Consider the following 115343-nt stretch of genomic DNA (forward strand, 5'->3'; position numbering starts at 1 on the left):
ATCAAAATTGATGTGGTCGTAAGGGGTTAAAAAGGACTGTCAAGAGTCGTTTTGTTCTGACTATTGACAGTCTTTTTCGGTTCATTTCAGAAGAACGTACGTTGGACTTTTTCGAAGAAAGAGTTATCTGGAAGTTTTGCGGTACGAATGACTTTATGGCTTAGTCGTGCTTCTACTTTCCCTACTTGTTTGATACCGAGCGCTTCGTTGTCTGCTGCAATGGAAGGAAATTCATTGCCTTCTTGTTGGATATTGAGCGTCAATGTTCGTTCATTGCTTAGGATGAACGACGTGCCGAGCGTACGGTACCGATTATTGTTAACCGATGCAAGCTCTGTCACTTGGAAAGAAGGTAGCCGCGGATCAATTACAGCGCCTTTAACAGATTTATTATACGCTGTACTACCTGTTGGCGTGGAGATGATCATACCGTCGCCGAGGAATGTTTCGAATAATAAGTCATCGATGTAAATATCCATGACAAATGTTCGAATAATAGTAGAACGTATACTGAATTCATTCAGGCATAAGAACGGATTCTGCTCGTTAATCGACACTTCAAGGAGCGGATAATGGCGCTCTTCGATCGTTGCTTGTTGTAGTGTGTGTATAAGGGAACTAATGTCATCATATTTGAAATCACAATAGACGCCGTGTGCCCCTTTTACAGATGCTCCAAGGTAAAGAACATCCTGGCGAAAATCGGTTTTACGAACAGCTTGTAGGAATGTGCCGTCACTGCCGATACTGATGACTACATTGGCTTTCGTATGATCTTCTGTTAGTTTGAAACCTTCTTTTTTAAGGCGTTGTGTAATCACATGTTTTTTATGGACGGTGTCTTCGTCCAAACGGCTAAAGAGAAAAATGGTATGTAGAGAATCCATTTGAATCGTCTCCTTTTTCAGATAATAAAATAATTGTAACACGAATGAAACATTTGGACGATTAGGAACGTATAGGTAGATGTGAACAAAGGAGGAAATATAGTATGAATGCAAAAAGATGGATTGCTGTAGCAGTAGCCGCCACATTGATTATTGTGTCGGTTGGTATTAACGCGATGTCATGGGTCTTCACGAGAGACTGGAACAGTTTCGTCAATGAAATCAATTTGATGGAGACGAAAGTGCAAGAAACAGTAGTAGAAGAAGGAAGCGTCAATGAGCGAATTGCAGTATTGACAGTGGATGGCGTCATACAAGACGTTGGTGAAGCGACACTCTTTAGTGGAGCGGAATACAACCATAAACAATTCATGACGCAATTGAAAGAAGTAGCGAATGACGACTCGGTGAAAGGAATTGTGCTGTCTGTTAATACACCAGGTGGCGGTGTATTGGAGTCATCTGATATTTATGATGCCATTACAGAAATTCAGGAAACGAAAGAAATTCCAGTCTACGCTGCGATGGGTGGCATGGCGGCTTCAGGAGGTTATTATATTTCAGCTCCTGCCGATAAAATTTATGTTCATCCTGAAACATTGACTGGTTCAATTGGTGTGATCATGCAATCGGTTAACTACGGAAAGTTGGCCGAAAAATACGGTGTGGAATTCCCGACGATCAAGTCAGGTCAATATAAAGACATGATGAGCCCGACTCGAGAGATGAAGCCTGAAGAACGTGCCATGCTACAGGAAATGATTGACGATTCGTATAAGCGTTTCGTTGATATTATTGTAGATGGACGCGGTATGTCAGAAGCTGCTGTCCGTAAAGTAGCGGATGGACGTGTTATGAATGGCCGCCAAGCAATTGAAGCGGGACTTGCAGATGATTATGGTAAGTTACCGGCAGTCATTGCTGCTATGAAAGAAGATTATCACTTAGAAAAGGCAGAAGTATTTGAATATGGAATGCCTACTAATTTAAAAGCTATTCTATCCATCAAAGCACATGATGTATTCAATGGCGATGTCGAATCACAAATCATGAAGAAATTACTGACTGAAAATACAGCACCACGCATGATGTATTTATACGGTGAATGAGAAGGAGGGAAACGATCATGACGAATGAACTGCTGGATACGCAACCAACTGTGCGACTTGAACAGACACTCGTACCAAAATATGCAGGTTTCTGGATCAGACTGTGGGCATTTTTAATCGACATGCTGATCATTTCGGCAATTAGCGGCATCTTTATCAAGCCGGTGTTTCGCGTACTTGATATTGCGATCACCAAGCCCTCTGCTTTTTTATTCAGTCCGTATAAAGTGACTGCCCTTGTCTTGTTATTGTTGTATTTTATCTTGATGACGAAAATAGCAGGGCAAACCGTAGGGAAAATGATCATGGGAATTCGTGTGATGAAATCAAACGGTGAGAAAGTAAGTTGGGGCTCCGTTATTTTTAGAGAAGGTTTCGGCCGTTTCATTTCACAAATGCTATGGATTCTGTATTTGCTTGTTTTGTTCTTACCTCAAAAGAAAGCCCTTCATGATGTCTTTGCCGACACGGTTGTCGTGCATGAACGAACATTCGAGAGAAAAGAAGTGCAGAAAATCATTCATCCTGAACACCATCAGTTGCATGATGACCCTACGGTTTAGTACACTAGATTAAAAGGAGTGGTTAGGTATGGTACAAGTTACATTCAAAGATAATCCGATTCATCTGTTAGGTTCAGAAGTAAAAGTTGGAGATCAGGCACCAAGCTTCACAGTGCTTGCTAATGATTTGAATCCTGTTACACTTGAAGATTCAAAAGGTAAAGTACGTTTGATCAGTGTGGTCCCTTCTGTTGATACAGGTGTATGTTCCATCCAGACAAAGCGTTTCAACGACGAAGCAACAGCTCTCGGTGACGATGTGGAAGTCATGACAATTTCTTGCGATCTTCCGTTTGCACAAGGACGTTGGAAAGAAAATGAGAAAGTGGAAAATTTACACTTATACTCTGATCATCGCGATCTTTCATTTGGTACAGCATTCGGTACAGCGATTGAGGAATTACGTTTATTGACCCGTTCAATCTTCGTTGTCGATCGTGACGACAAAGTCACATACGTAGAGTATGTAAGTGAAGCGACTGACCACCCGGACTATGATGCAGCGATTAAAGCAGTAAAAGAATTGAATTAATTAAAAAACCCACCTGAAACGAGAGGTGGGTTTCTTCTTGGAGGAATTTCAAATGAACAACACGGAAAAAGTTTTTACGTATTACGATAATCATGCGGCGGCTACGGAAGGTTTGTATTTGGATGCTGTGCTCGAAGCTAGTGAAAAATGGCTAGATCAACCGTCAGCAGTAGACTTACAAGATCCTGATAAAGAAGAAATTCGTAAAGGTATTCAGCTAGCCTTATTAAAAGGATTGAAGCAGTCCACACAAGCTCATCACCAAATGACTCCGGATACGATTGGCTTTTTGATGGGTTATCTAGTCAATAAATTATTGGATTCCAGACAACCTGTAACGTTACTCGATCCTGCGGCAGGAACGGGGAATCTATTGTTTACAGTATTAAATCAATACAAAGGTTCCGCTTCTGCCAATGCAGTTGAAATCGATGATGTGTTGATTCAAATCGCTGCAGCGACAGCCAATTTATTGGAGCTACCGGTATCATTTTATCTACAAGATGCGCTTCGTCCGTTACCTATTGACGTAGTGGATGCGGTAGTAAGTGATTTACCTGTAGGCTATTACCCTGACGATGAAGTGGCTATGGATTATGAACTAATGGCACCGGAAGGTCATGCGTTCTCTCATTATTTGTATATTGAGCAATCTATGCGCTATGTGAAGCCGGGCGGTTACGGATTATTCATCGTTCCTTCCAAGTTGTTAACTGCTGAAGGAGCAGAACCTATTTTGAAATTTGTCAAAGAACATAAATTATTGAGGGGCTTGCTTGAACTACCTTCTTCATTATTTGCAGATCAACGCTTTGCTAAAAGTATTTTATTGTTACAACAGCCACCAAATGAGAACTTTGTCTTACCGGATGTGTTGTTAGCGAAAATACCTGAACTTGGGAACGCTACTGCTATGCAACAGTTCTTCAATAAACTAAGTGCGTGGATGCAAGAAGAGGTAAAGTGACGAATAGTCACTTTACCTCTTTTTTTAAAATAATCCATTGGCAGAAAGATAGCGCACAACTCATGAATTCAATTGCTTTTAGAATAGGTAGATACTATAATAAATTAAAACGTTCTACGACGTAATTATTATAAGGGGTGGATATTTGTGCCGAAGATCTTGTCGATCAATGCTGGAAGTTCTTCATTGAAGTTTCAATTGATTGAAATGACGAACGAAGAAGAAATTACTAAGGGGTTATTCGAACGAATTGGGATGGAGAATTCTGTATTTACAATGGCAACTGCCGAAAAAAAAATCGAGAAAGTAGTAGATATTACTAATCACTCGATGGCCGTGGAAATGCTTTTGGAACATTTACTGAGTGAGGGAGTCGTTTCGTCATATGATGAAATTGACGGAATCGGTCACCGTGTAGTTCACGGGGGAGAGCTATACAGTGATTCGGTATTAATTACTGACGAAGTAGTTGAGAAGCTTGAAGAGATTTCAAGTTTCGCGCCTTTGCATAATCCAGCAAATATTGTAGGAATTAAAGCGTTTGAGAAAGCTTTGCCAACTACACCATCTGTTGCAATCTTTGATACAGCATTCCATCAGACAATGCCCGAGAAAGCGTTTTTGTATGCGTTACCATATGAATACTATGAAAAGTATGGAATTCGTAAATACGGTTTCCATGGGACGAGCCATAAATACGTAACGGAGCGTGCTGCCAAGATCTTGAATAGACCTCTTGAAGACACACGTCTCATCTCTTGTCACTTAGGTAACGGTGCGAGTATTGCAGCTGTTAAAGGTGGTAAGTCAGTGGACACATCCATGGGCTTCACTCCGTTAGCAGGAGTAATTATGGGTACGCGTTCAGGTAATATTGACCCGGCTCTTATTCCATATATGATGGAACATACGAACGAGTCAGCTGAAGAAGTAGTCAACACATTAAATAAAAAATCAGGACTACTTGGAATCAGTGGATTTTCAAGCGACTTACGCGATATTACGGAAGCTGCAGAACAAGGCAATCACCGTGCGCAATTGGCACTCGATGTCTTCACAGACCGGATCCACCAGCACATCGGGCAATACGCGGCTGGAATGGGTGGAGTGGATGCGATCATCTTCACAGCCGGAATTGGAGAGAACAGTGCAATCGTTCGTGAAAAAGTAATGAACGGATTAGAATTTATGGGTGTCTACTTTGATCCAAGCCTAAACAATATTCGCGGCGAAGAAGCGTACATTAGCTTCCCACACTCACCAGTCAAAGTACTCATCATCCCGACAAACGAAGAAATCATGCTAGCTCGCGATACAGTGCGAATCGCCGGAATTTCAGTACCAGAAGAAGCAGAGAAAGTAGCAGTTGAATAAATAAAACAAAGTCCCGACCGTCAGAACGCTGATAGTCGGGACTTTTATTATTCAAGCAGCACTTCAATTCATTCTCTACGGCTTTTGCGGGGTAAAGCGATGCGTTAGGAGTATGTGCCTCGACATAAGTGTATTCAAAAGTCTACATGGGAAAGAGTCCGCCTAGAATGTCGATCAACGGTGCCCGCTATACTATATCTCTAACAATATACGCAAGAAAAAACTGCCACAAGAAATCGAATGAACGACTTCTTGGACAGCTTTTAGTTACGCATTAGCCTTGTAGATGTTCCGGAGTACGTACAACCAGTACGTCACACTTTGCAGAACGAACGATATTTTCAGAAACACTTCCGATTAAGAAACGTTCGACACGGTTTAAACCTGTAGCCCCACAGATAATTAAATCTGCATTAAGCTTCTTAGCAATATCACGTGGGATCAACGTCTTAGGAGAACCATATTCTACGTGGATTTCCACATTTGCTACGCCGGCTGCAACCGCTTCTGTACGATAGTCAGTTAACAACTCTTCAGCATATTTCTGTGCACGCTCTGCGATGGAACGATCGTACGCTTCAACTGCCGCGTAAGAACGCGTATCAATAATATTGATCAAGTGAAGAGTCGCATCGTTACGATCTGCAATTGCGATCGCTTTCTTAAAAGCCCATTTCGCCTCATCTGAACCATCCACGGCTACGATGATGTCTTTGTAAGTAAGTGCCATTTTACCACTCCATCCTTAAAATTAAAATCTATCTACAGTATTCTTATTCTCCATAGATTATGAGAGTCCTTCTTTTTTTGTCGAAATGTTTTATCAAAGTTTAGAAAATGAAGATTATATGGAAAAACGTTGAAAAAAAGAGGAAAAACCATCTATTTTCTGATAAGATTAAATAGTTATTAATCGACAAAGAGAAAATAAAAAAAGTAATTAAGAGAAATTACAATTCTAGGAGGATTTTGCATGCGTATAGGTGTTCCAAAAGAGATTAAAAATAATGAAAACCGAGTGGCAATAGCCCCTGCAAGTGTTCTAACTTTAAAAACAGCTGGTCATGAAGTATTAATTGAAAAAGGTGCTGGAATCGGTTCGAGTTTTCAGGATGAAGAATATAAAGATGCAGGTGCGATCATCGTAGACTCAGCCGCTGAAGTATGGGAAGCGGACATGGTACTGAAAGTTAAAGAACCTGCAGAATCTGAATATCAGTATTTCCGTGAAGGGTTAATTCTATTTACGTATCTTCATTTAGCGCCAGAGTTAAAATTAACACAAGCATTGCTCGACAAAAAAGTAACAGCAATTGCTTATGAAACTGTTCAATTACCTAGCGGCGGATTACCTCTACTAGCGCCTATGAGTGAAGTAGCAGGCCGTATGGCAACGCAAATCGGTGCACAGTATTTAGAAAAGACAAAAGGCGGAAAAGGGATTTTGCTTGCTGGAGTGCCAGGCGTATCGCGTGGAAAAATCACGATCATCGGCGGCGGACAAGCAGGTACAAATGCTGCGCGTGTTGCAATCGGAATCGGTGCACACGTAACCATCTTGGATTTATCGGTTGAGCGTGTACGTCAGCTGGACGAGATCTTCGGAGAGCATATTCAAACATTAGTATCCAATCCATATAACATTGCAAAAGCAGTAAAAGATGCAGACTTGGTAATCGGGTGCGTTCTGATTCCAGGTGCAAAAGCGCCAACTCTCGTAACAGAAGAAATGGTGAAATCTATGAGCCTTGGCTCTGTAGTGATTGACATTGCCATTGACCAAGGTGGAATTTTTGAAACATCTGACCGTGTCACAACACACGATGACCCGACATACACAAAACATGGTGTCATTCATTATGCGGTAGCAAACATGCCGGGAGCAGTTCCACAAACATCCACCATGGCGCTAACGAATGTAACGATTCCTTACGCTCTTCAAATTGCTAACAAAGGTGTCAAAAAAGCATGTGCAGACAACGAAGCGCTGCGCAAAGGAATCAACACACTAGCAGGGCACATTACGTACCAGGCAGTAGCAGAAGCACAAGAACTGGAATACGCATATGTTGGAGATGTACTAGAAACGATCTAAACGAAAGAAAAGACCACTACATAAAGTAGCGGTCCGAGACTGGAGACAAACTTCTAAACTAGAGTCTGTCTTCAGTTTTTTTTATCTCTTTTTACTTTCCGACAACAATCAAATCCTTAGAGAATTTCGTTAACACCTCGACGCCATCTTTCGTCACATACACATCATCTTCAATCCGTACGCCTGTAATAGTTGGGTCATAAATGCCCGGTTCAATTGTAAATACCATACCTTCTTGAAGTGGCATATCATTCGTAGCTGTCAGGGAGGGGAACTCATGAACAGAAATACCAAGGCCGTGGCCAATCCGATGCGGGAATAACTCACCATAACCCGCTTCTTCAATAATTGAGCGAGCGGCAAGGTCCACTTCTCTAGCCAATGTACAAGGACGTACTACGTCAATTGCTGCTTGCTGTGCCTTCTTGACTGTCTCATAAATCTTACGCTTTTCCTCTGTAGGCTCACCGAATGCTACCGTACGCGTGATGTCAGAACAGTATCCTTTATACACGACTCCAAGATCAAATAAGATGAAATCCCCATTTTCAATGCGTTTTACACCCGGAATACCATGGGGGGAAGCGGTCTTCGTACCGGAAACGATAATGGTATCAAATGACATCTTCTCTGCGCCTTTTTGTTTCACCGCTTGTTCTACAGCTTGGACTATTTCTAGCTCGGTTTTACCTTCCGCGAGTTCATTACAACCTACTTCTATCGCATAGTCTGCTAATTCGGCTGCTTTACGCAAGTGCTCAAGTTCCACATCATCTTTGATCAGACGATGGTTGGCTAGTTCATCATCTAACTTCGCAAACTGTAATGTCGGAAAACGCTCTTGCAAGATTTCGTAACGATCAACTGTTACATGTTCTTTTTCGATTGCGAGTAATGAGAATGTAGAAGTCCGTTCAGTGATTGCTTGATCTAAAAATTCGAACGCATTATCTGTATCCTTATATCCGATAGCGTCATACTTCCAACCGATTGCTTTTACATCTGGAACTTCCATAGCAGGGCAAATGACAAATGGATCCGCTTCTTTGAAAACGACTACACCTAGTAACCGCTCATGGGGATCACTACGGAAATTAGTCAGATAAAATATATTGTCTGGATTGGTTATGAGTGCTGCATCAATATCATGTTTCGCTAAGAAATTTTGTACTTTTTGAATGTTCGTCAACATATTACCTCCTCTGTTATGGTTAGTATAACAAAAAAAGAGGGTTTTAAGCTATTTTGCAGAAGGTATAGAATAGAGTAGGTAATTAAAAGAGGAGTGTGATCGTTGTGAAAATCTCATACCATGGTCATTCGATCGTAAAAATTGAGACGAAAGGCAAGACGATTTTAATCGATCCTTTCATTACAGGTAATAAATTAACAGATCTACAGGCGGACGATGAAAAGCCTGATGTGATTTTACTAACACACGGACATAATGACCATGTGGGCGACACGATGGATATTGCTAAAAGAGAAAATATCTTAGTCGTCGCTCCGAATGAATTGGCCGTATACCTTGGATTCCAGGGGTTGACTACACATGGAATGAACATTGGTGGAGCAAACGAGTTTGATTTCGGTACCGTGAAATATACACAGGCATTCCATAGTTCATCCTATACAACGGCAGATAATGAAATAATTTATACAGGTATGCCTGCTGGTTTACTCTTGACGATAGAAGATAAAGTTATTTATCATGCAGGAGATACTTCGCTATTTAGTGATATGAAACTGTATGGTGAAGAGGGAATCGATGTGGCGTTCTTACCGATTGGCGATAATTTCACCATGGGTCCTAAAGATGCCGCAAAAGCAGTCGAATTGTTGAAACCCACGTTAACCGTTCCAATCCACTTCAATACATTCCCGCCAATTGAAGTGGATCCTGAAGACTTCAAATCACTCGTACAGAATCATGAAGTGAAAATAATGGAGCCAGGAGAAATCATCGAACTGTAAAATGTAAAATAAATAATTACGGTCTACGGCGCATTGTTCGTGTCGTAGACCGTTTTTTTGTTGAATTTATGGTATGATTATCAAAAAGCCGAAACCTTAAACTGGGTCGAAGAAAAAGGTGAAATCATGTCAACTAAACACGAGCAGATTTTGCGTTATATCGAAAGTTTGGCAGTGGGGGAAAAGATCTCCGTCCGCCAAGTCGCGAAAGCATTGGAAGTCAGTGATGGAACCGCTTACCGTGCGATAAAAGAAGCGGAAAACCAAAAATTAGTAAATACAATTGAACGTGTCGGTACAATCCGAATTGAAAAAAAGAAAAAAGAAAATATTGAACGTCTAACATTTGCAGAAGTCATCAACATTGTAGACGGCGTGGTGCTGGGTGGTCGTGATGGATTACATAAAACATTAACGAAATTTGTAGTAGGCGCCATGCAGCTCGAGGATATGATCCGATATATCGATGCGGGCAGTTTGCTGATCGTAGGAAATCGTTTGAAAGCGCATGAAATTGCGATTAAAGCGGGGGCAGCCGTCCTCGTGACGGGTGGCTTCGATGCGACTGATGAAGTGAAGCAGCTGGCAGACGAAATGAATTTGCCGGTTATTTCAACAAGTTATGACACCTTCACAGTAGCGACTATGCTGAACCGAGCGATTTATGATCAGTTGATTGAAAAAGAGATTTTATTGGTAGAGGACATTTTGACACCACTTGCCAGTACCGTGACATTATCTCCTGAAGATTCCGTCGATCAATTTTACGAAGTGAATCATCAAACATCGCACTCAGCCTACCCTGTTGTAAAATCTGACGGTACATTGGTAGGGATTATTACGTCCCGAGATGTCGTCAGCAATCCCGATGTAGAAACCGTTGGAAAAGTCATGACGCCAGGTCCCATCACGGTAAACGGTAAAGTGAGTGTTGCATCAGCGGGACACAGTATGATCTGGGAAGGCATTGATCTAATGCCTGTCGTGAATGATGCGGGCATTCTAGAAGGAATCATCAGTCGTCAAGATGTTCTAAAAGCACTGCAAATGACTCAACGTCAACCGCAACAAGGGGAAACAATTGACGACATTGTCAAGAATCAAATGAAAGCTATAGCCAATTCGCCTGAAAAAATCGAGTTTTCCGTTGTGCCACAGATGACCAATCAATTTGGTTCATTATCTTACGGAGCGATGCTAACGATCCTGACAGAAGCGGGTAGTCGTACGATTAAGCTTCAAAAACGTGGCGAAAGTGTGCCCGAGAATGTAACGATTTATTTCATCAAACAAGTTCAGCTTGGCGCATCGGTAACAGTGGAACCAAAGATTATTCACTCGAGTCGCCGATTCATCAAACTGGAAATCGAATTGACATCGAACGATGGAATAGTTGCTAAAGCTATGGGGACTTTCCAGCTTTTTGAGAAATAAAAAAAGCTGACGTCAATTGACATCAGCTTGGTTTAGTTTACTTTCTTCCGCAACAAACTGCTTATAATGTTTCTGAGCGTTAAAGTTAAATATAGCAACATATCCACCGAATAGAATGAATATAGCTGACACGATATAGGTGAGTGTGCCATCGAAAATCAGCAATTGATTGATGCCGAAGAAGATCAATAGGGCGCCAAGTGCTGTGCCTGCCAAACTCGCATACATCTTTTTACGGATGGGAAACATATGGCTCGTGCGGAATTGTCGTGTTTTAAAAACAAAATAGAATACGCCGCAAGCGACGATACCAAAAACAAAAATAAAGTTAACCATTTCCATCAAAAAAGCCCCCATTACATACAAAATAACCTGCTACCTTAGCGTTGAGGTTCATTATATATTGTAGCGGCTTTTAATAGGAAATGCGAATACTTGTACAGAAACCTGGGGGAATATAGATGAAACGACAAATCATTGACACAATTGAGAAATACGAAAAAATTATCATTCATCGTCACGTCCGACCTGATCCAGATGCATACGGGTCACAAATGGGGTTGAAAGCACTTATTGAAAAGAACTATCCGAGAAAGCAAGTACTCGCAGTTGGAACGCATGATGAACTGTTAAGTTATTTGGGTGAACCGAACACCGTGACTGAAACAGATTACGAAGGTGCCCTGGTCATCGTTACCGATACAGCGAACACGGATCGTATTGATGGATCATTTTACGACAAAGGTGCATTTTTATGGAAAATCGATCATCACCCGAACGAAGATCCATATGGTGATGAGCGATGGGTAAATACAGACGCGAGTTCTTGCTCGGAAATGATCTATACCATATATGAAGAAGGTCAAGCTTCATACAATTGGGAAATGTCCCCAGAAGCGGCACGTTTCTTATTTGCAGGAATTGTCGGGGATACGGGTCGTTTTATGTTCCCGAGCACGACTGAAAAGACATTTGAAGTAGCTAGCTCGTTAATCAAGCAACCTTTTGATCGAACGAAATTATTCGCAGGTATGTATGAGATGGATCGTAAAATCTTGCATTTGCAAGGCTACATCTACCAAAACTTTACGATCGATGAAAATGGTGCGGCTTATATTAAATTAACAAAAGAAATTTTGGAGCAGTTCGATGTAACCGTATCGGAGACGTCTCAACTCGTAGGGTCACTTGGAGAGGTTAAAGGGATTTGTGCGTGGATCATCTTTATTGAAGAGCAGAACCAAATCCGTGTCCGCCTACGTTCAAAAGGTCCTATCATCAATACATTGGCGATGCAGCACAATGGCGGTGGTCATCCACTAGCGTCAGGTGCTTCCGCGTATTCATGGACAGAAGTAGATGAAATCATCGGTAAACTGCAAGAACTTTGCAGAAACTATTAAGCAGAGCTGAGGGATTGAAATGAACCTGATGTATCCGCAAATTGTCACAGGCGCAGATTTATTGCGTGGAATCGTAAAGTTAGATGAACTGGCTCCTCTTTTGCAAAAAAGAGGGGCTTCTTCTGCTGCTATCGTCAATAGTACATTATATGGCGTGCGATCATTTAGTAAAATGCTGAGTAAATACGGCATCCGACCCATAATTGGATTGTCCGTTATGTTAGAAGTTGAAGATCATGAAGTGCTTGTATACATATATGCGCAAAACGAAACAGGCTTCTCCAATCTACTGAAAATGAGCAGTGCTATTTCGACACGTCAAGAAGAAAACTTACCGCTGAATTGGCTCCACGCCTATAGAGAAGGGTGCATCATGATATGTGCGATGACCGATTCATCCTGGGCGAATGCGCGTACTCTACATGTACTGCAGTTACTAACGGAGAACGTTTCCACCACTTCAACATTTATTGGAATCAGCCGGCCGGGTGGGGGGGCCCATACTGACGAAGCTGCCATTATGCAGTTGAGTGAGGAAAGTCAATTATCCATAGCGGCTTGTCACGAAACACGCTTTCTTCATAAAGAAGACTTTCAAGCTTATGAAGTCGCAACAGCCATTCGGAAAGGCTTTAAATTAAATGATTCAAAAAAACCGCCTAATCGTTATAGACAAGCGTTTTTGCCTGAACTACAAGAACTTACAAATTGGTTCAGAGAGTATCCGGAATGGTTACAGACAACGGAAAACATTATGAATTCCTGTAATGTGACGATCCAGAAAGAAGATTTTTTACTTCCCAAGTTTCCTGTAGTAGATGGCAAAAAGTCCATTGATTTGCTGGAAGAACAGTGTCGGACCGGATTGCAACAACGCTTTCCAACACTATCGCCAGAGTATGAAGAGCGATTACGCTATGAATTATCGATTATTAAACAAATGGGCTTCACAGATTATTTCTTAATAGTAGAAGACTATGTACGTTACGCAAAAGCAGAAGGAATTTTGGTAGGTCCAGGACGTGGCTCTTCGGCAGGCTCTTTAGTAGCATTTGCACTTGGCATCACAGAAGTGGATCCCATTATATACGGATTGTTATTTGAGCGCTTCTTGAATCCCGAACGTGTGACCATGCCTGATATAGATATCGATTTCGCGGATCATCGCAGAACGGAAGTTGTCAATTATGTGGCGGAAACATACGGCAAACAATATGTCGCACAGATTATCACATTCGGTACACTTTCAACGAAAGCCGTTGCCCGAAATGTTGCCAGAGTGGTGGATTTCACACCGGAAGAAGTGCGTTTCATGTCCAATGAATTGAATAGTAGACAGTCGTTTAAAGAAACGATCATGCAGTCCAAGAAATTACGTGACTGGATTCAAGTGGAGCCCCGAAGGAAAATATGGCAACAAGCTGCAGAACGTTTAGAAGATTTACCGAGAAATGCATCAACCCATGCTGCAGGTGTCGTGCTTGCCGCGAAGCCGCTCGTTCATTATGTCCCACTGCAGATTGGATCCGATGAAGTCTTCCTGACTCAATGGGCGATGAAAGATGTAGAAGAAGTCGGTTTGTTGAAAATGGACTTTCTTGGGTTGCGAAACCTCACACTACTCGATAGAATCCGTGCCATGATTCAATACAATAAAAAGCAGATCATCGACTTTGAGCAGATACCACTCACTGATCAAGCAACATACGCACTATTTAAAGCAGGAGATACAACAGGGATCTTCCAATTTGAATCGCCTGGTATGCGTCGCGCCCTTCGAACGATACAGCCCGATAACTTTAAAGATATTTACTCAGTCAACGCCTTGTACCGTCCGGGTCCTATGGAGTTTATCCCTCTTTATAGTCGTCGAAAAAATGGACAAGAACCGACCGTATATGACATACCCGAGCTCGAACCTATTCTAGCCGAAACGTACGGCATTATTATTTATCAAGAACAGATCATGAAAATCGCGGTGAATATTGCGGGCTTCACTATGGCGGAAGCCGATCTTCTAAGACGAGCAATTAGTAAGAAGAATCAGCAAGTATTGGAAGAAGAACGCCAGCACTTTACTGCCGGTGCACGTAAAAAAGGATTCGATCAAGTAAAGGCAAACGACGTGTATAATCTGATTGTTAAATTTGCGGATTACGGATTTCCGAAAAGTCATGCTGTAGCCTATTCACTAATTTCCTATCGACTGGCATTCTTTAAAGCAAATGAACCGACCTATTTTTACGCAGCATTTTTATCTTCTTTAACAGGAAGTAAAGAGAAGATGACGGAAGTAATTCGTGAAATGAAGGCAAAAGGTATTCCAATCCTACCTCCGTCAGTTACGAAAAGCCGCTATTCACATACAGTCGAAGGACATGCGGTTCGTCTAGGCCTAGGCGCTATAAAAGGGGTTACTATCGCCTTCTATCAGCAATTGGCTGCAGCGCGTGAGAAGGGGAACTGGTCTTCTATGTTTGACATGGCGATTGCACTCGGGGCTGATTACTTCACAGAAAAAACTGTCATTCCGTTAATTAAAGCAGGCGCGCTTGACGATTTTAATCAGAAGCGTTCCGTACTCCTTGCTTCAATTGATGCCGCTCATTCCCATGCGCTGTTCATAGGCGACGATGCATTAAGCGAACAGTTCCAATTTAATTCGCAACCTAAATATACACCGGGCGGCACAATGGATCAGATGACAAAGCTTGGTTTTGAACATGATACATTAGGGTTTTATTTGTCCGAGCATCCTGTTGAACAATTGAAGCGAAATGCATCCAATCAACTAGCGACCATTACATCACTAGTTTCTTTACGTCAAGGAACTAAAGTGTACTGTATGGGAATTATTCTGTCGATTAGACGGATTCGTACCAAAAAAGGCGAAGCGATGGCATTTCTTACGTTACAAGATGAGACTGGAGAAATTTCCTGTACTTTGTTTCCGAAACAATACGCACAGATCAGCGTCCACTTAAAAGAGGGAGCGTTTGTTCAAATTTCAGGAAGCATAGATTTTCGAAATCAATCTGTTCAACTGATAGTAGAACAGTTGTTGCCGCTCCATCAATCGGGAGAATAAAACATACGAGTATAGACTCTATGGTCAATCATGACGCAATCCACGTCACGATTGACCATACTTCGACTTTTTAGTAAGTGAGCGTTCAGTCGGCAAGAAAAATGACGAAATAAAAACACTTGTAATTTCACGATATTGCTTTACGTGGTGCCGACTTTTTTGTATGCTTGTATGCAGGGTGGTCAGACCACTCTGCTGAAGGTATGAAAAAGGAGTTCTCCTCATGCAAAATTCACAATCATCATCCAAGCGTTTTTTGGATATTATCGGAGAACTACAATCACTGATTAGCGAACAAAAAATCGAATACGGCGATAGGTTACCATCTGAACGTCACCTAGCAGAAAAGCTACAAGTGAGTAGAACCGCAGTACGCGAAGCGTTGCGAAGTATGGAATTGCTAGGCCTCATTGAGACGAGGCGAGGCGAAGGAACGTTCCTATCCGATTTCAAAAAACATCAATTAGTGGAAGTTCTCTCGACGTTTATTATGCAGCAAGCACGGTCAATCCAAGATGTAGTAGATACAAGGATGATCCATGAGCGGGCAGCAATTACAACAGTCACAGAAAATGAAGAATTGCGCATGCTTCCTGTTTGGGAAGGCATGCAAAGTAGGTTGAGAGAAGGAGAGTCAGTGTTTTCACGTGAAGATATGGTGCGCGAAACCATTGTCGCTACTGAAAATCGACTCTCCTTGAAAATTTGGTTTTTACTAAAACAGTATAGCGGTGTTTCTTTTGATATAGCCATTGAGGCTGATGAGGAAGTAGCTATAGTGCATGAACTGCTGGATGAAATGATGGCAGGTAATAAGGAAAAAGCCTTAATTTGTTATGAAAAATGGATGGATCAAGTTGAGGGAGAAAGAAGGGAAACGGAATGAGTATCAAAGAATTATTTAAAAAGAAATCAAAAGTAGACCAACATACAATACCTTCTGCCAAAAGTAAAGCAGATGTGCCAGAAGGAATTATGACGAAATGTCCGGAGTGCAAGCATGTGATTTTGACGAAGGACTTGTTGAAGAATGGTAAGGTTTGCCCTTCTTGCCAGCATCATTATAAGATGACGGCACAAGAGCGGATCGATCACTTATTTGATGAGGGTAGCTTTGAATCAATGGATGATCATTTGAAAACAGAGAATCCGCTAGATTTCCCTTCTTATACAGAAAAAGTAGAAGCTGATGCAAAAGCAACAGGTTTGAATGAGGCCGTACTGACTGGCGTCGGAAGGATTCAAGATACACTAGTAGCCGTTGCAGTCATGGATGCACATTTCCGAATGGGGTCTATGGGATCAGTAGTTGGCGAAAAAATTACAAGAGCTGTAGAGAAAGCTACGGAATTAGGTATTCCTATGTTGATTTTTTCCGCAAGTGGTGGTGCCCGTATGCAAGAAGGTGTAATTAGTCTGATGCAGATGGCTAAAGTGAGTGTTGCTCTTGAAAGACATGCCAATAAAGGGTTATTGTACATTTCCATCATGACCTACCCAACTACAGGTGGTGTATCCGCGAGTTTTGCCTCGGTTGGTGATATTAATCTTGCAGAGCCAAAAGCTTTGATCGGGTTTGCAGGGCGTCGAGTAATTGAACAAACCGTACGTGAAAAACTGCCTGAAGATTTCCAGACAGCGGAGTTCTTATTGAATCACGGGCAATTGGACGCTGTAGTCCATCGCAACGATATGCCAGAAGAAATGAATAAAATCTTGAAGCTTCACGCACGAAAGGGGGCTGTACTCGTATGAGTAAAACACTTGCATTTGAAGAACCTATCGTAAAACTGCGTGAAAAAATTAATGAACTAGAAGAGTATACCGCAGTCAATGACGTAGATCTTTCATCTGAAATCGTCAATTTGAAAAATCGTCTAGTTAAGTTGGAAACAGATATCTATGAAAGTATGGAGCCTTGGGATCGTGTACAAGTTGCCCGACACCCTGAAAGACCGACGACAATGGATTATATTACTCGTTTGTTCGAAGACTTTATCGAATTTCATGGAGATCGCAACTTTGGAGATGATGAAGCGATAATCGGTGGAATCGCCTCATTTGAGGAAATGCCCATTACAATCATTGGCCATCAGCGTGGAAAAGACACCAAAGAAAATGTTAGAAGAAACTTTGGTATGCCGCATCCCGAAGGATATCGTAAAGCGCTTCGCCTAATGAAGCAAGCGGAAAAGTTCCATCGTCCTATTATTTGTTTCATCGATACAAAAGGTGCATATCCCGGTAAAGCGGCAGAGGAACGAGGACAAAGTGAAGCAATTGCACGTAATCTAGTTGAAATGGCTGGTTTAAAAGTCCCTGTTATTTCCATCGTTATTGGAGAAGGGGGTAGTGGAGGTGCACTGGCTCTCGGTGTAGCAAACCATATCCATATGCTCGAAAACTCTACGTACTCTGTTATTTCCCCGGAAGGTGCAGCGTCTATTTTGTGGAAAGATCCATCACTGGCTAAACAAGCAGCGGAAGCGATGAAAATTACTGCACCCGATTTGAAAGAAATGAATATTATTGATGAAATCATTCCCGAAGTACTTGGCGGAGCACATCGCGATGCAAACAAACAGTCGGTAGAAATCCGTAGCACGCTACGAAGATCACTGAAAACATTATGCGAATTGACATCAGATGAATTGATTGATAATCGATATAATAAATTCCGGAGTATTGGCGTCTTTTCGGAATAAAAGATGCGGGCAACCGCGTCTTTTGCTCGTACATACAAGATATGATTAAAGGATGGGATCGACATGAAAAAAATTGCGGTCTTAACAAGTGGTGGCGACGCACCGGGAATGAATGCGGCCATTCGTTCCGTAGTCAGGAAAGCTCTCTTCGAAGGGGTGGAAGTTTCCGGTGTGTTCAATGGGTATCAAGGATTGATTGACGGTAAAATTGAGCAATTCCAGCTTGGTTCAGTCGGAGATATCATTCAGCGTGGCGGAACGATATTGCGATCTGCAAGATGTCCGGCGTTCATGACGGAAGAAGGTCGTGCCAAAGCAATGGAGCAAATCAAGCTTCATGCGATTGAAGGATTGGTCGTCATTGGTGGAGATGGGTCGTTTAAAGGAGCCAATGAACTTGTGAAATTGGGTGTTCCTTGTGCTTGTGTACCTGCTACAATTGATAACGATATTACCGGAACAGAATTTACGATCGGTTTTGATACTGCATTGAATACCGTAGTCCAAGTAATTGATAAAATCCGAGATACTGCAACATCTCATGAACGTTCTTTCATTATTGAAGTAATGGGTCGTGACGCAGGTGATCTCGCGTTATGGGCAGGGCTTGGTGGCGGTGCTGAATCGATTATACTGCCTGAGAAGCCATTTAACATACACGCTATTGTTGAACGCCTAAGGAGCAGTACGAGTCGTGGTAAAAAGCACAGTATTATCGTATTAGCGGAAGGTATGATGTCTGCCACGCAACTGGCAGAACTACTAAAAAAAGAAGCGGGTATTGAAACCCGTGTATCCATTTTAGGACATATGCAGCGAGGCGGCTCGCCATCTGCACGTGATCGGGTAATTGCTAGTCAATACGGTGCAAGAGCTGTTGAAACATTGTTATCCGGAAAGAAAAGTTCTGCTGTTGGTATGAGAAATCATAAAGTGGTAGACTATAACTTAGAGGAAGTCTTTATTAAACGAGAAAAGTTGGATTTGTCATTAGTAGATTTAGCAGAAACATTATCTATTTAATTAGTCAGAGCCGACATGACGCAGAGGAGCGATAAGTAGTGAGAAAGACAAAAATTGTGTGTACAATCGGCCCAGCAAGTGAATCATATGAAGGACTACTAAAGCTGATTGACGCAGGGATGAACGTTGCACGTCTAAACTTCTCCCATGGCACCCAAGAAGAGCATAGAGTACGTATTGAAAGAATCCGCAAAGCAGCAGCAGAAAAAGAAAAAATGGTAGGAATTCTACTTGACACGAAAGGTCCTGAAATTCGGACGCATAAAATGAAAGATGGTCAAATTGAATTGGTGCGTGGACAAGCAGTAGATATTTCGATGCAAGAAGTACTCGGCACTGCAGAAACATTTTCCGTTACCTACGAAAAGTTAATTCATGATGTGGAACGTGGTTCATTTGTCTTACTAGATGATGGATTAATCGAACTTGAAGTAACAGGTAAGGATACGGAAAAAGGTTTGATCCACACCAAAGTGATCAACGCAGGTCCTTTAAAAGATAATAAAGGTGTTAACGTTCCGAATGTTTCCGTTCAATTGCCGGGAATTACGGATAAAGACAAAGAAGATATCTTGTTCGGTATTGAACAAGGCGTCGATTTTATCGCGGCTTCTTTTGTCCGTCGTGCATCTGACGTCATTCAAATCCGTGAACTACTGGAAAATAATAATGGTGGACATATCCATATCGTACCGAAGATTGAAAATCAGGAAGGTGTCGACAATCTCGATGCAATCCTCCAGTTATCTGATGGTCTGATGGTTGCTCGTGGAGATCTAGGAGTAGAAATTCCAGCTGAGGAAGTTCCTTTGGTACAAAAAATGATGATTCGTAAATGTAACCAATACGGTAAACCGGTTATTACAGCCACTCAAATGTTGGATTCTATGCAAAGAAACCCACGTCCTACACGCGCAGAAGCAAGCGATGTAGCCAATGCGATTTTGGATGGTTCAGATGCTGTCATGCTTTCGGGTGAGACGGCTGCTGGATTATATCCGGTCGAATCTGTAAAAGTCATGTGCAAGATCGCACTTTCTACTGAAGAATCTATGGACTTCCATTCTGTCGTTTCCACAAGAACGAGAGAAAAAGAAGGAAATCTTACAGAGGCAATTGGACAAGCAGCGTCTTATACAGCACTAAACTTGAATGTAAAAGCGATTTTAGCACCAACTGAAAGTGGTCAAACAGCGACGATGATCGCAAAATACCGTCCAGGTGTTCCAATTATAGCGGTTACACGTTCCGAAGTGGTTTCCAATAAGCTGACGCTAGTTTGGGGAGTGTATCCAATCGTTGGAAAGAAAGCACTGGACATCGACGGGATCCTTCAGGAATCAGTCGAAGAGAGTGTAAAACATCAATATGTAACGCATGGAGATGTAGTCATTATCACAGCGGGGGTACCGGTTGGTGAAGCGGGTACAACGAACTTGATGAAATTACATGTGATCGGTGATTTAATCGGTCGAGGACAAGGCATCGGCAAAAACGTTGCTTTCGGTAAAGCGAAAATCATCAAGAATTCACAAGAAGCATTGACACAAATTAAAGAAGGCGACATTATTGTTACGCATTCTACAGACCGTGATATGTTTGCAGCGCTCGAGCGATGTGCAGGTATCATTACTGAAACGGGCGGTTTGACTAGTCACGCCGCGGTAGTTGGTTTGAGTCTTGGTATACCTGTTATCGTAGGGGTGGAAAATATCACATCTGTTATTAAAAATGGCAGTGACATTACAATGGACGCAGCGAGTGGTGTGATCTACAACGGTCACGCAAAAGTATTGTAAAAACATACAGACCGCTTCTCGTTAAGAGAAAGCGGTCTTTTTGGAGGTCACTATATGAAATGGTTAATAGCATTATTTATTATCGTACCGACTACAGAACTGGCTTTATTAATGATCTCAGGCAAAACGCTCGGTATCATGCCTACGATTTTGATTATTATCATAACAGGAATTGGTGGCGCGTATCTTGCGAAGAAACAAGGGCTTCGTGCATGGCGTGATTTACAGGTCCGTATGGCCAATAGAGAAACTCCTGGTAAAGCATTAGTAGATAGCGTGTGTATTTTACTAGGTGGTTTATTATTATTAATACCTGGTTTCATCACAGACATTATGGGATTAGTATTGTTGTTTAGTGGCCCACGTAAAATACTGTACCCATTTATCGTCAAGTGGATTTACAATAAAATACGTAACGGGCAAATCCGAGTTATGTAAACGTAGGATGTTCCTTAACTTTTAACGCAATAAATAGGAAGAATGGTAAAAACATGATGCCGTATAATCCGAATAAATAAACAGCGCAAGCCGTAATAACAAATGAATGTACAGTGCGTAATTTAAAGGTGTGTGCCCATAATATGGATTCAACCATCTGCCTGCATACAAGTAAAACGATGTACAAAACGACTAAGCCAATAGCCGAATGCATGTCGTCAATATAGAAGGAAAAGGCAATCATCGGCAAAAACACGAGACCTATTCCAAGGAACGGAATACTATCGACTAATGAAATCAAAAATGCTTTAGTTACGAATGACTCGAAATCGAGAAGCCAAAAACCGGCAGCCATTAGAATAAACGTCATGATAAATAGTCGAATTTGAACGGAGAAAAAATGTCCCATCAAACGGCTTGACCTCTCAAAAATCCTGCGTGCTACCTGTCTGAAGTTTTTAGGAAAGTACACTAAAAACCAAAAACGATTGGTAGCACTTTCTCGTAAAGCGAAAAAGTACGCAATAATAAATAAAAATGTGCTGAAGATCTGCTGGAAAGTCTTTTGCAGTAAACTAATGACCCCCTCCATCGCTTCATGACTTAGTTGGATAAATTGTTCTGCGGCCGCGTGTAGGTTCCATCCTTGATTATCCATCATTTCAATAATTACGCCTAATTGATCTTCCATTGTCCAAATGACAGAAATCAATCCATTGATTGATAGGAATAGGAAGGTGTATACTAAAGAGGCAAGCATCCCCATTATGAGTAAAGCAGCTAAAAAAGCCGGCAGTTTTGTAAGGGCTATTAAAGAATTCATAAGCGGAGCGGTGAAGAAAGCGAAAACTATCGCAAATCCAACAGGTGGAATCACGATGAGAGAAATTATGATTAATATAGCCGGTAACCATTGACGGGCGTAGGTTTGGAAGCGTTTGGAGTCGATGGATATCATGGGAATTTGTCCATTCCTTTCGGGTAATAATAAATAAAAAACATCTTTACCATTCACAAAACCGTTCAAGTTGCTTATAATGGACTTTGTAAGCGTTTTAGATAAAATATAATTGGCAGATGGTCATCGTTTCTGCACTCCGCTTCAGGGAGATGACCAAACTGGGAAGAAGGAGCGAATATCATGACAGCAACAAAAGGTTTGGAAGGTATCGTGGCAGCACAAACTCAAATCAGTTCCATTATCGATGACACTCTTACATACGTAGGATATGGTATCGATGATTTAGCAGAAAATGCTAGTTTCGAAGAAGTAGTTTATCTACTTTGGCATAAACGTTTGCCAAACGAAAAGGAACTAGCTGAATTGAAACAGCAGTTGGAAGATAACGCAGCAATTCCACAAGGGGTTCTTGACCACTTTAAAACGTATCCGATCGACAAAGTGCATCCAATGGCGGCACTTCGTACAGCAATCTCGCTTCTAGGATTATACGATGAAAAAGCGGAAGATATGTCACCTGAAGAAAACTACAATAAAGCAGTTAAGCTTCAAGCTAAAGTTGCAACTGTAGTTACTGCATTCGCACGTATCAGAAAAGGACAAGAGCCAGTAGCACCTAAAAAAGGTTTAAGCTATGCGGCAAACTTCCTTTACATGCTTTCTGGGGAAGAGCCTGCTGATATCGCTGAAGAAGCATTCAATAAAGCACTTGTACTACACGCAGACCATGAATTGAACGCATCGACATTCACAGCGCGCGTATGTGTGGCTACTCTATCTGATATGTATTCTGGCGTTACTGCTGCAATTGGCGCTCTTAAAGGTCCATTACATGGCGGTGCAAACGAAGCGGTTATGAATATGCTAATGGAGATCGGCGATGAAGATAAGGTCGAGTCATATATTCGTGAAAAACTGGCTAATAAAGAAAAAATCATGGGCTTCGGACACCGTGTATACCGTCAAGGTGATCCACGAGCGAAGCACTTACGTGAAATGTCTAAGCGATTGACTGCTCTTCGTGGTGAAGAAAAGTGGTACAATATGTCTGAAAAGATCGAAGCAATTGTCACTGGAGAAAAGAAATTGCCTCCAAATGTTGATTTCTACTCCGCTTCGGTATATCATTCATTAGACATCGATCATGATATTTTCACACCTATTTTTGCTGTTTCACGTTTTTCAGGATGGATTGCACATATCCTGGAGCAATACGAAAACAACCGCTTGATCCGCCCACGTGCAGAGTACGTTGGACCAGGCATGCAAAAGTATGTTCCAATCAATGAACGATAAAAAATAGTAAATTCGTGGGGCGGTATCTCGTATACCGGCCCACTGATTTTGAACTCAGGAGGATATCAATAATGGCTAACGAAGGAAAGATTACAGTAACTAACGGTGTTTTAAACGTCCCAGATCACGCAACGATTCCTTTCATTATAGGTGACGGCACAGGTCCGGATATTTGGCATGCAGCTTCACGTGTTATCGAAGCAGCTGTTGAAAAAGCTTATGACGGAAAAAAGAAGATTAATTGGTTAGAAGTTCTTGCAGGAGAAAAGGCATTCAACGAAACTGGTGACTGGCTTCCACAAGAAACTCTTGACACAATTAAAGAATATCTAATTGCGATTAAAGGACCACTTACTACGCCGATCGGTGGAGGATTCCGTTCATTGAACGTAGCACTACGTCAAGAACTTGATCTATACACGTGCTTGCGTCCGGTTCGTTATTTCCAAGGAGTACCTTCACCCGTGAAACGTCCTGAGGATTGTGACATGGTTATTTTCCGTGAAAACACAGAAGACATCTATGCAGGTATTGAGTACCAAGAAGGTTCTGACGAAGTGAAAAAATTAATTAACTTCCTTCAAACCGAGTTAGGTGTTAAAAATATTCGTTTCCCTGAAACTTCAGGACTTGGTATCAAACCGATTTCTGAAGAAGGCACAAAGCGTCTCGTTCGTTCAGCATTGAACTATACGATTGAAGAAGGTCGTAAATCTTTGACGATTGTACACAAAGGAAACATCATGAAGTTCACAGAAGGCGCATTCGCGAACTGGGCATACGAGTTGGCTGAAGAAGAATTCGGCGACAAAGTATTCACATGGAGAGAATATGACCGTATTAAAGATGCTGAAGGAACAGATGCTGCGAATAAAGCACAATCTGATGCAGAAGCTGCAGGCAAAATCATCGTAAAAGATGCAATTGCGGATATCTTCTTGCAACAAATCCTGACTCGTCCAAAAGAATTTGACGTAGTAGCTACAATGAACTTGAACGGTGACTACGTTTCTGATGCGCTTGCTGCACAAGTAGGCGGAATCGGAATCGCACCGGGAGCGAACATTAACTACGAGTCTGGACATGCGATCTTTGAAGCAACTCACGGAACAGCACCGAAATATGCAGGATTGGATAAAGTTAACCCTTCATCCGTATTGCTATCAGGCGTTATGATGCTTCAACATCTTGGCTGGAACGAGGCGGCTGATCTAATCACGGCTTCTATCGAAAAATCTATCGCATCTAAAGTAGTGACATACGATTTCGCACGTCTAATGGACAATGCGGAAGAAGTAAGCACTTCTGGATTTGCAGACGCACTAATCAAAAACCTATAAGCATGACGAAAGAGGGGGATGAGAATCCCCCTCTTTCTACTATCTTGTTCTGAAAAAGGAGAGTTTTACATGTCATTGAAGCGTAAAAAAGTATCGGTTATCGGATCTGGTTTTACTGGAGCAACAACTGCATTCCTTTTAGCTCAAAAAGAATTATGCGATGTCGTCATCGTGGATATTCCATCAATGGAAAATCCGACGAAAGGCAAAGCATTGGACATGTTGGAAGCTGGTCCGGTTCAGGGGTTTGATGCCAACATCATCGGTACATCCAATTACGAGGATACAAAAGATTCGGATGTAGTGGTTATTACTGCGGGTATTGCGCGTAAACCTGGAATGAGCCGTGACGACTTAGTACAGACAAATCAAAAAGTCATGAAGTCCGTGACAGCTGAAATTGTAAAGTATTCTCCTGATACGAAGATTATCGTTCTGACGAATCCAGTGGATGCCATGACGTATACTGTGTATAAAGAATCTGGATTCCCTAAAGAACGTGTGATTGGTCAGTCGGGTGTACTGGATACAGCTCGTTTCCGAACGTTTGTCGCGCAAGAATTGAATCTATCCGTGAAAGATGTAACAGGATTCGTTTTAGGTGGCCATGGAGACGATATGGTGCCTCTAGTGCGTTATTCGACTGCTGGTGGTGTGCCTCTTGAAAACTTGATCTCTGCTGGTCGTCTGGAAGAGATTGTAGAACGTACACGTAAAGGTGGAGCTGAAATCGTCAATCTGTTAGGTAATGGGTCTGCATATTATGCGCCGGCTGCTGCATTGGTTGAAATGACAGAAGCTATTTTGAAAGACCAAAAACGAGTATTACCATCAATCGCGTTTCTAGAAGGCGAATATGGTATGAACGGTATTTATTTAGGTGTTCCGACTGTATTAGGTGCGAACGGTATTGAAAAGATCATAGAACTTGAATTGACTGACGATGAGAAAATGGGGCTTCAAAAGTCCGCTGATTCTGTACGTACAGTCATGAGTGTTCTATCGTAAAATTATAGGTTGGGGATCGGACAGCTTTGTAGCCGTCCGATCTTTTTTCTCGTTAGCTCGATTTTTCTTGGGTGGATTGTTATAATTTAATTATTGAAGTAATTTTCAGCTTTTTTTCAAAGATGACTTTAGAAATATAGGAGGGGTTTGTTTGTTGAAAAGTAGACGGAAATTGATAGGGAAAGATATCACAGAGTTGGAAATCGGTGAGAGGTTACACTTAACCGAGAAAATAGAAGATAAAGATTTGATGCTATACCTGGGATTAACGAATGATGCCAATCCGCTTTATCTGCAACATGATTATGCAGCGGAGACGATATATGGACAGCCGATCGTTCCACCCATTATGTTGACGGGTATCGTAACAGCCGCCATTTCGAAACATATGCCAGGACCAGGCGCACATATAATCAATCAGCAACTGCATTTTCCTAAACCGGTCTATCATTACTCGATAGTCGAATTCGTTCTGGAAGTCACGAAACTTGAAGTTCAGTCAAACCAAGTAACGATCCAAGTAGATGCAACTGATCAGGAAGGCGAACGAATTATGAGCGGAGAAGTAGTAGTGATCGCGCCACAAAAGCTTCCTGTCAAACTGGCACAAACAAAGGAATCGTCGGATGGGAATTAAACAGCAAAAGATTTTAATTGTGGAAGATGAACAATCTATACAAAAACTACTTGAATTCACATTGCAGCAAGCGGACTATAAAACAGTACTCGCAAATGACGGCGAAGAAGCCGTGGAAAAAGTATTAGATGAACAACCCGATTTGATTATTCTAGATTTAATGTTGCCGAAAATAGACGGAATAGAAGTCTGCCGTATGTTGAGAAAAGAAAATATTGAAACGCCAATCATCATGTTGACTGCTAAAGGGGAAGAGATGGATAAAATCGTTGGGCTAGAAATGGGTGCCGATGATTATATGACCAAGCCTTTTAGTCCCCGTGAAGTGGCGGCAAGAGTACGTGCAGTTCTTAGGCGTACAGGTGAGCGCAACCATATGAAGGAAAAGAAATTGGTTGCGGGACAGCTGACAGTATATCCGGAACGCTTGGAAGTGTACTTGGACGAAAAGCCGTTAGAATTTACACCTAAAGAATTTGAGTTGCTTGTTTATTTCATGAAGCATCCAAATCGCGTGTTCTCTCGTGATCAGTTGCTACAGGCAGTCTGGAATTACGAATTTGCAGGAGATTCTAGAATTGTGGATGTACATGTGAGCCATCTGCGCGATAAAATCGAAGAAAATACGAGGAAACCGCGCTATATTAAAACGATGAGAGGCGTCGGTTACAAGTTCGGGGAGCAAAACTAGATGAAGTACTATTACACACGAATTTTAACTGCATCCGCCATCATTTTATCCATTCTATTAATTGTGCTAGGAATTATCTTAGGACAATTTTTTCATTTATTTGGAGAAAATGTGGATGCAACAATACAACAAACCTATTGGGTCTACTTACTGTTTACACTCGTTTTAGTATTTGTCGTCACGATGTTCGTTATGGCAAAAATCCTTCAGCAGTATGTTCAGCCGATTGATCACTTCACAGGTGTTATTCATCAATTGGCACGAGGCAATTATCAGGCGCGAGCGCATAATGAAGACTCGGAAATCAATCATCAACTGACGAATTCCATCAATGAAGTCGCGCAGAAATTACAAGGAAACTCTGCACTTCGCGCAATGGAACAAGAGCGCTTAAAGACATTGGTCAGTAGCATTGGTAGTAGCCTATTGATGTTTGGCAGGCAAGGTGCAATCAACTTGGTCAATCGCGTGTTTGAAGAAACCTTCCATCGCGATGGAGAAGAGCTAATGGGAAAAACGTTTAAAGATATCGGATTGCCAGCGGATATTGAAAGAGAAATTGAAACCATTTTTTTAACAGAGGAAGTACGTTCATTCCAATCTCAAGTAGTACTCAAGGAAGGCATCCGCCATTTAGAAGTATACGGCGCGCCTGTTATAGGTGAAAACGGCAACTGGCTTGGAATCGTTATTATCATGCATGATATTACAGAGTTGGTCCGCCTGGAACAAATACGTAAAGATTTCGTAGCGAATGTGTCCCATGAATTAAAAACACCTGTTACATCGATTAAAGGTTTTTCGGAAATGTTGCTTGACGGTGTGGTGGAAGATCCTGTGGTAAAGAAAGATTTCCTAGAGATTATGTATAAGGAAAGTAATCGTCTGCAATTATTGATTGAAGATTTATTGCGATTATCTAGCATGGAACGTGGAAGCTTTGAAATTACACGAGAGCCTGTGGATGTTATTGAAGTAGTCGAGCAATCCATCAAGATCGTTCAGGCAAGAGTACAGGAAAAAGATATGCAAATTGATTTGCATATGCCAGAACAATTCATAATTCCTGCAGATCATGATCGTTTAGTGCAAGTCATGGTGAACTTATTGAATAATGCCATTGCCTACTCGCAAGAGAAAACGATTGTGACGGTCTCTGTAGAAGAAATAGAAGGAAACGTGGAAATCACGGTTCGCGATCAAGGGATTGGCATCATGCCTTCAGAGTTACCGCGACTATTTGAACGTTTTTACCGCGTAGATCGTGCGAGAAGCAGGGAATCAGGTGGTACAGGATTGGGTCTAGCGATTGTGAAACACATTGCTGAAGCGCATCAAGGCACTGTCACAGTGGACAGTGAAGTGGGTGTCGGCACTGTTTTTCGTATTCATTTACCCATTGATGAACAAATGTAGTATAGAAAAATGAAACTTACTCGACTACTGTTCCGTACAGTAGTCATACATAGAAAAGGAGGAACAGATATGAGCACAAAGAGGATCCTGGTGACACTTGGCTTGTTTGTCACCGGCTTATTACTTTTATTGATCGTCTTTACTACGTGGTACACAGTAGATGAATCTGAACAAGCTGTCGTCATTTCATTCGGTCAAGCTGGCGCACCCGTGACGGACTCTGGTCTACATTTTAAATTACCTTGGCCGATTCAGAAAACAGAAATCTTATCAAAAGAAACGTACAGCATTCATTTCGGTTACAAACAAGATAAGTCGGGTGAAATCGTTGATAAGGAAACAAAGATGATAACAGGGGACGAATATATCGTGCTGACCGATCTGACAGTGCAGTGGCGTATAGTGGATCCGAAGAAGTATTTATTCAATGCAGAAGACCCCATTGAAATCTTGAGGGATGCGGCATCTGCTTCCATACGTTCTGTCATCGGTAGTTCCACAATTGATGCGGCGCTAACGGATGGGAAAGCAGAAATTGAAGCAAAGACTCGTGAGTTATTGACTAGTTTGGTAGAGAAATATGATATCGGTATAGCGGTACAAGGCGTGAAGTTGCAAGATGTTGAATTACCCAATGCAGAGGTACGTGCAGCATTTACCGCTGTAACCGATGCGCGCGAAACGAAAAACACGAAGATTAATGAAGCGAAAAAGTACGAGAATCAAAGAACGAAAGAAGCAATTGGTGAACGTGACGCAATCAAATCCCAAGCGCTAGGGAAAAAGACGGCACGTATCGAACAAGCGCGTGGTGACGTGGCGGTATTCAGTGATTTATATAATGAATATGCGAAAAGTAAAGATATCACTCGTGAGCGTTTGATCATTGAGACGCTAGAGCAAGTGTTACCTAAAGCAAATCTGTATATTATGAACGACAGCGGAGAAACGATGAAGTATTTACCACTCCAACAGCTGCAAATAGATCAGCCGCCTGTAACGGGAGAAAAGGATAAGTCGGCTGAAAAAGGAGGGAAAGCTTCATGAGTAACGAACAAAACCCTTTCAAGAAGATAGAAGATGCCCTTAAGAAGATGGGGGAAACCGACCAAAAAAGAAATACTCAGAAACCAGATGCTGATCCCAAAGTTACGCAGATGCGACCGAAAAGAGCGTTTGATATGAAAAAGTACACAAAACTCATTATCTCGTTAACAGTCGTTTTTGCGATTCTGGTGATTCTGTTATCCAACTTATTTATCGTCAAAGAAAATGAATACCGGGTCGTCCGTCAGTTCGGTGAGATAACGCGAATTATCGAAAAGCCCGGAATGCATATGAAAATACCATTTATTCAAAGTGTCAGTACGTTGCCGAAAAACCGAATGACTTCTAACGTATCAGAAGCGGAAATTAATACAAAAGACAAGAAACGGATCATCATTGATAATTATGCAATATGGCATATTACAGATCCTGCTAAAATGATTTCCAATGCACGTAATATTGTCAATGCCGAAGCTAGAATGGAAGAATTCATTTATTCTGTAGTCCGTAATGAAATGGGACGTCTAGATTATGTCAATGTTGTCAATGATGAAGACTCTTCACGCGGAAGCTTGAATGACGATGTGACGGCCAAAGTAAATAAGTTTTTGGACGATGGGAATTACGGTATTAAAGTAGTGGATGTTCGTATGAAGCGTATTGATTTACCTGAAGAAAACGAACAGTCTATCTACACACGAATGATTTCAGAGCGTGATTCGACTGCACAATCTTACCTTTCTGAAGGGGATGCAGCGAAGCAGAAGATTGAGGCAGAAACAGATCGTGTAGTTCAGGAAATGTTAGCAAAAGCGAAAAAAGAAGCAGCGATCGTTACTGCGCAAGGTGAAGCGGAAGCGGCAAGAATTTATAACGAGGCGTATGCAAAAGACCCAGAATTCTACAAACTGTATAGAACACTTCAGTCTTATACGAAAGTCGTGGATGACGAAACGATGATCATCCTACCAGCTGATTCTCCATATGCCAAGCTATTAAGCGGCAATATCGAGTAATCATAAGTACGTCATTTTCATTCGAGTTGCCAAACGTGGTAAACTAGATGAAAATGACGTTTTTTTTATAGTGACGAACATAAAGGAGTGGGATGGATTTTGACGAAAAAGAAAGTCGTCTTATTGGATGGAAATAGCTTAGCCTATCGTGCGTTTTTCGCTTTACCGTTATTAACGAATGAAAAAGGGGTTCATACAAACGCGGTATATGGTTTTACTATGATGTTAGAGACCATCTTAGCGAATGAAAAACCGACGCATGTGATCGTAGCGTGGGATGCAGGAAAAACTACATTCCGTCACAGTACGTATACAGAATACAAAGGTGGACGGCAAAAAACACCGCCTGAGCTTTCGGAACAGTTCCCGTATATTCGTAAACTAATTGAAGCATTCGGCATCACGCAGTATGAACTCGATCTATATGAAGCGGACGACATTATCGGGACATTGAGCAGAGAATGCAGTGATGCAGAAGCGGAAGTTGTCATCATTTCTGGAGATAAAGATTTAACGCAACTGGCAAATGATCAGACGACGGTATGCATAACAAGAAAAGGCATTACCGATCTTGAAAAATACACGCCTGCGCATATCGAAGAAAAATATGGTCTTGCGCCATCGCAGATCATCGATATGAAAGGATTGATGGGCGATGCGTCCGACAATATCCCAGGCGTACCTGGGATTGGCGAAAAAACTGCCATCAAATTATTGAAGGAATACGGTTCTGTAGAGGAAGTCTATGAATCGATAGAGCAAATCACTGCAAAGAAAATGAAAGAAAACCTCGTGAATAATAAAGATCAAGCGTTCATGAGTAAAGAACTCGCGACAATTGAAGTACACGCACCGATTACTGTGTCATTGAATGATATGGACTTTGTCGGACGAAACGAAGAAGAAGTAATACAACTATATAAAGAATTACAATTTAAATCATTGCTTGAAAAGATGGATGTATCTACCGAGGTTCAACCACTGGAAGAAATTAACGTTCACACCGTGGAAGAGATTACTTCTGAAATGCTGACGGATACGATGTCTCTGCATGTCGAGATTGACGGTGATAATTATTTATCTCAAGATATTTTGGGTATCGGTCTTTCAGATGACACCGATACGTATTTCATTTCTACTGAAATAGCGACTACATCGGATCTCTTTAAGAACTGGATTGCAGACCAGACAACACGTAAATTAGTTTCCGATTCCAAATCAGCTTATGCAGCGATTGCGCGCCTTGGCATGGAACTAAATGGTGCAGAATTCGATCTCATGCTGGCGGCATACATCGTCAATCCTTCATTCTCGACGAATGAAGTCTCCGAAATCGCACGTTCATTTGGCTACCATGGTGTAGAAAGTGATGAAGTGGTCTACGGTAAAGGGGCAAAACGAACTATACCGGCATCTGAACAACTTGCCAATCATACTGCGAGAAAAGCACATGCGGTGTGGGAGCTGTATCCAGTTGTCACAAAACAGTTGGAAGACAATGAACAGCAAGACTTGTTCCATGACCTCGAATTACCGTTAGCAAAGATACTCGGAAAAATGGAAGTAACCGGTGTGAAAACGGACGTGGATGTGCTAAAGACGATTGGTGAGCAGTTATCGGAACGTCTGGCGGTAATTGAAAAGACGATTTATGAAATGGCTGGCGAGAAATTCAATATTAATTCCCCTAAACAGCTCGGTGTCATTTTATTTGAGAAAATCGGATTGACTCCTATCAAGAAAACGAAGACGGGTTACTCGACAGCTGCGGACGTGCTAGAGAAGCTCGAAAGTGAACATGAAATCATTCAACATATTTTACTATACAGGCAGCTTGGTAAATTAAATTCAACCTATATTGAAGGTCTCACAAAAGAAATTCACGAAGATGGAAAGATTCATACACGATTCCAGCAGGCTTTAACACAGACGGGAAGATTGAGCTCGATCAATCCGAACTTGCAAAATATCCCAATTCGTTTGGAAGAAGGGCGCAAAATTCGTGCAGCTTTCATTCCATCTGAAACAGATTGGATTATGTTTGCGGCTGACTATTCACAAATTGAACTGCGTGTACTTGCACATATTTCGCAAGATGAAAAATTAATTGAAGCATTCCGCGAAGGTGCGGACATTCATACGAAAACTGCAATGGACGTTTTTGGTGTGAAAGAAGAGGATGTCGATAGCAATATGCGTCGCGCAGCAAAAGCTGTCAACTTTGGTATCGTCTATGGCATCAGTGATTATGGATTATCACAAAGTTTAAACATTACCCGTAAAGAAGCAGGGACGTTTATCGATACGTATCTAGCAAGCTTCCCGGGCGTCAAACAGTATATGGATGATAGTATTACCGACGCTAAGCTAAAAGGCTATGTGACGACACTATTGAAACGTAGACGTTATTTACCGGATATCACGAGTTCGAATTTCAACTTGCGAGGTTTTGCGGAGCGTACGGCGATGAATACACCAATTCAAGGAACGGCAGCAGACATCATTAAACAAGCGATGATCGATATGGATGCCAGACTTGAAAAAGAAAATATGCAAGCGCGTATGTTACTGCAAGTGCATGATGAATTGATATTTGAAGCGCCGATGGAAGAGCTAGAGAAATTAAAAGAAATCGTACCGGAAGTGATGGAACAAACCATTCAACTCGACGTTCCGTTGAAGGTCGATTGGAATTATGGCAAGTCTTGGTACGAAACAAAGTGAGTGATATACATGCCAGAACTACCGGAAGTAGAAGGAGTGGTGCGTGATCTCGCACCGCTCGTGGAAGGGCGTACGGTTAAGCAACTTTCTGTATCGGATACCGTGGTCATTTCTAAAACAGCTGGAAAAGAAACGATTATCAAAGGTAAATCTGTAGACGACTTTCTTCACGGCATGGAGCACATGCAAATTGAGAAAATTGTGCGTCGCAGTAAATATATTTATTTTTATTTAGTGAAGGAAAACCAACCATACCTACTCGTCAGCCATCTTGGCATGACGGGTGCATGGTTTGTCGTGAACTCTCTTGATGAAATTACAGAAGACAAGTTTCGGAAACATGCACATGTCTTTTTAGAAATGGAAGATGGCGGATTACTAGTCTACTCGGATATACGAAGATTCGGCGAAATGCGTCTACTGCAGACGGAAGAAGATTTCCCTCCTTTGTTAGAGATGGCACCCGAACCTTTTTCTGAAGAAGCGCTGGACCATTTTTTATCGATGGCAGAAACTCCGAAATATAAAAGAAAACCTATTAAAGAAGTGATCATGGATGGAAAAGTCATTTCGGGATGCGGCAATATTTACGCTACGGAAGCGCTGTTTCATATGAAAATTCATCCGGGTCGTACAGCGGAACGGATTAGCAGGAAGCGTAAAATCTTATTGTTTGAAGAGATTGTACGCGTTTTGCAAGAAAGTATCGACGCGGGGGGCAGTACAATATCCGATTACCGTTCAGTTAACGGCAATGCGGGAACGATGCAAGATCGACTGCATATGTACGGTAAAAAAACATGTGTAACATGCGATACACCGACAAAAAGTAAGCAGATTGCGGGCAGAACCTCTGTCTATTGTCCAGCATGCCAAAAATAAGGAGTGGTGAACGTGATTATCGGATTGACGGGAAGTATTGCAAGCGGGAAAAGTACTGTAGCCAATATGTTGCGTGAAAAAGGTTACCCTATTGTCGATGCGGATGTCATCGCGAGGGAAGTTGTTGAGCCAGGTAGCCCATTGCTTGATAAAATTCAACGGACTTTCGGTAAAGAAGTGTTACGCGAAGATGGCACATTAAATCGCGAACAGCTCGGGGCCATAATTTTTGGTAATCAAAAGAAACGGCAACAGTTAAATGAATTAATGCACCCTGCAATCAGGGGGCGAATGGTCAATCAGAAAGAAGACTATTTAACTCAAGGCTATCAAACCGTCATTATGGACATCCCGTTACTTTTTGAAAGTAGACTGCAGGATTATGTAGAAAAGATTATCGTCGTTTCGGTCACGAAGCAAATTCAAAAGCAAAGACTGATGGCTCGCAACGAATGGACAGAAGCAGAAGCGGATGCCAGAATCGCATCGCAGTTGGATATGGATAGCAAAGAACAAGGTGCTGACGCGGTTATATACAATAACGAGACACTAGATGAAACGGAAAAACAGTTGGATGCAATCCTCGAAAATTGGCAAGCTGTGCCAAGATAATGGCTGTAGGGAATTAATTTGTGAATTTAATGTGTAATAGTGTTGGCATAAGGATAAAATATGTTATACTAATGAACGATTAAAGATATAAAGTATAACATACATGCAGGAGGATCCCTTTAATGACTACAAAAATTGCAATTAACGGACTTGGCCGTATTGGACGGATGGTATTCCGCCAGATTATCAAAGAAGATGATGTTAATCTTGTTGCTGTCAATGCGACATATCCCGCTGAAACAATTGCACATCTCTTGAAATATGACTCAACACACGGAGTTTTCGATGGTGAAATCGTAGCAGAAGAAAACGCAATAATTGTCGATGGCAAACGTGTACAATTAATTTCTGAGCGTGACCCTTCGAAATTACCTTGGAAAGAACTGGGTGTAGATATTGTTATAGAATCAACAGGCGTATTCAACTCCCGTGAGAAAGCAGCACTTCATTTGGAATCCGGAGCAAAGAAAGTAATTTTAACAGCTCCAGGTAAAAATGAAGACGTAACAGTTGTCATCGGAGTAAATGACGACAAATTAGACGTCAACAAACATAGTGTAATTTCTAATGCTAGTTGTACGACAAATTGTTTAGCGCCCGTTGCAAAAGTATTGAATGATGAATTTGGTATTGTAAACGGCTTGATGACAACAGTACATGCCTATACGAATGATCAGAAGAACCTAGACAACCCACATAAAGATTTGCGTCGCGCGCGTTCTTGCGGAGAGTCCATCATTCCTACTTCAACAGGTGCTGCAAAAGCTTTATCACTTGTACTCCCTGAACTTGAAGGGAAGATTCATGGTCTAGCATTACGTATCCCGACACCGAACGTATCCCTTGTGGATCTGGTGGTGGACGTAGAAAAAGATGTGACGGTTGAAGAAGTGAACAATGCGTTCCGTAAAGCTGCAGAAGGCCCGATGAAAGGCATTCTTCGCTTTACTACAGAACCACTTGTATCGATCGACTTCAATACGACAACAGAATCTGCAACACTTGACGGACTTTCTACTATCGTCATGGGCGATCGTAAAATCAAAGTACTTGCATGGTATGATAATGAATGGGGTTATTCAGCACGTGTTGTGCAATTGGCGAAAAAAGTCGCTTCTGCATTAACTGACAAAGTAACTTCTTAATGAATGAATCGGCACTTCATCTTACAGGATGAAGTGCTTTTCTATGTCCGTTTGTTGTTGTATGGATAGTTTCTGTTATAATGAAAAGTACTAATGAATATGCGGAGGAACTAACTATGTTATGTCCAGCTTGTCACTACAACGGAACACGTGTAATTGATTCACGGCCCGCGGAAGAAAATCGCTCCATTCGACGAAGACGTGAATGCGAAAAATGCAGTTTTCGTTTCACGACATTTGAAAAAGTGGAGCATTCTCCGTTAGTTGTCGTAAAGAAAGATAAGACGCGAGAAGAATTCAGCGGTGAAAAGTTGCTGAGAGGATTAATTCGCGCTTGTGAAAAACGCGCGGTACCGATCGAGCAATTAAAAGATATCGTGGCGTCTATCGAAAAAGAACTAAGAAGCTCAGGAAATGTCGAAATAGATTCCGAACAAGTGGGAGAAATGGTGATGGAACGATTAGTGGATGTGGATGAAGTTGCCTATGTACGATTTGCATCTGTCTACCGCCACTACAAAGACATCACAATCTTCATAGACGAGTTGCAACAATTGCAAAACAGGAAAGATGAAGAACAAGAGTAAGTTGTAATCTAGAAGGGGAGGCGATTGTTAAAATGCTTTATACAGAGTTGCAGCCTGTCGATTCCTTCGAAGTAAAGTTAGCACATCCTTTTTCTGCATATGATCGGCAGATGCTAACGCTTTTTTATCAGCCACTGATCGGTCCCGAAGCGGTCAGTCTGTTTATGACACTGTGGACAGATGCGGAAAGCAGAGAACCGCAAGAACATACCCACTATTATTTGATGAATATGTCTTCTTTCCCACTTCAAACCATTTTTGAAGCGAGGATTTCGTTAGAAGCTATTGGATTATTACGTACGTATAAGAAAAAACAAGAAATAAATAAGAGGTCTTTCCTCTACGAACTATTACCGCCGCTCGATGCACCTTCTTTCTTCAATGATCCGCTTCTATCAACGTTTTTGTTCAGTAAAATCGGAGAGCAACCTTATCGTCAGTTGCGTGGTCGGTTTTTAGAGGAGCCTATTGCGAAAGAGGAGTATCAGGATATATCACGGACATTTTTAGATGTCTATACACCTGCAAGAGGCGATCAAGCGATGGAATTGACTGCTGGAATGCAATTTCAAGGAAAAAGTGAACCGCCTGGCATACCGTTTTACGTATTGAATTTTAATTTCGATTTATTTTATAACGGTCTATCCGATCAAATGATCCCTAAAGCTTCGTTACGCACTATTTCTCAGGAAATGATTGCGATGCTGGCTTTCTTGTATTCACTCAGTCCACTTGATATGCAAAAGGTCGTAATGATTGCAATGGATGAAAACCACCAGCTGACAGAAGAAAAAGTCCGTAAGGCAGCTGCGGAATTTTATAAGATGAATACGTCCAAGCAACCACCAAAATTACAGTCGGTATTTACACAACCGATCGTCGATGAAATGCCTAAAGAGAATATGAGCCGTGACGAAGAATTGCTATTCTATTTGGAACATACACCACCAAAAGAGATGTTACGTAAAGTAAGCAAAAAAGAACCATTCCTTGTAGATATTCAACTTGCTGAACGATTAATCAATCTGCATAAATTCCCGGTAGGTGTCGTCAATGTCTTGCTACAATATGTAATGCTACGTAACGATGGAAAAATCACTAGTAGTTTTGTGGAACGCATTGCTTCACATTGGGCGAATAAACAAGTAAATGATGCGAAAACGGCTTTGAAGTTATCAAGAGAAGAACATGATCAATACATGAAATGGCTTAAAGAAGGCAAGCAATCAACGCCTAGAAGCCGAAAGCCAACCAGGGAAGAAAAAGTTCCAGAATGGTTTTCAAAGCGCGATAAAAAGAAGAAATCCGAAAAACCTGATGACTTCAATGTAGAGGAAGAACGCCAGAAGTTATTGAAAGAATTGGGGATTCAAGAATCAGAGGTGAAATAATATGGAACGAATTGGGGATGCGATGAAACGCGTAGTGAATGCTCCTTCGTTAGCTCAGAAATACGACGAGCTTCGAACAGAAGTGATGGAAGACCCGGCTGTACAAAAATTTATTAGCGATCATTCCGATGAAGTCAATACAGAAGTGGTCAACCGCAGTCTAGGTAAATTATATGAATTTACATCGGCTTCACACGCATGTGAGCGCTGTCCAAATCTTGAAGGGTGTATCAATGTCATGAAAGGCTTTGAGCCGAAACTAGTCATAGCCCAGCGCCTGATTGATATTGATTACGTAGTCTGTCCTACTAAGCAGTTGGCAGATGAACGTAGAAACATCTCGAAAATGGTGAACAGTATGTACATGCCTAAAGAAGTGATGGAAGCACGCCTATCTGACGTGAACTTTCTCTCAGAAGATAGTCGCGTGATCGTCATGCGCGCGGCTAAAGACTTCCTGAATCAAATTGAGTCTACTGGTAAGGTCCCCGAAAGAGGCTTCTATTTATTCGGTAACTTCGGTATTGGAAAATCATTTATTTTAGGCGCGCTGGCGAATGAATTGGCAACTAGACGTATACAGACTGTTGTTGTATATGTGCCAGAGTTCCTGCGTGAAATGAAGCAATCTATCCAAAACCAAACATTGGACGAAAAAATAGAGTTTGTAAAAAGGGCTCCTGTTTTGATGCTGGATGATATTGGGGCAGAAACGATGTCAACGTGGACACGCGATGAAGTGCTAGGCACGATTTTACAGTACCGTATGGCGGAAAAACTACCTGTATTCTTCACATCCAATTTTGATTATAATGAATTGGAACATCACCTTACAACGAGTCAGCGCGGGGAAAAAGAACCTATTAAAGCTGCACGAATTATGGAGAGAATTCGTATGGTTAGCCAACCATTCAAACTGGGTGGGGAAAACTGGCGGGATTAATCATTCTTCATCAACTTGCTTTGTTGAAAGAATGAATAAATTACACTTGCAATTATGCTCAAACTTTTCTATACTATTACACAGTTCAACATTCATAACATGTTAAAATGCATCGAAGAGGACAATGATTTATTTTTCACCTTTCCAGAGAACAGGGGCATGGCTGAAACCCTTGTAGGCAGAAGATAAATTTACCACCTCCGAGCAGCATCAGTGAAATCTAGTAGCTGGTGACGGTAACGGCCCGTTAGCCGATCGAAAGCTTCGGTCTTTTCGTGTTTTTGCGAATAGAAGGAAGAAGGGTGGAACCACGAGCTCAAGCCTCGTCCCTTTAGGGATGAGGCTTTTTTGCGTTCAAAAAAAGAAAGGGAGTCATACACATGCCAGAAAATATTCATTTAACATTTCCAGATGGTGCAGTAAAAGAATTCGAGGATGGCGTAACAACAGATGAAATTGCGGGCTCCATCAGTCCCGGATTGCGTAAGAGCGCATTGGCGGGAAAAATTGGAGATCAGCTGATCGATTTGAAATCACCAATTCATACAGATGGAGATATTAGTATCATTACTCCAACGTCAGATGAAGCATTGGAAATTCTGCGCCATAGTACGGCTCACCTTTTGGCACAAGCCGTCAAACGCAAATTCCCGGATGCGAAACTAGGAATAGGACCTACTATCGAAAATGGATTCTATTATGATATCGATTCGCCTACACCGATCACTGCAGAAGACTTACCCGAATTAGAAAAGGAAATGAAACGCATCATTGGCGAAAACTTGCCGATCATTCGTCACGATGTATCCCGTGCTGAAGCCGAAAAACGTTTCAAAGAAATTGACGATGAATACAAATTGGAACTTCTTGAAGCCATTCCTGAAGATCAACAAGTATCTATCTATGAACAAGGTGAATTTTTCGACTTATGCCGTGGTATTCACGTCCCATCTACAGGTAAACTGAAAGAATTTAAACTGTTAAGCATTGCAGGCGCTTATTGGAGAGGGAACTCCGATAACAAAATGCTTCAACGTATCTACGGAACAGCTTTCTTCAAAAAAGACGAGCTGAAAGAACACTTGCGCATGCTTGAAGAAGCGAAAGAACGGGATCACCGTAAAATCGGTAAAGAACTGAATCTCTTCACGAATTCACAAAAAGTTGGACAAGGTCTTCCACTATGGTTGCCTAAAGGCGCTACTATTCGACGCGTAGTAGAACGTTATATTGTAGATAAAGAAGAAAGACTAGGCTATCAGCACGTCTATACTCCAGTACTTGGAAGTGTAGAACTCTACAAAACTTCAGGTCACTGGGATCACTATCAAGATGGCATGTTCCCAACAATGAGTATGGATAACGAAGATCTCGTTTTACGTCCAATGAACTGTCCTCACCACATGATGATTTATAAAAATGGCATTCATTCGTATCGTAACTTGCCACTTCGTTTGGCGGAACTTGGCACGATGCACCGTTATGAAATGTCCGGTGCACTTTCAGGTCTTCAACGTGTTCGCGGTATGACATTGAATGATGCACATATCTTCGTGCGTCCTGATCAGATTAAAGAAGAGTTTAAACGTGTCGTTAGGTTGATCATTGAAGTATATAAAGACTTTAATATTAAAGATTATTCATTCCGTCTATCGTATCGTGATCCTGAAGATACAACGAAATATTTTGATGACGATGAAATGTGGGAACGTGCACAAACTATGTTAAAAGAAGCGATGGATGAGTTGGAGCTTCCGTATACAGAAGAAGAAGGCGAGGCAGCATTCTACGGTCCAAAATTAGATGTACAAGTAAAAACAGCGATTGGAATGGAAGAAACTCTTTCCACTGCACAACTTGACTTCCTATTACCTGAGCGCTTTGATCTGACGTATATCGGTGAAGATGGTAAGCAACATCGTCCAGTCGTCATCCATAGAGGTGTCGTGTCAACGATGGAACGTTTTGTTGCCTTCTTAATTGAAGAATACAAAGGAGCTTTTCCAACATGGTTAGCACCGATTCAAGTAGAACTCATCCCAGTATCGCCTGACGTTCACTTTGATTATGCAGAGGAAATCAAAGAGAAATTGGCATTGGCTGGGTTCCGAGTAGACGTGGACAGCCGTGACGAAAAGATTGGTTATAAAATCCGCGAAGCACAAGTGCAAAAGGTTCCGTACATGCTTGTACTAGGCGACCGTGAAATGGAAGCTGGCGAAGTCAATGTTCGTAAATACGGCGAACAGAAATCTGAAAGCATGTCATTCGACGCATTCCTTGCGCTAATTAAAGAAGATGTGAAGAAGGATTAAGGATCAAGATGAAGTCGATAGATTGAATGAAGACAAGGCATTGCGGATTGTCGTTTCGGTAAGACGCTTTTTCTTGAGCCCGTGCCGAACAGATCCGTCGGAAGTTTACGCCTTCTGTTCAATCAACTACTTTATTGAACTGTAAATAATTACGTTAAGTATTCCCACTAACTAAACGAAGGTGTCTTACAAGCGGTTGGCGATACATGCAGGAGCCGGCCGCAGACACCGAAGTGGATGTTAAGTCATTTTTCATTCAACTTTTCTAAAATAGTAGTTGCAATATTATCCATAACGCGCTATACTTAAAAAGTTGAATTAATTCAAACATAACTTGTGCATCCGACAATAGGATATGCAGAGTTGTTGACACTAGATACTAAAGATGATATTATTAATAAGGTTAACTGAATACAGTTTGTGGTATAAGAAGAGGCTACCCGCTTCTCACCTGTTCGACGCAATGAAGTTGTTGCCAGGTTAGCACAATAAGTTTATATCTATGTGTACTAGCATAGTATACTTACGCGGGTAGACAAATCATATTTGTCTACTTTTTTTATTTTGTAAAATGGATAGACCTATGGGACTTTGCAGTCGGAATTTCCGATATACCAAAACATGTATTCACGAGACAATATTCGGAGGTGGATTACTATTAGCAAAGACATGTACGTAAATGATGGTATCAGAGCACGTGAGTTGCGATTAATCGATCACAACGGCGAACAACTCGGTATCAAAACACGTAATGAAGCTTTAGAAATTGCTGCTCAAGCAAACCTGGACTTAGTTCTTGTTGCTCCACAAGCGAAGCCCCCAGTAGCTCGTGTTATGGACCATGGAAAGTTCAAGTTCGAACAGCAAAAGAAAGAGCGTGAAGTACGTAAGAATCAAAAGATCATCAACGTAAAAGAAGTACGACTTAGCCCTACAATCGATGAGCATGATTTCCAAACGAAACTTCGTAACGGAATCAAGTTCTTGGAAAATGGGGATAAGGTGAAAGCTTCGATTCGTTTCCGCGGCCGTGCAATTACGCACAAAGAAATTGGCCAACGAGTTCTTGATCGCTTTGCAGAAGCTTGCAAAGAAGTTGCAACTGTTGAAGTTAAACCAAAAATGGAAGGTCGGAGCATGTTCTTAATACTTGCCCCACTTGCCGAAAAACAGTAACACGAACAATTTAGGAGGAACAGAACATGCCAAAAATGAAAACTCACCGCGGTTCCGCGAAACGTTTCAAAAGAACTGGAACTGGTAAATTAAAACGTGGCCGTGCTTACACAAGTCACCTATTTGCTAACAAATCTACGAAGGCTAAACGTCACTTACGTAAGTCTTCACTAGTTTCTTCAGGCGATTACAAGCGTATTCGCGAAATGCTCACATACATGAAGTAAGACCGAACACACACTTAAAGGATAAGCAGGAGGTAATGCACTATGCCACGCGTAAAAGGTGGAACAGTAACGCGCAAGCGTCATAAAAAGGTATTGAAATTAGCAAAAGGTTATTTTGGTTCAAAACATAGACTTTATAAGGTAGCAAACCAACAGGTAATGAAATCTTATAACTATGCTTACCGCGACCGTCGTAACAAAAAACGTGATTTCCGTAGACTATGGATTACACGTATCAACGCGGCTGCTCGTGTGAATGGTATTTCATACAGCACATTAATGCACGGCTTGAAAGTAGCTGGCATCGATGTTAACCGTAAGATGCTTGCAGAACTTGCAGTGACAGATGCATCAGCATTTGCACAACTTGCAGAGACAGCAAAAAAATCTGTAGCAAAATAAGATGAACCAAAATCCACTTTCGTTTTCATTCTTATATGGAAATGAAGGTGGATTTTTTTCGTATGGAGGAATGGCTGAAATGGCACAAACTCTATTGATTTATATGGTCATCCTGTCACTCTGGGCGTTTTTGGCGATGGGGTATGATAAAAGACAAGCTAAAAAGAAAAGGCAACGTGTACCAGAACGAAATCTATGGTTATTGGCACTGCTTGGTGGTGGAGTAGGTGCGTACGTTGGCATGCAATTCTTTCATCACAAAACGAGAAAGACCCATTTCCGTATTGGATTTCTGCTTCTGATGATGATCGACATAGTGCTGCTACTAGCGATATATGGTGTGAAATTCCCAACAACCGTTATATTTTGATATAAAAAAGGAAATAGCTTTTCTTAGCTATTTCCATCCAATCAAGATTTCATTAATTGTTCAATTGGGTTCTTCCAATTGATTTCAGCATGGGGATAATTCGTTCGTACTTCGGATTCAAGAAAATGAAAATCCTCTTTTGTCATACCTTGCAATTTTGCTTCATTTTTTACCCAAATGAAAATGGAAACAACATCAAAAGAATCAGACGTGGTGCCTAGATATTTCTCACCTTCAAACATCGCACCTTTGTACGTAATAAAGAAGTTTTTACGGATATTTTTCACATCGTCATAAAAATAATATTGTTCTTTTTCATACGCTTCATCCAGCTTTCGCTTAGCATCTGTCAAATAGCGAATGCCGGCATAAAACAAATAAATAACCAATGCTATAATGAAGACGCGGATCAATAAAATCATGAAATCAGCTCCTGCAAACGATATAGTACTGTACTATACGGATGAGTATGGGAAAAGGTTTCATTTACTAGCGAAATGGTGGAGGGAATTTAATTGAAATTACATCAACTATTTGAAATGCAAAGAGCGCTCGATACATATATTCAAAAAAATCATCAAACGAATGAAACATTTACTGAAAGAGGTCTGGCATTATTAGTCGAACTTTCTGAGTTGGCTAACGAAACGCGTTGTTTTAAATTCTGGAGCACGAAAGGTCCTTCAGCTGACAGCGTTATTTTAGAAGAGTATGTGGATTCTATTCATTTCTTATTATCTTTAGGAATTGAAAAAGGCTTTGATGGATTGGAAGAATGGCCGGCAAGTGATACGAAAGATCAAAATTTGACACAGCAGTTTATTCAAACAGGTCAATCTATTTATGCATTCTTGGATTCATTAGCATTTGAAGATTATAAAAAAATCTGGGTGAACTACGGAGCGCTTGCGAATACGCTCGGTTTTACTGAAGAACAAATTATACAAGCATACATAGATAAAAATGAAGAAAACTACGCACGTCAAAGAAGTGGATACTGAGCGATATCATTAGCTTCACTGCCATTTTAACTATAGTAAAAGTTTCATAAATAAATAAATTGACAAAAAGACTGTTTTGATAATAAAATTAATACACTATAGGTCATACAGGGGGTATTTCGTTGAACGAATGGAGTAAGGATGATTTTGGACTGCGTTTAAAGGCACTGAGAGAACGTCGAGGACTATCGATGATGGCATTTGGAGCAGCAATTGGCACATCAGCTAGTCGAATTAAAGATTGGGAGCGCGGTAAGAACGCACCATCAGCTGCATGGATCGCTAAAATTTCAGAGCGTTTTTCTGTTTCTACCGATGAATTGATTATGGGTGAGGTAACATTTACTCCGTATTTCAAAGCGACAGGTAATACAGTAGAATCACTTTATGATCGTCTTCGTGAAACGATGAATGTCGAATCCTCTGGTAAATGGCCAACAGAAATTGATGAGCTATATGCAGAAATCGATGCAGTGAATAAAGAGAAGTATCGTAGCGGAAAAGGACGTCGATCAGCTGAGAAAGAGCTGATGGAGTTGGCTATCCGTCTTCCTAAGAAAGATGTACTAGAATTGCTCGAGCTCGCTAAATATAAAAGACGCACGCTATAACACGATGTCCCTGGAAGTGATTATACTTCGAGGGACATCGTTTTTTTTATTAGAAATCTAAAATTAAAATCGGAAAAGCTGGATAAGTTAGTAGAGAGTAGGAGGGGATTGAAACTCCAGCTGGCGGACGCTTCCCATGGGCCGAGCGGTGGGCTCACCAATTCGAAAGCTCCATCTGATTGTCTCACCTGTCGGGCTTGATCCCCCCTGAGTCGCCTCAACTTCCAATTTAATCCTGCCTAAATAGATGTAGATCATTTACTGGCATTAGAGTGGTTATTGTTGTAGTCTTTGAACTTATTCTTAGTTTAAGTGCAGCTCCAGTTCAGTACTATTTACTATTCAGACTTTAATGCTCAACAAAAAGTTACTACTATTTACTGTGCAGGGATTTTCGTTCCGAGCGGCGACTCCCGCGGGAATAGCAATTACTTCTGCGATTATAAGCGAAGCGTTATGAGCATGAGTCTTGAGAACACGGACAGATGCCTTAATTTCTGCAAAGTACACAGAAATACGGCAAAGCGAACCCTTCGCTGTTCGCTTGGCTCAAGCCATGCCCGCAGGAAAGCGTCCGCTCGGAACGGAAATCCCCTACCCTACACCATGTCAGTCACTTCTTATATTACAAAATAATGAATAATCAAATAGCGTGAAATGTAGGAAAATAGAATGAAATACGTTATGATAGAGTCGTATATAAACCCAAGGAGGATGAGTTGATTGAAAGCATTCGTTCATGAAAATGGTGAGCTCCACTATACAGATATCGCCGAACCCTCAGCTGGAAATGGTAAAGTAATTGTCGCCTTGAAAACAGCAGGACTTAATCGACGTGATACTGCTATACCGAAACGACGTGGAGATGCTAAAGAACCATTGGTAATGGGATCAGACGGCGCAGGCACGATTGAATCAATCGGAGAAGGTGTAACCGGTTGGAACATAGGAGACGAAGTAATTATTAATCCATCCCTTCGATGGTTCGAAGAAAGCGATGCGCCTCCAGTTGAGTTTGATATTTTAGGTATGCCGGATCATGGCACGTTTGCTGAGAGGATTTGCATATCTTCAGAACAGCTAGAGAAAAAGCCATCACATCTCACATGGAATGAATCTGCAGTTATCGCCCTAGCCGGACTAACAGGTTATCGTGCACTAGTGACGAGGGGTCGTATAGAAGAAGGGCAAACCGTCTTTATTCCTGGAGCAGGAAGTGGAGTCGCGACCTATATGATTCAATTTGCAAAGAAAATGGGAGCGAGTGTCATCGTGTCCTCAAGAAGTGAAGAAAAAAGAAATCACGCAATGAAAATCGGTGCAGATATAGCGATTGATACGAATAGTGATTGGCCAACAGAACTACAAGATGAACGTGTGGATCTTGTGATTGAGAGTGTGGGAAGGGCAACATTCAATCGTTCTCTTGAAATTCTAAAAAAAGGTGGTCGGATCGTAGTATTTGGTGCAACGACAGAAGATACCGTCGAACTGAACTTACGTGAATTCTTTTACGGTCAGTATTCGTTACTTGGCACTACGATGGGAAGTCGTGAAGAATTACGCGATATGTTAGCGTTAGTTGAAGAGCATCAAATCCATCCTGTTATTGATTCAGTGATTCCTCTTGAAAATGCAAGTGAGGCATTTACTAGGCTGGATGACAGTGTACAATTCGGTAAAATCGTTTTAGCCATTTCAAAATAAACCATATACCCTGTATAGAAAGGCAGTGGAAGTAGTGACGAAAGAAGTAAAGACACTGACAGACCTGGAAATCGCTTCAAAAGCAATTATGCAACCAATTGAAGACATAGCATCCAAAGCAGGAATTCCCTTGGATGCATTGGAGCTATATGGTAAATATAAAGCAAAAATTAATGTAGATCTTATTCCCCAAAAAACTTCACAAGCAAAGATCGTACTCGTAACCGCTACAAGTCCAACACCAGCTGGAGAAGGAAAATCGACAGTGACAGTGGGTCTTGGTGATGCGCTTTCTCGTTTAGGTAAGAAAACTATGATTGCATTGCGTGAACCTTCATTAGGACCCGTAATGGGTATCAAAGGTGGAGCAACGGGTGGCGGCTTCTCCCAAGTTCTGCCTATGGAAGACATCAATTTGCACTTTACTGGAGACCTTCATGCCATTACAACGGTTAATAACGCGCTGAGCGCTATGATCGATAACCATTTGCATCAAGGCAATGCGTTAAAGATCGATCCTCGTCGTATTACATGGAAACGCGTCATGGATATGAATGACCGTGCGCTCCGCCATGTAACAATTGGTTTGGGTGGACCAGCACAAGGCGTACCACGTGAAGATGGTTTTGATATTACAGTAGCATCCGAAATCATGGCTGTATTCTGTCTGGCGACTAGCTTACAAGACTTAAAAGAGCGCTTGTCCGAAATAGTCATCGGCTATACGTATGAAAAAGAAGCCGTGACTGTGCGTGATTTAGGTGTAGAAGGTGCGTTGACACTTCTGCTAAAAGATGCATTCAAACCTAACCTCGTTCAAACAATCGAAGGCACACCAGCTTTCATTCACGGTGGACCGTTTGCAAATATTGCCCATGGATGTAACTCGTTAATTGCAACGAATACAGCGCGTAATCTGGCTGACTATGTCGTGACAGAAGCAGGATTTGGATCAGATTTAGGTGCGGAGAAATTTATGGATATTAAAGCGCGCATCGGTAAATTCCAGCCGGATGCAGTCGTTCTTGTAACGACAATTCGTGCGCTCAAAATGCACGGCGGAGTTGCGAAGCAGAATTTAAAAGTAGAAAATAGTCAAGCTGTAGAAAATGGTTTAGTTAACTTGGAAAAGCATGTCGAAACGATTCTGTCGTTCGGGGTGAAACCTATTGTCGCGCTCAATCATTTTGTTGGCGACTCTAATAGTGAACTTCAGGTAGTACTAAAGTGGTGTCAGGAGAATAATGTAAAAGTCGCTTTAACTGATGTGTGGCAAGATGGTGGAGCGGGCGGTGAAGCATTGGCGAAAGAAGTTCTGAAAGTGATGGAAGAGCCAAATAATTTTGCGCCGATTTATGAAGTAGAGCAATCCGTAGAAGAAAAACTCACAGCGATTGTTCAAAAAGTATATGGTGGCGCAGGCATTATATTTACCGATCAGGCAAAGAAAGATTTAGCCGAAATCAAAAAGAATGGCTGGGATTTGTTACCGGTCTGTATGGCAAAGACGCAGTACTCGTTTTCCGATGATCCAAAAAAGTTAGGACGTCCAACAGACTTTTTGATCACAATCCGCAATATCTTACCGAAACTCGGAGCAGGTTTCTTAGTTTGTCTGACCGGCGACATCATGACTATGCCTGGTTTACCAAAAAAACCAGCAGCGCTCAATATGGATGTCGATTCGGCAGGTAATGCCAAAGGGTTAATGTAATTTCTTTCTATAGTAGTGAAATGATAAGCAAAGAGCCAGTACGGCTTTTTGCTTTTTTAGTAAAAGTAGGTAAGTAAAAGAAGTGATCAATATTCTTAATGCCCCTCGGTTGGATCATAAATAGGATGTACAGAAAGTCGTCAACATGACATTCTGTACATCCTTTTGTGTTCCTATAAAATCAAGAAATTTGATGATCAACAAGCCATTCACCAATGAAATCCATTATCGATTCAACCGTTCCATCTTCGAACGGTGATCTTAAATGGGCCGTTGTAACGAGTTCCAAAAATGATTTACTTCCGCCCAATTGACACAGTGCCAAATAATCTGTCCATGCTTCGTCGAAATCATGTAAAGATCGTTGCCAAAATTGAAGCGCACAAATTTGCGCCAAAGCATAATCAATATAATAAAACGGCGCTTCATAGATATGACCTTGTCTTTGCCAAAAACCGCCTTGTTCTAAATAGGGATGTCCATCATAATCCCGATTAGGTAAATAAATGGTTTCGATATCTTTCCATACCGCTTTACGTTCACTTGGTGTCATGTCAGGATTGTCATAGATGCGTTGCTGAAACTCATCCACCGCAACTCCATAAGGTAAAAACAATACACTTTCAAGTAAGTGTGCATAACGATAACGATCTGCATCGCTTCCAAAAAAGCGATCCATCCAGTACCAAGTGAAAAACTCCATACTCATGGAATGAATTTCTGCTGCTTCAGTCGTTGGCCAAATGTATTCGGGGATGCCAATTGAACGACTCGAATAGACTTGGAATGCATGGCCTGCTTCATGCGTCAAAACGTCAATATCACTTGAAGTTCCATTAAAATTAGAGAAGATGAACGGGGAATCATAATTATCTATAAATGTACAATAGCCGCCAGCTTCTTTGCCTTTTTTCGCCACCAAATCCAATAAGTTTTTACGTTTCATATAATCAAAAAAGCGTCCGGTTTCACGCGATAGCTCCTGATACATTTTTTGTCCATTTTCTAAAATCCATTCAGGAGAACCTTTAGGTTGCGGATTTCCCTCGGGGTAATGCAAAGGTTCATCATAAAACTTCATTTGTGAGATCCCTATTCTCCGACTTTGCATACCACGAATCTTCTCAGCCAATGGTACTACATGTGTTCGAATTTGATTTCGGAAGTGTTCCATCATATATGCATCATAGCCAATCCGGTCCATACGTATATATCCTAGTTCTGTAAAAGTTTTAAATCCGAGTGTTGTAGCGATTTCATGACGCACGGCAACGAGACGATCAAAAATTCTATCGAAATGATCTTCATTTGACGCATAGAAATCAGCAGTGGCATTCATAGCATCTTTTCTAACCGAGCGATCAAGTGACTCTTTAAATGGTCCAAGTTGTGCCAATGTCAGCGTTTTGCCGTGAAACTCGATTTGTGCTGAAGCTACGAGGTTCGAGTACTCGGAAACTAATTGGTTTTCTCGTTGTAAAAGAGGCAAGACTTCATCTGAATACGAATGAATGGCATTCTCCGCAAGCTTAAATAGCTGTGGCCCCCATTTATCTTCTAATTGTGCTCGGAAAGGCGTAGAGATTACAGCTTGGTAATAATCGCTTTGCAAGGCTTGGAATTGAGGCCCAATCACATCAAAATACTCCCGTTCATCTTGATAAAAGCCATCATTCGTATCAATTGAAGAACGGATATACATGATATTCTCCGCCGTACTAAAATCACTCGTCAACATGTTTATATGCTCCATTATTTCAGCTTGATCATCAAATGAGTTTGCTTGCTTAAACTGTTCAAGTGCAGTCTTGAATTCTGTTTGTAGTTTTTCGATATCCGGGCGTGTATACACATACTCTTCAAAAGTAAGCATTGCACTCCTCCTAGTTCGTATAGTGTGACTATCCCTCCATTTTCTAGCAACGAGTAAAGAAAAGCAAACTATTTATCGAAAGTGACGTTCATAAATTGCCACAATCTTATGAAATGATGTAGGATAGAGAGAGTAAACTCTAAGTGAGCGGGAAGAAGGAGAAATTGAATGCAAATAGTAAATGGTAAAGTACAAGAACTGGTGGATCCAACAGGTATAATCGATGGTCAGCGCTACGAATTTCTTTTGACAGTTAAGTTAGATGAAGAAGATGAACTGTTTAATGAAGAGGGTACTGGCTTACGTATGCTATATTCTGTGAAGGATGGCGAGCGAAAGATGCTTACGTACCAATTTTATGAATTGGCAACGGAAAGCCCATTCGACGTGGAATGGGACGAAGAAGAACAAGCATCAGCAGAGCAATACTGTAATGAACATTTTCCGGAATTCTAAATACAAATTAGATGTTATTCTCTTTAGAATAAGGGATAATAGACCAGTGAAACATAAGTGGTACACCCCAATAGCTTATCATTAAAGAATTAATTATAGGAGTGTTTTAAATGAATCATGAAATAGTGGATATTACGATTATCGGCGGCGGCCCAACTGGATTGTTTTCTTCGTTCTACGCGGGTATGCGGGAGATGTCTGTCAAAATTATCGATAGTTTACCACAGCTTGGCGGCCAGTTGATCGAGCTATATCCTGATAAATACATTTATGATGTTGGCGGATTCCCTAAAGTTTTAGCAAAGGATTTAGTAGCAAACTTAGTGACGCAAGCGCATTATGCAAAACCTGAAATTTGTTTAGGGGAAGCAGCATTGTCCTTCGAAAAGAAGGATGATCACTTTGTTTTAACGACAGACAAAGGACAACATTTGACACGGACCATATTATTGACCGCAGGAATTGGGGCTTTTCAACCACGTAAAATCGGTTTGAAAGAAGAACCAACTTTTGAAGGCAAAACATTGCATTACGGTATTAAAGATTTGTCTATGTTTAAAGATCAAAATATCTGTGTGTGCGGCGGGGGAGACTCTGCACTCGATTGGGCATTGATGCTTGAAGATATCGCAAGTGAGGTAACACTAGTTCACCGTAGAGAACGTTTTACTGCGCATGAAACAAGTGTCAATCAACTAAACGAATCTAGTGTGAATGTTTTAACATCACACGCTATAAGTGAGTTACATGGCGATGGAGACACGTTGGATAAAGTCATTCTAAAGGAAAAAGACGGTAGCGTGAAAGAACTCACATTCGATCATGTTGTAGTCAATTACGGCAATATTTCTTCACTTGGCCCATTGAAAGACTGGGGTTTAGAAATGGATCGTAATTCTATTAAAGTGAACTCTCGCATGGAGACGAATATCGAAGGCATTTATGCTGCTGGTGACGTCACAACATACGATGGCAAAGTGAAATTGATTGCGGTAGGTATGGGTGAAGCACCAGTTGCAATCAGCCACGCGAAAGCATTCATAGATCCAAAAGCAAAAGTACAACCGTTGCACAGTACGAGCGTATTCGGTTAATAAAATAGTCTGCGCCTTGTATGGAAAGTTTTTCACTGTACAAGATGTTTTTTATGCCAGTAATATAAAAGGCTATCCTGAGAATTTCTCGGGATAGCCTTTTATCATTGCGACCTGGTTAGTGTTTCGTTGTTTTATAATCAGCGACCTTGACCAGTTGTTTACCTACATTGCTTCCATCGAATAAACCTAGAAACGCATCTGGAATATTGTCGAAGCCTTCAACGATGGTTTCTTCATACTTCAGCTTGCCTTCTGATAGCCATTTACTTAAATCAGCTGATGCAGTAGCGAAGTCTGCTGCATAATCTCCTACGGTAAAGCCTTTCATCAAAGCGCTTGTTTTGATCATCATAGTTTGAAGACGCGGACCGATGTCTTGTTGTTCTTTATTGTAAGACGAAATAGCACCGCATAGTGCAATTCGCGCATGTTTATTTAGTAATGTAAAGACTGCATCTGTCACATCGCCACCGACATTGTCAAAATAGACATCCACACCGTCAGTTGCAGCTTTAGCCAAGTCTTCTTTAAAGCTATCCAGTTTATAATTGACTGCCTCATCAAAGCCGAGCTCATTTTTTAAGTACTCGATCTTTTCTTGTGAACCTGCAATTCCTATCACTTTGGCACCTTTCATTTTGGCGATTTGGCCTACTGCCGAACCGACTGCGCCAGCGGCACCAGAAACGACGACTGTTTCACCTGGTTGTGGTTTACCGATATCAAGTAACCCGAAGTATGCAGTGAGACCTGTCATGCCAAGGATCCCTAAATGTGTAGAAATGGGGGCAATGTTGGGATCGATTTTACGAACTTCTTTCTCGGAAGCGGCCGTATATTCTGCCCAATTCAAGTTACCCACAACAACATCTCCAGCTTTAAATAAATTAGAAGTAGATTTCGTGACTTCGCCAACGACGCCACCGGCAATCACTTCATCCAACTTAAATGGGGGGATATATGATTTCGCATCTATCATTCTTCCTCGCATGTATGGGTCAACTGATACATATAGCGAACGAACTAGAACTTCATGATCTTTTAGTTGAGGCATAGGCTTTTCCACAAAATGGAAAGTGTCCATAGTAGGCAAGCCTTTCGGTCTGTTAGCTAAATGAATTTCTCTTTGCATCTCTAGTGTCATAGTAATTCCTCCTGTTTTCATGTACATTTCAACTGTTAAACTAACTAAAAGTAAGCTTAAGTTTAAGGGTACTAGGATGTAGTACTGATGTCAATCAATTGCACTGAGAAGAAAACTTCAACCTTCTATATAGCAACAGATCAAGTTTTTTCATTTGAATATATCACCAAATATATAGAACAATTATCGATTTGAGTGGACATTTTCTTGACGTCAAAGTAGAGTAGAGACGTAGACTTTCTGAAAAATTAATGAACTAGTCGTAAAGGAGCTAACCAGATGAAAAAGGTTTTGGTTGTGGAAGATGAACAATCGATAGCTACTCTTTTGCAATACAACTTGGAGCAGGCAGGGTACACCGTTTGCATAGCACGAGATGGCAATACAGCAATTTCTATGACGCTTTCCGAAGAACCAGATTTATTGTTGCTCGATATTATGCTACCTGGCATGGATGGCATGGACGTATGCAAGAAACTTCGTCAGGAAAAAATTCATACACCTATTTTAATGTTGACGGCGAAGGGCGATGAATTTGATAAAGTGCTTGGGCTCGAACTTGGAGCAGATGACTACCTAACAAAACCATTTAGTCCACGAGAGGTGCTAGCGCGTGTGAAAGCCATCTTGCGCAGAATTGAGTTACAGAATTCTACACAAGAAAAAGAACTGGGAACGGAACTAAGTCATGGACGTTTACTAGTTTATCCAGATCGAATTGAAGCCTTTTTGGATGGAAGCCCTTTAGAATTGACTCCAAAAGAATTTGAACTACTTTTATACTTAATGCGACATTCAGGTAAAGTACTACACCGTGAGCAGTTGCTAAATGCGATATGGAATTATGACTACACTGGAGATTCTCGTATCGTAGATGTTCATATTAGTCACCTTAGGGAGAAAATTGAACGAGATACAAAAAGTCCGGTCTATATTAAGACTGTCAGAGGATTTGGTTATAAATTTGAAGAAGAGATAAACTGAATATTTTAGATACATACGAAGGCTGAAGACGAATCCATACAGGGTTGTGTCTTTGGCTTTTTATATTACAGAGATCCAGGGAATGATCTTTCTACACACAACCTTTACACAACCTTTACGTTTCATCCATCAGCCTTTAATATTCATTGTTTATAGTAAAGAAGCAGTAGAAAGTCACTACTAAAACGAAATATCTTAGGGGGCGCAGTGATGAGGAAACGAAACCAAATAACCGTATTGGTATTTGTTTTACTTTGTACGTGGGTGATCGCAGCTTGTAGTAGTCCAAAAGCAAGTAATAGTGAAAAGGAAGAAGCCAAACAACAAACTGAACCCATCACGGCAGTTGGGTCCAGTGCACTACAACCTTTAGTTGAAGCTGCAGCACAGCAGTTTGCGTTAAAAAATCCAGGTTCGGTTATAAATGTCCAAGGTGGAGGAAGCGGTACCGGGTTAAGTAAAATTAGCGAAGGGGCAGTAGATATTGGAAACTCAGATATATTCGCGGAAGAAAAAGAAGGCGTGGACGCGGGTAGCTTAGTCGACCATAAAGTTGCGGTTGTTGGAATGGGTCCAGTAAGTCATCCAGAAACGGGTGTAGAAGATGTGACGACTGAAGAATTGGTTGGAATCTTTACAGGAGAAATCACAAACTGGAAAGAACTTGGTGGAATGGATCAAGAAATAATGGTGATTAACCGTGCAAAAGGATCCGGAACACGCGCTACTTTTGAAGCATTAGTATTGCAAGGAAAACAACCACTCGAGGCACAAGAACAAGATTCTTCGGGTACGGTACGAAAAATTGTCAGTGAAACGCCGGGAGCAATCAGCTACTTAGCATTTTCTTACTTCGATGAAACGACTACAGCTCTACGGGTTAATGGCGTGACGCCAAACCAAGAAAATGTTGAATCAAACAAATGGGAAATTTGGGCTTACCAGCATATGTATACAAATGGAGAAGCAAAGGGTCTCGCAAAAGACTTGATCGATTATATACTTTCCGATGATGTACAGGAAACTATACTTCCCGAAATGGACTACTTACCGGTAACGGGGATGCAAGTAGAGCGAGATGCGGAAGGAACTGTTACGAAAAAATGATAGAAACGTGTAAATTCCTCCTATCTCGAAAGGAGCGTACATGATGGCGAAGACAATCAAAGAGATAGAACATCCATTGTACAGAAAAAGTAGTAAAATGCGTACAGAGCGATTCGGAAAATCGCTTACTTTCATCGCAGTGGTCTTGACTGCAGCCATCACTGCAGCCATTCTATTTCTAGTTTTTTCAAAAGGTTTATCTACATTCATTATGAATGATGGTAGTGTGAAAGACTTTTTTACAGGTACGACGTGGAACCCAGCGGAAGTAAATTCCCTAGGCAAACCTATTATCGGGGCCTTGCCATTTATAGTAGGTTCATTGGCGATTACAGGAATATCCGCTTTAATTGCTGGACCACTTGCGATTGGCGCAGCCATTTTCATGAGCGAGATTGCGCCAAATGCAGGTAAGAGAATCATGCAGCCTGTGATCGAGTTGTTAGTAGGTATTCCTTCAGTTGTTTATGGATTTATTGGATTAAGTGTCGTCGTACCTTTTTTACGCGATCTATTTCCAGGTAGCGGATTTGGTATCGCAGCGGGGACTATTGTGTTATCTGTCATGATTTTACCGACAGTCACGAGTTTAGCACTAGACGCTATTCAGTCAGTTCCACGTTCATTGCGTGAAGCATCGCTGGCGCTAGGTTCAACCAGATGGCAAATGATTTGTAAAGTTGTGTTGAAAACTGCGAAACCTGGCCTACTGATGGCTATCATTTTCGGAATGGCGCGAGCATTTGGTGAAGCTCTAGCAGTTCAGATGGTTATTGGGAATGCGTCTGTCATTCCACATTCATTATTTGAACCAGCCTCCACGATTACTAGTATTTTAACAATGGGCATGGGATATACAGTGATGGGACAAGTGGAAAATAATGCGCTCTGGTCACTCGCGCTTATACTTTTACTGATGTCGCTATTCTTCACGATTATAGTACGAATGATTGGAAAGGGGAAAAGTACGTAATGTCAGCTAAAAGTACAGATCGGCTCGCTACGGCTGGGCTATACGTCATTGTAGGCATCATCATTACAGTTTTGGCAGGCTTGCTTGGATTTGTCTTTGTAAAAGGTATTCCTCAGCTGAGCTGGCAATTCATTACGACACCTCCTCAGATTTTCAAAGAGGGTGGCGGAGTGGGACCTCAATTATTTAACTCCTTTTATTTACTCGTTTTGACACTGATGATTGCAGTGCCGATTGCGATTGGTGCAGGGATTTATTTAGCTGAGTATGCGAGGGACCACTGGATCATTCGTTGTATTCGCGTACTGATTGAAGTGCTATCTTCATTACCATCTATAGTAGTAGGATTATTCGGATTCCTCTTTTTCGTTTTGTATATGGGCTGGGGTTTTTCGATTTTATCCGGTGCCTTTGCACTTTCACTATTCAATCTCCCTTTGCTCGTACGAGTTGTAGAACAATCTATTCGTAACATACCGAAATCACAACGCGAAGCTGGATGGGCGCTTGGTTTTTCAAAATGGGAAACGATTACGACCATCATACTTCCAGCAGCACTTCCTGGCATCGTGACGGGTGTCATATTAGCATCAGGAAGAGTATTCGGTGAGGCGGCTGCTTTGATTTACACAGCAGGAATGAGCACACCGATTATAGATTTCACCAATTGGAATCCGTTGTCCCCAACATCTCCTTTAAATCCATTTAGGCCGGCTGAAACATTGGCCGTTCACATTTGGAAAATTAACGGTGAAGGTATTATGCCAGACGCAGCAGCAATCTCTGACGGAGCAGCGGCATTATTGATCATCTCGATTTTATTCTTTAATTTCACATCACGCTTTATCGGGAACTTGATGTTTAAAAAAATGGGTGCCAATTAAAGGAGGATATGTATGCAATCGGTCGCTTTACAGCCCGTCAAAATGAAAACGAATAGAGTTAAATTAGTGGACAGTCCTGATTTCCACCGCAGTTCAGTGTTGCAAACTACCGATTTATCAGTATATTATGGTGGACATTGTGCTGTTAATGAAGTCAGTCTATCATTCCCAAAACAATCCGTTACGGCATTGATCGGTCCGTCGGGATGTGGGAAATCAACTTTCCTGCGTTCTATTAATCGCATGAATGATGACACAGACTCATGTCGTACGGAAGGAAAAATTTATTATGAAGGAGTAGACTTGCATTCACCCAATGTGAATTTACATGAAATACGCAAACAGATTGGAATGGTATTTCAAAGACCTGTTCCGTTTGCCAAATCTATTTTTAAGAATGTTGCAGCTGGACCTATGCGCTACGGAGTGAAGGACAAGCGAGAATTACAAGGAATTGTAGAAGAAAATCTAAAAAAAGCAGCACTGTGGGAAGAAGTGAAAGATCAACTACATACATCCGCTTTACGCCTTTCAGGTGGGCAACAACAACGACTTTGTATTGCCAGAGCACTTGCAATGCAACCGAGCGTTTTATTACTAGATGAACCTGCATCTGCACTTGATCCCGTGTCGACCGCAAAAATCGAAGAACTGATATCACAATTAAAAAAAGATTATACGATCGTGATCGTCACACATAATATGCAACAAGCGGCACGTGTTTCGGATGAAGTGGCGTATTTTTATATGGGGCGTGTCATTGAGCATGGATCCACTGAACAGATTTTTACTAATCCAATTCATGAACAAACGGCACATTATATAAATGGACACATTGGATAGGGGAGATTGAAATGAATGTAGTGGAAACTATCGAACGATCAGTCATCCAAACAGAAAATCTACAATTTTATTATGGTACTCACCATGCATTAAAAAATATCAATCTGAAGTTTGAAGAGAAGAAAATTACGGCACTTATCGGACCATCGGGATGTGGGAAATCAACTTTTTTGCGGACAATGAACCGTATGAATGATCTGATTCCCGGAGTGAGGACAGAAGGGGCAATTTGGATTGGTAATGAAAATATAACGGAACCATCTATTGATCCAGTGGAATTGCGAAAAAAAGTAGGAATGGTATTTCAACATGCGTCGGTCTTTCCGTTCTCAATTTATGAAAACATTGCATATGGACCCCGTACTCATGGAGAAAGGAATAAAAAAGTATTGGATGAGATCGTAGAAGAGAATCTGCGCGCCGCTGCTTTATGGGATGAAGTAAAAGATCACTTGGATCATCCCGCTACAGGTCTTTCGGGCGGACAACAGCAACGGTTAACGATTGCACGAACATTAGCGACCAAGCCAGAGATTTTATTAATGGATGAACCTACTTCAGCTCTTGATCCAATCTCTACCGCCAAAGTAGAAGACTTGATCCGAACATTAAAAGAGCGCTATACGATCATTATCGTAACGCATAATATGCAACAAGCTGCGCGAATATCCGATTTCACAGCTTTCTTCCTAAATGGAGAAGTAAAAGAGTATGGACAGACAGCCACATTATTTAGCAACCCTTTATTTTCCGAAACGAAAGATTATATAGCAGGAAAGTTTGGTTGAATTCAGGAAGAAAATACATGAATGTAGGTAACTCATTACATATTAAAGCAAACAGCCAGCTTCCTATAAAAGGATGCTGGCTGTTCGTGTATTAAGAAATGGTTTCATGAGCACGTGATGCTGTAGTTTTGGCCATTCGTGCGTCGTATTCATCCACTGTCATATCGTGTTCAACAAAATAACGGTTACGAGGGTGTGTGCGGCAGTCGTCTGAACAACTGCGCATATAGAAATGTTCATTCTCTTCTGAGCATAGAATTTTTGCATTACACTCAGGATTTGCACAGTTTACATAGCGTTCACAAGGTGTGCCGTCAAAATGGTCGCGTCCTACGATGACGTGCTCTACTTGGTTGATCGGAACTGCGATACGCTCATCGAATACGTAGCATTGACCGTCCCATAACTGTCCTTTTGCTTTAGGGTCTTTACCGTAAGAAACGATACCGCCGTGCAAATGTGCTACATCTTCAAATCCTTCACGTTTCAACCAGCCAGTGAACTTCTCACAACGAATCCCGCCCGTACAATATGCAAGAATTTTCTTGCCTTCAAGCTGTTCTTTGTTTTCCATTACCCATTCAGGAAGATCACGGAAGTTTTCGACATCCGGGCGTATTGCACCACGGAAATGACCTAGGTCATACTCATAATCATTACGAGCATCCAAAACAACAGTGTTCTCATCTTGCATTTGTTTTAAGAACTCTTCAGGCTCCAAATATTCACCTGTAAGTTCTAAGGGATTGACATCTTCAGGTAAGCTGAGATTGACAATCTCTGGACGGAAGCGAACGTGCATTTTTTTGAATGCGTGACCGTCTGTTTCATCAATTTTAAACCACACATCAGCAAAACGTGGATCAGCTTTCATATGCTCCATATACGCATCCGTTTGTTCGATTGTTCCTGAACAAGTACCGTTGATGCCTTCTGCACCGACAAGAATACGTCCTTTTAATCCAGTTTGTTTACAGAATTCCAAATGTGAAGCCGCAAACTCTTCAGGCTCCTCGATTGTTACATACTTATAAAACAATAATACCCGATAGTCTTTCTTTTCCATGTAAATTACCGCCTTCTGTTTGATCTTTGCAATAGACAACAGCCGAGATCGGTGTGTACAAAGGGATAGTGTGTCCCTTGAACCCGAATTTGCAAGAATCGGGCCCAGAATAGTATAGCATAATTTCATTTTCGAGAAAAGGATTCAAAAAGCTATTTCACATAAAAATCTTTTTTAAAGGCAACACACCACTACACACAATGTTGTATCATCATGGATTTGTTGTATACTAGGAGATGGAAAAACCTTCATATAATTCAATTGAAATTAAAGGTAGCAGATTGTAAAATATTAAGGTGGAATACAGAATACTTTTGGAACGTAAAGGGTATAGTAATCCTATTGCTAGTAAACTTTAATTTATCATCCATGCTGGCGAGTGTGTAGTAAAGGAGTCCTTTCATGAAAGATACAAATAAAAGACGTCGATCATCATGGATCGATAGTGCATTGATCATCACGATCATCACTTTACTATCTATTACGCTACTATTAATAGTGAATGTAATGAAGACTAAAGATACCACCTCTCCTAAACACGTAACACATGAAATTATACCTGCGCCAAAACAAGAAGTGTCGGTTGAGTCGATTATATCGCCGTATCCAGGTATTAAAATGTTTACGGAGATACCTAAAGACTCACAGTATCCTTTTACCATTCGTTATCCTCAAACAGAATACGATGGCTTTAATAAGCAAGTGTTAGACTATGTAGATCAATTGAAAACAACCTATGCCAATGAACAACAAGAGGAAAATAGAGTGTCCAAGTTAGATGTATCTTTTGAAACGCTTCAGCACCTTTCGGGAAACTATTCTTTTGTTATGCGTGCTGTTACGTACTTTGCTGATCAAGATAGTCAAATGAAGATACAAACATTTCATATCAATCCTGAAACAGGAGATGAACTCAAGATTGAAGATATTGTGGATCATAATCTGGAAAAGCTAAAACGAATGGCGAGTGTAGTGCGTGATGAAATCCATCATAGTCCTTTGCTAGAAGGCGATGTGATTAAGGAAAGTGTATGGCAACCTACTGAACCTATGTGGGTAAACTATCGCAACTATGCCTTAACAGATGATTCATTATTTCTATACTTTGGGACAGGTGAATTTACAAAAAGGCAAGCTGGACCGGCAACTGTGGAAATCCCACTACGAAAATTGAATCCATTCCTAGCAAAGGAATTTCAAGTTGCAACTGATGACACTAAAAAGGAAAAGACTATTGCTTTGACGTTTGATGATGGTCCCGATCCAGTTTATACACTAAGAATTTTGGAGACACTTAAGAAATATAACGCAAAAGCTACCTTTTTTATGCTCGGCAACAGAGTTCATTCATATCCTTCAATTGCTAAGAAAGTGGCAGAAGCTGGGCATGAGATAGGTAACCACTCATGGAATCATCCTACCTTGACGGAGCTTACTGACGTGGCACTTCAAAGTGAAGTGAAAGGGACTTCCGATATCATTGAAGCGATCATCGGACACCCAGCAACTGTTTTCAGACCTCCATATGGTGCTGTAGATGATCGCGTACGGGAAAGCACGAAATTACCTGTCGTTTTATGGAATGTGGATACATTGGACTGGGATCATCATGACCCCGAACTGATATTAGAACATGTTGCACAAGATGCGCGTGCAGGCAGTATAATTTTAATGCATGATATTCATGAATCAACTGCAGATGGTCTGGATGCGGTACTTGAAAATCTGCAGTCTCAAGGCTATAAATTCGTGACAGTATCTGAAATGGATAATTATTAATGAGAAGTTGTTCCATTGTTTTTGTCTAACAATGGAACAACTTTTGTTTTGTACAGTCCTATTGATAGACAGAAATTTATATTCTGTCCAAATAGCTGTAACATATAGGGAAAATAAATAATGGTGAACTGTAATTAGTGCAGCACAGCATGATATACTATACGGAATGAAATCATTGGAGGAACAACGAGCATGGAATGGAGAAATTTATACCGCGGTTTTTTGATGGGCATCAGTGATCTGGTTCCCGGAGTAAGTGGCGGAACGATTGCATTTATATTAGGCATCTACGATCAGTTGCTGATTTCAATAAGCGGATTTTTTAGTAAGGACTGGAAGAGACATATTGGTTTCCTCATTCCGCTTGGTATCGGAATGGGTGCGACGATCATTCTATTCAGTAAAGTTATTTCATATTTACTAAAGCACTATCACGAACCTACCCAATACTTATTTTTAGGGTTAATTGTTGGTGTCATTCCATTTGTTTCAAAGCAAGCGGGACTGAGAACGAACTTTAAATTCCGTCATATTGTTTTGATGGTAATAGTGGCAGCGGCATTAGCTTCTACCGCTTTTATGAACCCTATTGATCCTATATCTATTACCCATCTAACAGTGAAGAATACCATCATTCTTTTCTTATCGGGATGGGCAGGTAGTATGGCGATGCTGTTGCCAGGTATTAGTGGGTCTTTCATTTTACTGTTACTAGGCGTTTATGCGACAGTCATTACGGCTATTTCAGACTTTAATATACCGATTATTATCGCAACAGGTTGTGGTATCGTTGTTGGGTTTATAATCAGCAGTAAACTAATACGCTACCTTCTTTCTAATTTCCATACTGGAATGTTTGCCGTAATTATAGGATTAATCATCGGGTCGGTCTTTGTGATTTATCCAGGCATGCCTGAAAGTGGTACGCCATTTGTCATGAGTGTTATTGCGGTTGTTCTTGGCCTTTTGATTGCTAATATATTAAATGGCGTAGGCGATAAAGCGTAGAATGCAAAAGCCGCTTGGGGAATTCCTCAAGCGGCTTTTCATATGGTTTTATTCTTCTACTATCGTTGTTGTATTTTCTATATCTACATCTGCCATGGGAATATCCAATGCTTTCGCTACACCTTCACCGTATTTCGGATCTGCCAGGTAGCAGTGACGGATATGCTTGATTTTAATCTCTTTCGGTGCGTCACCCATATTTCGTGCAGTATTCTCGAACAGACGCTGCTGCTCCTCGAGGTTCAAAATATTGAATAACTTACCAGGCTGTGTAAAGTAGTCATCGTCGTCTTCACGGAAGTCCCAGTGGTCTGCGTCGCCATGAATTTTTAGTGGCGGCTCTTTAAAGTCTGGCTGCTCTTGCCATTCACCATAGCTGTTTGGTTCATAGTGAAGAGTAGAACCTTTATTACCGTCAACGCGCATTGCCCCATCACGGTGGAAGCTGTGGAACGGACATTTTGGTGCGTTGACGGGAATCTGATGATGATTGACACCTAAACGGTAACGTTGCGCATCGCCATAAGAGAACAGACGGGCTTGCAACATTTTATCAGGTGAGAACCCAATGCCTGGAACGACCGCGGCTGGTGTAAACGCAGCTTGCTCTACTTCAGCAAAGTAGTTTTCAGGGTTGCGGTTCAATTCGAATTCACCGACTTCAATTAAAGGGAAGTCCTTTTTATACCAAACTTTTGTTAAATCGAATGGATTATACGGCATTTCCATTGCTTCTTCTTCTGTCATAACTTGAATGTACATTTTCCACTTAGGGAAATTGCCATTGTCAATGTTACTCAGCAAATCGCGTTGAGAACTTTCACGATCCGTTGCAACAGTCGCTGCAGCTTCTTCATCTGTCATATTTTGGATACCTTGCTGGGAACGGAAATGGAACTTAACCCAGTGACGTTCATTGTTTTCATTGATCATACTGAATGTATGGCTACTAAATCCATGCATTTCGCGGTATGAACGGGGAATACCTCGGTCGCTCATTAAGATCGTGATCTGGTGGAGTGCTTCAGGAAGTCCAGTCCAGAAATCCCAGTTGTTTGTTGCGCTGCGCATGTTTGTACGTGGATCACGTTTGACTGCGTGATTCAAGTCTGGGAATTGCAAAGGATCGCGGAAGAAGAATACAGGTGTATTATTTCCGACCATATCCCAGTTTCCTTCTTCAGTATAGAACTTCAAAGAAAAACCGCGGATGTCGCGCTCTGCATCGGCTGCACCACGTTCGCCTGCAACTGTCGAGAAGCGTGCGAACATCTCCGTCTGTTTACCAATCTCGGAAAATAACTTTGCTTTCGTATACTTTGTAATATCATGCGTTACAGTGAAGGTGCCGTATGCTCCAGACCCTTTTGCATGCATACGACGCTCAGGAATAACTTCGCGATCAAAATGTGCTAATTTTTCAAGTAACCATACATCTTGTAATAGAAGGGGACCTCTTGGACCAGCGGACATAGAGTTTTGATTATCAACTACTGGTGCTCCCGCAGCCGTTGTCAATTTTCTTTTTTGAGAATTATTATCATTATTAGTCAAAATACATTCCTCCTCAGTTGTTGGTTTGCAAACTATGAATATAATTGTATCAAAGCCTAATATTAAAAGAAAGGTTTATTTATAATTATTATAAACTAATAATCATTATTAATAGGTACAGGTTATTATGTACTGTATATTCATCATAATTTGTTGCCAACTATTTGTCTAGAAATACGATTTAGATTAAGTATTATAGTAGAATGATGTATAATAATGATAGAAAAAGTTTCACGTAGAAAGGATATCAATATATGAGCACTATGAAAAAGTGGTTTATTTATGCTATAGTACTAAGCTGTTTATCAATAGTGTTAGTCGCATGCAGCACGAAAGAACAAAGCGCAACGCCAGAAAAAACACCTGAACCTTCTCCTGTCATTCTAGAACAAGAGGAAGTGATTGTGGCGGCTGTTGAAGATGAAGAGTTATATCAGAATGTCGTAAGTCAGCTGGAGCAGGCAGGTTTCACTGTAGGCGAACCCGCTGAAGCTGCGATTGATATGTTCAGAGCGGAAAGTGGCATGATCGTAACGATCAATGGGGATGCTTTACTTCCATTGCATCTCTATAAACTAGATCCATCTGACAAACGACTTGAAATAGTTGAAGAGACAGGAAATCTTCCTGTTTATATCGGCAGTAAGACAGAGCAGTTGGCCGTGATCAACGTAGATCACTTCATTATATATCTTCATAAAGGACATCCAGATTATGAGGAGATTGTGAAAGTAATAGATAACATCTGATAAAACGACTTGCTTCCTACTAAAGGGGAGTAGGTCGTTTTTTTTGTATTTTCAAAGAATGCCATACGGTATAAGGAGCCATAGATTTTACAAAAGCTCATAGTAACGGCTTAACTGCTCATAACTTTCGGCAACCGATCATAGTTCCTCCGCAATCGCTCAAAGGCACGTTACAATCGCTCATAGCTACTTCGCTCTATTATACTCGTCAACCGCTCATTTCCCCGACAATGAACGTCAATTGGCAAGTCCCCTTTACACCAGAAATCTCTGTCTACTACTTGTAAATCTAGTTAGAAATACCACTGAAACCCAGTCATACCGCACTCTTTTACGCGTTGTTACAAAGCCGCCATAACTTATAGACAATTTGGTCATAAGTTTGCAGATTTGTAACAGGAATATCGTACATAGTTCACGAACTATTTTTTGTTCTGCGTTATTCTAGGTAATAGAACCACAGTTCGAAAGGAGATTAACAAAAATGATGGAAGAAGTCTTATTAGCGAGAATTCAATTCGCATCTACTACATTGTTCCATTTTATTTTCGTCCCTTTGTCCATCGGCCTGGCGCTGATTATCGCGATCATGCAAACGATGTATCTAGTGAAGAAAGATGAAATTTACTTAAAAATGACGAAGTTCTGGAGTGTTTTCTTTCTAATTAACTTCGCGATTGGTGTAGTGACCGGAATCATTCAAGAGTTTCAATTTGGAATGAACTGGTCCGCCTATTCTAGATTTGTTGGAGATATTTTTGGTGCTCCACTTGCTGTAGAAGCTCTATTGGCATTTTTCTTAGAATCTACATTTATTGGAATTTGGATTTTCGGTTGGAATAAACTCCCGAAGAAATTACATTTAGCTTGTATTTGGTTAGTTTCTATCGGAACGGTCATGTCTGCATTCTGGATATTGGCAGCCAACTCGTTCATGCAAAATCCAACAGGCTATGTATTACAAAATGGCCGTGCGGAAATGAATGATGTGGTAGCTTTGCTGACCAATGAAAAGTTATGGGTCGCGTTCCCGCATACGATTTTCGGAAGTTTCGCTACGGGTGCTTTCTTTGTAGTTGGTGTCAGCGCGTGGTATTTGATCAAGAAACGTCATGTCGACTTCTTTAAAAAGTCTTTGGCGATTTCACTGGTCATCGGTATGTTATCAGGACTTGGAATTGCATTTACGGGTCACTCACAAGCTCAGTACTTGATGCATGCACAACCAATGAAGATGGCTGCTGCAGAAGCGCTATGGGAAGATAGTGGTGATCCGGCCGCATGGACATTATTCGCAAAGATTGATGTGGAAAATCGAGAGACAACTAAACGTATTGATATACCTTATATGTTGAGTTATTTAACATACAGTGAGTTTAAAGGGAAAGTGCAAGGTATGAACGCACTTGAACAACAAATGATTGATAAGCATGGGGAAGGGGAATATCTTCCACCTGTCAAAACGACATTCTGGAGCTTCCGTATAATGGTTGTCACAGGTGGTACATTACTTGGATTAGGCGCACTTGGTTTGTTGCTGATGTTCCGAAAGAAAATTGTAGAATCCGTTTGGTTCCTACGACTTCTAGTAGTGGGGATCTTCCTACCGTTTATTGGGAATTCATTTGGTTGGATTATGTCTGAAATGGGACGACAACCTTGGGTAGTAAACGGTTTAATGAAAACGGTTGACGGGATTTCACCCAATGTCTCAGCAGGCCAGATTCTGTTTTCACTTATTTCCTTTTCCACAATCTATACGATCCTCGGAATCATCATGGTCATATTGTTCGTGAAGTTCATCCAGCGAGGTCCGGATGAACAACCGGAAGAGGATGTATCGGCAACAGATCCGTTTGAAACAGGAGGTGCAGGACATGCCATTAAGTGATATTTGGTTTATATTAATCGCTGTCTTATTCATAGGATTTATCTTCCTAGAAGGATTCGATTTCGGTGTGGGAATGAGTACAAAGTTCCTGGCGCGTAATGATTTGGAAAAACGGGTCGTCATGAATACAATCGGACCCGTTTGGGATGCTAATGAAGTATGGCTCATTACAGCGGGTGGTGCGATGTTCGCTGCATTCCCACACTGGTATGCCACCGCTTTTAGTGGATTCTATTTACCATTCGTCGTCTTATTGCTAGCCTTCATCATACGAGGGGTGGCATTCGAGTTTCGTAATAAAGTTGATTCGAAAGCTTGGGTCAAGACGTGGGACTGGGCGGTATTCATCGGTAGCATCTTACCACCTTTCCTATTTGGGGTATTCTTCACGAGTTTAATTCGTGGATTACCAATTGATGGAGACATGAACATGTATGCGGGCTTTACCGATTTCGTAAATGTCTACACAGTGATTGGCGGCGTGACGTTTGTTTTGTTATCGTATCTGCATGGATTGCTGTTCATCGGTTTGAAAACGGTAGGCGATTTACGTGAGCGGGCAAATACAGCAGCGCGTAAAGTGTATGCATTAACGGGTGTGTTTCTAGTACTGTTTATGATCTTCACGCATTTGGAGACAGATGCTCTTACAGATCATGGGGCTATTCTAATCCCGCTGTATAGTCTGGCCATCGTATTATACGGATTACTGTTCTTCTTCTTGAAAACGAAACGAGAAGGACTAAGTTTTACGATGACTGGTTTAGTATTGATCATTATCATGGCAAGCTTTTTCATCGCGCTATTCCCGAATGTGATGATCAGTTCACTGGATCCTGCATTTAATATGTCGATTGCAGATGCGGCTTCAGGAGACTATTCATTGAAAATCATGACGATCGTAGCGTTTACTATGGTGCCAATCGTTTTGGCGTATACAATTTGGAGTTATTATGTGTTCCGTAAACGGTTGACAGGTGATAAGGAGCATCTAGAATACTAATGGATAAATACTTGCTTCAATACAAAGGAAGTAAACAAGTGATGGCATGGATTGGACTACTTACTGTAGTTCAGTCAATCGCCATTGTGGTTCAAGCGATTTATTTAGCAAAAGCCATCACACAATTGTTCCAAGGTGCAGACTGGAGTGAAGCGCTTCGGTCATTTATGATTTTTGTCGTAGCCAACAGTTTACGTCATGTGATTCAATGGGCAAAAGAGCGTATTTCGTATCGATTTGCCGATAGGACAGCAAAGGATTATGAGCAAAAATTACTGAAGAAAATCTTTGATCTTGGCCCTCAAGTAGTTGGGAAATATGGTTCGGGACATTTGGTGACACTCGGTTTGGAAGGTGTCCCGAAGTTCAGAAAGTATTTAGAATTGCTTATACCACGGACATTAGCGATGGCTATAGTTCCGTTCGTCATTGTAGTCTATATCTTTACCCTCGATATTATGTCCGCTGTGACGCTCATTATAGTGTTACCAATTCTTATCATATTTCTGATTCTTATCGGACTCGTTTCTAAGAAGAAAATTGATGAACAGATGGATACGTACCGTTTACTATCTCGGCACTTTGTCGATTCATTACGGGGAATTGTAACACTGAAATACTTGGGGCGTAGCCGAGCGCATGAGCAATCCATTGCTATAGTCAGTAACAAGTATCGTATTGCAACGAATCGATCTTTGCGCTATGCGTTTCTGTCTTCGTTTTCATTGGATTTCTTTGCCAGTCTTTCGGTTGCGGTAGTGGCGGTTGAACTTGGACTTCGATTGATTAATGGACAGATTCTTCTTGAACCGTCACTTATTATTTTGATTCTAGCGCCAGAATTTTTCTCGCCTGTTAGAGAATTAGGAAATGACTTTCACGCGACAGCCGACGGCAAAGACGCAAGCTTACAAATACACAGTATCTTAGAAGAGAAAACAGTTCTGCCACCAGTCATAGATTCGCCGATTGCTACTTGGAACGATGAGTCGAAGTTGGAATTACGCAATGTCGAAGTTAAAATCGATGAACAGATTATTTTTGAAGGTTTAGATTTGGAGTTAAAAGGGTTCACAAAAGTAGGCGTCATTGGCCATTCAGGTGCAGGGAAATCGACACTAGTTGATGTCTTGTCAGGTTTCACGCTACCTACTGACGGAAGTTGCGTACTGGACGGACAAGAATTGCCGCACCTAGCCACATTGGAGTGGCAAAAACAAATTGCCTATATTCCACAACATCCTACGATTTTTCCGGATACTGTAATCGGAAATATTCGCTTTTATGAACCGGATGCTACATTGCAGGAAGTACAAGACGCCGCGGAGCGTGTAGGTCTAGATCGATTGATCGCAACATTTCCTGCTGGTTATGAAGAACGGATCGGGGCGGGTGGGAGAGTGCTGAGCGGTGGGGAAGAGCAGCGGATTGCGCTAGCTCGTTCGTTACTACAACGTCGTCAAATTTTATTATTCGATGAGCCGACCGCGCATTTAGATATTGAAACAGAGCAGGAATTAAAGCAAATGATTTTACCGCTTCTTGAAGATAAACTCGTAGTGTTTGCTACCCATCGGATTCATTGGATGAAGGAAATGGATACCATCGTAGTCCTTGAAAACGGTAAAGTGGTAGAGTCGGGCGCCCATGAACAATTAATAAAACAAGACGGAGCTTACTGTCGTTTACTTGAAGCGCGTGGAAGGGGGTATGCTATATGAACTTGTACCGACAACATATACTTCCTTACGCCCGTAAATATAATAAAACGATACTATCTACTATACTGCTCGGAACACTGACTATTCTTTCAGCTGCGATGTTGACTTTCACATCAGGATATTTAATATCTCGTACATCGGAAAGACCTGAAACGATCTTACTCGTGTATATTCCGATCGTGGCAGTCCGCACATTTGGTATTTCGCGTGCGGCCTTACGATATGTAGAGCGTCTGCTCGGACACAATGCCGTATTGAAAATTATTGCCGATATGCGCGTGCAGTTATATCACGTTCTGGAGCCGCAAGCATTATTTATTCGTTCGCGTTTTCAAACAGGCGATCTACTTGGTGCGTTAGCGGATGATATTGAACATTTACAGGATGTGTATATCCGTACGTTGTTTCCTACCGTCATCGGATTATTCCTATTCAGTTTCTCTGTGATTGTACTAGCTGTCTATGATTGGAAATTTGCGCTTATTATGGCTGTGTTATTAGCGATCGTGACGTTTGTTTATCCTATGCTTTCACTGTATATGATGAAGAAAAATCAGCTACAGTCGAAAAAACTTCACAGTCAATTATATAACACGATGACAGAAGGTATTTTTGGTTTGCGGGATTGGATCATCAGCGGTAGGAAAGAACAATTTCTTGCTTCGTTTAGTGAAGAAAGTCATGCAAGTCATGCTATTGATAAAAAATTAGTCTATTGGCAACAATCGCGTACAATGCAATTGCAAATTTACTCTGGTTTACTGGTCTTAATCGTTGGTATTTGGGCAGGACAACAAGCAGCAGCCGGTTCGTTGGCACCCACGTATATCGCTGCATTTACATTGGTTACGTTGCCTATTTTAGAAGGGTTGATTCCCGTGTCATTTGCGATTGAGCGTTTACCTGCTTATGAAGCTTCATTGCAGAGAGTCGACACTATACATCAGCAAAATACTTTAGAGGAACAAATTCCAATGGAGCTAGGTAATGTAGATCAAGTGTCTATAGACCTCGACAATGTGAGTTATCGTTATGAAAGTCAAAAAGAAAATGCAGTACAAAATATTACACTCACGATTCAACCAGGAGAAAAAGTTGCGGTACTTGGTAAGAGCGGCGCCGGAAAGTCTACTCTAATACAGCTATTACTAGGTACCGTTCAGCCGACAACTGGACACGTACATGTCAATGGACAATCTTCTTCACTCTATGGAGATTCCATATATGAAATCATGAGCGTCTTAAATCAGAAGCCATATCTTTTCGCCACCACAGTTCAAAACAATATAAAACTTGGAGATGCATCCGCTACGTTAGAAGATGTACAGCGGGTGGCTGAACAAGTCGGTTTATACGAGTATTTACAAACACTTCCTGAAGGCCTGAAAACACAAATGGAAGAAACGGGACAACGTTTCTCGGGCGGTGAACGTCAACGAATTGCACTGGCGCGGATTTTATTGAAACAAACGCCTATCGTCATTTTAGATGAGCCTACAGTTAGTTTGGATCCCGTAACTGAACACTCTCTTGTAGAAACACTTCATCAGTCATTAGAACATAAAACGGTTGTATGGATCACACATCATTTAATAGGCATGGAGAAAATGGATCGTATTATTTTCATGGATAATGGTGAAATCATCATGAATGGGACACATCAAGAATTATTGGCTACGAATGAAAGATATCGTCAGCTATATGTGTTGGATCAAGGTATATAAAGAATTGCATGAAAAACGACGATGTCATTTCGGCTAAGAAATGACATCGTCGTTTTAGTTTCTAAACATAGTGCGGATGTGGCACTACGTCTAGAAACTATGTTTTGTGTTTTCATCTCCCGGTCATTTAGAAAAAAGGTAAATGAATGAAATAGCCGAGTAACAAGCAAACTGTTGTCGAGACAATCACACCGGGTGTGGCAAACAATACATAGTGGTGAATACTCATACCACTCATCCCTGAAATATAGCAGATTAAATGGCGCATGCCTGGAACAAAGTATCCGAATGTCACCGTCCAGGAGCCGTAGGTCATAAACCATCGCTCAATCTTGTGCATACGATGTGGTGTAAGGAATAAATGTTTTCCAAAACGTTGAATCAATGGTTTACCAAGTTTTCTACCGATCAAGTATGTGAACAGGGATCCGACCATTACACCGGATAGTGTGAAAATTATTGTGAATAGAAATTGGAATGTTCCCGCTGAAGTTAAATAACCAGCGAATGCTACAAGCAATTCATCGGGCACAGGAAGCCCGAAAATACCAAGGGACAAAAAGAAAAATATCGACAGATAACCATACTGCACTACATATTCTTGAAGATGTTCCATCAGAAAACCTCATCTACTTAATATTGCCACTCTCCGATCCTATCACCAACTTGAACTTCTGTAAAAGGCATTTCTTCTGGTCGGAATGCCTCATGGTGTTCGATAAATAAAATAACGGTGGACCCAAATGCAAAATGACCAAAATTTTGCCCTTTTACACAAGTAGTTTCAGAATTGGCAATGCGGATACTGTTTACATTTAAGGCGCCCACCTTGACTATTGCAATATGTCCGAAATCAGTCGAGAGTTCCGAAATAACTCTATGGTTGGAAGAAAATACATCGTCACGCATGCGAATTCCTAGATCATTAACAGGATACGAGGTAGAACCTAATGCATAGCGATTCACAAGTGTTCCGGAAATAGGATAATGGAAATGATGGTAATGTCTCGGTGAAAGATAGAATAGATAATAATAGCCATTCATATAGCGTGCGGCTTTTTCCGAATCGCCAAGCAATGCATGTAGACTGTATGTTTTATCTTTTACATTAAATTGTTGGTGTGGATCGATGTTGCCTGAATCACTTAATACACCGTCGACTGGCGAGATTAAGTTCATTGGATTGCTATCGATCGGTCTTTTGCCCGCCTGTAATGAGCGGGTGAAAAAGTCATTGAGACTAGTATATTGCTCTATTGGGTATTCTGCTTCGTCTACTTGAATATGGTAGAATGATGCAAAGGGCTTAATTAGCGGCTTGCTAATTCGAGAAGTTGTCAATTTTTTTAGTAACGCCGAACTAACTGGTGAACCTGTTAGTTCTACAAATGATTTAAAAATACGTGTTTTCATCTTTTCTTCCTTTCATTAAAAGCTTATACTAAAGAAGTATACGAGGAGGTCGTAACTTGTTTTCATTCAGATATTTTGATTATACTAAACTAAAATTACAATTGGCGAATATCATCACACTTTTTAATTTAAGTTTAGGGATTATAGCGATATTACTTGTGCTTCAAGGCCATGCACATATGAGTCTAATGTTCATATTCTTCGCTGCATTATTTGATCGGTTCGACGGTATGGTTGCTAGGCATTATCATGCAGAGTCGGCATTTGGGAAAGAACTCGATTCACTTAGCGATTTAGTTTCATTTGGTGTAGCACCTGCTATTCTACTCTATGATACAGCGTTGACTGATACGATGTGGATTGGTTTGTCCGCTGTGATTTTTTATATTTTAGCAGGCGCTGTCCGTTTAGCCCGTTATAACGTAGAAGAGTTTGATGGTTCCTATTATGGCCTGCCTATAACAGCAGCGGGTGTTTTACTTACATTAAGTTACTTTGTCGTCCCTTATTTGATTGCACCTTACCTTGTGATTTATATGTGCATACTCGCATGGCTGATGGTCAGTCGTATTCGTATAGCGAAAGTGTAAAAAGTGTCTTACAGAGAATTTTTCTGTAAGGCTCTTTTCATTGTAGGAAGCTATCACTGACCTAGAAATTCTGTTATGCTTAAGAAAAACTAGAAGGAGTGGTCGGCATGTCAGGACCTGCATTAAGACAGCTTCATTCACATAAAGCGATTCATGAAGGTGGACTATCTGGTGCCATAATGAAAACAGATGAATTAATAGAATATGTAGAACAAGGTGAAACGGAAATGGTTCAGCAAGCCTGTGATCATTTACTGGATTATTGGAAGACGCGTGTCATCAGTCATGCAGATGCCGAAGAAGAAGGTTTTTATAAAAAAATAATGGAAGAAAAGCCCGAACTGGAGCGAGATATTATCCAGCTTACACGCGACCATGATTTGATGCGAATTCTCGTTGCAGACATCGAGTCGTTACGTGAGGAAGATCCAACTGTGACGCCTGAAATCCTTCAAAAATTTAACGGCTTGATCGTAGTGAATGAGCTACATAGTCGAGAAGAAGAGCGCTTATTGTTTCAATCATAAAAACTAATAATGAGGGAGGTGGTAGCGATCATTCAAAATCCGTTAGATATATTGGATAAATATTTTGGTTATTCAGCATTTCGGGAAGGGCAACAACGAGTGATTGAACAAGTATTACAAGGTGATGACTCACTTTGCGTAATGCCGACAGGTGGCGGTAAGTCTGTCTGCTATCAAGTACCGGCATTGGCAATGGAAGGAACGGTTCTTGTCATTTCACCGTTGATCTCCTTGATGAAGGACCAAGTCGATGCATTGCATCAGTTGGGTATACCAGCGGCGTATATTAACAGTACATTATCGTCAGAGGAATATTTTGGCACGATGGATAACGCACTCGAAGGAAAGTATAAGCTGTTGTACGTAGCACCTGAGCGATTGGATTCCGAATCCTTTCTCAATCAATTGCAAAAAATGACGATTCCGCTGATTGCGATCGATGAAGCCCATTGTATTTCGCAATGGGGACATGATTTCCGTCCAAGCTACCGTAATATACACCGAGTTTTTGATTATTTACGTAATCGACCGATTATTCTTGCATTGACTGCAACAGCTACGCCTGAAGTACAGGATGATATATGCCAGCAATTACATATACCTCCTGTTAGCCGTGTTGTAACTGGTTTTGAGCGGAGTAATCTACTATTTTCGGTAGTAAAAGGTCAAAATCGGGATCAATTCGTTAAAGAGTACACACAGAAAAATAAAAATGAATCAGGTATCATTTATGCTGCAACGAGAAAAGCGGTCGAGCAAGTATATTTGTTACTTGAGAAAAGTGGTATTCCGGTTGCTAAATATCATGCAGGATTACCCGACTATGAACGTCAACATCAACAAGATCGTTTCATCATGGAAGACGCACGCGTGATGGTCGCGACGAACGCGTTTGGTATGGGGATTGATAAATCGAATATACGCTACGTCATTCATTATCAAATGCCGAAGAATATGGAAAGTTATTATCAGGAAGCTGGGAGAGCGGGGCGTGACGGGCTCGACAGCGATTGTTATTTGTTATTCTCTTCGCAAGATGTCTTAACGCAACGCTTCCTCATCGAACAATCTCCAGATCCTTCCCGTGTATCAAATGAAATCAAAAAGATGCAAGTGATGGTTGATTACTGCCATACGGAAGGCTGTCTGCAAAAACACATTATCAAGTATTTTGGCGAAGAGGATGTCGAAGAATGTGGTCGTTGCGGTAACTGCACTGACACGCGTGAACAGTTTGATGTAACTGTCGATACACAAAAAGTACTTTCCTGTGTTATTCGTATGGGGCAACGTTTCGGTAAGACGATGGTTGCGCAAGTACTTACAGGATCCAGAAACAAAAAGTTGAAAGAATTGAACTTCGATGAGCTATCGACATATGGATTGATGAAAGGGCGCAATGCTAAAGACGTAGCGGATTTCATTGAATTTTTGATTTCAAAGAATTATTTACAAGTGGAAAGTGGACCCTATCCGACTATTTTCGTCAGCGAAGACGGGAAAGATGTGTTGTTAGGAAAAGTAAAAGTCTGGCGTAAAGGCGAGATGGTAACAACTGTCGTCGCAACAGATGATCCGTTATTCAATGAACTACGGGCGGTGCGCTTAAAACTAGCACAGGAAGCTGGTGTCCCGCCTTTCGTTATTTTCTCGGACAAGACATTACGGGATATGGTAACTAAAATGCCTGCCACTAATGAAGAGTTATTGTCTGTACAAGGGGTAGGCGAAACGAAGCTTGAACGTTATGGGGAAGTGTTCCTCGAGATTATTAATTCGTTCTCTACACAGCAAGCGTGAAAACAGGAGATGTCCGGAAAGTCGTGTAGCAACGACTTCTTGTGGCATCTCCTTTTCATTCCCAATCACTTATTCATACGCACTACATGTAGGAACTTGAACCATACAAAAAAGGTATGTCCGTTAACGTCTTTTGACCTCGATGGACATACTCTTTTACATATAATTTATTGGGGAATTCGATATTAGTTTGTAGGTTGGATATCTTTTCGCAGACCGATGAATGTAAAAATGGCCGCGATAAGCAAAATTGCACTTGCAAGCATAAAAGCATGATGGAAATCTAAATCTAATATACCGATAGTACCAGACCCCACTACAACGCCAAAGGAGAAGAATGCGTAGAAGAATCCGTACGCTTTCCCTCTTGTTTCAGGTTCTGTGGAATCAATTAGCAACGAGTTGATAGAAGGAAACAGGAATGCGAACCCAGTTCCATAGACAACCATTGCCAACATCATCCACGATAGTTCGTCAACTTGCGATAAGAATAACATACTGCCACTCATCAATAGCAAGCCGATTGCCAATGTGACCATCGGACGGGCGATATCAAAAATACGGTTGATCGGTAAAACAAAAATCAACACAGCAACTAGACCGAACACACTCAACAGCATTCCGGTCATTTTTGCATCAAAGTGAAGGTGTTCTACTTTTAGTGGAAGCACTAATGCCAATACGCCTTGTGAGAACATTAAGAAGAACGCGCCAAGGAATGCCCGGACGATACCAGGGTGGCGGAAAAAAGCTAACGGCTTTACCGCTTTTTGTTTCGCTGACTTCACTTTTCTTACGTATGTAAAGGAACGTAAAAATAGTATAGCGCCAATCGTCAATAGAATCATAAAGGCGCCATTGATGGCCATAATGGTCGCGACGCTTGTCTTAACGGAAACAATTCCACTATATGCAGGTCCGAAAATGGCCGCGAGCCCGACAAATGCACCCGATATTGCAGCATTTCTTCCACGCTTGGAACGTTCGGAGCCATTAGCGAGAAACGTGAAGGCGGCAGGAATGATCAAGCCTTCCGTCAAGCCGTGTAAAAATCGAATGCCAATTAGTGAAACAGAACCAGAAATCAATCCATATGAGAACAACGACAAAGCCGACGTGAACAAACCAAGTAATAGAATATAAAATGGTCCTCTGCGATCTGTCAAAATACCTGAAATGATATTACCGAAAACATTCGCAAACGAGTAAATACCAACAGATAATCCGACGATGAAAGCGGAAACGCCAAGACCTGTAGCAAACGGACTAATGACCGGCAACTGTGAAAATAAATCAAAAAACGAGAAGAACACAATTAGATAGACAAAAAAACGCATAAAAGATCCTCACTTTACAAAGAATTGACCTACTATCTATTTTACCATGAAACATTTCGAATTGAACCGAACTGCTCAAAAGATAAATATTCGCAATCTATCACCCTTAAAGGTAAAATGAGAAACGTAAACAGAATGAAAAAGGGGATGAATGATCTTGACGAAAGAAATTCGAGTAGGAATCGCTGGTTACGGTAATTTGGGGCGTGGAGTAGAGTCAGCCATTAGTCAAAATAAAGATATGACATTAGTTGGTGTATTCACACGCAGAGAGCCGAAAGACGTACAATTACTCTCGGAGCAAGTAGCGGTCTATAAGCTGGATGAAATTGAATCTTTTAAAGAAGATATTGATGTATTGATTTTATGCGGTGGATCTAAAAATGACTTGCCTGAACAAGGGCCAGCACTTGCGAAACACTTTACAACAGTAGATAGCTTTGACACGCATGCAAAGATTCCCGAGTACTTCGCGGCTGTTGATGAAGCAGCTAATGAAGCAGGGACGACAGCAATCATTTCTGTTGGGTGGGACCCGGGTTTATTTTCAATCAATCGCTTAATGGGAGAATCCATTTTGCCTGAAGGGGAAACCTATACATTCTGGGGTAAAGGATTAAGCCAAGGTCACTCCGATGCAGTGCGCCGTGTTGATGGTGTCAAAGCAGGCGTTCAGTACACTTTACCCGCGGAGGATGCTATCAATCGTGTGCGTAACGGTGAGCATCCTGAGCTTTCAACTAAAGATAAACATACACGTGAATGTTATGTCGTTCTTGAAGAAGGAGCAAGTGAAGATCAAGTTCGTGAAACGATTGTCACCATGCCTGACTACTTTGCAGACTACGATACAATGGTTCATTTTATTACGGAAGAAGAACTTCGTATTGATCATGCAAAGATGCCGCATGGTGGTTTCGTCATTCGAAGCGGCAATACAGGTAAACACACGGATCAAGTCATTGAGTTTTCACTCAAACTAGACAGTAATCCCGAATTTACGTCAAGTGTCTTAGTCGCATATGCGAGAGCAGCTTATAAATTGCAGCAAAAAGGCGAGACTGGGGCGAAGACAGTCTATGACATCGCACCAGGATTGTTATCACCTAAATCACCTGCAGCTATTCGTAAAGAACTGTTGTAAGACCGGAGCCATTACGTTTGGATATAGAATGAGGAGGCAGAATGTTTTATGAAACTAGATGAAACGTTAGAGATGCTAAAAGATTTAACGGATGCACGAGGAATCCCTGGCAATGAGCGCGAAGCGCGTGACGTCATGACGAAACACATCAAACCCTATGCAGATGAAATAGATCATGACGGACTAGGTTCACTGATCGCTAGCAAAGAAGGCGATGCAAACGGACCGAAAATTATGATTGCGGGACACTTGGATGAAGTAGGCTTTATGTTGACGCGAATCGATGACAAAGGCTTCATTTACTTTCAGACAGTAGGTGGATGGTGGTCACAAGTCATGTTGGCACAACGTGTTTCCATCGTTACACGTTCTGGCGAGACGATTACAGGAGTGATTGGTTCAAAGCCGCCACATATTTTGCCTCCCGAAGCTCGTAAGAAACCTGTCGATATTAAGGACATGTTCATTGATGTAGGCGCAGAGTCAAAAGAAGAAGTTCTATCATGGGGCGTTCTTCCGGGCGACATGATTGTGCCGTACTTCGAATTCACGGTCATGAAAAACGAAAATTACTTACTTGCAAAAGCATGGGATAATCGTATTGGCTGCGCCATCGCTATTGAAGTGATGAAGCAGCTAAAAGATGAAAAGCACCCGAATCGTTTGTATAGTGTAGGTGCTATTCAAGAAGAAGTTGGTTTGCGTGGAGCCAAAACAGCGACGAATAAAATTCAACCGGATATCGGTTTCGCAGTAGACGTAGGAATTGCTGGGGATACACCAGGTATTACAGCAAAAGAATCTGTTGGTACAATGGGTGAAGGTCCGCAGATCTTGTTGTATGACGCTTCGATGGTATCCCATAGAGGATTACGCAATTTCGTGGTCGATACAGCAGAAGAGCTGAATATTCCGTATCAATTTGCGACAATGGCCGGTGGTGGAACGGATGGCGGATCAATCCACTTAAGCGGAACAGGAATCCCTACGTTGGCTATATGCATTCCGACTCGCTACATCCATAGTCATGCGGCCATGCTTCACCGTAAAGATTTTGAGAATACAGTTAAACTGTTAGTTGAAATTGTTAAACGCCTTGATGCAAATACAGTGAAAAACATCACATTTGAATAATTTATACACTCACACAGCGGTGCCCAAAAAGCATCGCTGTTTTTAATGAAATACTATGAAAATTTATAAAGATTCATTTGACTTCATAAATATACAATTGTATACTAGTTTATACATACTTCAAATGGATGGTAGGGGATCAACAAATGGTAAAAACAAATCAAACAACAACAAGCATAGATAAGGATAGCTTAAAAGGACGCGACTTTTTAACACTACTCGATTATTCCAGTGAGGAAATCGCGTATCTCATACAACTGGCATATGACATGAAGCAAGATACATTGGCTGGTAAAACACCGGACATTTTAGCAGGTAAAACATTAGGTATGATTTTTGAGAAGAACTCTACTCGTACACGTATTTCATTCGAAGTAGGCATGATTCAATTGGGTGGACATGGTCTATTCATGAATGCACGAGATTTACAGATTGGACGTGGAGAATCGGTTTCAGATACAGGTAAAGTATTATCCGAATTTTTAGATGGTGTGATGATTCGTGCAAAATCTCATAAAATGGTCGAGGAATTGGCAGAACATACTTCAGTTCCCGTCATTAACGGTTTAACTGATCTATTTCACCCGTGCCAAGCAATGGCGGATTTACTGACTATCAAGGAAGTAAAAGGTGATTTGAAAGGCTTAAAACTTTCCTATATTGGAGACGGCAACAATGTGGCGCATTCATTAGTGATTGCGGGTGCGCATATGGGTATGCATGTGTCTGTGGCGACACCTAAAGGTTATGAATACCACTCAGGTTTACTTGAAAAAGCGAAGAAAATTGCTGAGTCAAATGGTGGAAGCGTGACGTCGACGTACGATCCGATTGAATCCTCCACAGATGCAGATGCAATTTATACGGATGTTTGGACAAGTATGGGGCAGGAAGAAGAAGCGGCGAAGCGTCTAGTCGATTTCAAAGATTTCCAAATCAATGATCAATTGGTCAGTCATGCGAAAAAAGATTATGTGTTCTTGCATTGTCTACCAGCACACCGTGAAGAAGAGGTATCGACTTCCGTAATCGATGGTTCTAACTCGTATGTATTCCAGCAAGCAGGAAATCGTCTGCATGCACAAAAAGCGATCCTCGCATCTTTATTATAATAAATCATTCAACTGCTTTCCTGTGAATTCGGAAAGCAGTTTTTTTATGTTTTGCACTCTTTCATTTGATATACTGAATGGAATCGAAATGGGGGAGGAAACTAGTTGATTACGTATTTACTTGTATTTCTTGCGGGTGCAACTCCGGGGTTTGAAGTATTAGTGGCGGTTCCTTTGGGGATTTTACGTGGTATGTCTCTGCCGGCTGCTATTGTGATTGGCTTTGCAGGGAATGCTTTAACTATAACGCTTGAAATTTTGGTTTTTCAGAAATTAAAAAACTGGTGGGATAGCAAAAAGAAAACCGATGTAAAACCTCCGTCAAAGCGTACAGCTCGTGCAGAGAAAATTTGGCAGCGCTACGGTGTTCCAGGTCTAGCATTGCTAGGTCCAATTCTGATTGGCTCCCATTTGGCAGCGTTCTTGGCACTTGCTCTAGGCTCTTCCAAATCAAAGACTGCTAGTTGGTTGCTAATTAGCCTTGCTATATGGTCAATCGTATTCGGTGCACTAACCGTTCTTGGTGTGGATGCATTCTTTTGGACGCGTCAAAAATTGGTGTAAACTACATTCTACCGATTTGCGTAGACAGAATAGTCAGTCAATGTATATACTATATTTAGAAAGTAACAGTAGTGAATATTCATAGAGTTAGTTGTTTGCGCGTAGAGTACATCCTAGGAATCATTCCATCTGCGCATCGATTTCATTGAAATGATAGTACATGCTTTGGATCGTGTTAAACGGATCGATAACTTGATTTCTGACGAAAGAGGAGCGGATGAATATGATGCAAACACCATTGATTCTATCTACATTTATCACACGTGCAGAACGTTTTTTTCCAAACAAAATGATTATTTCACGAACTGGTGAACAGAGTATACAGCGTTTTACGTATCGTGAATGGGCAAAGAGAACACGTAAACTGTCAAATGCACTGACACAGTTAGGAATGGAGCATGGAACAAAAGTCGGTACGTTCGCTTGGAACCATCACCGTCATCTAGAAGCGTATTTCGCAGTGCCTTGTACGGGTGCAATCTTGCATATGATTAATATACGACTATCGCCTGAGCATATTATGTATATTATCAATCACGCGGAAGACGAAATTTTGCTAGTGGATGAAGAATTTTTCCCTCATCTTGAAAAAATGGCACCCATGCTGAAGACGGTAAAACATTTTGTAGTCATGGGCGATAGTAAAGATATTCCCGAGACTACGTTAGAAAATGTCCATTCTTACGAAGCGTTAGTGGAAAACGCCTCAGATGAATATGAATACCCGGAAGATTTGGATGAGAATACTCCAGCAGGCTTATGCTATACATCTGCTACTACGGGGCAACCGAAAGGAGTTATTTATACACATCGTGGATTGGTGTTGCATAGCTACGCACTCGGACTGGCGGATTCTATGGCACTGTGTGAACGCGATATTGCAATGTCTGTTGTGCCGATGTTCCATGCTAATGCATGGGGAGTGCCATTTGCCGCAGTTTTCTTTGGGACAACCCAAGTTTTACCGGGGCCAGGATTTAATCCGACAGTCTTACTCGACTTGATTGAAAGTGAAAAAGTGACCATTACGGCCGGTGTTCCGACGATTTGGCTAGCTGTATTAAGAGTGCTTGAGCAAAAACCACGTGATATTTCATCGTTACGTGTCATTGTGTGTGGCGGATCTGCGTCTCCTAAAGGCTTAATTAAGACATTTGAAGAAAAATACAAAATACCATTTGTCATCGGCTATGGCATGACGGAAACCTCACCGCTTGTCAGTTTATCTGTGCTAACTTCTTCTATGGATAATTTGACAATAGATGAGAGAATTGATATTCGTTCTTTGCAAGGCTTGGTCATGCCGGGGCTGGATATTCGTGTAGTCAATGAAGACGGAGAAGTACCGTGGGACGGCCAGACGATGGGTGAGTTGATCGTCAGAGGTCCATGGATTGCAAGTGAATATTATAAAGATGAGCGTACCGAAGAAGCGTTTAAAGATGGTTGGCTGTATACGGGAGATATTGCGGTGATGACAGAGGACGGCTATCTGAAGTTGACGGATCGTACGAAGGATCTGATCAAGAGTGGTGGAGAATGGATTTCTTCTGTTGATTTGGAGAATGCATTGATGTCACATCATGATGTGTATGAGGCTGCAGTGATTGCGGTTCCGCATGAGAAGTGGATGGAGCGTCCGCTAGCTTGTGTAGTGTTGAATGAGAATGTGGCGGAGAGTGACGCGAAAGTGCAAGAGTTGAAGGATTCGCTGAAGGGGCAGTTTGCGAGTTGGTGGATTCCGGATGAGGTTTTGTTTGTCAAGGAGATTCCTAAGACGTCTGTCGGGAAGTTTTTGAAGGCTGCTTTGCGTGATCAGTTGAAGGATCACTATACGAAGAAGTAAAGACACGCGCGTGCACCGTTTCCCTGCGTTCCAAGCGGACGCGTTCGGGAGGGCCCGCGGTTAGCCAACTAGGTCGCATGCTCTCTTTAGTTGTCTAACCTGTCGGGCTGATCCTCCCCGAGTCGCTGCCTTACACTTCGGTCCACTAACATATTTTTCTGAAAGGTGTGACTATAAAAAATATAGTTCAAAAGATAAACCCTTCACACTTTAATCAATGTGAAGGGTTTATCTCTTCTTTACTGGTCTTTTATTGTGCTTGGGCGAATGCTTGAGATAGTTCATTAGTGATTTCTGTTTTTTCTTTTTCATCGGAACGTTTCCATAGTTGCTCGAAAAACACACCTAATCCCGGCAATAAATGTTCTTCGCCTCGTTGGATGGCATCGTCGATCACGCTTCGTACGTCAGTGGAGCTATTGTTTGTCATGTTTGCTGAAATTGCATCGCGTATTTGGAAATTCATATTCTTCAGCCTCCTTTATTCTCATCTTTTCCACAAAAGTCGCTAAATATACGCTGGTTTGATACACTAAAAAGAAAAAAGGATGTTCAGCCTCTTGAATAAACGAATTGAATCAACTCAGAACTCATTAGTGAAACATTGGAAGAAACTGGTTACGACTAGAAAGGAACGAGATCAGACGAAAGAGTTCCTTGTGGAAGGTGTCCATCTTGTCGAAGAAGCCATTAAACAGCCAGATGTAGTTCTTCAATTACTTGTACGCGAGGATATTGAAATTCCGGCACATTGGACAGCGCCAATTATTGAACTGACAGCTGCAGTTGCTAAGGAGATTTCCGAAACAGAGCAGACACAAGGTGTTTTTGCCTATTGTAGACAGCCTCAATATGAAGAAACAGATCAACATCAGTGGAAGCGGGTGTTGTTAATTGATGCTGTACAAGATCCAGGAAATATCGGCACAATGATTCGTACTGCAGACGCGGCAGGTTTGGATGCGGTCATTTTAGGTAAAGGATGTGCAGATCCATTCAATCCGAAAACGGTTCGTTCTGCGCAAGGTTCTCATTTCCATATTCCAGTAGTACGCGAAGAGTTGTCCGTTTGGATCGATCGTTTGAAAAGCCATCATGTCCCGATTATCGGTACAGGTTTGCAGCAAGCTGTTTCCCTCGATGAACTGCAAACACACACCTCATTTGCACTACTTGTAGGAAATGAAGGAAGTGGCGTTGATAGCGAATTACTATCTCAGGCCGATCATGTAGTGAAAATTCCGTTATACGGCCAAGCTGAATCACTGAATGTGGCAGTTGCAACAGGTATCTTGCTGTACACGCTTCGTCAGCCATGACATCTCTATTGAAGGCGTAATCGATTTACGGTATACTAGAAGTCGAATCAAAGAAAATAGCAATGACCGGGAAAAGTAAATGGGTAGATGCGTTATCAGGGATTTCACACCTTGACTGAAAGTGTGAAAAACGATGCTCCATTGAAGTTCACCCCGCGAGCTGCACGCTTGGACCAGACATGTAAAGGCGTGCCGGCATAGGACCGTTATTCCAATTCAAGTGATTTTGCATCGTTTTTTGATGCAAACTAATCAGGGTGGTACCGCGAAATCGACCTCGTCCCTTTTATAGGGGCGAGTTTTTTGTTTTCCGGAAGTTTGGCTAGACAATACTACCGAAATAGAGAGAGGAGCAAGTACACATGAAAGAACAGTTGCATGAACTGAAAGAACAAGTAATACTGAAAATCAAAGAATCCAATACTGTCAAAGATTTGAACGATGTGCGCGTAGCGTATCTAGGTAAAAAAGGACCGATTACTGACCTGTTAAAAGGGATGGGTAAACTGCCTGCTGAAGAACGCCCAAAGATGGGTGCGCTAGTCAACGAAATCCGTGAAAGTGTAACAGAAATTCTTGAGGAACGGAAAGAAACCCTTGAACAGCAAGCGATCCAGGAGCAATTGGAAAATGAATCAATTGATGTCACATTACCAGGCCGTCCAGTAGAACTAGGTAATCATCACCCTTTAACACGTGTAGTAGAGGAAATTGAAGACTTTTTCATTAGTATGGGCTATGAAATCGCAGAAGGTCCCGAAGTGGAAAAAGATTATTACAACTTTGAAGCGTTGAATTTGCCAAAAGGTCACCCAGCCCGTGATATGCAAGATTCTTTCTATATTACAGAGGACATTTTATTGCGCACACACACTTCTCCTGTTCAAGCTCGTACGATGGAAGCGAAAGATGGGGCCGCAATCAAAATCATTTGTCCAGGTAAAGTATACCGCCGAGACTCAGATGATGCGACGCATTCTCATCAATTCACACAGATTGAAGGACTTGTTGTAGGTGAAAACATCCGCATGAGCGACTTGAAAGGCACGCTTGATTTATTGGCAAAGAAATTATTTGGTGCTGAGCGTGAAATTCGTTTGCGTCCAAGCTTCTTCCCATTCACTGAGCCTTCAGTTGAAATGGATATTTCTTGTTTTAAGTGTGGTGGAACAGGCTGTAACGTTTGTAAGAAAACAGGCTGGATCGAAATTTTAGGAGCGGGAATGGTTCATCCAAACGTTTTAGAAATGGCCGGCTATAACCCGGAAGAAGTTACAGGATTTGCATTCGGCATGGGCCCGGAAAGAATTGCGATGTTAAAATACGGAGTGGAAGATATTCGTCATTTCTATACAAATGACATTCGGTTTATTTCACAATTCCACCGTTCAGAGGCATAAGGAGGAATATTGATGTTAGTATCAACAAATTGGTTAAGTAATTATGTAGATTGGAACGAACTGTCTGTAGAAGAACTGGCAGAAAAAATTACTCGTGCTGGTATTGAAGTAGACGGCATCATAGATCGTTCATTCGGTATGGATAATATCGTCATTGGATACGTGAATAACTGTGTAAAACATCCTGAAGCGGATAAATTACATATATGTCAAGTCGATGTAGGTGGAGAAATTTCGCAAATTATTTGTGGAGCTCCAAATATCGCAGAGGGGCAACATGTCATTGTCGCACGTCCAGGGGCTATCTTGCCTGGCGGAATGAAAATCAAGAAAGCGAAACTTCGTGGTGAAGAATCCAACGGTATGATTTGTTCACTGCAAGAACTCGGTATAGAAGGGAAATTAGTTCCAAAAGCGTATGCTGAAGGAATCTATGTGTTACCGAATGACGTCCGTGCTGGAGATAGCGCATTGACGCATCTTGGTTTGTACGATCGTATTTTAGAATTTGATTTAACGCCAAACCGTTCTGATGCATTGAGTATGCTTGGTGTTGCGTATGAAGTAGGAGCGATTTTATCTAAAGATATTAAACTGCCGGAAATTTCTTATTCAGCGTCTGCAGAAAAAGCTCAAAGCGTTTTGAAACTTTCCGTAGAAGCAACTGAAGACAATCCCATGTACGTAGCAAAAGTAGTGAAGAACGTGAAAGTTGCGGAATCACCTCAGTGGTTGCAAAACACGTTAATGTCAGCGGGTATTCGACCGCATAATAACGTGGTGGATATCACGAACTATGTATTGATGGAATACGGACAGCCTCTACACGCATTTGACTATGACCGTCTTGAAACGAAAGAGATCGTCGTGCGTCATGCTCGTGAAGGTGAAAAAATGGTGACGCTTGATCAAGTGGAGCGTACATTGAATGACCAGCAACTAGTAATAACGAATGGTAAAGAGCCGGTCGCGCTTGCGGGTGTAATGGGCGGTGCGAATTCAGAAGTGCGCGAAGGTACCACAACGGTCGTTATCGAATCCGCTTATTTTGCACCAAGTTCTGTTCGACAAACATCCAAAGAAGTGGGCTTGCGCAGTGATGCAAGCACACGTTTTGAAAAAGGCGTTGACCCGAATCGTGTAGCAGAAGCAGCAGAACGAGCGGCACAAATGATGGCGGAACTTGCAGGTGGAGAAGTTCTTGAAGGATCCGTTACCTTTGACGAACTCGACAAAACACCCCAAAGAATCATTCTTTCGCCGGACTACGTGAATAATCGTCTAGGTATGAAGATTGCTATGGATGAAATGAAAACGATTATGGATCGTTTGCAGATCCCGACGGACTTAATCAATGGCCAACTCGTGATGGATATTCCGACACGACGTCAAGATTTGAAAATCAAAGAAGATATGATTGAAGAAATCGCGCGCCTATATGGTTATGATGAAATACCGAAAACATTACCGATCGTGGAAAGTACACCAGGCGGATTGACACCGTATCAGGCGAAGCGTCGCATTGTTCGCAGATACCTTGAAGCGGCAGGTCTATCGCAAGCTTTGACGTATTCATTGGCTTCACCAAAAGATGCGCAAGCTTTCGCGTTGGAGACCGCTCCTGTGACGAAATTGCTTATGCCGATGAGTGAAGAGCGCAGTATTCTTCGCCAAAGCATCATTCCGCACCTTCTTGATGCAACAACATATAACGTAGCTCGTCGAAATGAGTCGATTGCACTTTACGAAACAGGATCTGTTTTTCTTGGTATCGAAGAGGATGGTTTACCGAAAGAAGTGGAACATGTTGCAGCAGCCTTGACTGGCAAATGGGTTCACCATGCATGGCAAGGCGAAACGAAGAAAGTCGACTTCTTTGTTATGAAGGGAATTGTAGAAGGATTGTTTGAGCAGTTAGGTTTGCATGAACGACTGCAGTTTACAAAAGCGACAGTGGATCAAATGCACCCAGGTCGTACAGCGACAGTATGGTTAGACGATCAGTCAGTGGGTATTATCGGTCAAGTACACCCAACCGTTCAAAAACAACGTGACTTGCAGGAAACGTATGTCATGGAAATGAACTTGCAGGCTATTATGCAAACTGCAATAGAAGAGCTGTTGTATGAAGCTGTTCCACGCTATCCTTCCATCTCCCGTGATATTGCCTTAGTTGTCGATCGAGACACAACTGCAGCGAACTTGGAGAAAATAATCCAGCAAGCAGGCGGTAAATTACTGAAGAAGGTTCAGCTGTTTGATTTATATGAAGGGAAGAACGTAGATGAAGGAACAAAATCCGTGGCGTTCTCTCTGACATACTTCGATCCTGAACGTACGTTGACGGATGAAGACGTCGTTAAGGCGCACAGTAAAGTACTGGATGCGTTAACTGTACAAGCAAACGCACAACTTCGATCATAAAAAATAAGCAGGCTACCTATCAGTTTTCTGACAGGTAGCCTACTTTATTTCACCGCAATCATATTATTTTTTATATGCGAGATTCAATGCCTTTTGTGTATTGGCGAAATGTACTTTCGTGATGCTGTGTAGGAATGGTTCTCCTTTTTTACGGATGATTTGACAAGCTATTTGATCAACTTTGGGTCCAGCCCCTTTAGGTAATGTGACACCAGCTTTTGTACTTAATTGATCCATTGCTTCAAGGAATGCGACTCGTGCCAGTATAGAGGCAATAGCTACTGAGACGTGGAGGTTTTCAGCTTTTGTCGAGAAAAATACTTTGTCTCGAATAATAGAAGATTCATCTTTTAAATAATTATAGTAAACACGTCGTTCCGCGAACTGATCAATAAGAATATGTTCTGGTAAAACAGGATGCATCTGATCCAGTACTTGCTGAAGTGCTTGGTTATGAAGAATAGCTTTGATCTTACCTTGCGACCATCCTCTACTTTGGATTTCATTATATTTGATAGTATCGAGTGTCAGTACGGAGTAAGTTACAACTCGTTTCAAATCCTCCGCGATGTGTTGCATATACGCATCTGTAAGTTGTTTGGAATCTTTTACGCCTAGTTCTTTTACCAATTCAATTTGGTCACTACGAACAAAACAAGCAGCTACAGTAACCGGACCGAAGAAATCGCCTGTACCTGTCTCATCTGAGCCGAGAACGGATAGCGATGCAAAATTTGCAGGTAATGTATCTCCTTTTGCTCCAGATGGTGTCACTTTCGTTACAGTCCCCCAGCGTGCAGCTTCTCTGTCTGCACCTGCACCTTGAAACAACACTTTTCCGGACCGGTAAGCAGTAATGGACGTATCGGCAATCTTAGCTGCAAAAATGACACCTGGTGCATTACGGGTAACTTTATTTGTTTCATAGAAGCGAAGTACTTTCGGTATTTCTTTTTCAGACAGGACAATGACCTGATTACTCATTTATTTATCCACCTCTCGGAATAATCTATTCCTTAGTATACCTGAAATTAGAGTCCCTTATGAAAGATCATGTCTGAATTTCGAACCTCGTGTCAATAAGAGGCGTAATTGATTCACAAGTAATTGATTTTCATGGTATGATTATGTGAGGGTTTTTAGGGGGAGGGCATAAAATGGCGGACAATAAAAAAGCAAGAGTGACAGTTGAAATCTACGGACAAACATATACGGTTGTTGGTACGGAACCTTCTTCACATGTGCGTTATGTAGCCTCGCTCGTTGACGAAAAAATGCGCGAAATCAGTAAGCATAATCGACATCTCGACAGTAAAAGGATTGCTGTCCTGACGGCGGTAAATAATGTGCATGAATTTCTAAAATTACAAGAAAGAGTAAAAGAATTAGAAGATGAAGTGAAAAAAATGAAGGGTTGAGGTTCAAAATATGATAGATTTACTCATTATTTTACTGCTTTTAGGGGGCTTAATAGCGGGCTTTAGACGCGGGTTCATCGTACAGCTCATCCATATGTTAGGATTGATTGTATCGGTAATCGTAGCGTATAAGTTCTACAAGCCCTTTGCAGAAAAATTAATATTATGGATACCCTATCCGGGGGCGACTGCAGCAGATACGCTGAGCTGGACATTCGAAAATTTGGATATGGATATGACGTTTTATCGGTTGATCGCATTTATTTTAATTTTTGTCGGAATGAAGCTGGTTTTGCAATTAGTTGGTTCCATGTTGGACTTCATAAAGCATATTCCGATTCTAGGTTTCGGTGCGCGTCTCGTTGGCGCAGGACTGGGCTTCATTGAATTCTACGTAATCATCTTTTTTGTATTATCTTTACTTGCGATGCTTCCCGTTGAAGTCATTCAAAACTCAGTAGGTCATTCATTGCTGGCAAAAGCGATATTCGAACATACGCCAATTATTTCCTCGGCAATAAAAAATTGGTGGTTCGTTTATATAGGTTAACGCTCGTAAATAATGTACTGTACATATGAACCAAAAGCTTCCCGAACGCGTGGAAGCTTTTTTAACAGAGTGGGAGGTTACGAACTTGAATAAAAAGACTATAATTCGTACGTTTGAAAAAATTGCATTATATATGGAGTTACTTGGAGAAAACCATTTTAAGGTAGCAGCATTCAGGAAAGCCGCTTCAATTCTGGAATTGGACACGAGAAGTCTCGCTGAGATGGATGATATCCTATCGTTGAAAGGAATCGGTAAAGGAACCGGTGCGGTCATAACTGATTTGATGGAAAAAGGAACTTCCGATGTATTAATGGAGCTTGAGGAGAAGGTGCCAAAAGGTTTGATTCCTCTCTTGAATATTCCTGGATTGGGTGGGAAGAAAATAGCCAAACTACGGGAAGCATTGGATATAGATTCGGTCGAATCACTTCAAGCAGCTTGTGAAAGACAAGAGGTAAGCAAAGTTCCGGGATTCGGCAAAAAGACAGAGGAGAACTTATTGCGTGAAATAGAAATACTTGCAAATCGTTCCGGCAAGACCCCAATTTGGCAAGTGGCTAAAATCGTTGATATTGTTCAGGCTGAATTACAGTTGATTGAGGAAATTCAGAAGTATCAAGTGGCTGGGAGTTATCGTAGGCGCGAAGAAGAAAGTTCAGATGTAGACTGGATTCTCGTAACTGACGAACCCCAAATTGTTCGTGAAAAAATATTGGCTGCGTTACCGATCGAAAAAGTGATTGCAGCAGGCGATGCTAAACTGTCAATTACGCTTGATACAGTAAGTCCAATCGATGCGGATTTTCGCTTTGTAACTGAAGAGCAATTTGCGACGGCACTTCATCACTTTACCGGCTCTGCCGCGCATAATATACGGATGCGCCAGTTGGCTAAAAAACGTAAAGAGAAAATCAGTGAATACGGCGTGGAAGATGAAGCAGGACATGTGCAGACGTTTGCTAGTGAAAAAGAATTTTTTGCTCATTTTGATTTGCCATTCATTCCGCCAAGCATTCGCAAGGACGGAACGGAACTTGATCGTGTAAAGGAGATTTCTACACTTGTCACACCTGAACTAATCCGTTCCGATCTTCATATGCACACCACTTGGTCAGATGGTGGACATTCTATAGAAGAGATGGTGGAGGCTTGCCGTGCAAAAGGCTATTCACATCTGGTCATTACCGATCATTCGCATTATTTAAAAGTAGCAAATGGTTTAACACCTGAGCGTTTATTGAAGCAAATTGAGGAAATTCGTGAAGTGAATGCGTTGTATGATGACATTGAGGTATTCTGTGGAACCGAGATGGATATTCTTCCGGACGGGACATTAGATTTTGATGATGAGATCCTAAAGCAACTGGATTTTGTCATTGCGTCTATTCACTCTAGTTTTAATCAACCGCAGGATCAGATTATGGAGCGTCTGCATGCTGCATGTAAAAATCCACACGTGCACATGATCGCCCATCCAACAGGTCGTATTATTGGTCAACGTGAAGGATATAATCCGGATATCGAGCAGCTCATCAAGTGGGTGAGTGAATATGGTAAAATTCTTGAAGTGAACGCAAGTCCATATCGTTTAGATTTGCGCACAGCACACGTAATACAAGCAATGGAAGCGGGCGTCAATATTGCAATCAATACAGATGCGCACGCGACAGAACAACTTGATATTATGCCGATTGGCGTGGAATATGCACAAAAAGCTTGGCTTCCTGCTGAGCAGGTAGTTAACACATGGCCGCTTGAAACATTTATTGAGAAAGTGATTCGTAAATGAAAGGGAGTGTAAGACATTGGAAAAACGTGTCTTAAAAACACTTGAATTTGATAAAATTATACAACAAGTAGCGGCACAATGTACGTCCATTGCAGGCCGTGCACATATAGAGCAATTGGTACCTTCAAAAAATCTCGAAGATGTCACTCGGTTACTTGAGGAAACAGATGAAGGGTTGGCACTTTTACGTATCCGAGGGAATGTCCCAATGGGTGGAATCCATGATATTCGATCCCATGCTAAACGCGCACAAATTGGTGGAATGTTAAGCGCAATGGAGCTAGTGGAAATTGCAGATACGATCCGTGCTAGCAGAATTCTTCGTCAGTTTTTAGAAGCTGTTGCGACTGAAGGCGAGATCTCTATTCCTCATTTAATCGCGCGTAAAGAAGCGATGCCGATCTTGACAGCGATTGAACATGAAATCAATGCAGCAATCGATGATAATGGTCGAGTGATGGACAGTGCTTCATCCGCGTTACGTTCGACTCGTCAAGGCTTACGAATCCAAGAAAGTCGCGTACGTGAACGTCTTGAAAGTTATACAAGAGGGAAGAACGCGTCGAAAATGCTGTCTGACGCAATCGTTACGATGCGTAATGATCGTTACTGTATTCCTGTTAAAGCAGAATATCGATCCCATTATGGCGGTGTAATTCACGATATGTCATCATCTGGTCAAACACTATTCATCGAGCCAGATGCAGTCGTTCAGGCAAATAACGAGATTCGTGAACTGAAAATTAAAGAGCGGGAAGAAATCGAAAAGATTTTACTAGCCTTATCGGCCAGTGTGCAAGAAATCGCTCATGAGCTATTCACATTAGTGCAGCTATTGGCAGAAGTGGATGTTATTTTAGCGAAAGCTAAGTACGGTACTGCCAATAAATGCACAAAACCAGCAGTTAACGCAGATGGCTATATGCGCCTCTCTAAAGCGCGTCACCCGCTTCTGCCAATTAATGAAGCGGTAGCGAATACGATTGAATTTGGCAACGACATCACAACGATTGTGATCACCGGTCCGAATACAGGTGGTAAGACAGTAACGCTGAAAACAGTGGGACTTTGCACGTTAATGGCACAATCAGGCCTGCCAATACCTGTTCTTGATGGTTCTGAAATTGCCGTCTTTGATTCGATTTATGCGGATATCGGGGATGAGCAATCGATTGAACAGAGTTTGAGTACATTTTCCTCTCATATGGTCAACATCGTGAATATATTAAAGAAGTTCGATGATCGTTCTCTATTGTTATTCGATGAATTAGGCTCAGGGACGGATCCTCAAGAAGGTGCTGCTCTTGCTATATCTATTCTCGATGAAGTACATGGTACTGGCGCACGTGTAATGGCGACAACTCATTATCCAGAATTAAAAGCGTATAGTTTTAACCGGGCAGGTGTTGCCAATGCGAGTGTTGAATTCGACATTGATACGTTGAGTCCGACGTATCGTTTACTAATCGGTGTACCGGGACGAAGTAATGCGTTTGAAATTTCCAAACGATTAGGTTTACAAAGTCATGTAATAGATCGTGCAAAGAGTTTCACAGGAGAAGATCGTGGAGAAGTAGATTCGATGATCGCCTCTCTTGAAACGAGCCGCGTACAATCCGAAAAAGATGCTGAACGTACACATGACGTACTTTTGGAAACAGAGAAGTTGAAAAAAGAATTACACGATAAACTCCAAGAATTCGAGGAGCAAAAAGACCGTTTAACAGAAGCAGCCAAAGAAAAAGCGAAAAAAATTGTGGATCAAGCCAAAACGGAGTCCGAAGCGGTTATTTCAGACTTACGTGCTCTACGGTTGAATGCAGGAGCCAGTGTTAAGGAGCATGAGTTAATTGAAGCTCGTAAACGATTGGAAGACGCTAGGCCTGAAGAAAAGAAAAAGAAAGCTATTAAAGCGCAAGCAGGACCACGTCCGTTACAACAAGGGGACGAAGTAAAAGTACTCGCGTATGGACAAAAAGGGACACTTGTTGAAAAAGTATCAGATAATGAGTGGATTGTTCAAATTGGTATTTTGAAGATGAAATTACCTGAGTCCGGATTGCAATATACGAAGCCTGAAAAAGAAAAGAAACATGTGACAGTGTCAGCAGTAAAAGGCCGTTCTGAGCATGTGAAAATGGAGCTCGATTTACGTGGTGAACGATATGAAGATGCTCTTGCGCGCACTGAAAAGTATATTGATGATGCGTTATTGTCCAACTACCATCAAGTGAATATTATTCACGGTAAAGGAACGGGAGCACTTCGGCAAGGTGTTCAACAATATTTGAAAAAACATTCACGCGTGAAATCCTATCGCTTTGGTGAGGCAGGCGAAGGCGGAAGTGGCGTTACTGTAGTAGAATTAAAATAAATGAAACCTTTCAGCTGCTTGAATCGTATGACAAGCTATAGAACATAAGGAAGGTGTAGCGTTATGAATCATACGGGTTTTTGGAGTCATCCATTAGTTGAGACGGCCGGGTATTTCAGTGTCGTTACACTGTGCTTGATCGTATCGATGGTGCTATTTGAAATTGTAACAAAATATAAAAACTGGGAAGAGATCCGTAAAGGAAACTTGTCAGTGGCGATGGCGACAGGCGGAAAGATATTTGGTGTCGCAAATATTTTCCGCTATTCTATCGAGCAACACAATAGTCTGCCGCAGATGATGGGCTGGGGCTTATTCGGCTTCCTGCTTCTCGTCTTTGCCTATTTGCTGTTCGAATTCCTGACACCGAAGTTTAAGGTAGACGAGGAGATCCAAGCGGACAACCGCTCCGTCGGCTTCATCTCGCTCTGCATTTCGGTCGGACTGTCATTCGTCATCGGCGCCAGTATTTCATAGGAGACCGCATATTATGGAAAGATTAATTAAAATATTATTAGTAGTCTGTGTACTCTTCGTCCTAATCGGAGTATACTGGCTCGTCACCAACACACCCTGACCTCGGTCTTGGTGTGTTTTTTAGTAGTTGAATTGTAGAAGATCAAAACCAAGCGGAGGATAGTTATGTAGTGTTTACGAAAGGATTGAAGCGTTCCCTCCGAAGCGCAAATCCCCTCCCGTATTCCATGTCCAGCCTCTCCATTTCTTGAAAATGTATAATAGCAATCACACTCACATAGACTAAGAGGCATGTATATAGATAAATAAAGCGCTTTCATATTTATCTTGTAAACTAATTAGTTTATCGATATACTAATGAACAAGGAATATTCAAACAATTATATCACGATAAAGGAGTTGTAAAGATGACGAAAAAACCTTGGCTTTCTGTATATCCAAAAGAAATTCCGACTACTTTAGCATATGAAAATATTCCATTGCAAGACTATCTAACCAGATCCAGTAAAAAATATTCAAATAACACAGCGATGCATTTTATGGGGAAAGACATCACGTTCAAAGAATTTCATGAGTCCGCTCTAAAATTTGCTACCTATTTGCAAAAATTAGGAGTCGTAAAAGGTGATCGCGTAGCCATTATGTTACCAAACTGTCCGCAGGGCGCTATCGCTTACTATGGAATTCTATATGCAGGAGCCATTGTGGTTCAGACAAATCCACTGTATACAGAGCGCGAATTGCACTATCAACTCTCTGATTCGGGTGCAAAAGTGATTATATCACTTGATATCTTGTTCCCTCGTGTCACGAAAGCTATGAACGGAACTGCGCTTGAAAATATTATTATTACGGGGATCAAAGATTATCTCCCGTTCCCAAAAAATCTAGTCTATCCATTCATTCAGAAAAAAGAACATAAGTTAACGGTAAAAGTAGAGCATCGTGGTATGCATCATGTATATACCGAAATCATGAAAACAACAAAACCCGATCCGATTCATGTTGCGTATGAGAACGGTGATATTGCATTATTGCAGTATACCGGAGGAACTACGGGACCGCCAAAAGGTGTAGAATTGACCCATTCCAATTTAATTAGCAATACGGAAATGTGTAGTGCATGGTTATACAAAACGACTGATGGCGAAGAAACGATTATGGGCATTCTACCGTTTTTCCATGTGTATGGTATGACGACTGTTTTGATTTTCGCTGTAATGAAAGGTCATAAAATGGTGTTGATACCTAAATTTGATTTCAAGACCGCGTTGAAAGATATTGACAAACAAAAACCAACCATATTTCCTGGGGCACCCACAATCTATATTGGTCTGTTAAATCATCCCGATTTGGAAAAATATGATCTATCTTCTATAAAAGCTTGTCTCAGTGGATCTGCTGCATTACCGGTTGAAGTGAAAGAAAAATTTGAAGCGGTAACCGGTGGAAAACTTGTGGAAGGATATGGCTTAACAGAGACGTCTCCAGTCGCTATGGCTAACTTTATTTGGGATGGATTGGAAAAGCGTGGCTCGGTTGGTGTTCCGTGGCCTGATACGGATGGATGTGTGCTTGGTCCCGGCTCATCAGAACCATTACCAGTAGGAGAAATAGGGGAGATTGCGGTAAAAGGGCCACAAGTAATGAAAGGTTATTGGAATAGACCTGAAGACACACAAGAATCATTCCGCGATGGATGGTTTTTGACAGGAGATTTAGGGTATATGGATGAGGATGGATACTTCTATGTGGTCGACCGTAAAAAAGATATGATTATCGCAAGCGGATTCAATGTTTACCCACGCGAGGTTGAAGAAGTCCTATATGAACACCCAGCTATTCAAGAATGTATCGTAGCAGGTGTACCGGATCCATATCGTGGTGAAACAGTTAAAGCGTATATTGTTTTAAAAGAAGGATATTCCATAACGGAAACAGAATTAGATACGTATTGCAGAAAACAGCTTGCTGCATTTAAAGTTCCAAAACATTATGATTTCCGCGATAATCTACCTAAAACAGCAGTAGGTAAAATACTGCGCAGAACATTAGTGGAAGAAGAACGAAAGAAATTAACGGAAGTTCAGAATTCATTAAAAAGTTCGTAACAAAATGCTTGACTATAAACCAAAAGAATATTAACATGAAAATATGAATGAATAGTCATTCATATTTTCTTTTTGGTGGTGAATCATTAATGAAGCGAACTAAACCTAAATATAAACAAATAGTAGACGCTGCGGTAATTGTTATTGCGGAGAACGGTTACCATCAAGCGCAAGTCTCAAAAATAGCTAAAGAAGCGGGAGTGGCGGATGGGACCATTTATTTGTACTTTAAAAATAAAGAAGACATCCTAATATCTGTATTCAGAGAAAAAATGGCGATTTTCGTAGAAAATATTAAAGAAATATTAAAAACAGATCTTCCAATTGCAGAAAAACTGGAATTAGTTGTGGAAAATCACTTCAAAGTATTGCAAGAAGATCCTCATTTAGCGATCGTCACACAATTGGAACTCAGACAGTCAAATAAAGAACTGCGATTCCAAATCAATAATGTGTTGAAAGAATATATGGTTTTGTTGGATACTTTGCTTGAAGAAGGGGTAGAGAATGGAGAATTATCTCCCGATCTAGACCTTAGACTAGCAAGGCAGATGCTATTTGGCACTATGGACGAAACGATTACCTCTTGGGTGATGAACGAACAGAAGTTTAATTTAGTCAGCCTAGCACCTAAAGTTAGCAATATGCTATTGCATGGCTACGAACAACAGTAAGCATAGTATTAAAGGAGAGATAGTAGATGACATTGATTAACTTGGAAAAGGATGGACATGTCGCATTAGCAAAAATTGATCATCCGCCAGCTAATGCTTTATCTTCAAAATTGATTGAGGAAGTGGATCAGTTGTTAACTAGCGTAGAGCACGACGACGATGTTCGTGTTGTGGTTCTATATGGTGAAGGCCGATTCTTCTCAGCAGGTGCAGACATTAAAGAATTCACTACAATTGACACTGGATCAGCGTTCTCGCAGCTTTCTAGTAAAGGACAAGAAGTTTTCGAGCGTCTTGAAAATTTCCCTAAACCTGTAATCGCTTCCATTCATGGAGCCGCACTTGGAGGCGGTTTAGAGCTTGCTATGGCTTGCCATATCCGTTTAGTTACGAAGAGCGCAAAACTGGGATTGCCTGAATTGCAATTAGGTCTCATTCCTGGATTTGCAGGAACGCAGCGTTTACCACGTTTGGTCGGTGTAGCCAAAGCAGCAGAAATGATGTTGACGAGTGATCCGATCACAGGAGAAGAAGCAGTACAGTGGGGGCTTGCAAATCATGCATATTCAGAAGAAGAACTTTCGGCAGAAACATTGAAGTTTGCGAAGAAGATTTCAGCAAAGAGCCCGATTGCAATGAAACATGCATTACGCATGCTTTCCTTCTCAAAAGACCCGTCGTTCTATGAAGGTGTGGAAGAAGAAGCTAAGTCATTTGGAGTAGTATTCGTCTCTGAAGATGCAAAAGAAGGTATTCAAGCATTTATTGAAAAGCGTCAACCTACATTTACTGGGAAGTAATTATCAAAAAAGGAGGTTCTATTAATGAACATTTATGCATTAGTAAAAAGAACATTTGATACGGAGGAAAAAATTTCAATCTCAAACGGTGCCATTGCTGAAGATGGCGCAGAATTCATCATAAATCCATACGATGAGTACGCAGTGGAAGAAGCTATTAAACTACGTGATGAACACGGTGGGGAAGTAACTGTACTATCAATCGGTAACGAAGATTCCGAGAAACAATTGCGAACTGCATTGGCAATGGGAGCAGATAAAGCAGTACTCATCAATATTGAGGACGACATTGATGATATCGACGAATACACTTCTGCAAGAGTCATTGCGGATTACTTAAAAGATAAAGATGCTGATCTAATTCTGGCGGGTAACGTAGCAATCGATGGCGGTTCAGGACAAGTGGGACCACGTGTTGCAGAATTACTAGGCATTAACTATGTCACGACAATTACTGAATTAACGATAGACGGTACGAACGCAACAGTTGTACGAGACGTAGAAGGGGATTCAGAAACTATTGAAACATCCTTGCCGATTCTCGTAACAGCACAACAAGGTCTAAACGAACCACGCTATCCTTCATTGCCAGGTATTATGAAAGCAAAGAAAAAACCTCTTGAAGATCTAGAGTTCGATGATCTGGAACTAGAGGAAGAGGATGTAGAAGCGAAGACGGAAACAAAAGAAGTCTTTTTACCACCTGCGAAATCAGCGGGGCGTGTACTTGAAGGTGAGCCAGCAGATCAGGCAGCTGAACTTATAAAATTATTGCGTAACGAAGCGAAAGTAATTTAATTCATATAGAGAACCGTACTTAGGAGGGACTATATTATGTCAAAGAAAATGTTAGTTTTAGGTGAAGCACGTGATGGAGAACTACGTAACGTGTCATTTGAAGCAATTGCAGCAGCAAAGAATATTTCAGGCGGCGGAGGAGTTGTCGCTGTTCTTATAGGGGATCAAGTTCAGTCGCTTGCCGAAGAAATGATTCATTATGGGGCGGACCGTGTAGTAACGGTTGAGCATCCGCATTTGAAGCACTATACACCAGACGGCTTTGGCCAAGCATTCCTTGCAGTGTACGAAGAAGAATCCCCGGACGGCGTCGTATTTGGACATACAGCCATGGGGAAAGACTTATCACCGAAAATTGCTAGTAAGCTTGGAACTGGATTAATTTCAGATGTTACAAAAATCGAAGGAGAAGGCGACGATGCAGAATTCATCCGCCCGATCTATTCTGGTAAAGCATTTGAACGAGTGGAAATTAAAGAAGGGTTGCAATTTATCACAATCCGGCCGAACAACATCGAGCCATTAGCGCATGATGCTAGCCGCTCAGGTGACGTAACAGCGAAAAGCGTGGAAATCACGAATCTTCGCTCTGTCATCAAAGACGTAGTACGTAAATCAACAGAAGGCGTTGATTTATCTGAAGCGAAAGTAATCGTAGCAGGCGGCCGTGGCGTCAAAGGACCTGAAGGATTTGAGCCTTTAAAAGAATTGGCAAATCTTCTAGGCGGTGCAGTCGGTGCTTCACGTGGCGCATGTGACGCAGACTACTGCGATTATTCACTACAGATTGGTCAAACGGGTAAAGTCGTTACACCGGACTTGTATATTGCAGCTGGAATTTCTGGAGCCATCCAGCACGTAGCAGGTATGTCCAACTCGAAAGTCATTGTGGCAATCAATAAAGATCCAGAAGCGAACATCTTTAAAATTGCGGACTACGGTATCGTAGGTGACATCTTCGAGATTATTCCCATCATGATCGAAGAAATTGAAAAGATTAAAGTCAGCTAATGAATGGGTACAGGCATTTTTTTAGCCCCTTCTATACCTCCATGATATAATACGAATATAGTTAAAGACTAAGGAGGAAATAAGAATGGCAATTATTAATGCAACTGATTCGAACTTTGCTGAAAACGTAAAAGAAGGCGTAGTACTAGTGGACTTTTGGGCACCTTGGTGTGGTCCTTGTAAAATGATCGCTCCTGTACTAGAAGAACTTTCAGGTGAACTAGAAGGAAAAGCGAACATTGTAAAAGTAAACGTGGACGATAACCAAGAAACTGCTAGCCAGTTCGGTATCATGTCGATCCCAACACTTCTTCTCTTTAAAGACGGGGAAGTAGCTGAGAAGGTAGTAGGCTTCCAACCGAAAGAAGCACTTGCACAACTAGTTGAAAAACACGCATAAATACAAGAGACCGGGCCGCAGAGCAGCCCGGTTTTTTAGTAGGTGAAAATAATGAATGAAATCATTGAACATAAACTTTCGATCCTCCCCGAATTGCCAGGTTGTTATTTAATGAAAGATCGTCAAGGTACCGTCATTTATGTAGGGAAAGCAAAAGTGTTGAAAAACCGTGTGCGTAGCTATTTCACGGGTTCCCATGATGGCAAGACGCAGCGATTGGTCGGAGAAATAGAGGATTTTGAATATATAGTTACCAATTCTGAAATTGAAGCATTAATTTTGGAATTGAACATGATAAAGAAATACGATCCAAAATACAATATTATGCTAAAAGATGACAAAACATATCCTTACTTGAAAATCACTAACGAACGTCATCCGAAATTGATCATTACACGAAAAGTCAATAAAAAATCAGGTAAATATTTTGGGCCATATCCAAATGCTAGCGCTGCCCATGAAACGAAAAAATTACTGGATCGCTTATATCCGTACCGTAAATGTCAAAGTATTCCTACACGCGCGTGTTTATATTATCATATCGGTCAATGTCTTGCGCCTTGCATTAAAGAGGTACCTGCTGATGCGTATACTGAAATGATTGCAGACATTACACGATTCCTTAATGGCGGCTATAAAGAAGTCAAAAAGGAACTTCAGCAAAAAATGAATAAAGCTGCGGAAGAATTGGAATTTGAACGTGCGAAGGAATATCGTGATCAAATTACCAATATTGAAACCGTTATGGAAAAGCAGAATATGAATGCGAATGATTTTACAGATCGTGATATTTTTGGCTATGCAGTGGATAAAGGTTGGATGTGTGTGCAGGTGTTCTTCGTTAGACAAGGTAAGATGATAGAACGAGATGTCTCCATTTTTCCGGCCTATCGAGATCCAGAAGAGGAATTACTAACATATCTGGGTCGTTTCTATGGGGAAGCTCAACATTTGTTGCCAAAAGAAGTACTTCTGCCGGAAACCGTTGATTTTACATTAGCAGATCAATTACTCGATACGAATGTGTTGATACCACAACGTGGAAAGAAAAAAGAACTTGTCAAACTGGCCGTCAAGAATGCGTCTATTGCATTGAATGCTAAATTCCAAATTATTGAACGCCAAGAAGAACGTACAATTGGTGCTTGTGAAGAACTTGGAGAAGCGATGAACATCAGTACCCCTCTTCGCATCGAAGCTTTCGATAACTCGCATACACATGGAGTGGAACCAGTATCCGCAATGATATCATTTGTAGATGGAAGACCTAATCGAAAAGATTACAGAAAATATAAAACTAAAACTGCTGCAGCGCATGATGATTATGGTGCGATGCGTGAAGTGGTTAGGCGACGCTATGCACGTGTTTTAAAAGATCAGTTGCCTTTACCCGATTTAATTGTCATTGACGGTGGGAAAGGACAGATGGAAATCGCACGTGAAGTGCTAGAAGATGAACTCGGACTTTCCATCCCGATAGCCGGACTGGCAAAAGATGATAAACATAATACAGCGCAGTTGCTGTACGGTCATCCGCCGCAAATTGTCCCGTTGAAGAAAACGAGTGAAGCTTTTTACTTGCTTCAACGCGTTCAAGACGAAGTTCACCGATTTGCTATTACGTTCCATAGACAGAGGCGGGGGGCATCTTCACTGACTTCATCACTTGATGGAATTGAAGGTGTTGGACCCAAACGTAAACAGCAATTACTGAAACATTTTAAAACAGTGAAAGCCATACGCGAGGCAACTCCTGAACAATTAAAAGAAGCAGGGATGCCAAAGAAAGTAGCGGAAGAGTTGCTCGCTCATTTCCAACAACCTGAGGAGTCTGAAAAAGCCCCTGACTGAAGTCAAGGGGCTTTTATTAGTATGTAGTGTTAAGTTATCAGATTACTAATAGAAGTTTGATTTTTGCCGCAATTTATCCGAATAGTCAGTAATTTTTGCGAGGACGGAAAACGCACAAATAAATGAGTGGTGTAATGGAGACAAAAGATAGGAAAAACTCTCAAACCCTAAATCCTGTAGGATTCATGCAATGTCAAGCGTTGTCGGATCATAGGGGAAAGTGAGGGGTTATTCGACGTTTTTAGAAAAATCATAATCTACTATGAAAAGTACACAGCGTCTTGACCTGTCCAATACAGAGGAGTACAATATACATGTTATCATATTGTACCATGAAGAGAGGTACTGGTGAATGTGAACTAGATAGAGAAACGCATCACTACAGTATAATCTCAGAAATAAGGGAGGGTAAAAGACTTGTCGAAAGAAACAGATTTTTTCTTACGCCGTCTACATTCGTTGCTTGGTGTAATTCCAGTTGGACTTTTTGTTGCCCAACACTTAGTAATTAACCATTTTGCAACGCGCGGTGAGGAAGCATTCAACACAGCATCTAATTTTATGGGGAACTTGCCGTTTGTATTTTTCCTGGAATGGTTTATTATTTACATTCCACTCATGTTCCACGCGTTTTACGGAGTGTACATAGCTTTCTCAGCGAAATACAACGTGGGCCATTACAGTACTTTCCGTAACTGGATGTTCACGCTCCAACGGTTCACGGGCGTATTCCTTGTCATCTTCATTGCATGGCATGTATACGAAACTCGTATTCAAAAAGCTCTTGGAGCCGAAGTAGACTTCAACATGATGGTCGATATTTTGTCGAATCCACTTATGCTTGTATTCTATATCCTAGGTGTTGTATCTGCTACTTTCCATTTAGCAAACGGACTTTGGTCTTTCTGTGTTACGTGGGGAATTGCACAATCACCAGAATCACAAAAAATCGTGTCTTACATCACAATCGTTATATTCTTAATACTTTCTGTAATTGGAATTCAAGCACTTCTAGCTTTTGTGTAAAAAACTAACTAACTAATGAAATTATGTATAATTGAGGAGTGACACAATAATGGCAAAAGGCAGATTGATTGTCGTCGGTGGAGGACTAGCTGGACTAATGGCTACCATCAAATCAGCGGAAGCTGGTGTACCGGTTGACTTGTTCTCGCTAGTACCAGTAAAACGTTCCCACTCCGTATGTGCCCAAGGCGGCATTAACGGTGCTGTAAATACGAAAGGTGAAGGCGACTCCGTCGACATTCACTTTGATGATACAGTTTACGGTGGGGACTTCCTAGCGAATCAAAAACCAGTACAAGCAATGACGGCAGCAGCTCCTGGAATTATCCACTTATTGGACCGTATGGGTGTTATGTTTAACCGCACGCCAGAAGGTCTATTGGATTTCCGTCGTTTCGGTGGTACACTTCACCACCGTACAGCGTATGCAGGTGCAACAACTGGACAACAGTTACTTTATGCTCTTGATGAACAAGTGCGTTCTCACGAGGTATCAGGACTTGTACAAAAATACGAGCACTGGGAATTCCTTGGAATTATTAAAGATGAAGAAGGTACGTGCCGTGGGATCAAAGCTCAAAACTTGAAGACAATGGAAATTCAAGCGTTCAAAGCGGATGCTGTCATCATGGCAACAGGCGGCCCTGGTATTATTTTCGGTAAGTCCACAAACTCTGTGATCAATACAGGTTCTGCGGCTTCCATCGTATACCAACAAGGTGCAAAATATGCAAACGGAGAATTTATTCAAATTCACCCAACAGCGATTCCAGGAGACGACAAGCTTCGTCTAATGAGTGAATCTGCACGTGGTGAAGGTGGACGAGTTTGGACGTATAAAGATGGAAAACCATGGTACTTCTTGGAAGAAAAATATCCGGACTATGGTAACCTAGTTCCACGGGATATTGCGACACGTGAAATCTTTGACGTGTGTGTAAACCAAAAACTAGGTATCAACGGTGAAAACATGGTGTACTTGGATCTGTCCCATAAGGACCCGAAAGAACTTGACATTAAACTTGGTGGAATCATCGAGATTTATGAAAAGTTCACGGGAGATGATCCGCGTAAATTGCCGATGAAAATCTTCCCGGCTGTTCACTACTCAATGGGTGGACTATGGGTTGACGATCACCAGCAAACGAGCATCCCAGGCCTATTCGCAGCAGGCGAATGTGATTACTCACAGCATGGTGCAAACCGTCTAGGTGCTAACTCTTTGCTATCTGCTATCTACGGCGGAATGGTCGCAGGACCAAACGCAATCGATTATATGAAGCATCTAAAGCGCACAGCTGATGAACTTCCTGCAACGATCTTCGAAGATGCAGTGAAAGAAGAGCAACAAAAATGGGAAGACACTCTGAAAATGGATGGCACGGAGAACGCGTACATTCTTCACAGAGAGCTTGGCGAATGGATGACTGACAACGTAACGGTTGTTCGTTTCAATGATAAATTGAAGCAGACAGACGAGAAAATTGTCGAGTTACTTGAGCGTTATGAAAATATTAATATTACGGATACACAGCAATGGTCTAACCAAGGAGCTATTTTCACACGTCAGTTGAAAAACATGCTATATCTAGCACGTGTAATCACTTTAGGTGCATTGAATCGTGATGAGAGTCGTGGCGCGCATTACAAGCCGGACTTCCCAAATCGTGACGATGAGAACTTCTTGAAAACAACAATTGCGGAATTCGATGGAGTCTCTGCACCAATTATTTCATATGAAGATGTAGATACATCTATCATTCCTCCACGTATCCGCGATTACTCAGCGAAGAAAGGAGATTAACAAAAGTGAGCGAACAACAAACAGCAACTGCTACAAAAACTGTCGTGTTTGACATTCATCGTCAAGATACTGCTACTTCAAGCCCATATGTGGAAAGATTTGAAGTTCCATATCGCCCGAATATGAACGTAATTTCGGCTCTAATGGAAATCAGACGTAACCCAGTAAATGCCAAAGGTGAAAAAACGACGCCTATTAACTGGGATATGAACTGTTTGGAAGAAGTCTGTGGTGCATGTTCAATGGTTATAAACGGTCGCCCTCGTCAGTCATGTACTGCGCTGGTTGATCAGTTAACACAACCTATTAAACTTGAGCCTATGCGTACATTCCCAGTCGTTCGTGACTTAGTTGTTGACCGTGAATTCATGTTCGATTCGTTAAAACGTATTAAAGCATGGGTTCCGATCGATGGTACGTATGATCTTGGTGAAGGTCCTCGTATGCCTGAGCGCAAGCGTCAATGGGCATATGAATTGTCTAAATGTATGACTTGTGGGGTATGTCTAGAAGCTTGTCCGAACGTAAACGACAAGACGAACTTCATGGGTCCTGCATTAATGTCACAAGTACGTCTATTCAATGCCCATCCGACGGGTGCAATGAACAAAGATGAGCGTTTGGCTACTGTTATGGGAGACGGAGGAATCACTGAGTGCGGTAACTCACAAAACTGTGTAGTTGCTTGCCCTAAAGGAATTCCATTGACGACTTCAATCGGTGCAATTGGTAGAGCAACGACGATCCAAATGTTCAAAAACTTCTTCGGAAGTGACCACCAAGTAGATTAATTTCCATAAACGAAACTGTCCAAGAAGTCTATGACTTCCTGGACAGTTTTTTTGATGTTTAGAGCTTCTAGACTATGTTAGAAAGCTTCAGATTTCTTCTTTGGAAAATGTCCGTCACCTATCTTCAATCCTTAGTAGTCATAAATTGAATCTGCGCCGTCAGGAAAATACTAAATATTATTTGACGTAAATATATATTTTGATATACTGAAGAAATGAATAATCATTCATTATGAAGGGGTGCATGTAAATGAGAGAGAGTTATATTGATGATTTAGAGGAATGGATAGAGGGATTTCATTTTCATGCGGAAGTTACAGTCCGTTTTTCTGAGACGGATATGTATGGACATTTGAACAACACAAAAGTCTTTGCATATTTTGAGTATGCTAGAATTGAATTTTTGAAGCATCTACACCATATGGACAAGTGGGTGGATCCAAAGGGCAAAACTATTCCAATAGTGGCGGATTTACAATGTGATTTTGCGAAGCAAGTGTACTTTGACGAAAAGCTACAGATCTATGTAAAGGCTAATTCCATGGGCACGAGTTCAGTTGATTTGCATTATATGGCTAAGAATGAACGCAATGAAATGGTCTTCACAGGTAGAGGTGCTATCGTTCAAGTTGGAAAAGGTGATGGAATGCCTGTTGCATGGACAGAAGAAGAAAAACAGATGTTTCTCGAAAACTCGTAAAAGCCTACACAGCCGCCCCTATCCTTACATATCCTAAGGGGAAAGCGTAAAGAGGAGGGGCGCATCTTGGATGAAATGCAAAACCGTTCTTTATTAACAAATCGGGAACGACAAATTTTCACTTTGCTGGTAGACGATTTTACAACAAAAGAAATTGCTGGACAGCTGACCATTAGTGAGAAAACCGTACGAAATCATATTTCGAATACGATTCAAAAATTGGGCGTGTCAGGCAGAGCACAGGCTATCGTTGAATTATTGCGATTGGGAGAATTACAGCTAAACTAAAAATGATAGCTTGCTTACGATAGTAGATTAATTTTGTGCAATCGGTGTCAATTACTTCTTCTCTAGCCTATAACCGAAGGAAAAAATGTTGCGTTCATCAATGAAAACGGTACAATGAAAAGATAGGACTCATTTCAGGGAGCTGATTTTTTGTTGAATGAACAGAAAAACGTACCAACTGATATCGTAACGATGGAAAAAGACTTGCGATACATTGCGTCCATCATTAAAGAACAGGGTCGGAAAATATTAAAGAACTCTACTATTACACCTCCTCAATTCAGCGCTCTTCAATGGTTGTTGGAACATGGTGATATGACCATCGGTGATCTATCCAATAGAATGTTCCTAGCTTTCAGCACCACGACGGATTTAGTAGACCGAATGGAAAATAGTCAACTAGTGAAGCGAGTGCGGGATGAAAAGGATCGTCGGGTTGTTCGTGTCCATTTATTACCTGAAGGGATACGGATTATTGAAGAGGTCATACAGAAGAGACAAGAGTATTTACAAGACGTTCTTGCCGATTCAAATGAGCAAGAAATTCAGCGGTTTTCAGAATTGCTGGCTACATTACATGAACAGATGACAAGAGATTGAGGGATTACATTGAATGCACCTATTGGAGTAATTGATTCGGGGGTCGGTGGACTGACAGTTGTAAGAGAGTTACGCCACCACTTACCGAATGAACCTATTATTTATATTGGCGATGATGCACGTTGTCCGTATGGTCCTCGACCTGCGGAAGAAGTGTTGCAATTTACGATGGATATGGTCAACAGTCTGGCGCAAATGGGTATAAAATTGCTGGTGATTGCGTGTAACACTGCGACTGCCATAGCGCTAGAAGACATACGGAAGAAATTTGATTTTCCTATTGTCGGTGTGATTAAGCCAGGGGCCAGAGCAGCTGTCAACGCGTCGCAAACAGGTGAAATTGCCGTGCTTGGTACAGAAGGCACCGTGAACAGTAAAGCATATGATCAGGCGATACAAGCTCTAAAAAAGGAAGCGAAAGTCTATTCACTTGCGTGTCCGGAATTCGTGCCAATCGTTGAAAGTGGAGAATATCGCGCACAGGCGGCAAGGGATATAGTTGATAAGACATTACAGCCTTTGCATAACTACTCGTTTGATTCTGTAATACTTGGCTGTACGCATTATCCATTATTGCTAGAACATATTGAAGCGCATTTCTCCAATCAAAAGAATGTTATATCTTCAGCGGCGGAGACTGTGATTGACGTTGAAGGGATTCTTAAAGCTAAGCAATTACAATCTGTTTTAGCTAAAGAGCCCATATTTTACACAACAGGCTCGTTGGAAAAGTTTCAAGCCATCGTTGAAGATTGGCTTGCTATTCCTCAGCCAGACGTACGTAAGTTGACTTTTTGAAGTATATGGCAGTACCCGAAAACTGTACTTCGTTTTCGGGTTTTTTGCTGCGAATATGGTAAGATGGATTGATTGTAGACTTGATGAGCAGGTCACACCAAATAAATGAACCAAAATGGAGGATATTATATGCGACACGATGGAAGAACCACAGAAGATATTCGTACAGTAACGATAGAGAAAGATTATTTGATACACCCAGAGGGTTCCGTACTGATTTCAGTAGGCAATACTAAAGTAATTTGTACAGCGACGATTGAAGATCGAGTACCGCCGTTTATGCGTAATAGTGGAAAAGGGTGGATATCCGCTGAGTACTCCATGTTGCCACGCGCCACAGGACAACGGACAATCCGTGAATCATCCCGCGGTAAAGTAGGTGGTCGTACAATGGAAATCCAGCGTTTGATTGGACGGGCTTTGCGTGCAGTCGTTGATTTGGATGCTATTGGAGAACGTACGATTTGGATTGACTGTGATGTTATTCAAGCAGACGGTGGAACGCGAACGTCTTCCATTACAGGCGCGTTCGTTGCGTTGGTTATCGCTGTGAATAAATTGCAAATCGAAAAGCAACTGCCCGTTTTTCCAGTTCGTGATTTCCTAGCAGCTACAAGTGTGGGGAAATTGGCTGACGGTCAATTGATCACAGATCTCGATTATGTAGAAGATTCTTCGGCAGATGTGGATATGAATGTTGTGATGACGGGACAAGGCCAATTCGTTGAACTCCAAGGGACAGGCGAAGAAGCTACTTTTTCTCGTGCGGAAATGAATGATTTATTGACATTAGCTGAATCGGGAATCGAACAATTGATTACCATTCAAAGAGAAGTATTAGGCGAGTTGGCAGATAAGATTGGACAACAGGCAGGCGAAGCACAATGAAAGAAGTGTTAATCGCAACGAATAATAAAGGAAAAGCGAAAGACTTTGAAGTTCTCTTTCGTCCTTTAGGTATTACCGTGCTGACGTTGCAAGATATCGAAGAATCAATTGATGTAGAAGAAACCGGTACCACTTTCGTTGACAATGCCATACTGAAAGCTGAGACCGTTGCAAATTTACTGGGGAAAATAGTAATTGCGGATGACAGCGGGCTAGAGGTTGATGCATTAGATGGCGAGCCGGGTGTTTACTCTGCGCGCTATGCAGGCGAGCCTTCAGACGATGAAGAGAATATCGATAAGTTGCTAGCTAAACTTTCAGGAGTACCTAAAACAGCACGTCAGGCACGTTTTCGATGCGTTCTGGCAATTGCAGGACCAGGTGTCGAGACAACTACCTATTCTGGTAGCTGTGAAGGTGTCATTACAGAACAACGACAAGGAACGAATGGGTTCGGCTATGATCCGATATTTTATGTGCCTTGTAAAGAAAAAACAATGGCGGAATTATCTGCAGAAGAGAAAAGTGCGATCTCTCATCGAGGGGCAGCTTTAGCTGAGTTAAAAGAACAGCTACCGGAATTTATTACGCGGATTGGTGAGATAAAATGAAGCTAATTGTTTTAAGTGATTCACATGGCGACGTAAATACAGTGAAGCAAATTACATCATTGCAAGCGGACGCAATATTCCATTGTGGAGACAGCGAATTATCGGCAAAAGATCCAATGCTCAATGGAATTTATATTGTTCGTGGTAACTGTGATCGAGATGATCTATTCCCAGCGTCCATTGTTCAGAAAGTGGACGATGAGACTGTATTTGTCGTCCACGGCCATGAACATGACGTTAAGCGCTCTATGCTGACTCTTTCCTACGCAGCAGCTGAACAGCAAGCCACCATTGTATTATTCGGACATTCCCATTTGTATGGGGCGGAAATGATCAACGATGTACTTTTTGTTAATCCGGGAAGCACGACGCAACCACGTGGCGATAGGAAAGCTACCTACGCAGTCATCGAAATAGCCGATGCTTATACTGTGAGTTTTTACAGTATGAATCACGACTTACTAGACCAAATCATTTTAAATAAATAGTTTTAAGAAATAGTGTTGACTTTTGTCTAGGTTATGCATATAATAGTTCTTGTGCCTGTGGTTGCAGGTGTTTGTCTCAGTAGCTCAGCTGGATAGAGCAATGCCCTTCTAAGGCATCGGTCGGGGGTTCGAATCCCTCCTGGGACGTAATAAGATCAGTCACAAACCATTGATGCAATTTGGTTTGTAAGAAACTAGGGATTCGGTCAGGGCTTCGGTCACTGGTGCAGAATCCCTTTTTTGTACCCTAACATTTTACGTATAATGAGACATGAAATTATCTTCCAATTCAACTGAATGGAGGATTTTTTTATTATGACAAAAAAGACCGGATTATTTGATGTGGATTTTATACTGACAACCAAAGAGCTTACCGCTTCTATTCAAGGAGAGAAGGCGACTACCGCTCACTACAAGCCCTTTTCGGAAGCTTTAGGAACTATTATGAACCAAATGCAGGTGAGCGGCTATCGCCCTCGTACTCTGAAGGATTACGATACGATCGTGCATAACTTTGCAAAGAGTACAGGGGTTACCTATTTAGAAGAGCCATATTAACAAATAAGGTTACTACTAACTAAGCTTTCGCTATGAATAGATTCCCGGCTATAGGTGAGTATGATTTAAGGGTTTGTGCAGAGAAGGTTTTCCGAATTGATTAACGTAGATGACTATAGGGTATTTATATATAGAGAGGTGATAGTAAATGAAGTTCACGTTAATCCAACAAAATGATACACATGGGTGTTTAGAATTACACGAAGAGCTTTTTTGGGATTCAAAAGGTCCGATTTTAAAGAAAGTTGGCGGATATTCGAGAATTTGCAAGTACGTAAAAGATGTAAAAAAAGAAAATAATAATGTGCTCTTTTTTGACGGCGGGGATTTGTTTCATGGAACATTGCCGCTTTTAGCAAGTAGAGGAAATGCCATTATACCTCTACTCGAGAAAATGCCGTTGGACGGTTTTGTACCGGGTAATTGGGATTTCGCATATGGCAAAGAACAGCTACAAAGTTTGACGAATAATCTTTCTTTTCCTTCGATCGCCTGTAATTTAAAGGATCAGGATACAGGAAGGCCTTTATTGAAACCGTACATCGTAAAAGAAATGCAAGGGGTGAAGGTAGGTGTCATTGGTCTAACGTATCCTTATGTCGATATTACGATGCCGCCAAGCTTTTCTAAAGGAATGATTTTTTCAACTGGTGTTGACGAAGTACAAGATTATGTCGAGAAGTTAAAGGCTGAAGTCGATATCATTGTGCTTCTGAGTCATATGGGACTTCCCCTCGACGCCAAATTAGTTAATTTGGTAAATGGAATTGATATCGTTCTTTCTGGTCATAGCCACGATCGTGTGATAAAACCGATTATCCTTAATAATACTTATATTGTACAGGCTGGTTCAAGCGCATCATTTTTAGGCCGTTTAGATATTACATTTGAAGATGATAAAGTAACGGAAGTGAAATACGAGTTAGTAACCGTGGATGAGACATTCGAAGAAGATGAAGAAGTTCAGGAAATGGTAAACTCAATTTTAGCACAATATGAAACAGAACGAAGCACTATTGTAGGAGAAACAAAAGTTATTTTACATCGTTCAACTTTAGAAGAGGCGCCGATGGATAAGCTTATAACGGATGCATATTTGTCTTCATTTGATTGTGATGTTGCTTTTTCACACGGTTGGCGATATGGTCCTCCAATGGCCGTTGGTCCGCTTACTTTGTATGATTTACATACAATTATTCCAGCAAATCCAGAGTTATTTACACTTGAGCTTGATGGAGTAGCACTTTTGGAGGCATTAGAAAATAATTTGGAACAAGTGTTTTCTTCCGAGCCATTTGATCAAAAAGGTGGTTATATTTTGCGTTCCAGCAACTTAATGATGACTTACAAACCGAATAATCCAAAAGGGAATCGTATTCAGAGCTTGCAAATAGCAGGCGAAAACATTGACTTGAAAAAAGTATATAAAATTGTTGGTGGCGGGGGTCAACTATTCAAAATGCATGAAAAAAAGAAGGTTTATCAAGACATTCACGCCATTGATCTCATTTGCTCATACCTTAAGGAAAAAAAACCGTACGATGTGAAGGTAGGAATGGACATTCTTAGCGTCTGAGACGAACATTAAATACTCGTTGAAAAGATTGGGAAGAACTAATCTCCAGTGAAAGAATCATAGTTATTCAAAAAAATGGCCTTTCGTGAATTTATACGATAGGCCATTTTTTCGTCTACTCATTCCGTGTGTTGAAAAAAGTGAAACAGGATTGGAAAAATCTTTTAGTATTTAATACCGAAAAATATATCGAATAAATTTCGATTTTCATCAAACCTTCATATAGCTTTAGTAATATGGAATCTACGTGCTAATGAGCAGGAGGTGAACATTTATGGGAACAGCAAGTGTACAAACTTCAATTGCTATTATCTTTATAAGTTTGTGTGTGGGATTTCTCTCTTTTTATTTTATAGGCGATTTATCAAAAAAGAAAAAGAAAATCTATATAGGTGAATTAGTATCGCAAATTACGAATTTTGTCCTTTTTATGTGGCTTGGTAAAATTCTATTAAATCTTTCTGTCTTTTTAAAAGATCCATTGGCAATTTTAGCATACCCAAGTAATTCGAATGCGGTTTATATTGCTGTTCTCTTTAGTTTTTTTGCAATTGCTATTAAATCCAAACGACAAAAGATTGATATCATTCCATTTCTAAATGCTTTTATACATGTGTTTTTAATAACGTCATTTTTGTATGAATTCATTCAAATTGTATGGAATAACAATACATATTCAATTAGATACCTTGGCTTACTTGCCGTGTTGATTATTACGTTCGTTGTCATGCATGCACGTGTAACAATCTATAGGCTAAATATAATCATGGCAATTGGTTGGACTTTAGGTACTTTTGGATTGACATTTGTGATGCCGTTTATGATGGTATTCGGCTATACAATGGCTCCGTGGTTTTTGGGTTTAATTTTTGTGATTTGTTTGATAGTAATCATTTTAAAAAAGGAAGAAGGTGTCGTAAATGGGCGGAATTGAAGCAGATACGATGTTAGTGGTGGGAATGTTTTTAGCAGTAGGGGCAGGTGCATTATCTTTTTTATCGCCTTGTGTGTTACCGATTTTTCCGGCGTATTTATCGTATATCACCGGAATTAGTGTTAAAGAACTGCAAGGAAATCATGACGTTAAAATACGTAGTAAACTATTAAGCCATTCTGTGTTCTTTTTGTTAGGCGTTTCACTTGTCTTTATTAGTTTGGGTGTCGGGGCATCATTTTTAGGACAATGGATTCAAACGTTATTAGTAGGTGATTCTGGATTACTAATACAGCGATTAGCCGGAGTGTTCATTATATTTATGGGGCTTTTTGTTGGAGGTTGGATCACTATTCCAACTTTAATGAAAGAAAAGCGTTTCCAATCTTCAAAAAGGCCAGTTGGCTATTTTGGAACTTTTTTCGTTGGTATGGGATTTGCTGCTGGATGGACACCGTGCATTGGCCCGATCTTCGGATCCATTTTATTTTTGGCGGCAAGTAACCCGGGTCAAGGTATTTTGTATACAGTGATGTATGTCATTGGTTTTGCCTTGCCATTTCTGATCCTGACCTTCTTCCTCGGATCAACCAAATGGATTGTTCGCCATAGTCAAGTGATTATGAAAACAGGAGCCATTATTATGATTCTTATGGGCTTGATTTTATTTACTGGTCAAATGCCACGCATCACCGAATTTCTTCTTAAATTAGTGCAAGATACATGGTTTGAAAAGTTAGGATAAAAATGGAGGTAATAAGAAATGAAAAAGGCAATAATTATTTTTATTGTAGTGGGAATGCTTGGGTGGGCTGTATATGAGTTCATACTTTCAGCTGATGAGGGAGGCAATATAAAAACATCTGAGTATGAAGATGCTAACATCAAAGAAGAATCCGTTGAATCCAATGAAGTGGGGATTCGTAAAGGGCAAATAGCTCCAGATTTTGAACTTAAGACATTGGATGGTGAGACAGTAAGGTTGTCTGATTACAAAGGGAAACGGGTCATGCTAAACTTCTGGGCAACATGGTGTCCGCCATGCCGTGCAGAAATGCCTGATATGGAAAAATTTAAGAGGGATAAGGATGTACAAATTTTAGCTGTAAATTTACTTGGTACGGAATCAAGTCTAGAAAACGTTCAAAATTTTGTCGACGAACTGAAGTTGACTTTGACTATTCCTTTGGATGAAAAATCTGCTATATCAAATCAGTATCAAATTGTAGCTTATCCTACCTCATTTATGATTGATTCAAATGGTCGTATCCAATCCGTTGTAATGGGTGCCATGAATTATGACTTTATGGTCCAGGGATTTGAAATGATGCAATAGGTTCCTTCTGTCGTGTAAACTAGTAGTGGGGTGATTCGTGTGAAACAAACTATTATGGTTGTCGAAGATGATAAAATGATTCGGGAATTAATTGCGATTTATTTGAAGAAGAATGGTTATGAAGTTGTGGAGTCAAGTGATGGAGAAGATGCGAAATCAGTTTTTCTGGAACATCAGCCATGCCTATTAATATTGGATTTAATGCTCCCCAAAATAAGTGGCGAGGAATTTTATGAATGGATTCTTAAGCAAGAACAAAATAATGTATCAGTTATTATGCTGTCAGCTAAAGCAAGAATTGACGATAAAATTTCAGGGTTAAATTTAGGAGCAGATGCATATATGACAAAACCATTTGACCCAAACGAGCTTATCGCGCAAGTAGAAGCAGTTTTACGCCGCACAAGTCACTTTTGTCAAAAGATTGTAGCTGAAGGGCTATGTATAATGCCGAAAAAAGGTCAAGTTTTGCTTTACGGTAAAGACATTAAATTGACGAAGTATGAGTTTAGTCTTCTTCATTACTTTATGCAAAATCCGAATATAGTTTTGTCACGAGAACAGCTCATTACGATGATTTATCCAAATGAGGAGCATACTGTAATGGATCGAACCATCGATGCGCATATAAAGAAGCTTCGTGAAAAGATTGAAGATTTTCCAGCGGAACCGAAACGAGTACAAACCATCAGGGGAATGGGGTATAAATTTGTCGCGAATAAATAACTATTTTTCCACATTAATCCCTTCTGGATTCCTTTGGCGTTTAACGTTTTTAAACATTTTAGTTATAGTGACCGCGACGGCCATCAGTGGATGGGCTAT

109 protein-coding genes, 1 tRNA gene, 1 pseudogene and 3 other annotated features (1 of these 114 only partly in view) are annotated in these 115343 nt (G+C 41.2%); of the genes and pseudogenes, 96 read left to right on the forward strand and 15 right to left on the reverse strand.

What is annotated here, in order from left to right; translation table 11 throughout:
• A pseudogene (gene mbcS, locus CSV67_RS00270) lies at window positions 1-11 on the forward strand (acyl-CoA synthetase MbcS) (it extends 1568 nt beyond the left edge of the window).
• Between the two features lie 75 nt (window positions 12-86).
• On the opposite strand, the gene CSV67_RS00275 reads toward mbcS, so the two are convergent.
• Complete coding sequence (locus CSV67_RS00275) at window positions 87-887, reverse strand: NAD kinase (RefSeq protein ID WP_099629640.1); 801 nt, start codon at window positions 885-887, stop codon at window positions 87-89.
• A gap of 104 nt (window positions 888-991) precedes the next feature.
• Between CSV67_RS00275 and sppA the strand changes: the two genes are divergently transcribed.
• From sppA to CSV67_RS00300, 5 genes are all read left to right on the forward strand, one after another.
• Window positions 992-1996, forward strand: a complete 1005-nt coding sequence (sppA, locus tag CSV67_RS00280) for a signal peptide peptidase SppA (RefSeq protein ID WP_099629641.1) — start codon at window positions 992-994, stop codon at window positions 1994-1996.
• Window positions 1997-2013: 17 nt separating this feature from the next.
• Window positions 2014-2559, forward strand: coding sequence for an RDD family protein (locus CSV67_RS00285; protein WP_233192511.1), 546 nt, complete (start codon window positions 2014-2016; stop codon window positions 2557-2559).
• 28 nt (window positions 2560-2587) lie between these two features.
• Entirely contained in the window at window positions 2588-3091 is a 504-nt protein-coding gene (gene tpx / locus CSV67_RS00290) for a thiol peroxidase (protein ID WP_099629642.1), read from the forward strand.
• Between the two features lie 52 nt (window positions 3092-3143).
• Window positions 3144-4058, forward strand: coding sequence for a class I SAM-dependent methyltransferase (locus CSV67_RS00295; protein ID WP_099630000.1), 915 nt, complete (start codon window positions 3144-3146; stop codon window positions 4056-4058).
• A gap of 147 nt (window positions 4059-4205) precedes the next feature.
• A complete protein-coding gene (locus CSV67_RS00300) occupies window positions 4206-5432 on the forward strand; it encodes an acetate kinase (protein WP_099629643.1) in 1227 nt (408 codons plus the stop codon).
• A 274-nt stretch (window positions 5433-5706) separates the two neighbouring features.
• On the opposite strand, the gene CSV67_RS00305 is transcribed toward CSV67_RS00300, so the two are convergent.
• Window positions 5707-6162, reverse strand: a complete 456-nt coding sequence (locus CSV67_RS00305; protein WP_099629644.1) for a universal stress protein — start codon at window positions 6160-6162, stop codon at window positions 5707-5709.
• 243 nt (window positions 6163-6405) lie between these two features.
• Here CSV67_RS00305 and ald point away from each other — a divergent pair, with 243 nt between their 5' ends.
• Window positions 6406-7527, forward strand: coding sequence for an alanine dehydrogenase (gene ald, locus CSV67_RS00310; RefSeq protein WP_099629645.1), 1122 nt, complete (start codon window positions 6406-6408; stop codon window positions 7525-7527).
• Window positions 7528-7618: 91 nt separating this feature from the next.
• Here ald and CSV67_RS00315 read toward each other — a convergent pair whose 3' ends face one another.
• A complete protein-coding gene (locus CSV67_RS00315) occupies window positions 7619-8716 on the reverse strand; it encodes a M24 family metallopeptidase (RefSeq protein WP_099630001.1) in 1098 nt (365 codons plus the stop codon).
• A gap of 107 nt (window positions 8717-8823) precedes the next feature.
• On the opposite strand from CSV67_RS00315, the gene CSV67_RS00320 reads away from it, so the two are divergent.
• Together CSV67_RS00320 and CSV67_RS00325 are read left to right on the forward strand one after the other, a co-directional pair.
• Complete coding sequence (locus CSV67_RS00320; RefSeq protein ID WP_099629646.1) at window positions 8824-9501, forward strand: metal-dependent hydrolase; 678 nt, start codon at window positions 8824-8826, stop codon at window positions 9499-9501.
• Between the two features lie 126 nt (window positions 9502-9627).
• Window positions 9628-10935, forward strand: coding sequence for a DRTGG domain-containing protein (locus tag CSV67_RS00325; protein WP_099630002.1), 1308 nt, complete (start codon window positions 9628-9630; stop codon window positions 10933-10935).
• A 12-nt stretch (window positions 10936-10947) separates the two neighbouring features.
• On the opposite strand, the gene CSV67_RS00330 is transcribed toward CSV67_RS00325, so the two are convergent.
• Window positions 10948-11277 (reverse strand): YtpI family protein, encoded by a 330-nt coding sequence (locus CSV67_RS00330; protein ID WP_099629647.1) that lies wholly within the window; start codon window positions 11275-11277, stop codon window positions 10948-10950.
• Between the two features lie 119 nt (window positions 11278-11396).
• Between CSV67_RS00330 and CSV67_RS00335 the strand changes: the two genes are divergently transcribed.
• The 8 genes from CSV67_RS00335 (at window position 11397) to CSV67_RS00370 (ending at window position 21391) form a co-directional block, all read left to right on the forward strand.
• A complete protein-coding gene (locus CSV67_RS00335) occupies window positions 11397-12338 on the forward strand; it encodes a DHH family phosphoesterase (RefSeq protein WP_099629648.1) in 942 nt (313 codons plus the stop codon).
• Window positions 12339-12357: 19 nt separating this feature from the next.
• Window positions 12358-15426: a DNA polymerase III subunit alpha gene (locus tag CSV67_RS00340; RefSeq protein WP_099629649.1), complete on the forward strand. Its 3069-nt coding sequence runs from the start codon at window positions 12358-12360 to the stop codon at window positions 15424-15426.
• A gap of 223 nt (window positions 15427-15649) precedes the next feature.
• Entirely contained in the window at window positions 15650-16312 is a 663-nt protein-coding gene (locus tag CSV67_RS00345; protein ID WP_099629650.1) for a FadR/GntR family transcriptional regulator, read from the forward strand.
• Window positions 16309-17181 (forward strand): acetyl-CoA carboxylase, carboxyltransferase subunit beta, encoded by an 873-nt coding sequence (gene accD / locus CSV67_RS00350; protein ID WP_099629651.1) that lies wholly within the window; start codon window positions 16309-16311, stop codon window positions 17179-17181. Before CSV67_RS00345 ends, accD begins: the two co-directional genes overlap by 4 nt.
• Complete coding sequence (gene accA / locus CSV67_RS00355) at window positions 17178-18131, forward strand: acetyl-CoA carboxylase carboxyl transferase subunit alpha (RefSeq protein ID WP_099629652.1); 954 nt, start codon at window positions 17178-17180, stop codon at window positions 18129-18131. The genes accD and accA overlap by 4 nt, the downstream gene beginning before the upstream one ends.
• A gap of 63 nt (window positions 18132-18194) precedes the next feature.
• Window positions 18195-19154 carry a 6-phosphofructokinase gene (pfkA, locus tag CSV67_RS00360; protein ID WP_099629653.1) on the forward strand — a complete coding sequence of 320 codons (960 nt, stop codon included), beginning with the start codon at window positions 18195-18197 and terminating at the stop codon, window positions 19152-19154.
• A 38-nt stretch (window positions 19155-19192) separates the two neighbouring features.
• Window positions 19193-20953 carry a pyruvate kinase gene (gene pyk, locus CSV67_RS00365; protein ID WP_099629654.1) on the forward strand — a complete coding sequence of 587 codons (1761 nt, stop codon included), beginning with the start codon at window positions 19193-19195 and terminating at the stop codon, window positions 20951-20953.
• A gap of 54 nt (window positions 20954-21007) precedes the next feature.
• A complete protein-coding gene (locus CSV67_RS00370) occupies window positions 21008-21391 on the forward strand; it encodes an FxsA family protein (protein WP_099629655.1) in 384 nt (127 codons plus the stop codon).
• Here the strand turns inward: CSV67_RS00370 and CSV67_RS00375 are convergent.
• On the reverse strand, window positions 21384-22349 hold the full coding sequence (locus CSV67_RS00375; RefSeq protein ID WP_099629656.1) for an AI-2E family transporter: 966 nt from the start codon (window positions 22347-22349) through the stop codon (window positions 21384-21386). The genes CSV67_RS00370 and CSV67_RS00375 overlap by 8 nt on opposite strands.
• Window positions 22350-22532: 183 nt before the next feature.
• Between CSV67_RS00375 and citZ the strand changes: the two genes are divergently transcribed.
• From citZ to CSV67_RS00475, 20 genes are all read left to right on the forward strand, one after another.
• A complete protein-coding gene (gene citZ, locus CSV67_RS00380; RefSeq protein ID WP_099629657.1) occupies window positions 22533-23648 on the forward strand; it encodes a citrate synthase in 1116 nt (371 codons plus the stop codon).
• A 71-nt stretch (window positions 23649-23719) separates the two neighbouring features.
• Window positions 23720-24988 (forward strand): NADP-dependent isocitrate dehydrogenase, encoded by a 1269-nt coding sequence (gene icd, locus CSV67_RS00385; protein WP_099629658.1) that lies wholly within the window; start codon window positions 23720-23722, stop codon window positions 24986-24988.
• 69 nt (window positions 24989-25057) lie between these two features.
• Window positions 25058-25996: a malate dehydrogenase gene (gene mdh, locus CSV67_RS00390; protein WP_099629659.1), complete on the forward strand. Its 939-nt coding sequence runs from the start codon at window positions 25058-25060 to the stop codon at window positions 25994-25996.
• Between the two features lie 151 nt (window positions 25997-26147).
• Window positions 26148-26633 carry a MaoC/PaaZ C-terminal domain-containing protein gene (locus CSV67_RS00395; protein WP_099629660.1) on the forward strand — a complete coding sequence of 162 codons (486 nt, stop codon included), beginning with the start codon at window positions 26148-26150 and terminating at the stop codon, window positions 26631-26633.
• Entirely contained in the window at window positions 26623-27324 is a 702-nt protein-coding gene (locus tag CSV67_RS00400; RefSeq protein WP_099629661.1) for a response regulator transcription factor, read from the forward strand. The genes CSV67_RS00395 and CSV67_RS00400 overlap by 11 nt, the downstream gene beginning before the upstream one ends.
• Window positions 27325-28740, forward strand: a complete 1416-nt coding sequence (gene pnpS / locus CSV67_RS00405; protein WP_099629662.1) for a two-component system histidine kinase PnpS — start codon at window positions 27325-27327, stop codon at window positions 28738-28740. It begins immediately after the preceding gene.
• 69 nt (window positions 28741-28809) lie between these two features.
• Window positions 28810-29787, forward strand: a complete 978-nt coding sequence (hflK, locus tag CSV67_RS00410) for an FtsH protease activity modulator HflK (protein ID WP_099629663.1) — start codon at window positions 28810-28812, stop codon at window positions 29785-29787.
• On the forward strand, window positions 29784-30803 hold the full coding sequence (hflC, locus tag CSV67_RS00415) for a protease modulator HflC (protein WP_099629664.1): 1020 nt from the start codon (window positions 29784-29786) through the stop codon (window positions 30801-30803). The genes hflK and hflC overlap by 4 nt, the downstream gene beginning before the upstream one ends.
• A gap of 99 nt (window positions 30804-30902) precedes the next feature.
• Complete coding sequence (gene polA, locus CSV67_RS00420; RefSeq protein WP_099629665.1) at window positions 30903-33527, forward strand: DNA polymerase I; 2625 nt, start codon at window positions 30903-30905, stop codon at window positions 33525-33527.
• A gap of 9 nt (window positions 33528-33536) precedes the next feature.
• Window positions 33537-34409, forward strand: a complete 873-nt coding sequence (gene mutM / locus CSV67_RS00425) for a bifunctional DNA-formamidopyrimidine glycosylase/DNA-(apurinic or apyrimidinic site) lyase (RefSeq protein ID WP_099629666.1) — start codon at window positions 33537-33539, stop codon at window positions 34407-34409.
• Between the two features lie 12 nt (window positions 34410-34421).
• The gene (coaE, locus tag CSV67_RS00430; protein ID WP_099629667.1) at window positions 34422-35021 is read left to right on the forward strand and encodes a dephospho-CoA kinase; all 600 of its coding nucleotides are present in this window, start codon (window positions 34422-34424) and stop codon (window positions 35019-35021) included.
• 122 nt (window positions 35022-35143) lie between these two features.
• A complete protein-coding gene (locus CSV67_RS00435; RefSeq protein ID WP_099629668.1) occupies window positions 35144-36166 on the forward strand; it encodes a glyceraldehyde-3-phosphate dehydrogenase in 1023 nt (340 codons plus the stop codon).
• Between the two features lie 116 nt (window positions 36167-36282).
• Complete coding sequence (gene nrdR, locus CSV67_RS00440; RefSeq protein WP_099629669.1) at window positions 36283-36753, forward strand: transcriptional regulator NrdR; 471 nt, start codon at window positions 36283-36285, stop codon at window positions 36751-36753.
• Window positions 36754-36785: 32 nt separating this feature from the next.
• On the forward strand, window positions 36786-38144 hold the full coding sequence (locus CSV67_RS00445; RefSeq protein WP_099629670.1) for a replication initiation and membrane attachment family protein: 1359 nt from the start codon (window positions 36786-36788) through the stop codon (window positions 38142-38144).
• Between the two features lies 1 nt (window position 38145).
• A complete protein-coding gene (gene dnaI, locus CSV67_RS00450) occupies window positions 38146-39087 on the forward strand; it encodes a primosomal protein DnaI (protein ID WP_099629671.1) in 942 nt (313 codons plus the stop codon).
• A 103-nt stretch (window positions 39088-39190) separates the two neighbouring features.
• Window positions 39191-39421, forward strand: a binding site (T-box leader).
• A 46-nt stretch (window positions 39422-39467) separates the two neighbouring features.
• The gene (thrS, locus tag CSV67_RS00455) at window positions 39468-41402 is read left to right on the forward strand and encodes a threonine--tRNA ligase (RefSeq protein ID WP_099629672.1); all 1935 of its coding nucleotides are present in this window, start codon (window positions 39468-39470) and stop codon (window positions 41400-41402) included.
• A gap of 421 nt (window positions 41403-41823) precedes the next feature.
• Window positions 41824-41970, forward strand: a sequence feature (ribosomal protein L20 leader region).
• Window positions 41971-42023: 53 nt separating this feature from the next.
• Complete coding sequence (infC, locus tag CSV67_RS00460; RefSeq protein WP_099629673.1) at window positions 42024-42578, forward strand: translation initiation factor IF-3; 555 nt, start codon at window positions 42024-42026, stop codon at window positions 42576-42578.
• Between the two features lie 26 nt (window positions 42579-42604).
• Window positions 42605-42805 carry a 50S ribosomal protein L35 gene (rpmI, locus tag CSV67_RS00465; protein WP_099629674.1) on the forward strand — a complete coding sequence of 67 codons (201 nt, stop codon included), beginning with the start codon at window positions 42605-42607 and terminating at the stop codon, window positions 42803-42805.
• Window positions 42806-42847: 42 nt separating this feature from the next.
• Window positions 42848-43207, forward strand: a complete 360-nt coding sequence (gene rplT, locus CSV67_RS00470; protein ID WP_085131190.1) for a 50S ribosomal protein L20 — start codon at window positions 42848-42850, stop codon at window positions 43205-43207.
• Window positions 43208-43277: 70 nt separating this feature from the next.
• Window positions 43278-43577, forward strand: coding sequence for a DUF1294 domain-containing protein (locus CSV67_RS00475; RefSeq protein WP_369803115.1), 300 nt, complete (start codon window positions 43278-43280; stop codon window positions 43575-43577).
• Window positions 43578-43618: 41 nt separating this feature from the next.
• On the opposite strand, the gene CSV67_RS00480 is transcribed toward CSV67_RS00475, so the two are convergent.
• Complete coding sequence (locus CSV67_RS00480) at window positions 43619-43999, reverse strand: sigma-w pathway protein ysdB (RefSeq protein ID WP_099629676.1); 381 nt, start codon at window positions 43997-43999, stop codon at window positions 43619-43621.
• A gap of 93 nt (window positions 44000-44092) precedes the next feature.
• On the opposite strand from CSV67_RS00480, the gene CSV67_RS00485 reads away from it, so the two are divergent.
• The 4 genes from CSV67_RS00485 (at window position 44093) to CSV67_RS00500 (ending at window position 48610) form a co-directional block, all read left to right on the forward strand.
• The gene (locus tag CSV67_RS00485; protein WP_099629677.1) at window positions 44093-44578 is read left to right on the forward strand and encodes a dUTP diphosphatase; all 486 of its coding nucleotides are present in this window, start codon (window positions 44093-44095) and stop codon (window positions 44576-44578) included.
• A gap of 122 nt (window positions 44579-44700) precedes the next feature.
• A complete protein-coding gene (locus tag CSV67_RS00490) occupies window positions 44701-45189 on the forward strand; it encodes a helix-turn-helix domain-containing protein (protein WP_051210452.1) in 489 nt (162 codons plus the stop codon).
• Window positions 45190-45912: 723 nt separating this feature from the next.
• Window positions 45913-46896: a zinc-binding dehydrogenase gene (locus CSV67_RS00495; protein ID WP_099629679.1), complete on the forward strand. Its 984-nt coding sequence runs from the start codon at window positions 45913-45915 to the stop codon at window positions 46894-46896.
• A 34-nt stretch (window positions 46897-46930) separates the two neighbouring features.
• Window positions 46931-48610, forward strand: a complete 1680-nt coding sequence (locus CSV67_RS00500) for a formate--tetrahydrofolate ligase (RefSeq protein WP_099629680.1) — start codon at window positions 46931-46933, stop codon at window positions 48608-48610.
• Window positions 48611-48791: 181 nt separating this feature from the next.
• On the opposite strand, the gene CSV67_RS00505 is transcribed toward CSV67_RS00500, so the two are convergent.
• Window positions 48792-50483 (reverse strand): M3 family oligoendopeptidase, encoded by a 1692-nt coding sequence (locus CSV67_RS00505; RefSeq protein ID WP_099629681.1) that lies wholly within the window; start codon window positions 50481-50483, stop codon window positions 48792-48794.
• Window positions 50484-50651: 168 nt separating this feature from the next.
• Here CSV67_RS00505 and CSV67_RS00510 point away from each other — a divergent pair, with 168 nt between their 5' ends.
• Window positions 50652-50939 carry a DUF6509 family protein gene (locus CSV67_RS00510; RefSeq protein ID WP_099629682.1) on the forward strand — a complete coding sequence of 96 codons (288 nt, stop codon included), beginning with the start codon at window positions 50652-50654 and terminating at the stop codon, window positions 50937-50939.
• A 110-nt stretch (window positions 50940-51049) separates the two neighbouring features.
• Complete coding sequence (locus tag CSV67_RS00515; RefSeq protein ID WP_099629683.1) at window positions 51050-52033, forward strand: NAD(P)/FAD-dependent oxidoreductase; 984 nt, start codon at window positions 51050-51052, stop codon at window positions 52031-52033.
• Window positions 52034-52151: 118 nt separating this feature from the next.
• Here the strand turns inward: CSV67_RS00515 and CSV67_RS00520 are convergent, their stop codons facing one another.
• Window positions 52152-53180, reverse strand: coding sequence for an NADP-dependent oxidoreductase (locus tag CSV67_RS00520; protein WP_233192512.1), 1029 nt, complete (start codon window positions 53178-53180; stop codon window positions 52152-52154).
• 279 nt (window positions 53181-53459) lie between these two features.
• Here CSV67_RS00520 and CSV67_RS00525 point away from each other — a divergent pair, with 279 nt between their 5' ends.
• From CSV67_RS00525 to pstB (CSV67_RS00550), 6 genes are all read left to right on the forward strand, one after another.
• A complete protein-coding gene (locus CSV67_RS00525) occupies window positions 53460-54164 on the forward strand; it encodes a response regulator transcription factor (RefSeq protein WP_099629684.1) in 705 nt (234 codons plus the stop codon).
• Window positions 54165-54374: 210 nt separating this feature from the next.
• Entirely contained in the window at window positions 54375-55271 is an 897-nt protein-coding gene (locus CSV67_RS00530) for a phosphate ABC transporter substrate-binding protein PstS family protein (protein WP_099629685.1), read from the forward strand.
• Between the two features lie 43 nt (window positions 55272-55314).
• Window positions 55315-56244: a phosphate ABC transporter permease subunit PstC gene (gene pstC, locus CSV67_RS00535; protein WP_099629686.1), complete on the forward strand. Its 930-nt coding sequence runs from the start codon at window positions 55315-55317 to the stop codon at window positions 56242-56244.
• Window positions 56244-57128: a phosphate ABC transporter permease PstA gene (gene pstA, locus CSV67_RS00540; RefSeq protein ID WP_099629687.1), complete on the forward strand. Its 885-nt coding sequence runs from the start codon at window positions 56244-56246 to the stop codon at window positions 57126-57128. Before pstC ends, pstA begins: the two co-directional genes overlap by 1 nt.
• A 42-nt stretch (window positions 57129-57170) precedes the next feature.
• Window positions 57171-57971: a phosphate ABC transporter ATP-binding protein PstB gene (pstB, locus tag CSV67_RS00545; protein ID WP_099630004.1), complete on the forward strand. Its 801-nt coding sequence runs from the start codon at window positions 57171-57173 to the stop codon at window positions 57969-57971.
• A gap of 11 nt (window positions 57972-57982) precedes the next feature.
• Window positions 57983-58759 (forward strand): phosphate ABC transporter ATP-binding protein PstB, encoded by a 777-nt coding sequence (gene pstB, locus CSV67_RS00550; RefSeq protein ID WP_099629688.1) that lies wholly within the window; start codon window positions 57983-57985, stop codon window positions 58757-58759.
• A gap of 91 nt (window positions 58760-58850) precedes the next feature.
• Here pstB (CSV67_RS00550) and trhO read toward each other — a convergent pair whose 3' ends face one another.
• Window positions 58851-59825, reverse strand: coding sequence for an oxygen-dependent tRNA uridine(34) hydroxylase TrhO (gene trhO, locus CSV67_RS00555; protein WP_099629689.1), 975 nt, complete (start codon window positions 59823-59825; stop codon window positions 58851-58853).
• A gap of 402 nt (window positions 59826-60227) precedes the next feature.
• Between trhO and CSV67_RS00560 the strand changes: the two genes are divergently transcribed.
• A complete protein-coding gene (locus CSV67_RS00560; RefSeq protein ID WP_099629690.1) occupies window positions 60228-61604 on the forward strand; it encodes a polysaccharide deacetylase family protein in 1377 nt (458 codons plus the stop codon).
• Between the two features lie 192 nt (window positions 61605-61796).
• Entirely contained in the window at window positions 61797-62612 is an 816-nt protein-coding gene (locus CSV67_RS00565; protein WP_099629691.1) for a DUF368 domain-containing protein, read from the forward strand.
• 48 nt (window positions 62613-62660) lie between these two features.
• Here the strand turns inward: CSV67_RS00565 and CSV67_RS00570 are convergent, their stop codons facing one another.
• Window positions 62661-64085: a catalase gene (locus tag CSV67_RS00570; protein ID WP_233191606.1), complete on the reverse strand. Its 1425-nt coding sequence runs from the start codon at window positions 64083-64085 to the stop codon at window positions 62661-62663.
• A gap of 335 nt (window positions 64086-64420) precedes the next feature.
• Here CSV67_RS00570 and CSV67_RS00575 point away from each other — a divergent pair, with 335 nt between their 5' ends.
• The 5 genes from CSV67_RS00575 (at window position 64421) to cydC (ending at window position 71254) form a co-directional block, all read left to right on the forward strand.
• Window positions 64421-64915: a hypothetical protein gene (locus tag CSV67_RS00575; RefSeq protein ID WP_099629693.1), complete on the forward strand. Its 495-nt coding sequence runs from the start codon at window positions 64421-64423 to the stop codon at window positions 64913-64915.
• A 487-nt stretch (window positions 64916-65402) separates the two neighbouring features.
• On the forward strand, window positions 65403-66806 hold the full coding sequence (locus CSV67_RS00580) for a cytochrome ubiquinol oxidase subunit I (RefSeq protein ID WP_099630005.1): 1404 nt from the start codon (window positions 65403-65405) through the stop codon (window positions 66804-66806).
• A complete protein-coding gene (gene cydB / locus CSV67_RS00585; protein ID WP_099629694.1) occupies window positions 66793-67809 on the forward strand; it encodes a cytochrome d ubiquinol oxidase subunit II in 1017 nt (338 codons plus the stop codon). The genes CSV67_RS00580 and cydB overlap by 14 nt, the downstream gene beginning before the upstream one ends.
• Window positions 67809-69530, forward strand: coding sequence for a thiol reductant ABC exporter subunit CydD (gene cydD, locus CSV67_RS00590; RefSeq protein WP_099629695.1), 1722 nt, complete (start codon window positions 67809-67811; stop codon window positions 69528-69530). Before cydB ends, cydD begins: the two co-directional genes overlap by 1 nt.
• Window positions 69527-71254, forward strand: coding sequence for a thiol reductant ABC exporter subunit CydC (gene cydC, locus CSV67_RS00595; protein WP_099629696.1), 1728 nt, complete (start codon window positions 69527-69529; stop codon window positions 71252-71254). The genes cydD and cydC overlap by 4 nt, the downstream gene beginning before the upstream one ends.
• A gap of 127 nt (window positions 71255-71381) precedes the next feature.
• Here cydC and CSV67_RS00600 read toward each other — a convergent pair whose 3' ends face one another.
• Window positions 71382-71870, reverse strand: a complete 489-nt coding sequence (locus CSV67_RS00600) for a DedA family protein (RefSeq protein WP_099629697.1) — start codon at window positions 71868-71870, stop codon at window positions 71382-71384.
• A 17-nt stretch (window positions 71871-71887) separates the two neighbouring features.
• Complete coding sequence (gene asd, locus CSV67_RS00605) at window positions 71888-72667, reverse strand: archaetidylserine decarboxylase (RefSeq protein WP_099629698.1); 780 nt, start codon at window positions 72665-72667, stop codon at window positions 71888-71890.
• A 56-nt stretch (window positions 72668-72723) separates the two neighbouring features.
• On the opposite strand from asd, the gene pssA reads away from it, so the two are divergent.
• The 3 genes from pssA to recQ all read left to right on the forward strand — a co-directional run bounded on the left by pssA (window position 72724) and on the right by recQ (window position 75584).
• On the forward strand, window positions 72724-73257 hold the full coding sequence (gene pssA / locus CSV67_RS00610) for a CDP-diacylglycerol--serine O-phosphatidyltransferase (protein ID WP_099629699.1): 534 nt from the start codon (window positions 72724-72726) through the stop codon (window positions 73255-73257).
• Between the two features lie 107 nt (window positions 73258-73364).
• Window positions 73365-73784: a hemerythrin domain-containing protein gene (locus CSV67_RS00615; protein WP_099629700.1), complete on the forward strand. Its 420-nt coding sequence runs from the start codon at window positions 73365-73367 to the stop codon at window positions 73782-73784.
• A 9-nt stretch (window positions 73785-73793) separates the two neighbouring features.
• Window positions 73794-75584 (forward strand): DNA helicase RecQ, encoded by a 1791-nt coding sequence (gene recQ, locus CSV67_RS00620; RefSeq protein ID WP_099629701.1) that lies wholly within the window; start codon window positions 73794-73796, stop codon window positions 75582-75584.
• A 185-nt stretch (window positions 75585-75769) separates the two neighbouring features.
• Here recQ and CSV67_RS00625 read toward each other — a convergent pair whose 3' ends face one another.
• The gene (locus tag CSV67_RS00625; protein ID WP_099629702.1) at window positions 75770-76921 is read right to left on the reverse strand and encodes an MFS transporter; all 1152 of its coding nucleotides are present in this window, start codon (window positions 76919-76921) and stop codon (window positions 75770-75772) included.
• Between the two features lie 151 nt (window positions 76922-77072).
• On the opposite strand from CSV67_RS00625, the gene CSV67_RS00630 reads away from it, so the two are divergent.
• From CSV67_RS00630 to CSV67_RS00650, 5 genes are all read left to right on the forward strand, one after another.
• Entirely contained in the window at window positions 77073-78065 is a 993-nt protein-coding gene (locus CSV67_RS00630) for a diaminopimelate dehydrogenase (protein WP_199173099.1), read from the forward strand.
• A 48-nt stretch (window positions 78066-78113) separates the two neighbouring features.
• On the forward strand, window positions 78114-79199 hold the full coding sequence (locus CSV67_RS00635; protein ID WP_099629704.1) for a M42 family metallopeptidase: 1086 nt from the start codon (window positions 78114-78116) through the stop codon (window positions 79197-79199).
• Between the two features lie 146 nt (window positions 79200-79345).
• Complete coding sequence (gene argF, locus CSV67_RS00640) at window positions 79346-80311, forward strand: ornithine carbamoyltransferase (RefSeq protein ID WP_233189561.1); 966 nt, start codon at window positions 79346-79348, stop codon at window positions 80309-80311.
• 105 nt (window positions 80312-80416) lie between these two features.
• Entirely contained in the window at window positions 80417-80875 is a 459-nt protein-coding gene (locus tag CSV67_RS00645; RefSeq protein ID WP_099629706.1) for a small multi-drug export protein, read from the forward strand.
• A 223-nt stretch (window positions 80876-81098) separates the two neighbouring features.
• A complete protein-coding gene (locus CSV67_RS00650; protein WP_099629707.1) occupies window positions 81099-82721 on the forward strand; it encodes a long-chain fatty acid--CoA ligase in 1623 nt (540 codons plus the stop codon).
• A 250-nt stretch (window positions 82722-82971) separates the two neighbouring features.
• On the opposite strand, the gene sspI is transcribed toward CSV67_RS00650, so the two are convergent.
• Complete coding sequence (sspI, locus tag CSV67_RS00655) at window positions 82972-83187, reverse strand: small acid-soluble spore protein SspI (protein ID WP_099629708.1); 216 nt, start codon at window positions 83185-83187, stop codon at window positions 82972-82974.
• Between the two features lie 82 nt (window positions 83188-83269).
• Between sspI and CSV67_RS00660 the strand changes: the two genes are divergently transcribed.
• The 3 genes from CSV67_RS00660 (at window position 83270) to pheT (ending at window position 87864) form a co-directional block, all read left to right on the forward strand.
• The gene (locus CSV67_RS00660; RefSeq protein ID WP_099629709.1) at window positions 83270-84040 is read left to right on the forward strand and encodes a TrmH family RNA methyltransferase; all 771 of its coding nucleotides are present in this window, start codon (window positions 83270-83272) and stop codon (window positions 84038-84040) included.
• Between the two features lie 53 nt (window positions 84041-84093).
• Window positions 84094-84328, forward strand: a binding site (T-box leader).
• A gap of 74 nt (window positions 84329-84402) precedes the next feature.
• Window positions 84403-85440 (forward strand): phenylalanine--tRNA ligase subunit alpha, encoded by a 1038-nt coding sequence (gene pheS / locus CSV67_RS00665; protein ID WP_099629710.1) that lies wholly within the window; start codon window positions 84403-84405, stop codon window positions 85438-85440.
• Window positions 85441-85452: 12 nt separating this feature from the next.
• Window positions 85453-87864 carry a phenylalanine--tRNA ligase subunit beta gene (gene pheT / locus CSV67_RS00670; protein ID WP_099629711.1) on the forward strand — a complete coding sequence of 804 codons (2412 nt, stop codon included), beginning with the start codon at window positions 85453-85455 and terminating at the stop codon, window positions 87862-87864.
• A gap of 63 nt (window positions 87865-87927) precedes the next feature.
• Here the strand turns inward: pheT and rnhC are convergent, their stop codons facing one another.
• Window positions 87928-88848: a ribonuclease HIII gene (gene rnhC / locus CSV67_RS00675; RefSeq protein ID WP_099629712.1), complete on the reverse strand. Its 921-nt coding sequence runs from the start codon at window positions 88846-88848 to the stop codon at window positions 87928-87930.
• Window positions 88849-89021: 173 nt separating this feature from the next.
• On the opposite strand from rnhC, the gene zapA reads away from it, so the two are divergent.
• The 29 genes from zapA (at window position 89022) to CSV67_RS00820 (ending at window position 115244) form a co-directional block, all read left to right on the forward strand.
• The gene (zapA, locus tag CSV67_RS00680) at window positions 89022-89282 is read left to right on the forward strand and encodes a cell division protein ZapA (RefSeq protein ID WP_099629713.1); all 261 of its coding nucleotides are present in this window, start codon (window positions 89022-89024) and stop codon (window positions 89280-89282) included.
• A gap of 10 nt (window positions 89283-89292) precedes the next feature.
• The gene (locus CSV67_RS00685) at window positions 89293-89832 is read left to right on the forward strand and encodes a CvpA family protein (protein ID WP_099629714.1); all 540 of its coding nucleotides are present in this window, start codon (window positions 89293-89295) and stop codon (window positions 89830-89832) included.
• Between the two features lie 85 nt (window positions 89833-89917).
• On the forward strand, window positions 89918-91624 hold the full coding sequence (gene polX / locus CSV67_RS00690; RefSeq protein WP_099629715.1) for a DNA polymerase/3'-5' exonuclease PolX: 1707 nt from the start codon (window positions 89918-89920) through the stop codon (window positions 91622-91624).
• Window positions 91625-91640: 16 nt separating this feature from the next.
• Window positions 91641-93998 carry an endonuclease MutS2 gene (locus CSV67_RS00695; protein WP_099629716.1) on the forward strand — a complete coding sequence of 786 codons (2358 nt, stop codon included), beginning with the start codon at window positions 91641-91643 and terminating at the stop codon, window positions 93996-93998.
• Between the two features lie 63 nt (window positions 93999-94061).
• Window positions 94062-94475, forward strand: a complete 414-nt coding sequence (locus tag CSV67_RS00700) for a DUF350 domain-containing protein (RefSeq protein WP_099629717.1) — start codon at window positions 94062-94064, stop codon at window positions 94473-94475.
• A 407-nt stretch (window positions 94476-94882) separates the two neighbouring features.
• Window positions 94883-96586, forward strand: coding sequence for a long-chain-fatty-acid--CoA ligase (locus tag CSV67_RS00705; RefSeq protein ID WP_099629718.1), 1704 nt, complete (start codon window positions 94883-94885; stop codon window positions 96584-96586).
• An 89-nt stretch (window positions 96587-96675) separates the two neighbouring features.
• Window positions 96676-97260 (forward strand): fatty acid metabolism transcriptional regulator FadR, encoded by a 585-nt coding sequence (locus CSV67_RS00710; RefSeq protein WP_099629719.1) that lies wholly within the window; start codon window positions 96676-96678, stop codon window positions 97258-97260.
• 26 nt (window positions 97261-97286) lie between these two features.
• Window positions 97287-98060, forward strand: a complete 774-nt coding sequence (locus CSV67_RS00715) for an enoyl-CoA hydratase (RefSeq protein WP_099629720.1) — start codon at window positions 97287-97289, stop codon at window positions 98058-98060.
• A gap of 24 nt (window positions 98061-98084) precedes the next feature.
• The gene (locus CSV67_RS00720) at window positions 98085-98858 is read left to right on the forward strand and encodes an electron transfer flavoprotein subunit beta/FixA family protein (RefSeq protein WP_099629721.1); all 774 of its coding nucleotides are present in this window, start codon (window positions 98085-98087) and stop codon (window positions 98856-98858) included.
• A 36-nt stretch (window positions 98859-98894) separates the two neighbouring features.
• Window positions 98895-99869, forward strand: coding sequence for an electron transfer flavoprotein subunit alpha/FixB family protein (locus CSV67_RS00725; RefSeq protein WP_099629722.1), 975 nt, complete (start codon window positions 98895-98897; stop codon window positions 99867-99869).
• An 85-nt stretch (window positions 99870-99954) separates the two neighbouring features.
• On the forward strand, window positions 99955-100269 hold the full coding sequence (gene trxA, locus CSV67_RS00730) for a thioredoxin (RefSeq protein ID WP_099629723.1): 315 nt from the start codon (window positions 99955-99957) through the stop codon (window positions 100267-100269).
• Window positions 100270-100320: 51 nt separating this feature from the next.
• Entirely contained in the window at window positions 100321-102120 is a 1800-nt protein-coding gene (gene uvrC, locus CSV67_RS00735) for an excinuclease ABC subunit UvrC (RefSeq protein WP_099629724.1), read from the forward strand.
• Window positions 102121-102537: 417 nt separating this feature from the next.
• The gene (locus tag CSV67_RS00740) at window positions 102538-103146 is read left to right on the forward strand and encodes a succinate dehydrogenase cytochrome b558 subunit (RefSeq protein ID WP_099629725.1); all 609 of its coding nucleotides are present in this window, start codon (window positions 102538-102540) and stop codon (window positions 103144-103146) included.
• Between the two features lie 49 nt (window positions 103147-103195).
• Window positions 103196-104950, forward strand: coding sequence for a succinate dehydrogenase flavoprotein subunit (gene sdhA / locus CSV67_RS00745; RefSeq protein WP_099629726.1), 1755 nt, complete (start codon window positions 103196-103198; stop codon window positions 104948-104950).
• Between the two features lie 5 nt (window positions 104951-104955).
• Window positions 104956-105741, forward strand: a complete 786-nt coding sequence (sdhB, locus tag CSV67_RS00750) for a succinate dehydrogenase iron-sulfur subunit (RefSeq protein WP_085131141.1) — start codon at window positions 104956-104958, stop codon at window positions 105739-105741.
• Between the two features lie 250 nt (window positions 105742-105991).
• On the forward strand, window positions 105992-106441 hold the full coding sequence (locus CSV67_RS00755; RefSeq protein WP_099629727.1) for an acyl-CoA thioesterase: 450 nt from the start codon (window positions 105992-105994) through the stop codon (window positions 106439-106441).
• A gap of 75 nt (window positions 106442-106516) precedes the next feature.
• Window positions 106517-106729 (forward strand): helix-turn-helix domain-containing protein, encoded by a 213-nt coding sequence (locus CSV67_RS00760; RefSeq protein WP_085428963.1) that lies wholly within the window; start codon window positions 106517-106519, stop codon window positions 106727-106729.
• A gap of 192 nt (window positions 106730-106921) precedes the next feature.
• Window positions 106922-107329 carry a MarR family winged helix-turn-helix transcriptional regulator gene (locus CSV67_RS00765; RefSeq protein ID WP_099630006.1) on the forward strand — a complete coding sequence of 136 codons (408 nt, stop codon included), beginning with the start codon at window positions 106922-106924 and terminating at the stop codon, window positions 107327-107329.
• Between the two features lie 9 nt (window positions 107330-107338).
• Window positions 107339-108127: a glutamate racemase gene (racE, locus tag CSV67_RS00770; protein WP_099629728.1), complete on the forward strand. Its 789-nt coding sequence runs from the start codon at window positions 107339-107341 to the stop codon at window positions 108125-108127.
• Window positions 108128-108256: 129 nt separating this feature from the next.
• On the forward strand, window positions 108257-109015 hold the full coding sequence (gene rph, locus CSV67_RS00775) for a ribonuclease PH (RefSeq protein WP_099629729.1): 759 nt from the start codon (window positions 108257-108259) through the stop codon (window positions 109013-109015).
• A complete protein-coding gene (locus tag CSV67_RS00780) occupies window positions 109012-109626 on the forward strand; it encodes an XTP/dITP diphosphatase (RefSeq protein WP_099629730.1) in 615 nt (204 codons plus the stop codon). The genes rph and CSV67_RS00780 overlap by 4 nt, the downstream gene beginning before the upstream one ends.
• Complete coding sequence (locus CSV67_RS00785; protein WP_099629731.1) at window positions 109623-110114, forward strand: metallophosphoesterase; 492 nt, start codon at window positions 109623-109625, stop codon at window positions 110112-110114. Before CSV67_RS00780 ends, CSV67_RS00785 begins: the two co-directional genes overlap by 4 nt.
• A 73-nt stretch (window positions 110115-110187) precedes the next feature.
• Window positions 110188-110261 (forward strand) — tRNA-Arg (locus tag CSV67_RS00790).
• A 168-nt stretch (window positions 110262-110429) separates the two neighbouring features.
• The gene (locus tag CSV67_RS00795; protein WP_199173100.1) at window positions 110430-110672 is read left to right on the forward strand and encodes a hypothetical protein; all 243 of its coding nucleotides are present in this window, start codon (window positions 110430-110432) and stop codon (window positions 110670-110672) included.
• Between the two features lie 148 nt (window positions 110673-110820).
• The gene (locus CSV67_RS00800) at window positions 110821-112248 is read left to right on the forward strand and encodes a bifunctional metallophosphatase/5'-nucleotidase (protein WP_099629732.1); all 1428 of its coding nucleotides are present in this window, start codon (window positions 110821-110823) and stop codon (window positions 112246-112248) included.
• A gap of 274 nt (window positions 112249-112522) precedes the next feature.
• Entirely contained in the window at window positions 112523-113182 is a 660-nt protein-coding gene (locus tag CSV67_RS00805) for a hypothetical protein (RefSeq protein WP_099629733.1), read from the forward strand.
• Entirely contained in the window at window positions 113169-113927 is a 759-nt protein-coding gene (locus CSV67_RS00810) for a cytochrome c biogenesis CcdA family protein (protein ID WP_099629734.1), read from the forward strand. Before CSV67_RS00805 ends, CSV67_RS00810 begins: the two co-directional genes overlap by 14 nt.
• A gap of 18 nt (window positions 113928-113945) precedes the next feature.
• Window positions 113946-114518 carry a TlpA disulfide reductase family protein gene (locus tag CSV67_RS00815; RefSeq protein WP_099629735.1) on the forward strand — a complete coding sequence of 191 codons (573 nt, stop codon included), beginning with the start codon at window positions 113946-113948 and terminating at the stop codon, window positions 114516-114518.
• A gap of 39 nt (window positions 114519-114557) precedes the next feature.
• Entirely contained in the window at window positions 114558-115244 is a 687-nt protein-coding gene (locus tag CSV67_RS00820) for a response regulator transcription factor (protein WP_099629736.1), read from the forward strand.
• Window positions 115245-115343: the final 99 nt, after the last annotated feature.

Origin of the sequence: Sporosarcina sp. P2 (assembly GCF_002743255.1) — a bacterium.
Classification (GTDB): domain Bacteria; phylum Bacillota; class Bacilli; order Bacillales_A; family Planococcaceae; genus Sporosarcina.

Coding starts and splice junctions, on each gene's coding strand:
- hflK (WP_099629663.1), top strand. CDS start 28,810: ATGAGCACAAAGAGGATCCTGGTGACACTTGGCTTGTTTGTCACCGGC.
- CSV67_RS00780 (WP_099629730.1), top strand. CDS start 109,012: ATGAAAGAAGTGTTAATCGCAACGAATAATAAAGGAAAAGCGAAAGAC.
- CSV67_RS00435 (WP_099629668.1), top strand. CDS start 35,144: ATGACTACAAAAATTGCAATTAACGGACTTGGCCGTATTGGACGGATG.
- CSV67_RS00525 (WP_099629684.1), top strand. CDS start 53,460: ATGAAAAAGGTTTTGGTTGTGGAAGATGAACAATCGATAGCTACTCTT.
- icd (WP_099629658.1), top strand. CDS start 23,720: ATGGCTAACGAAGGAAAGATTACAGTAACTAACGGTGTTTTAAACGTC.
- hflC (WP_099629664.1), top strand. CDS start 29,784: ATGAGTAACGAACAAAACCCTTTCAAGAAGATAGAAGATGCCCTTAAG.
- CSV67_RS00810 (WP_099629734.1), top strand. CDS start 113,169: ATGGGCGGAATTGAAGCAGATACGATGTTAGTGGTGGGAATGTTTTTA.
- CSV67_RS00330 (WP_099629647.1), bottom strand. CDS start 11,277: ATGGAAATGGTTAACTTTATTTTTGTTTTTGGTATCGTCGCTTGCGGC.
- CSV67_RS00725 (WP_099629722.1), top strand. CDS start 98,895: ATGTCAAAGAAAATGTTAGTTTTAGGTGAAGCACGTGATGGAGAACTA.
- CSV67_RS00575 (WP_099629693.1), top strand. CDS start 64,421: ATGAGCACTATGAAAAAGTGGTTTATTTATGCTATAGTACTAAGCTGT.
- mdh (WP_099629659.1), top strand. CDS start 25,058: ATGTCATTGAAGCGTAAAAAAGTATCGGTTATCGGATCTGGTTTTACT.
- pheS (WP_099629710.1), top strand. CDS start 84,403: ATGAAAGAACAGTTGCATGAACTGAAAGAACAAGTAATACTGAAAATC.
- CSV67_RS00815 (WP_099629735.1), top strand. CDS start 113,946: ATGAAAAAGGCAATAATTATTTTTATTGTAGTGGGAATGCTTGGGTGG.
- CSV67_RS00805 (WP_099629733.1), top strand. CDS start 112,523: ATGGGAACAGCAAGTGTACAAACTTCAATTGCTATTATCTTTATAAGT.
- recQ (WP_099629701.1), top strand. CDS start 73,794: ATGAGGGAGGTGGTAGCGATCATTCAAAATCCGTTAGATATATTGGAT.
- sdhA (WP_099629726.1), top strand. CDS start 103,196: ATGGCAAAAGGCAGATTGATTGTCGTCGGTGGAGGACTAGCTGGACTA.
- CSV67_RS00580 (WP_099630005.1), top strand. CDS start 65,403: ATGGAAGAAGTCTTATTAGCGAGAATTCAATTCGCATCTACTACATTG.
- accA (WP_099629652.1), top strand. CDS start 17,178: ATGAGTAAAACACTTGCATTTGAAGAACCTATCGTAAAACTGCGTGAA.
- CSV67_RS00800 (WP_099629732.1), top strand. CDS start 110,821: ATGAAGTTCACGTTAATCCAACAAAATGATACACATGGGTGTTTAGAA.
- sspI (WP_099629708.1), bottom strand. CDS start 83,187: ATGAATTTCCAAATACGCGATGCAATTTCAGCAAACATGACAAACAAT.
- CSV67_RS00635 (WP_099629704.1), top strand. CDS start 78,114: ATGAAACTAGATGAAACGTTAGAGATGCTAAAAGATTTAACGGATGCA.
- pstB (WP_099630004.1), top strand. CDS start 57,171: ATGAAAACGAATAGAGTTAAATTAGTGGACAGTCCTGATTTCCACCGC.
- CSV67_RS00570 (WP_233191606.1), bottom strand. CDS start 64,085: ATGTCCGCTGGTCCAAGAGGTCCCCTTCTATTACAAGATGTATGGTTA.
- CSV67_RS00505 (WP_099629681.1), bottom strand. CDS start 50,483: ATGCTTACTTTTGAAGAGTATGTGTATACACGCCCGGATATCGAAAAA.
- CSV67_RS00510 (WP_099629682.1), top strand. CDS start 50,652: ATGCAAATAGTAAATGGTAAAGTACAAGAACTGGTGGATCCAACAGGT.
- pnpS (WP_099629662.1), top strand. CDS start 27,325: ATGAAGTACTATTACACACGAATTTTAACTGCATCCGCCATCATTTTA.
- uvrC (WP_099629724.1), top strand. CDS start 100,321: ATGAATGAAATCATTGAACATAAACTTTCGATCCTCCCCGAATTGCCA.
- pstB (WP_099629688.1), top strand. CDS start 57,983: ATGAATGTAGTGGAAACTATCGAACGATCAGTCATCCAAACAGAAAAT.
- rplT (WP_085131190.1), top strand. CDS start 42,848: ATGCCACGCGTAAAAGGTGGAACAGTAACGCGCAAGCGTCATAAAAAG.
- rpmI (WP_099629674.1), top strand. CDS start 42,605: ATGCCAAAAATGAAAACTCACCGCGGTTCCGCGAAACGTTTCAAAAGA.
- cydD (WP_099629695.1), top strand. CDS start 67,809: ATGGATAAATACTTGCTTCAATACAAAGGAAGTAAACAAGTGATGGCA.
- ald (WP_099629645.1), top strand. CDS start 6,406: ATGCGTATAGGTGTTCCAAAAGAGATTAAAAATAATGAAAACCGAGTG.
- CSV67_RS00650 (WP_099629707.1), top strand. CDS start 81,099: ATGATGCAAACACCATTGATTCTATCTACATTTATCACACGTGCAGAA.
- CSV67_RS00345 (WP_099629650.1), top strand. CDS start 15,650: ATGCAAAATTCACAATCATCATCCAAGCGTTTTTTGGATATTATCGGA.
- CSV67_RS00370 (WP_099629655.1), top strand. CDS start 21,008: ATGAAATGGTTAATAGCATTATTTATTATCGTACCGACTACAGAACTG.
- CSV67_RS00705 (WP_099629718.1), top strand. CDS start 94,883: ATGACGAAAAAACCTTGGCTTTCTGTATATCCAAAAGAAATTCCGACT.
- CSV67_RS00765 (WP_099630006.1), top strand. CDS start 106,922: ATGGAAAAAGACTTGCGATACATTGCGTCCATCATTAAAGAACAGGGT.
- CSV67_RS00325 (WP_099630002.1), top strand. CDS start 9,628: ATGTCAACTAAACACGAGCAGATTTTGCGTTATATCGAAAGTTTGGCA.
- CSV67_RS00755 (WP_099629727.1), top strand. CDS start 105,992: ATGAGAGAGAGTTATATTGATGATTTAGAGGAATGGATAGAGGGATTT.
- CSV67_RS00600 (WP_099629697.1), bottom strand. CDS start 71,870: ATGGAACATCTTCAAGAATATGTAGTGCAGTATGGTTATCTGTCGATA.
- CSV67_RS00400 (WP_099629661.1), top strand. CDS start 26,623: ATGGGAATTAAACAGCAAAAGATTTTAATTGTGGAAGATGAACAATCT.
- CSV67_RS00445 (WP_099629670.1), top strand. CDS start 36,786: ATGCTTTATACAGAGTTGCAGCCTGTCGATTCCTTCGAAGTAAAGTTA.
- CSV67_RS00295 (WP_099630000.1), top strand. CDS start 3,144: ATGAACAACACGGAAAAAGTTTTTACGTATTACGATAATCATGCGGCG.
- pstC (WP_099629686.1), top strand. CDS start 55,315: ATGGCGAAGACAATCAAAGAGATAGAACATCCATTGTACAGAAAAAGT.
- sppA (WP_099629641.1), top strand. CDS start 992: ATGAATGCAAAAAGATGGATTGCTGTAGCAGTAGCCGCCACATTGATT.
- nrdR (WP_099629669.1), top strand. CDS start 36,283: ATGTTATGTCCAGCTTGTCACTACAACGGAACACGTGTAATTGATTCA.
- CSV67_RS00340 (WP_099629649.1), top strand. CDS start 12,358: ATGAACCTGATGTATCCGCAAATTGTCACAGGCGCAGATTTATTGCGT.
- asd (WP_099629698.1), bottom strand. CDS start 72,667: ATGAAAACACGTATTTTTAAATCATTTGTAGAACTAACAGGTTCACCA.
- infC (WP_099629673.1), top strand. CDS start 42,024: ATGTATTCACGAGACAATATTCGGAGGTGGATTACTATTAGCAAAGAC.
- CSV67_RS00710 (WP_099629719.1), top strand. CDS start 96,676: ATGAAGCGAACTAAACCTAAATATAAACAAATAGTAGACGCTGCGGTA.
- CSV67_RS00720 (WP_099629721.1), top strand. CDS start 98,085: ATGAACATTTATGCATTAGTAAAAAGAACATTTGATACGGAGGAAAAA.
- CSV67_RS00785 (WP_099629731.1), top strand. CDS start 109,623: ATGAAGCTAATTGTTTTAAGTGATTCACATGGCGACGTAAATACAGTG.
- dnaI (WP_099629671.1), top strand. CDS start 38,146: ATGGAACGAATTGGGGATGCGATGAAACGCGTAGTGAATGCTCCTTCG.
- CSV67_RS00530 (WP_099629685.1), top strand. CDS start 54,375: ATGAGGAAACGAAACCAAATAACCGTATTGGTATTTGTTTTACTTTGT.
- CSV67_RS00660 (WP_099629709.1), top strand. CDS start 83,270: ATGTTCAGCCTCTTGAATAAACGAATTGAATCAACTCAGAACTCATTA.
- cydC (WP_099629696.1), top strand. CDS start 69,527: ATGAACTTGTACCGACAACATATACTTCCTTACGCCCGTAAATATAAT.
- CSV67_RS00700 (WP_099629717.1), top strand. CDS start 94,062: ATGAATCATACGGGTTTTTGGAGTCATCCATTAGTTGAGACGGCCGGG.
- CSV67_RS00615 (WP_099629700.1), top strand. CDS start 73,365: ATGTCAGGACCTGCATTAAGACAGCTTCATTCACATAAAGCGATTCAT.
- CSV67_RS00560 (WP_099629690.1), top strand. CDS start 60,228: ATGAAAGATACAAATAAAAGACGTCGATCATCATGGATCGATAGTGCA.
- accD (WP_099629651.1), top strand. CDS start 16,309: ATGAGTATCAAAGAATTATTTAAAAAGAAATCAAAAGTAGACCAACAT.
- tpx (WP_099629642.1), top strand. CDS start 2,588: ATGGTACAAGTTACATTCAAAGATAATCCGATTCATCTGTTAGGTTCA.
- CSV67_RS00795 (WP_199173100.1), top strand. CDS start 110,430: ATGACAAAAAAGACCGGATTATTTGATGTGGATTTTATACTGACAACC.
- argF (WP_233189561.1), top strand. CDS start 79,346: ATGGTAAAAACAAATCAAACAACAACAAGCATAGATAAGGATAGCTTA.
- pheT (WP_099629711.1), top strand. CDS start 85,453: ATGTTAGTATCAACAAATTGGTTAAGTAATTATGTAGATTGGAACGAA.
- trxA (WP_099629723.1), top strand. CDS start 99,955: ATGGCAATTATTAATGCAACTGATTCGAACTTTGCTGAAAACGTAAAA.
- CSV67_RS00760 (WP_085428963.1), top strand. CDS start 106,517: ATGCAAAACCGTTCTTTATTAACAAATCGGGAACGACAAATTTTCACT.
- CSV67_RS00275 (WP_099629640.1), bottom strand. CDS start 887: ATGGATTCTCTACATACCATTTTTCTCTTTAGCCGTTTGGACGAAGAC.
- CSV67_RS00480 (WP_099629676.1), bottom strand. CDS start 43,999: ATGATTTTATTGATCCGCGTCTTCATTATAGCATTGGTTATTTATTTG.
- zapA (WP_099629713.1), top strand. CDS start 89,022: ATGGCGGACAATAAAAAAGCAAGAGTGACAGTTGAAATCTACGGACAA.
- cydB (WP_099629694.1), top strand. CDS start 66,793: ATGCCATTAAGTGATATTTGGTTTATATTAATCGCTGTCTTATTCATA.
- CSV67_RS00475 (WP_369803115.1), top strand. CDS start 43,278: ATGGCTGAAATGGCACAAACTCTATTGATTTATATGGTCATCCTGTCA.
- CSV67_RS00715 (WP_099629720.1), top strand. CDS start 97,287: ATGACATTGATTAACTTGGAAAAGGATGGACATGTCGCATTAGCAAAA.
- CSV67_RS00685 (WP_099629714.1), top strand. CDS start 89,293: ATGATAGATTTACTCATTATTTTACTGCTTTTAGGGGGCTTAATAGCG.
- CSV67_RS00515 (WP_099629683.1), top strand. CDS start 51,050: ATGAATCATGAAATAGTGGATATTACGATTATCGGCGGCGGCCCAACT.
- trhO (WP_099629689.1), bottom strand. CDS start 59,825: ATGGAAAAGAAAGACTATCGGGTATTATTGTTTTATAAGTATGTAACA.
- CSV67_RS00565 (WP_099629691.1), top strand. CDS start 61,797: ATGGAATGGAGAAATTTATACCGCGGTTTTTTGATGGGCATCAGTGAT.
- mutM (WP_099629666.1), top strand. CDS start 33,537: ATGCCAGAACTACCGGAAGTAGAAGGAGTGGTGCGTGATCTCGCACCG.
- pfkA (WP_099629653.1), top strand. CDS start 18,195: ATGAAAAAAATTGCGGTCTTAACAAGTGGTGGCGACGCACCGGGAATG.
- CSV67_RS00285 (WP_233192511.1), top strand. CDS start 2,014: ATGACGAATGAACTGCTGGATACGCAACCAACTGTGCGACTTGAACAG.
- CSV67_RS00375 (WP_099629656.1), bottom strand. CDS start 22,349: ATGATATCCATCGACTCCAAACGCTTCCAAACCTACGCCCGTCAATGG.
- rnhC (WP_099629712.1), bottom strand. CDS start 88,848: ATGAGTAATCAGGTCATTGTCCTGTCTGAAAAAGAAATACCGAAAGTA.
- rph (WP_099629729.1), top strand. CDS start 108,257: ATGCGACACGATGGAAGAACCACAGAAGATATTCGTACAGTAACGATA.
- CSV67_RS00305 (WP_099629644.1), bottom strand. CDS start 6,162: ATGGCACTTACTTACAAAGACATCATCGTAGCCGTGGATGGTTCAGAT.
- CSV67_RS00630 (WP_199173099.1), top strand. CDS start 77,073: ATGATCTTGACGAAAGAAATTCGAGTAGGAATCGCTGGTTACGGTAAT.
- thrS (WP_099629672.1), top strand. CDS start 39,468: ATGCCAGAAAATATTCATTTAACATTTCCAGATGGTGCAGTAAAAGAA.
- citZ (WP_099629657.1), top strand. CDS start 22,533: ATGACAGCAACAAAAGGTTTGGAAGGTATCGTGGCAGCACAAACTCAA.
- CSV67_RS00520 (WP_233192512.1), bottom strand. CDS start 53,180: ATGACACTAGAGATGCAAAGAGAAATTCATTTAGCTAACAGACCGAAA.
- pstA (WP_099629687.1), top strand. CDS start 56,244: ATGTCAGCTAAAAGTACAGATCGGCTCGCTACGGCTGGGCTATACGTC.
- CSV67_RS00335 (WP_099629648.1), top strand. CDS start 11,397: ATGAAACGACAAATCATTGACACAATTGAGAAATACGAAAAAATTATC.
- CSV67_RS00625 (WP_099629702.1), bottom strand. CDS start 76,921: ATGCGTTTTTTTGTCTATCTAATTGTGTTCTTCTCGTTTTTTGATTTA.